103 protein-coding genes, 7 tRNA genes, 1 other RNA gene and 4 pseudogenes (2 of these 115 running past the window's edge) are annotated in these 112,049 nt (G+C 69.9%); 66 read left to right on the top strand and 49 right to left on the bottom strand.

What is annotated here, in order from left to right:
* Positions 1–506 carry the 3' portion of an ATP-binding cassette domain-containing protein gene (locus ACSHXN_RS21140; protein ID WP_355128917.1) on the top strand. The gene continues 499 nt to the left of window position 1, outside the view, so the window shows 506 of its 1,005 coding nt (coding positions 500–1,005); its start codon lies beyond the left edge, outside the window; it ends in the stop codon at positions 504–506.
* A complete protein-coding gene (locus tag ACSHXN_RS21145; protein WP_355128530.1) occupies positions 503–1,285 on the top strand; it encodes an ABC transporter permease in 783 nt (260 codons plus the stop codon). Before ACSHXN_RS21140 ends, ACSHXN_RS21145 begins: the two co-directional genes overlap by 4 nt.
* A gap of 145 nt (positions 1,286–1,430) precedes the next feature.
* On the opposite strand, the gene ACSHXN_RS21150 is transcribed toward ACSHXN_RS21145, so the two are convergent.
* Positions 1,431–1,799 carry a hypothetical protein gene (locus ACSHXN_RS21150; protein WP_438303515.1) on the bottom strand — a complete coding sequence of 123 codons (369 nt, stop codon included), beginning with the start codon at positions 1,797–1,799 and terminating at the stop codon, positions 1,431–1,433.
* 243 nt (positions 1,800–2,042) lie between these two features.
* Between ACSHXN_RS21150 and ACSHXN_RS21155 the strand changes: the two genes are divergently transcribed.
* From ACSHXN_RS21155 to ACSHXN_RS21165, 3 genes are all read left to right on the top strand, one after another.
* Positions 2,043–2,543, top strand: a complete 501-nt coding sequence (locus ACSHXN_RS21155; RefSeq protein WP_356108041.1) for a Dps family protein — start codon at positions 2,043–2,045, stop codon at positions 2,541–2,543.
* A gap of 188 nt (positions 2,544–2,731) precedes the next feature.
* The gene (locus ACSHXN_RS21160) at positions 2,732–4,189 is read left to right on the top strand and encodes a multicopper oxidase family protein (protein WP_438303516.1); all 1,458 of its coding nucleotides are present in this window, start codon (positions 2,732–2,734) and stop codon (positions 4,187–4,189) included.
* Between the two features lie 121 nt (positions 4,190–4,310).
* Entirely contained in the window at positions 4,311–4,484 is a 174-nt protein-coding gene (locus ACSHXN_RS21165; protein ID WP_355128523.1) for a hypothetical protein, read from the top strand.
* Between the two features lie 24 nt (positions 4,485–4,508).
* Here ACSHXN_RS21165 and ACSHXN_RS21170 read toward each other — a convergent pair whose 3' ends face one another.
* The gene (locus ACSHXN_RS21170; protein ID WP_355128521.1) at positions 4,509–5,498 is read right to left on the bottom strand and encodes a helix-turn-helix domain-containing protein; all 990 of its coding nucleotides are present in this window, start codon (positions 5,496–5,498) and stop codon (positions 4,509–4,511) included.
* A gap of 920 nt (positions 5,499–6,418) precedes the next feature.
* Between ACSHXN_RS21170 and ACSHXN_RS21175 the strand changes: the two genes are divergently transcribed.
* Complete coding sequence (locus tag ACSHXN_RS21175) at positions 6,419–8,464, top strand: SpoIIE family protein phosphatase (protein WP_438303517.1); 2,046 nt, start codon at positions 6,419–6,421, stop codon at positions 8,462–8,464.
* A gap of 83 nt (positions 8,465–8,547) precedes the next feature.
* On the opposite strand, the gene ACSHXN_RS21180 is transcribed toward ACSHXN_RS21175, so the two are convergent.
* A complete protein-coding gene (locus tag ACSHXN_RS21180) occupies positions 8,548–9,417 on the bottom strand; it encodes a bifunctional DNA primase/polymerase (protein ID WP_355128519.1) in 870 nt (289 codons plus the stop codon).
* Between the two features lie 271 nt (positions 9,418–9,688).
* Between ACSHXN_RS21180 and ACSHXN_RS21185 the strand changes: the two genes are divergently transcribed.
* The 6 genes from ACSHXN_RS21185 to ACSHXN_RS21210 all read left to right on the top strand — a co-directional run bounded on the left by ACSHXN_RS21185 (position 9,689) and on the right by ACSHXN_RS21210 (position 15,352).
* A complete protein-coding gene (locus tag ACSHXN_RS21185; RefSeq protein ID WP_355128517.1) occupies positions 9,689–10,000 on the top strand; it encodes a hypothetical protein in 312 nt (103 codons plus the stop codon).
* A 308-nt stretch (positions 10,001–10,308) separates the two neighbouring features.
* Complete coding sequence (locus ACSHXN_RS21190) at positions 10,309–11,283, top strand: bifunctional MaoC family dehydratase N-terminal/OB-fold nucleic acid binding domain-containing protein (protein ID WP_383352523.1); 975 nt, start codon at positions 10,309–10,311, stop codon at positions 11,281–11,283.
* Complete coding sequence (locus tag ACSHXN_RS21195) at positions 11,283–11,702, top strand: MaoC family dehydratase (protein ID WP_403840528.1); 420 nt, start codon at positions 11,283–11,285, stop codon at positions 11,700–11,702. Before ACSHXN_RS21190 ends, ACSHXN_RS21195 begins: the two co-directional genes overlap by 1 nt.
* Positions 11,699–12,865 carry a lipid-transfer protein gene (locus ACSHXN_RS21200; protein WP_355128515.1) on the top strand — a complete coding sequence of 389 codons (1,167 nt, stop codon included), beginning with the start codon at positions 11,699–11,701 and terminating at the stop codon, positions 12,863–12,865. The genes ACSHXN_RS21195 and ACSHXN_RS21200 overlap by 4 nt, the downstream gene beginning before the upstream one ends.
* Positions 12,866–13,033: 168 nt before the next feature.
* On the top strand, positions 13,034–13,579 hold the full coding sequence (locus ACSHXN_RS21205) for a SigE family RNA polymerase sigma factor (protein ID WP_355128513.1): 546 nt from the start codon (positions 13,034–13,036) through the stop codon (positions 13,577–13,579).
* A 129-nt stretch (positions 13,580–13,708) separates the two neighbouring features.
* Positions 13,709–15,352, top strand: coding sequence for a long-chain fatty acid--CoA ligase (locus ACSHXN_RS21210; RefSeq protein ID WP_355795267.1), 1,644 nt, complete (start codon positions 13,709–13,711; stop codon positions 15,350–15,352).
* An 87-nt stretch (positions 15,353–15,439) separates the two neighbouring features.
* Here the strand turns inward: ACSHXN_RS21210 and ACSHXN_RS21215 are convergent, their stop codons facing one another.
* Together ACSHXN_RS21215 and ACSHXN_RS21220 are read right to left on the bottom strand one after the other, a co-directional pair.
* Entirely contained in the window at positions 15,440–19,438 is a 3,999-nt protein-coding gene (locus tag ACSHXN_RS21215; protein WP_438303518.1) for a PAS domain-containing protein, read from the bottom strand.
* A gap of 187 nt (positions 19,439–19,625) precedes the next feature.
* A complete protein-coding gene (locus tag ACSHXN_RS21220; protein ID WP_355128509.1) occupies positions 19,626–20,105 on the bottom strand; it encodes an SSI family serine proteinase inhibitor in 480 nt (159 codons plus the stop codon).
* A 302-nt stretch (positions 20,106–20,407) separates the two neighbouring features.
* Between ACSHXN_RS21220 and ACSHXN_RS21225 the strand changes: the two genes are divergently transcribed.
* Together ACSHXN_RS21225 and ACSHXN_RS21230 are read left to right on the top strand one after the other, a co-directional pair.
* Positions 20,408–20,498: transfer RNA gene (locus tag ACSHXN_RS21225), tRNA-Ser, on the top strand.
* 219 nt (positions 20,499–20,717) lie between these two features.
* Positions 20,718–20,790, top strand: a tRNA-Arg gene (locus ACSHXN_RS21230).
* Between the two features lie 77 nt (positions 20,791–20,867).
* Here ACSHXN_RS21230 and ACSHXN_RS21235 read toward each other — a convergent pair.
* The 3 genes and pseudogenes from ACSHXN_RS21235 to ACSHXN_RS21245 all read right to left on the bottom strand — a co-directional run.
* A complete protein-coding gene (locus ACSHXN_RS21235; RefSeq protein WP_438303519.1) occupies positions 20,868–22,094 on the bottom strand; it encodes a site-specific integrase in 1,227 nt (408 codons plus the stop codon).
* Positions 22,091–22,297, bottom strand: a complete 207-nt coding sequence (locus ACSHXN_RS21240; RefSeq protein WP_438303520.1) for an excisionase family DNA-binding protein — start codon at positions 22,295–22,297, stop codon at positions 22,091–22,093. Before ACSHXN_RS21240 ends, ACSHXN_RS21235 begins: the two co-directional genes overlap by 4 nt.
* A pseudogene (locus ACSHXN_RS21245) lies at positions 22,294–22,545 on the bottom strand (replication initiation protein); the annotation flags it as partial. The pseudogene ACSHXN_RS21245 and the gene ACSHXN_RS21240, both read right to left, overlap by 4 nt.
* Here ACSHXN_RS21245 and ACSHXN_RS21250 point away from each other — a divergent pair.
* Positions 22,541–23,065, top strand: a pseudogene (locus tag ACSHXN_RS21250) (GntR family transcriptional regulator); the annotation flags it as partial. The pseudogenes ACSHXN_RS21245 and ACSHXN_RS21250 sit on opposite strands and share 5 nt — an antisense overlap.
* A 217-nt stretch (positions 23,066–23,282) precedes the next feature.
* On the opposite strand, the gene ACSHXN_RS21255 reads toward ACSHXN_RS21250, so the two are convergent.
* Positions 23,283–24,455 carry a Kelch repeat-containing protein gene (locus ACSHXN_RS21255; RefSeq protein ID WP_438303521.1) on the bottom strand — a complete coding sequence of 391 codons (1,173 nt, stop codon included), beginning with the start codon at positions 24,453–24,455 and terminating at the stop codon, positions 23,283–23,285.
* Positions 24,456–25,759: 1,304 nt separating this feature from the next.
* Here ACSHXN_RS21255 and ACSHXN_RS21260 point away from each other — a divergent pair.
* Together ACSHXN_RS21260 and ACSHXN_RS21265 are read left to right on the top strand one after the other, a co-directional pair.
* Positions 25,760–27,238: a beta-propeller fold lactonase family protein gene (locus ACSHXN_RS21260; protein WP_438303522.1), complete on the top strand. Its 1,479-nt coding sequence runs from the start codon at positions 25,760–25,762 to the stop codon at positions 27,236–27,238.
* A gap of 269 nt (positions 27,239–27,507) precedes the next feature.
* Positions 27,508–28,059 carry a YcxB family protein gene (locus tag ACSHXN_RS21265; protein WP_438303523.1) on the top strand — a complete coding sequence of 184 codons (552 nt, stop codon included), beginning with the start codon at positions 27,508–27,510 and terminating at the stop codon, positions 28,057–28,059.
* A gap of 55 nt (positions 28,060–28,114) precedes the next feature.
* On the opposite strand, the gene ACSHXN_RS21270 is transcribed toward ACSHXN_RS21265, so the two are convergent.
* Together ACSHXN_RS21270 and ACSHXN_RS21275 are read right to left on the bottom strand one after the other, a co-directional pair.
* Positions 28,115–28,330, bottom strand: a complete 216-nt coding sequence (locus tag ACSHXN_RS21270; RefSeq protein ID WP_355135124.1) for a hypothetical protein — start codon at positions 28,328–28,330, stop codon at positions 28,115–28,117.
* Positions 28,331–29,495: 1,165 nt separating this feature from the next.
* Complete coding sequence (locus ACSHXN_RS21275) at positions 29,496–29,960, bottom strand: hypothetical protein (protein WP_356295095.1); 465 nt, start codon at positions 29,958–29,960, stop codon at positions 29,496–29,498.
* Between the two features lie 164 nt (positions 29,961–30,124).
* Here ACSHXN_RS21275 and ACSHXN_RS21280 point away from each other — a divergent pair, with 164 nt between their 5' ends.
* The 8 genes from ACSHXN_RS21280 (at position 30,125) to ACSHXN_RS21315 (ending at position 39,676) form a co-directional block, all read left to right on the top strand.
* Positions 30,125–30,880, top strand: a complete 756-nt coding sequence (locus ACSHXN_RS21280) for a hypothetical protein (RefSeq protein WP_438303524.1) — start codon at positions 30,125–30,127, stop codon at positions 30,878–30,880.
* A 65-nt stretch (positions 30,881–30,945) separates the two neighbouring features.
* The gene (locus tag ACSHXN_RS21285; protein ID WP_356112367.1) at positions 30,946–31,812 is read left to right on the top strand and encodes a DUF2797 domain-containing protein; all 867 of its coding nucleotides are present in this window, start codon (positions 30,946–30,948) and stop codon (positions 31,810–31,812) included.
* Positions 31,813–31,921: 109 nt separating this feature from the next.
* Positions 31,922–32,272: an antibiotic biosynthesis monooxygenase family protein gene (locus ACSHXN_RS21290; protein WP_355135132.1), complete on the top strand. Its 351-nt coding sequence runs from the start codon at positions 31,922–31,924 to the stop codon at positions 32,270–32,272.
* Between the two features lie 241 nt (positions 32,273–32,513).
* On the top strand, positions 32,514–33,254 hold the full coding sequence (locus tag ACSHXN_RS21295) for a response regulator transcription factor (RefSeq protein ID WP_355135134.1): 741 nt from the start codon (positions 32,514–32,516) through the stop codon (positions 33,252–33,254).
* Positions 33,251–34,918, top strand: a complete 1,668-nt coding sequence (locus ACSHXN_RS21300; protein WP_438303527.1) for a HAMP domain-containing sensor histidine kinase — start codon at positions 33,251–33,253, stop codon at positions 34,916–34,918. Before ACSHXN_RS21295 ends, ACSHXN_RS21300 begins: the two co-directional genes overlap by 4 nt.
* Positions 34,919–34,932: 14 nt before the next feature.
* Positions 34,933–36,435, top strand: a complete 1,503-nt coding sequence (locus ACSHXN_RS21305; protein WP_438303528.1) for a glycosyltransferase — start codon at positions 34,933–34,935, stop codon at positions 36,433–36,435.
* On the top strand, positions 36,432–38,663 hold the full coding sequence (locus tag ACSHXN_RS21310; protein WP_438303530.1) for a glycosyltransferase family 39 protein: 2,232 nt from the start codon (positions 36,432–36,434) through the stop codon (positions 38,661–38,663). Before ACSHXN_RS21305 ends, ACSHXN_RS21310 begins: the two co-directional genes overlap by 4 nt.
* 242 nt (positions 38,664–38,905) lie before the next feature.
* Entirely contained in the window at positions 38,906–39,676 is a 771-nt protein-coding gene (locus ACSHXN_RS21315; RefSeq protein ID WP_355135142.1) for a TetR/AcrR family transcriptional regulator, read from the top strand.
* Between the two features lie 25 nt (positions 39,677–39,701).
* On the opposite strand, the gene ACSHXN_RS21320 is transcribed toward ACSHXN_RS21315, so the two are convergent.
* The 4 genes from ACSHXN_RS21320 to ACSHXN_RS21335 form a co-directional block, all read right to left on the bottom strand.
* Positions 39,702–40,175 (bottom strand): PPOX class F420-dependent oxidoreductase, encoded by a 474-nt coding sequence (locus ACSHXN_RS21320; protein ID WP_438303533.1) that lies wholly within the window; start codon positions 40,173–40,175, stop codon positions 39,702–39,704.
* 49 nt (positions 40,176–40,224) lie between these two features.
* Entirely contained in the window at positions 40,225–41,046 is an 822-nt protein-coding gene (locus ACSHXN_RS21325; protein WP_355135146.1) for a YceI family protein, read from the bottom strand.
* 109 nt (positions 41,047–41,155) lie between these two features.
* Complete coding sequence (locus tag ACSHXN_RS21330; RefSeq protein ID WP_438303534.1) at positions 41,156–43,678, bottom strand: MFS transporter; 2,523 nt, start codon at positions 43,676–43,678, stop codon at positions 41,156–41,158.
* 22 nt (positions 43,679–43,700) lie between these two features.
* Positions 43,701–44,204, bottom strand: coding sequence for a MarR family winged helix-turn-helix transcriptional regulator (locus ACSHXN_RS21335; protein ID WP_355135150.1), 504 nt, complete (start codon positions 44,202–44,204; stop codon positions 43,701–43,703).
* A gap of 255 nt (positions 44,205–44,459) precedes the next feature.
* Between ACSHXN_RS21335 and ACSHXN_RS21340 the strand changes: the two genes are divergently transcribed.
* On the top strand, positions 44,460–44,654 hold the full coding sequence (locus ACSHXN_RS21340; RefSeq protein WP_355135152.1) for a hypothetical protein: 195 nt from the start codon (positions 44,460–44,462) through the stop codon (positions 44,652–44,654).
* A gap of 35 nt (positions 44,655–44,689) precedes the next feature.
* Here the strand turns inward: ACSHXN_RS21340 and ACSHXN_RS21345 are convergent, their stop codons facing one another.
* The 6 genes from ACSHXN_RS21345 to ACSHXN_RS21370 all read right to left on the bottom strand — a co-directional run bounded on the left by ACSHXN_RS21345 (position 44,690) and on the right by ACSHXN_RS21370 (position 48,820).
* Positions 44,690–45,412, bottom strand: coding sequence for a hypothetical protein (locus ACSHXN_RS21345; protein WP_438303535.1), 723 nt, complete (start codon positions 45,410–45,412; stop codon positions 44,690–44,692).
* An 86-nt stretch (positions 45,413–45,498) separates the two neighbouring features.
* Complete coding sequence (locus tag ACSHXN_RS21350; protein ID WP_355135156.1) at positions 45,499–46,413, bottom strand: RNA polymerase sigma factor SigF; 915 nt, start codon at positions 46,411–46,413, stop codon at positions 45,499–45,501.
* 247 nt (positions 46,414–46,660) lie between these two features.
* Complete coding sequence (locus ACSHXN_RS21355) at positions 46,661–47,575, bottom strand: RNA polymerase sigma factor SigF (RefSeq protein WP_355135158.1); 915 nt, start codon at positions 47,573–47,575, stop codon at positions 46,661–46,663.
* A 182-nt stretch (positions 47,576–47,757) separates the two neighbouring features.
* Positions 47,758–48,051, bottom strand: coding sequence for a Dabb family protein (locus ACSHXN_RS21360; protein ID WP_355135160.1), 294 nt, complete (start codon positions 48,049–48,051; stop codon positions 47,758–47,760).
* Between the two features lie 46 nt (positions 48,052–48,097).
* On the bottom strand, positions 48,098–48,274 hold the full coding sequence (locus ACSHXN_RS21365) for a hypothetical protein (RefSeq protein WP_355135162.1): 177 nt from the start codon (positions 48,272–48,274) through the stop codon (positions 48,098–48,100).
* A 153-nt stretch (positions 48,275–48,427) separates the two neighbouring features.
* Positions 48,428–48,820 (bottom strand): ANTAR domain-containing protein, encoded by a 393-nt coding sequence (locus ACSHXN_RS21370; protein ID WP_438303537.1) that lies wholly within the window; start codon positions 48,818–48,820, stop codon positions 48,428–48,430.
* 708 nt (positions 48,821–49,528) lie between these two features.
* On the opposite strand from ACSHXN_RS21370, the gene ACSHXN_RS21375 reads away from it, so the two are divergent.
* Entirely contained in the window at positions 49,529–50,140 is a 612-nt protein-coding gene (locus ACSHXN_RS21375) for a hypothetical protein (RefSeq protein WP_355135166.1), read from the top strand.
* Between the two features lie 138 nt (positions 50,141–50,278).
* Here the strand turns inward: ACSHXN_RS21375 and ACSHXN_RS21380 are convergent, their stop codons facing one another.
* The 5 genes from ACSHXN_RS21380 to ACSHXN_RS21400 all read right to left on the bottom strand — a co-directional run bounded on the left by ACSHXN_RS21380 (position 50,279) and on the right by ACSHXN_RS21400 (position 53,307).
* On the bottom strand, positions 50,279–51,247 hold the full coding sequence (locus ACSHXN_RS21380; protein WP_438303538.1) for a ferritin family protein: 969 nt from the start codon (positions 51,245–51,247) through the stop codon (positions 50,279–50,281).
* A gap of 420 nt (positions 51,248–51,667) precedes the next feature.
* Positions 51,668–51,752: transfer RNA gene (locus ACSHXN_RS21385), tRNA-Ser, on the bottom strand.
* Between the two features lie 67 nt (positions 51,753–51,819).
* Positions 51,820–52,248 carry a tRNA adenosine(34) deaminase TadA gene (tadA, locus tag ACSHXN_RS21390; RefSeq protein ID WP_438306488.1) on the bottom strand — a complete coding sequence of 143 codons (429 nt, stop codon included), beginning with the start codon at positions 52,246–52,248 and terminating at the stop codon, positions 51,820–51,822.
* 66 nt (positions 52,249–52,314) lie between these two features.
* Entirely contained in the window at positions 52,315–52,848 is a 534-nt protein-coding gene (locus ACSHXN_RS21395; RefSeq protein ID WP_355135169.1) for a tRNA adenosine deaminase-associated protein, read from the bottom strand.
* Positions 52,849–53,121: 273 nt separating this feature from the next.
* Positions 53,122–53,307: a hypothetical protein gene (locus tag ACSHXN_RS21400; protein ID WP_355135171.1), complete on the bottom strand. Its 186-nt coding sequence runs from the start codon at positions 53,305–53,307 to the stop codon at positions 53,122–53,124.
* Between the two features lie 156 nt (positions 53,308–53,463).
* Between ACSHXN_RS21400 and upp the strand changes: the two genes are divergently transcribed.
* The gene (upp, locus tag ACSHXN_RS21405; protein WP_355135173.1) at positions 53,464–54,099 is read left to right on the top strand and encodes a uracil phosphoribosyltransferase; all 636 of its coding nucleotides are present in this window, start codon (positions 53,464–53,466) and stop codon (positions 54,097–54,099) included.
* A 108-nt stretch (positions 54,100–54,207) separates the two neighbouring features.
* On the opposite strand, the gene ACSHXN_RS21410 is transcribed toward upp, so the two are convergent.
* The 7 genes from ACSHXN_RS21410 to ACSHXN_RS21440 all read right to left on the bottom strand — a co-directional run bounded on the left by ACSHXN_RS21410 (position 54,208) and on the right by ACSHXN_RS21440 (position 58,489).
* Positions 54,208–54,849, bottom strand: a complete 642-nt coding sequence (locus ACSHXN_RS21410) for a LytR C-terminal domain-containing protein (protein WP_355135175.1) — start codon at positions 54,847–54,849, stop codon at positions 54,208–54,210.
* Between the two features lie 169 nt (positions 54,850–55,018).
* Positions 55,019–55,315 carry a type II toxin-antitoxin system VapB family antitoxin gene (locus tag ACSHXN_RS21415; protein ID WP_003986294.1) on the bottom strand — a complete coding sequence of 99 codons (297 nt, stop codon included), beginning with the start codon at positions 55,313–55,315 and terminating at the stop codon, positions 55,019–55,021.
* 358 nt (positions 55,316–55,673) lie between these two features.
* Complete coding sequence (locus ACSHXN_RS21420; RefSeq protein ID WP_355135178.1) at positions 55,674–55,820, bottom strand: hypothetical protein; 147 nt, start codon at positions 55,818–55,820, stop codon at positions 55,674–55,676.
* Between the two features lie 53 nt (positions 55,821–55,873).
* Positions 55,874–56,215, bottom strand: coding sequence for a hypothetical protein (locus tag ACSHXN_RS21425; protein ID WP_438303539.1), 342 nt, complete (start codon positions 56,213–56,215; stop codon positions 55,874–55,876).
* Positions 56,216–56,309: 94 nt separating this feature from the next.
* On the bottom strand, positions 56,310–56,987 hold the full coding sequence (locus ACSHXN_RS21430) for an HdeD family acid-resistance protein (protein WP_355135182.1): 678 nt from the start codon (positions 56,985–56,987) through the stop codon (positions 56,310–56,312).
* A gap of 155 nt (positions 56,988–57,142) precedes the next feature.
* The gene (locus tag ACSHXN_RS21435) at positions 57,143–57,736 is read right to left on the bottom strand and encodes an HhH-GPD-type base excision DNA repair protein (protein ID WP_355135183.1); all 594 of its coding nucleotides are present in this window, start codon (positions 57,734–57,736) and stop codon (positions 57,143–57,145) included.
* A gap of 24 nt (positions 57,737–57,760) precedes the next feature.
* Positions 57,761–58,489 carry a siderophore-interacting protein gene (locus ACSHXN_RS21440; RefSeq protein ID WP_355794615.1) on the bottom strand — a complete coding sequence of 243 codons (729 nt, stop codon included), beginning with the start codon at positions 58,487–58,489 and terminating at the stop codon, positions 57,761–57,763.
* Between the two features lie 68 nt (positions 58,490–58,557).
* Between ACSHXN_RS21440 and ACSHXN_RS21445 the strand changes: the two genes are divergently transcribed.
* The 8 genes from ACSHXN_RS21445 (at position 58,558) to ACSHXN_RS21480 (ending at position 69,474) form a co-directional block, all read left to right on the top strand.
* The gene (locus ACSHXN_RS21445) at positions 58,558–61,251 is read left to right on the top strand and encodes a GNAT family N-acetyltransferase (protein ID WP_356295059.1); all 2,694 of its coding nucleotides are present in this window, start codon (positions 58,558–58,560) and stop codon (positions 61,249–61,251) included.
* A 10-nt stretch (positions 61,252–61,261) separates the two neighbouring features.
* Positions 61,262–61,741, top strand: a complete 480-nt coding sequence (locus tag ACSHXN_RS21450) for a cupin domain-containing protein (protein WP_355135189.1) — start codon at positions 61,262–61,264, stop codon at positions 61,739–61,741.
* Positions 61,738–62,502 (top strand): SDR family NAD(P)-dependent oxidoreductase, encoded by a 765-nt coding sequence (locus tag ACSHXN_RS21455; protein ID WP_355135191.1) that lies wholly within the window; start codon positions 61,738–61,740, stop codon positions 62,500–62,502. Before ACSHXN_RS21450 ends, ACSHXN_RS21455 begins: the two co-directional genes overlap by 4 nt.
* A gap of 124 nt (positions 62,503–62,626) precedes the next feature.
* Positions 62,627–64,576, top strand: a complete 1,950-nt coding sequence (locus tag ACSHXN_RS21460; RefSeq protein ID WP_438303540.1) for a copper resistance CopC/CopD family protein — start codon at positions 62,627–62,629, stop codon at positions 64,574–64,576.
* 414 nt (positions 64,577–64,990) lie between these two features.
* The gene (locus ACSHXN_RS21465; RefSeq protein WP_355135193.1) at positions 64,991–66,304 is read left to right on the top strand and encodes an ABC transporter substrate-binding protein; all 1,314 of its coding nucleotides are present in this window, start codon (positions 64,991–64,993) and stop codon (positions 66,302–66,304) included.
* The gene (locus ACSHXN_RS21470) at positions 66,301–67,281 is read left to right on the top strand and encodes a carbohydrate ABC transporter permease (RefSeq protein WP_438303542.1); all 981 of its coding nucleotides are present in this window, start codon (positions 66,301–66,303) and stop codon (positions 67,279–67,281) included. Before ACSHXN_RS21465 ends, ACSHXN_RS21470 begins: the two co-directional genes overlap by 4 nt.
* Complete coding sequence (locus ACSHXN_RS21475; RefSeq protein ID WP_355135197.1) at positions 67,278–68,174, top strand: carbohydrate ABC transporter permease; 897 nt, start codon at positions 67,278–67,280, stop codon at positions 68,172–68,174. Before ACSHXN_RS21470 ends, ACSHXN_RS21475 begins: the two co-directional genes overlap by 4 nt.
* Positions 68,175–68,382: 208 nt before the next feature.
* Entirely contained in the window at positions 68,383–69,474 is a 1,092-nt protein-coding gene (locus ACSHXN_RS21480) for a hypothetical protein (RefSeq protein ID WP_438303543.1), read from the top strand.
* Positions 69,475–69,850: 376 nt separating this feature from the next.
* On the opposite strand, the gene ACSHXN_RS21485 is transcribed toward ACSHXN_RS21480, so the two are convergent.
* Positions 69,851–73,294 carry a phosphodiester glycosidase family protein gene (locus ACSHXN_RS21485; protein WP_438303544.1) on the bottom strand — a complete coding sequence of 1,148 codons (3,444 nt, stop codon included), beginning with the start codon at positions 73,292–73,294 and terminating at the stop codon, positions 69,851–69,853.
* Positions 73,295–73,936: 642 nt separating this feature from the next.
* On the opposite strand from ACSHXN_RS21485, the gene ACSHXN_RS21490 reads away from it, so the two are divergent.
* Positions 73,937–74,596 carry a class I SAM-dependent methyltransferase gene (locus tag ACSHXN_RS21490; RefSeq protein WP_438303545.1) on the top strand — a complete coding sequence of 220 codons (660 nt, stop codon included), beginning with the start codon at positions 73,937–73,939 and terminating at the stop codon, positions 74,594–74,596.
* Positions 74,597–74,710: 114 nt separating this feature from the next.
* Here the strand turns inward: ACSHXN_RS21490 and ACSHXN_RS21495 are convergent, their stop codons facing one another.
* Both ACSHXN_RS21495 and ACSHXN_RS21500 read right to left on the bottom strand, forming a co-directional pair.
* A complete protein-coding gene (locus tag ACSHXN_RS21495) occupies positions 74,711–75,001 on the bottom strand; it encodes a hypothetical protein (protein WP_438303546.1) in 291 nt (96 codons plus the stop codon).
* Positions 75,002–75,210: 209 nt separating this feature from the next.
* A complete protein-coding gene (locus ACSHXN_RS21500; protein ID WP_355135207.1) occupies positions 75,211–75,828 on the bottom strand; it encodes a GNAT family N-acetyltransferase in 618 nt (205 codons plus the stop codon).
* Positions 75,829–76,438: 610 nt separating this feature from the next.
* Between ACSHXN_RS21500 and ACSHXN_RS21505 the strand changes: the two genes are divergently transcribed.
* Both ACSHXN_RS21505 and ACSHXN_RS21510 read left to right on the top strand, forming a co-directional pair.
* Positions 76,439–76,642, top strand: coding sequence for a hypothetical protein (locus tag ACSHXN_RS21505; protein ID WP_356295048.1), 204 nt, complete (start codon positions 76,439–76,441; stop codon positions 76,640–76,642).
* 183 nt (positions 76,643–76,825) lie between these two features.
* Entirely contained in the window at positions 76,826–78,409 is a 1,584-nt protein-coding gene (locus tag ACSHXN_RS21510; RefSeq protein WP_438303548.1) for a hypothetical protein, read from the top strand.
* Positions 78,410–78,743: 334 nt separating this feature from the next.
* Here the strand turns inward: ACSHXN_RS21510 and ACSHXN_RS21515 are convergent.
* Positions 78,744–78,922, bottom strand: a pseudogene (locus ACSHXN_RS21515) (GntR family transcriptional regulator); the annotation flags it as partial.
* A gap of 695 nt (positions 78,923–79,617) precedes the next feature.
* On the opposite strand from ACSHXN_RS21515, the gene ACSHXN_RS21520 reads away from it, so the two are divergent.
* Positions 79,618–80,079, top strand: coding sequence for a DUF7144 family membrane protein (locus ACSHXN_RS21520; protein ID WP_383352444.1), 462 nt, complete (start codon positions 79,618–79,620; stop codon positions 80,077–80,079).
* A 703-nt stretch (positions 80,080–80,782) separates the two neighbouring features.
* Here the strand turns inward: ACSHXN_RS21520 and ACSHXN_RS21525 are convergent.
* On the bottom strand, positions 80,783–81,871 hold the full coding sequence (locus tag ACSHXN_RS21525; RefSeq protein WP_438303550.1) for a cytochrome D1 domain-containing protein: 1,089 nt from the start codon (positions 81,869–81,871) through the stop codon (positions 80,783–80,785).
* A 410-nt stretch (positions 81,872–82,281) separates the two neighbouring features.
* On the opposite strand from ACSHXN_RS21525, the gene ACSHXN_RS21530 reads away from it, so the two are divergent.
* Positions 82,282–82,521 carry a hypothetical protein gene (locus ACSHXN_RS21530; protein ID WP_355135217.1) on the top strand — a complete coding sequence of 80 codons (240 nt, stop codon included), beginning with the start codon at positions 82,282–82,284 and terminating at the stop codon, positions 82,519–82,521.
* A 1,024-nt stretch (positions 82,522–83,545) separates the two neighbouring features.
* On the opposite strand, the gene ACSHXN_RS21535 is transcribed toward ACSHXN_RS21530, so the two are convergent.
* The gene (locus ACSHXN_RS21535) at positions 83,546–83,713 is read right to left on the bottom strand and encodes a hypothetical protein (protein ID WP_355135221.1); all 168 of its coding nucleotides are present in this window, start codon (positions 83,711–83,713) and stop codon (positions 83,546–83,548) included.
* Here ACSHXN_RS21535 and ACSHXN_RS21540 point away from each other — a divergent pair.
* Both ACSHXN_RS21540 and ACSHXN_RS21545 read left to right on the top strand, forming a co-directional pair.
* Positions 83,638–84,186 (top strand): annotated as a pseudogene (locus ACSHXN_RS21540) (tyrosine-type recombinase/integrase); the annotation flags it as partial. The gene ACSHXN_RS21535 and the pseudogene ACSHXN_RS21540 overlap by 76 nt on opposite strands.
* 372 nt (positions 84,187–84,558) lie before the next feature.
* Entirely contained in the window at positions 84,559–84,750 is a 192-nt protein-coding gene (locus ACSHXN_RS21545; protein ID WP_355812795.1) for an AbrB/MazE/SpoVT family DNA-binding domain-containing protein, read from the top strand.
* Here the strand turns inward: ACSHXN_RS21545 and ACSHXN_RS21550 are convergent.
* Complete coding sequence (locus tag ACSHXN_RS21550) at positions 84,725–85,189, bottom strand: very short patch repair endonuclease (protein WP_355812723.1); 465 nt, start codon at positions 85,187–85,189, stop codon at positions 84,725–84,727. The genes ACSHXN_RS21545 and ACSHXN_RS21550 overlap by 26 nt on opposite strands.
* Before the next feature lie 89 nt (positions 85,190–85,278).
* Between ACSHXN_RS21550 and ACSHXN_RS21555 the strand changes: the two genes are divergently transcribed.
* Complete coding sequence (locus tag ACSHXN_RS21555; RefSeq protein WP_355812721.1) at positions 85,279–86,535, top strand: DNA cytosine methyltransferase; 1,257 nt, start codon at positions 85,279–85,281, stop codon at positions 86,533–86,535.
* 74 nt (positions 86,536–86,609) lie between these two features.
* Positions 86,610–87,821 (top strand): restriction endonuclease, encoded by a 1,212-nt coding sequence (locus ACSHXN_RS21560; RefSeq protein WP_355812719.1) that lies wholly within the window; start codon positions 86,610–86,612, stop codon positions 87,819–87,821.
* A gap of 71 nt (positions 87,822–87,892) precedes the next feature.
* Here ACSHXN_RS21560 and ACSHXN_RS21565 read toward each other — a convergent pair whose 3' ends face one another.
* The 4 genes from ACSHXN_RS21565 to ACSHXN_RS21580 all read right to left on the bottom strand — a co-directional run bounded on the left by ACSHXN_RS21565 (position 87,893) and on the right by ACSHXN_RS21580 (position 91,100).
* Positions 87,893–88,906 (bottom strand): NaeI family type II restriction endonuclease, encoded by a 1,014-nt coding sequence (locus ACSHXN_RS21565; protein WP_355812716.1) that lies wholly within the window; start codon positions 88,904–88,906, stop codon positions 87,893–87,895.
* Positions 88,907–89,012: 106 nt separating this feature from the next.
* Positions 89,013–89,216: a hypothetical protein gene (locus ACSHXN_RS21570; RefSeq protein ID WP_355812713.1), complete on the bottom strand. Its 204-nt coding sequence runs from the start codon at positions 89,214–89,216 to the stop codon at positions 89,013–89,015.
* A 553-nt stretch (positions 89,217–89,769) separates the two neighbouring features.
* Positions 89,770–90,333 (bottom strand): GNAT family N-acetyltransferase, encoded by a 564-nt coding sequence (locus ACSHXN_RS21575; protein ID WP_355812710.1) that lies wholly within the window; start codon positions 90,331–90,333, stop codon positions 89,770–89,772.
* Positions 90,330–91,100 (bottom strand): GntR family transcriptional regulator, encoded by a 771-nt coding sequence (locus ACSHXN_RS21580; RefSeq protein WP_438303553.1) that lies wholly within the window; start codon positions 91,098–91,100, stop codon positions 90,330–90,332. The genes ACSHXN_RS21575 and ACSHXN_RS21580 overlap by 4 nt, the downstream gene beginning before the upstream one ends.
* A gap of 161 nt (positions 91,101–91,261) precedes the next feature.
* Here ACSHXN_RS21580 and ACSHXN_RS21585 point away from each other — a divergent pair, with 161 nt between their 5' ends.
* From ACSHXN_RS21585 to ACSHXN_RS21640, 12 genes are all read left to right on the top strand, one after another.
* Positions 91,262–91,591: an SCO3933 family regulatory protein gene (locus ACSHXN_RS21585; RefSeq protein ID WP_355812704.1), complete on the top strand. Its 330-nt coding sequence runs from the start codon at positions 91,262–91,264 to the stop codon at positions 91,589–91,591.
* Between the two features lie 2 nt (positions 91,592–91,593).
* Positions 91,594–92,931, top strand: coding sequence for an FtsK/SpoIIIE domain-containing protein (locus ACSHXN_RS21590; RefSeq protein ID WP_389122722.1), 1,338 nt, complete (start codon positions 91,594–91,596; stop codon positions 92,929–92,931).
* A gap of 17 nt (positions 92,932–92,948) precedes the next feature.
* Positions 92,949–93,116 carry a hypothetical protein gene (locus tag ACSHXN_RS21595; RefSeq protein ID WP_389122719.1) on the top strand — a complete coding sequence of 56 codons (168 nt, stop codon included), beginning with the start codon at positions 92,949–92,951 and terminating at the stop codon, positions 93,114–93,116.
* Between the two features lie 23 nt (positions 93,117–93,139).
* On the top strand, positions 93,140–93,853 hold the full coding sequence (locus ACSHXN_RS21600; RefSeq protein ID WP_385750771.1) for a DUF2637 domain-containing protein: 714 nt from the start codon (positions 93,140–93,142) through the stop codon (positions 93,851–93,853).
* Between the two features lie 22 nt (positions 93,854–93,875).
* A complete protein-coding gene (locus ACSHXN_RS21605) occupies positions 93,876–94,061 on the top strand; it encodes a mobile element transfer protein (protein ID WP_383356359.1) in 186 nt (61 codons plus the stop codon).
* A 17-nt stretch (positions 94,062–94,078) separates the two neighbouring features.
* On the top strand, positions 94,079–94,393 hold the full coding sequence (locus ACSHXN_RS21610; protein ID WP_385750774.1) for a SpdD protein: 315 nt from the start codon (positions 94,079–94,081) through the stop codon (positions 94,391–94,393).
* A gap of 93 nt (positions 94,394–94,486) precedes the next feature.
* The gene (locus tag ACSHXN_RS21615) at positions 94,487–94,669 is read left to right on the top strand and encodes a hypothetical protein (protein ID WP_385750844.1); all 183 of its coding nucleotides are present in this window, start codon (positions 94,487–94,489) and stop codon (positions 94,667–94,669) included.
* A gap of 5 nt (positions 94,670–94,674) precedes the next feature.
* Positions 94,675–94,887, top strand: a complete 213-nt coding sequence (locus tag ACSHXN_RS21620) for a hypothetical protein (protein WP_385750777.1) — start codon at positions 94,675–94,677, stop codon at positions 94,885–94,887.
* A gap of 1 nt (position 94,888) precedes the next feature.
* Positions 94,889–95,125, top strand: a complete 237-nt coding sequence (locus ACSHXN_RS21625; protein ID WP_389122715.1) for a hypothetical protein — start codon at positions 94,889–94,891, stop codon at positions 95,123–95,125.
* Positions 95,122–96,510, top strand: coding sequence for a replication initiator protein RepSA (repSA, locus tag ACSHXN_RS21630; protein WP_389122714.1), 1,389 nt, complete (start codon positions 95,122–95,124; stop codon positions 96,508–96,510). The genes ACSHXN_RS21625 and repSA overlap by 4 nt, the downstream gene beginning before the upstream one ends.
* 279 nt (positions 96,511–96,789) lie before the next feature.
* On the top strand, positions 96,790–96,984 hold the full coding sequence (locus ACSHXN_RS21635; protein ID WP_385750847.1) for an excisionase family DNA-binding protein: 195 nt from the start codon (positions 96,790–96,792) through the stop codon (positions 96,982–96,984).
* Positions 96,984–98,216, top strand: coding sequence for a tyrosine-type recombinase/integrase (locus ACSHXN_RS21640; RefSeq protein ID WP_385750785.1), 1,233 nt, complete (start codon positions 96,984–96,986; stop codon positions 98,214–98,216). The genes ACSHXN_RS21635 and ACSHXN_RS21640 overlap by 1 nt, the downstream gene beginning before the upstream one ends.
* A 79-nt stretch (positions 98,217–98,295) precedes the next feature.
* Here the strand turns inward: ACSHXN_RS21640 and ACSHXN_RS21645 are convergent.
* Positions 98,296–98,383: transfer RNA gene (locus ACSHXN_RS21645), tRNA-Ser, on the bottom strand.
* A gap of 73 nt (positions 98,384–98,456) precedes the next feature.
* Between ACSHXN_RS21645 and ffs the strand changes: the two genes are divergently transcribed.
* From ffs to ACSHXN_RS21675, 6 genes are all read left to right on the top strand, one after another.
* An RNA gene (ffs, locus tag ACSHXN_RS21650) (signal recognition particle sRNA small type) lies at positions 98,457–98,553 on the top strand.
* 88 nt (positions 98,554–98,641) lie between these two features.
* Positions 98,642–100,849 (top strand): DNA polymerase III subunit gamma and tau, encoded by a 2,208-nt coding sequence (locus ACSHXN_RS21655; RefSeq protein WP_438303554.1) that lies wholly within the window; start codon positions 98,642–98,644, stop codon positions 100,847–100,849.
* Between the two features lie 123 nt (positions 100,850–100,972).
* Positions 100,973–102,232: a phosphoribosylamine--glycine ligase gene (purD, locus tag ACSHXN_RS21660; RefSeq protein ID WP_355135225.1), complete on the top strand. Its 1,260-nt coding sequence runs from the start codon at positions 100,973–100,975 to the stop codon at positions 102,230–102,232.
* Between the two features lie 395 nt (positions 102,233–102,627).
* Positions 102,628–104,607 (top strand): hypothetical protein, encoded by a 1,980-nt coding sequence (locus tag ACSHXN_RS21665; RefSeq protein WP_438303555.1) that lies wholly within the window; start codon positions 102,628–102,630, stop codon positions 104,605–104,607.
* A gap of 312 nt (positions 104,608–104,919) precedes the next feature.
* Positions 104,920–106,419, top strand: a complete 1,500-nt coding sequence (locus ACSHXN_RS21670) for a N,N-dimethylformamidase beta subunit family domain-containing protein (RefSeq protein WP_355135229.1) — start codon at positions 104,920–104,922, stop codon at positions 106,417–106,419.
* Between the two features lie 85 nt (positions 106,420–106,504).
* On the top strand, positions 106,505–107,404 hold the full coding sequence (locus ACSHXN_RS21675; protein ID WP_355135231.1) for a phosphoribosylaminoimidazolesuccinocarboxamide synthase: 900 nt from the start codon (positions 106,505–106,507) through the stop codon (positions 107,402–107,404).
* 90 nt (positions 107,405–107,494) lie between these two features.
* Here ACSHXN_RS21675 and ACSHXN_RS21680 read toward each other — a convergent pair.
* The 4 genes from ACSHXN_RS21680 to ACSHXN_RS21695 all read right to left on the bottom strand — a co-directional run bounded on the left by ACSHXN_RS21680 (position 107,495) and on the right by ACSHXN_RS21695 (position 109,134).
* Positions 107,495–107,570 (bottom strand) — tRNA-Gly (locus tag ACSHXN_RS21680).
* 743 nt (positions 107,571–108,313) lie between these two features.
* A tRNA-Gly gene (locus ACSHXN_RS21685) sits at positions 108,314–108,389 on the bottom strand.
* A gap of 114 nt (positions 108,390–108,503) precedes the next feature.
* Positions 108,504–108,578, bottom strand: a tRNA-Gly gene (locus tag ACSHXN_RS21690).
* 238 nt (positions 108,579–108,816) lie between these two features.
* On the bottom strand, positions 108,817–109,134 hold the full coding sequence (locus ACSHXN_RS21695) for a histone-like nucleoid-structuring protein Lsr2 (RefSeq protein WP_355135233.1): 318 nt from the start codon (positions 109,132–109,134) through the stop codon (positions 108,817–108,819).
* A gap of 361 nt (positions 109,135–109,495) precedes the next feature.
* Here ACSHXN_RS21695 and purS point away from each other — a divergent pair, with 361 nt between their 5' ends.
* The 3 genes in view from purS to purL are tightly spaced (each overlapping or abutting the next) and all read left to right on the top strand, a layout consistent with a single transcriptional unit that may run on beyond the window.
* Positions 109,496–109,759, top strand: coding sequence for a phosphoribosylformylglycinamidine synthase subunit PurS (gene purS / locus ACSHXN_RS21700; protein WP_059130114.1), 264 nt, complete (start codon positions 109,496–109,498; stop codon positions 109,757–109,759).
* Positions 109,756–110,436, top strand: coding sequence for a phosphoribosylformylglycinamidine synthase subunit PurQ (gene purQ / locus ACSHXN_RS21705; RefSeq protein ID WP_355135235.1), 681 nt, complete (start codon positions 109,756–109,758; stop codon positions 110,434–110,436). The genes purS and purQ overlap by 4 nt, the downstream gene beginning before the upstream one ends.
* On the top strand, positions 110,433–112,049 hold the 5' portion of the coding sequence (gene purL / locus ACSHXN_RS21710) for a phosphoribosylformylglycinamidine synthase subunit PurL (protein WP_355135237.1). 642 nt of this gene lie beyond the right edge of the window; the window shows 1,617 of its 2,259 coding nt (coding positions 1–1,617); the start codon lies at positions 110,433–110,435; its stop codon lies off the right edge, out of view. The genes purQ and purL overlap by 4 nt, the downstream gene beginning before the upstream one ends.

A 112,049-nucleotide genomic window follows, 5' to 3' on the forward strand; every position in this document is an offset into this window, starting at 1 on the left:
TGATCTTCCTGGACGAGCCGACGACCGGTCTCGATCCGCGCAGCCGCCGCACCATGGGGGACACGGTGCGCTCGCTGGTCGCGGGCGGTACCACCGTCTTCCTCACCACCCAATACCTCGAAGAGGCGGACCAGTTGGCCGACCGGATCGCCGTGCTCGACGGCGGCCGGATCGTCGCCGAGGGCAGCGCCGACGAGCTCAAGGCGCAGATCCCCGGCAGTCACGTACGGCTGCGGTTCACCGATTCCGACGAGTACGAGCGCGCGGCGGCCGCGTTCCCCGGCGCGGCCCGGGACGACGAGAACCTCGCCCTGCGCGTGGCGGGCGACGGCGGCCTCGACGCGCTGCGCGCACTGATCGACCGGCTCGACGAGGCCGGGATCCCGGCGGCCGACTTCTCGGTGCACACCCCCGACCTCGACGACGTGTTCCTCGCCCTGACCGGCCGTGGCACCACCGAAACCGGCACCGGCACCCCGCTCCACGTCAAGGAGACCCTGCGATGAGCACCCTCACCCACGCCGTGCACGACTCGACGACGATGCTGCGGCGCAATCTCAAGCACGCGATCCGCTATCCGTCCGTGGGGCTCGGCAGCGCCCTGATGCCGGTCCTGATGCTGCTGCTGTTCGTGTACGCCTTCGGTGACTCGATCGGCGCCGGTATGGGCGGCGGCCGGGGCACGTACGTGAACTACCTGACCCCGGGCATCATCATCATGGGGGTGGCCGCCGGTTCGATGTCGACCTCCATCGCGGTCTGCTCCGACATGACCGAGGGCATCATCAACCGCTTTCGCACGATGGACATCACACGCTCGTCGTTCATGACGGGGCATGTCATCGGCAGCGTCGTCCAGACGATGGTGTGCATGGTCCCGGTCGTGGGCGTCGCGCTCGCCGTCGGCTTCCGTTCCGGGGCGACCCCACTCGAGTGGCTGGCAGCGGCCGGTCTCCTCACGGCGATCGCCTTCGCGGTGACCTGGCTGTCGGTCGCGCTCGGGCTGATCTCCAAGACCGTGGAGTCCGCGAGCAACAAGCCGCTGCTGATCCAGTTCCTGCCGTTCCTCGGCTCGGCGTTCGTACCGGCCGACTCGATGTCGCCGGGCCTGCGCTGGTTCGCCGAGTACCAGCCCTTCACGCCGATGACCGAGACGCTGCGCGGCCTGCTCTCCGGCTCGGAGATCGGCGACAACGGCTGGATCTCGCTCGCCTGGTGCGCCGGCATCGCCCTGACCGGTTACGTCTGGTCGCGCTCGCTGTTCAACGGCACCACCAAGCGCTGAGGGGCCGGGGCGACACCGCACACGCACCCGGGACACCGGGTCCTTGACCGGGCGCACCGGTCAAGGACCCGGTGTCGTCCGCACGGTCCGCCGGCCGGCACGGCCGCCCGGGGCACGTCCTGACGCCGGACCGGGCGAGGGCACGCTATCCGCGCGGGTGGGGGACCTGCTTCCAGCCCTCCATCGACCTGGTGAAGAACAGGATTCGATAGACATCACGGGTCCACACCGTGGCGCCCTGGCCGAAGTCGGAAAGCTCCCGGAACGCCTCTTCCTCCGAGTCGTAGCTGTACTTCCGGCCCTTGGCGTCCCTGATCATCCACTCTCTGCCGGGCAGTGATGCTCCCATGGCCATGACGATCTTCCCCTCCCCATCGGTGACGGCGAGAGCGTAGCCGCTGCCGCCCTGACCGCGGCCCAGCAGGCCCCGCAGGCCCGGAAGTTCGGCCTCGAAGTCCGCGTACCAACCGCCCGCGGGCCCGCAGCGGTGGTACGGACGAGATGCCGCGGTCACCGACGACCACGCTCGCCGGCACCGTGGACGCGCGCCGTCGCGCCGCCCACGTACTCCTCGGGTGGCGGTGCCCGTCCGTCGCCGACCTGCGGCCTTCCGGACCCTCTCGTCCGGGTTCCCGGTGTCCCCCGAGCGGATCAGGCGCAGTGGCGGCGGAGAGGAGCCTCCATAGGCTTGATCGCGTAGGTCAACGGGCCTCCTCTTCCGGGGGCTGCTGTTCGGTCGTTTCCGAGGAGGCACGCCATGACCGCATCGCCCGGGGGTTCCCGACGTCCGGAGGCCGACGTCGCCGGATTCACCGCCTCGCCGCAGTTCGCCCGAGCGTTGCAGCAGATCCTCGTGGATCTTGTCGAACTCCATCTCCAGGGCAAGCAGGCCCATTGGAACGTCGTCGGCCACAACTTCCGGGACCTGCATCTGCAGCTCGACGAAATCGTCGACGAGGCTCGGGAGTTCGCCGACACCATCGCCGAACGCATGCGTGCTCTCGAGGCCTGGCCGGACGGCCGTTCCGACACGGTGGCGGCGAGCACCACACTGCCCGCCTTCCCGGAGGGGGCGCGAAGCGTGAGCGCGGTGGTCGATCTCGTCACCGCGCGTCTGCGGGCCACGGTCGACACGGTGCGCACCCATCACGACCAGGTCGACAGCGAGGATCCCTCCACGGCCGACCTGCTGCACGGCATCATCGACTCGCTGGAGAAGTACGCCTGGATGGTCAGCGCGGAGAACCGGTCGGCCTGACGCCGTTTCTGTCGTGGCGCGTCACATCACAAAAATGGACCATTACCACTATTCTCCCCGGATGGCGGTCCGAAGCACCCGCGGCGGCCCCGCCCCGACCGCGTATGAGCCCGCATGACCCGCGTCATGTCCGGCTCATCCGGCTTCGGACTACCCGAGCACGGCACGCCACCCCCGGAGAGACTGTCATGCGCTCATGGTCCAAGACGACCGGGATCCTCGCCTGCCTGGCGCTCGCCCTGTCCTGGCTGTCCGGCTGTGACGCGGCGCCGCCGTCCAAGCCGGCGACGCTGGGTGCGACGCCGTCCGGAGCACGGCTCAGAGGTGCCGATCTTCTCGACCCACCGGAGGTGGCGAGCCGTCACGGGGTGCTGCGGACGACCCTCGTGGTGGAGCGGCGCAGGGTGTGGGTGGGCGACCGGCGGCTGTGGGCGCTGACCTACAACGGCCGCTACATGCCGCCCACGCTCCGCGTCCAGCCGGGCGACCGCATCGAGCTGACGCTGGTGAACCGCGTCGGAGCGCAGTGGCAGGGCGTCACGGCGGACACGAACCTCCACACGCACGGACTGAACGTCTCGCCGCGTCGGCCCGCCGACGACATCTTCATCTCCATCAGGCCCGGCGCGACCTACGACTACACCTACCGGATGCCGCGGAGCATCACACCGGGCACGTACTGGTACCACTCGCACATCGACATGCACTCGGCCGCCCAGGTGGCCGGTGGCGAGTCGGGCATCGTCGTCGTCGACGGCCTGCGCGCCTACCTGCCGAGGCACCTGCGCAACATCACCGAGCGTGTGATCGCCCTGAAGGACAACCAGATCAAGGGCAGCGAGATCAAGATCCATCCGCTGTCGATCGGCGCGAGGACCAACCGTACGGTCAACGGCCAGCAGAATCCGGTGATCCGCATCCGCCCGGGAGAGACCCAGCTCTGGCGGGTGGCCAACATCGGCGCCAACATCTACTACAAACTGCGCCTGAAGGGTGCCGCCTTCCATGTGGTCGCCCAGGACGGCCGGCCCGTCCACCGGATCTACTCCGTGGACACGCTGATCGTCCCGGCCGCCGCCCGGTACGACGTGCTGGTGCAGGGAGGTCCGGCGGGCACCGCCCAGCTGGAGACGCAGCCCCTCTCCACCGGACCGGCGGGCAACAGCTTCCCGCAGGCGAATCTGGCGACGGTCGTCACCGGCGGTTCCCCCATGGTCCGGGCCCGTATCCCGTCCCTCTTCGGGCCCCTCGTCGATCTCACCCGCGCCAGGATCGCCGGCCGCAAGACGATGGTCTACACCGAGAACACGGCGGGCACGCGGTTCTACATCAACGGCAAGTACTACGACCCGAAGCGCATCGACTTCGTCTCCCGGCTCAACACCGTCGAGGAGTGGACGGTGCGCAACGACACGCAGGAGGACCACACCTTCCACGTCCACACCAACCAGTTCCAGGTGATGTCCGTGAACGGGAAGGCGGTGGACCCCGCCCGCGCCTGGCACGAGACGGTCAACGTGCCGCGCGGCCGGAAACTCGTCCTGCGGATCCGCTTCTCCCACTTCACCGGGCGGACCGTGCTGCACTGCCATCTCCTCAACCACGAGGACATGGGCATGATGTCCGTCCTGGACATCCGCAGATAGGGCGGGAACGGCGGCCACCGGCCGTACGGTGTCCGGCGCTCCGGGCGGTGGGCAGGGGGGCGGCTCCGCTCCGGAGCGGAGCCGTTGCATCCTTGGGGGACCTGTGGAGGGGGAGAGTTCGATGGTGGTTGTGCTCGGCGTGGTCCTGGTGCTCGCGGTGGCCGGCTGCGGCGCGGTGGTGTGGGCGGCGCGCGGTGGCCCTCGGTGGGTGCGCGCCGTGGCGACCGCGACCCTCGTGGCGGGTGAGCTGGTCAGGCGCTCCGGCAAGGACAGGCGGCGCGGCGGCGAGGACTAGGGCACCCTCGGTGCGCCGGCGTCGCTAGCGGCGCGGACCGTCCGGGTCCTGGGCAAAGGCGCGGAACTCACTGGGGGTCATACCGACCGCCGCGCGGAAGGCGCGGGTGAAGTCGGACGGTCGTGGATATCCCCAGCGCAGGGCGATCGTGCTGACGGGGACGGTGCGCTGGGCGGGGTCGGCCAGATCACGTCGGCAGCGGGCGATGCGCTGCTGCCGGACGACGTCGCCGACCGTGGTGCCGTGCTGCTGGAAGACGCGGTGCAGATAGCGCGTGGAGATGTAGTGCGCCGCGGCCAGCGAGCCGGGTGTGAGCGCGGGGTCGTGCAGGTGCGTGCTGATGTAGGCGCTGATCTGCTCGAACAGCGCACGCTGCCGTGACTCCGCGGGAAGCGGTGTGTCGTGGTCGCAGTGGTGGGCGAGCAGGGCCGCAGTGAGATCGAGGGCGGTGATGCCCACCCGGGCGCGGTCGGCCGGGGTCAGTTCCGCGTGCGTGTCGGCGAGGCAGGTCAGCATCTCGCACAGGAGCCGTCCGACCCCCTCCCGCCCGGGAAGCGCCGTTCCGCACAGCGGTGCCGCGGCCTGCTCGGGCAGGGGCAGAAGGCGCCGGGGGAACTGCAACAGCATCGCCCGGGCTCCTGACGGGTCGGGGCCCGCGGTGGCGGTGAACGGCCGGGAACTGTCGTACAGCAGCAGGTCGCCGGGGCCGACCGAGGCGTGGGCCCTGGCCTGTTCGATGCTCTGCCGGCCCGAGAGGGTCAGCGCGATCTGGAACATCTCGGGATCGGACTGGCGGATGAGCCGGGGTGTTCGCTGGGACAGCAGAGGGGTGTAGGACATCAGCGACAGCTGCGCCGGTCCGAGGTCCATGGTCCTGATCAGGGCTTCGATCCGTTCCGGCTCGGCGGCGAACCTGATGCGGGTGGCCATCAGGGCCTTCCCCGTGGTCTCCGTCCAGGCGGCCGCCCGGTCCGCGGGCGGCAGACGGGCGGTGTCCAGCACTGTGGTCAGCATGACGTTCCCTCGTACGTGCCGCTCGCTGCGCAGTGTGTACGAGCCTCCTCGGCGGCCCGGGGCGAGGGAAGTGCGTTGTGAGCCAAGTCGAGTGCGCCGACCGCGCATGACGGGGCCGGGAGCGGACGGCAGGCTGATGCCGCACTCCGGCGGACGGGTGGTGATCGACGGCCCGACCACGCCGGGTTGCCCGTCGCGGGGCGCGGGCACGGTTCATGCCCCGGTGCGCGCCTCGGGGTATCGACACACCGGACGGAGAAGGGGGAACGGCATGCGACGGACCGGATCGCCCGGTCGTCGTGACCGCCGTGCTGCTCGCGGGCGCAACGTCCGCCGTGACGGCCGGCTCGGCCGGTGCCACGGAACCGGGGGCCGACGCCGAGCTCCGGGACTGCCGCGCCGACGCGCTCACCTGCCTCCGCACGGCGGGCAGCGCTACCACCGACGGCCACCGGCCGGCGCCCAGGGGCGCGTGGGCCGGCAGGCCGGCGTCGAGGTGCAAGGGGGTGAGCGGGGGCCGGCTCGCGTACCGAGGTGCCCCGGGCCGCGCGGGGCGCGGGGCGAGCACCGGGTCGGCGCGCGGCCCCTGCCCGGCGCCGGGGCATTCCGGACGGCGCGAGAACCCGACCGTGATCACCGGGACGCCGTGCGCATCGAACCCAGGGGCGCGAAAGCCCCCGTCGGGGCCTCTCGGGGGCCCTGACGGGCGGGTCGCAGGGCCCCCGCCGCCAGTGCCGTGATCAGTGGCGGGCCTGGCCGCCCGCCCAGTACGGGGGGAGGACGGCTCCGGCGTGCGGGGCCCTGCGGCTTCGGCGGATCCACGGGGACGCGACCCGCTGGGCCGCCGTCCCGCGGTCGCCGGAACACCGACCCACAACCTCCCGATCCGGTGAACGATTATCAGTGGGTATGGTGAATTTGTGCGGTTTATCAGGGGTGGCCCGACGGCCATGGTGTGCGCCCTGGTGGCGCCACTCCTCGTCTGCCTGGTGCTGGTGCCGTTCCGGACCATGTTCCCCAGCGTGGACGCCGCCCTCGTCCTGGTGGCGGTGGTGGTGGCCGTGGCCGCTCAGGGCCATCGCCTCGCGGGTGCCCTCGCGGCGGTGTCGGCCACCGTCTGGTTCGACTATTTCCTGGTCCCGCCGTGGAACGGCCTGTCACCGGCAAGTGCCGAGAACGCCTGGACGGTTCTGCTGCTGCTGGTCATCGGTGTCGCCGTCTCGGAGCTGGCTGTTCGCGGCCGGGCCCAGCGCAGACGGGCGCAGGCCGCTCACGGGCACCTCGACCTGCTCTGCCGGGCGAGCACCTCCATCGGCACCGGCCTCGACGTGGAGCGGACCGCACAGGAGCTGGTGCAGGTGGCCGTGCCGGGGTTCGCCGACTTCGTCACCGTCGACCTGGCGGCGTCGGTCCTGGCGGGCGAGGAGCCGGAGGACGGCTCCGCCGAACTGCGGCGGGTGGCCGTCGCAGGCGTCGGGAAGGACCATCCGTTCCATCCCTCGGGCATGTTGACCGGGCTCGTCGCCCCGGCCCCCGCGGCCTGCGGGCTCCCTGGCGCGCTCACCCGGAGCGAGCCCGATCTGCTCGCGTCGACCGCATGGCGGCCGCTCGTCCCGGAGCGGGGCGAGACCGTGCTGGACTGCGGGCTCGGCTCGCTGGTCACGGCGCCGCTGCGGGCACGGGGCATGCTGCTGGGGACGGTCGACTTCTGGCGTACGCGGGACAGCCGGCCCTTCGAGGCAGGCGATCGGGCGGTCGCCGAGGAGCTGGCCGCGAAGGCCGCCGTGGCCATCGACAACGCGCGCCGGTACACCCGTGAACGGTCGACCGCGCTGGCTCTGCAACACAGTCTGCTGCCGCAGCAACTGCCCGGACAGACGGCGGCGGACGTGGCCTTCCGCTATCTGCCCGCGGGTGCGCAGGCCGGCGTGGGCGGCGACTGGTTCGACGTGATCCCGCTCTCCGGCCACCGGGTCGCGTTCGTCGTGGGGGACGTCGTCGGCCACGGCATCAACGCGTCCGCCACCATGGGACGGCTGCGCACCGCCGTGCGCACCCTCGCGGACCTCGACCTGCCGCCCGACGAGCTCATCACCCACCTCGACGACCTCGTCCTCCACTTCGCCGAGGACGACCGCCCCGGCGCCGCCCGGAACGACGAGGCGGGGGCGTGCGATGTGGGGGCGGCCGGCGATGTCGGGGCGACGTGCCTGTACGCCGTCTACGACCCGGTTTCATGCCGTTGCGCGCTGGCCTCGGCCGGTCATCCGCTGCCCGTCCTCCTGACCCCCGACGGTGCCGTGGAACTTGTCGCCGGATTCGTGGGACCGCCGCTCGGTCTGGGCGGTCTGCCCTTCGAGACCACCGAGCTGGACCTGTCCGCGGGCAGTGTGCTCGCCCTCTACTCCGACGGCCTGGTCGAGACCCGGGAGCGCGCCCTGGACGACGGCGTGACCGAACTGCGTCATCTGCTGGCGGCGCCGGCGGTCTCGCTCGAGGCCGCGTGCGACTCCATCATCCGCACACTGGTCTGCGACCGCCCCGGGGACGATGTGACGCTGCTGCTCGCCCGCACCTGTGTGCTCACCTCGGACCGGGTCGCCAGCTGGGACATACCCGCCGTCCCGGCCCTGGTCGCGCGGGTACGGAGGCAGGCCGTCGAGCAACTGGACGCGTGGGGGCTGTGCGAGGCGACCTGCATCACCGAGCTGCTCGTCAGTGAGCTGGTCACCAACGCCATCCGCTACGGCGAGCCCCCGATCGAGCTCAGACTGATCCGCGACGGCGCGCTGATCTGCGAGGTCTCCGACGCCAGCAGCACCGCTCCGCATCTGCGCCGCGCCCGCACCTACGACGAGGGCGGCCGGGGCCTCCTCCTGGTCGCCCAGCTCAGCCAGAAGTGGGGAACCCGGCACAACGCCAAGGGGAAGACCATCTGGTGCCAGCAGGTGCTGCCGGCCGCCTGAGACCTCGCGCACCGCACGGCGCGGGCCGCCGGGCGGCGGTGCGCACCCCGGCGCCGTACCGCCGAGCCCCGGTTCCGGCCCCCTCACGCCGTCATCCGTGCCGCCGATGCGACGGTCGAGCGTGCCTCGCGTTCGGTGAGGCCGGTGCGCACCGCCGCGTCGACCAGTGCGGGGGCGAGTTCCGGGCCGATCCCGTTCTCGTACGCCCGGCAGGCGGCCCAGAAGAGGCGGGTGTTGCGCTGGCCCTCGTGCGCGGCGAGGACGAACTGGACCAGGCCCTGCCCGTGCCTGTCGGTCGACGAGGGCAGCGCATGGCGGCCGGCGGTGCGCGGCGGAGGCAGGAGCAGCCGCAGCAGGGCGGGAGGGCAGGGCGCGGGTGCCAGCCGAGCGGTGCCCGGGGCCGTGCCGTACACCCCGCGCTCGGTGCGTGAGCCGGGGCCGACCAGGTAGCCGCCGGCGCCGCGGATGTCGATGCCGGGGGCGAGCCGGCTCGCCGAGTTCGGTACGACGACGTCCGGCGGGCCGCTCAGCCACAGATGGCGGCCGCCGCTGGGTGTCAGTACGACCACCGTCTCGGGGATGGTGAACAGATGGCGCAGTGCGAGTTCGCGCAGTGCGGCCGAGGAGTCGGTTCCGGACTTGGTGTCGAGGTCGATGCCGATCAGGTGGTGGGGCCGAAGGCCGCAGGCGATGCCGTAGCCGGTGGCCCAGGGCGCGGCGGCGAACAGCTGCCGGATGCGGCGGGGGTCGGTGGAGGCGTCGTGGACCCCGTGCCCGAAACGGCCGCATTCGCCGTGGCAGGTGGGGGTGGTCGGATCGGGGTCGTCGCGGTGCGGGGAGCGCAGGGCGGGCAGCTTCGTCCGGGACAGCGGGATCACCGCCAGTCCGCGTTCCGCGGCGGACAGGGCGTGGGCCAGGGCCAGCGTGGTGGCCTTCCGATCGATGGTGGCCATGCCTCTATGTTCGTACGCATGTTCGAGAAAGGGAAGAGGGTCCGGCGGTGTTCACGATGCGGGAATGTGGCGAAAGGGGTTTATCGACACGTTCTCACGCTTGAGAGCGAATCGCCGGTCAGTGGGCGATTTGCCGGGGAATCGGTGGGCAACTCTGAAGTCGCGACGTCGTACATCGTCCGAGGCGGCCGGCCAACTGCCCCGGAATCAGCCCTACTTCACGTACGACCCGGTGACCAGGCCGGATCGTACGGAGTTCTGGAGGAAATACATGGCAATCATCCGTACCGCTCGTGTCCTCGCCGTCGTCGCCGCCCTGCCGCTCGCCGCCACTCTCTTCGCGGGCGTCGCCTCGGCGGACAACGGCGCGTTCGCGAACGACGGATCGAACGCGGCAGCCGCGAGCATCACGGGCAGCGGGGTCGGACGCGACAACAGGGGGAACTCGTCCACCACGCAGCAGCAGGCGGTCGGCTCCGGTGCCTCGAACCGCAGCAACACCGCCCAGGTGAACGGCTCGGCGTTCACGGCCATCGATCAGAGGAACGAGACCGTGGCCATCAACTTCACCAAGCTGTGGTGAGCGACGGGCCGGTGCGCGCCCGCCGGCCCTGAACTCCCGTGGTGTGTGTGCTTTCCAGGGTCATCACACGTCCGTGCGGCGGCGCTCCGGTGGCGTCGCACGGACGTTTCCCGTGTCCGGGTGTCCCGTCCCGGAGGATCACCACCACCTTGACAGGGGGCCTTGTCTGACGGACAGTCAGAAATCGTTGAGGGAACAGCCTCGTCTCCGCAACGAGCTCCGGGAGGCCCGATGGTCATGCCGAACACCGGCGAGGTGCAGCGGGATGCCGTCGCGGCGCAGCGTCTTGGGGCGCGGGGAGGGCGGCGGTGACGGCCGGGGGTGGGGAGGACGTCTCTGCGCGGTCCGCGGCGGAGCAGGAGCCGGCTGCGCGCCTCAGGACGTACGTGGGCCGTCCCGCCGCCGTCGCGGGCGTCGGCAAGGACCCGGTCAACGCGCCGATGATCCGGCACTGGTGCGAGGCGATGGGCGACACCAACCCCGCCTACGCCGGTCCGGACGCGATCGCCCCGCCCACCATGCTCCAGGTGTGGACGATGGGCGGCCTCTCCGGCCACGCGGGGCGCACGGAGGCGTTCGACGAGCTGCTCGGACTGCTCGACGAGGCCGGCTGCACCTCGGTCGTCGCCACCGACTGCGAGCAGGAGTACCTGCGCCCGCTGCGGCCCGGGGACGAGGTCACGTTCGACGCGGTGATCGAGTCGGTCTCGGACCGGAAGCGGACGAAACTCGGCACCGGGTACTTCGTCACGACGCGGATGGACGTACGGGTGGCAGGTGAGCCGGTGGGCACCCACCGGTTCCGCATCCTCAAGTACACCCCCGCCCCCGGCGGTACCGGCGCGCGACGGCCCCGGCCGGTGATCAACCGGGACAACGCCGGGTTCTGGGAGGGGGTCGCCCGGCGCAGGCTGCTGATCCAGCGGTGCTCCGGCTGCGGCACACCGCGCTTCCCGTGGCTGCCGGGGTGCGGTGCGTGCGGCTCGCCGGACTGGGACACGGTCGAGGCCGGCGGCGAGGGGACGGTCTGCTCGTACGTCGTCGTGCACCACCCGCCCTTCCCCGCCTTCGACCCTCCGTACGCGGTCGGCCTCGTCGCGCTGGCGGAGGGCGTGCGGATCGTCGCCGGCATGGTCGGGGTGCCGTACGACAAGGTACGCATCGGCATGCCCGTACGGCTGGAGTTCCACCGGTACGACGACGAACTGGAACTCCCCGTCTTCCGGCCCCTCGACGGGGACGGGCGACCCGGGGGGCCGATCGGCCGCGGGGAGGAGCCGTGATGAGGAGCGGTGGGGCCGGTGCGGTGCGGGTGGGGACGCGGCTGCCGCCGCTGGAGATCGAGATCACGCGCACGCTGATCGTGGCCGGGGCGATCGCCTCCCGCGACTACCAGGACGTGCACCACGACCCGGAGTCGGCCCGCCGGAAGGGGTCCCCCGACATCTTCATGAACATCCTGACGACCAACGGCCTGGTCGGGCGGTACGTCACGGACCACTTCGGCCCGGACACGGTCCTGCGCAAAGTGGCCGTCCGGCTCGGCGCGCCCAACCGTCCCGGCGACACGATGGTGCTGACCGGGACGGTCGAGGGGACCGACGGGGACACGGTCACGGTGGGCGTGGTCGGCTCGAACGGCATCGGCCGGCACGTCACGGGCACGGTCACCCTCACCCTTCCGGGCGGCGGCGCGGGATGAGCGTACGGGCGAAGGACACGCTCGGCGGACGGGCGGCGGTCGTCGGGATCGGGGCCACCGAGTTCTCCAAGGACTCGGGGCGCAGCGAGCTGAGGCTGGCGGTGGAGGCGGTGCGTGCCGCGCTGGACGACGCCGGGCTGTCCCCGGCGGACGTGGACGGCATGGTCACCTTCACGATGGACACCAGTCCCGAGATCACCGTGGCCCAGGCGGCCGGCATCGGCGAGCTGTCCTTCTTCTCCCGCATCCACTACGGAGGCGGTGCCGCCTGTGCGACGGTCCAGCAGGCCGCGCTCGCCGTGGCGGCGGGGGTGGCCGAGGTCGTGGTGTGCTACCGCGCGTTCAACGAGCGCTCCGGCCGCCGCTTCGGCTCCGGGGTACAGCACCGCGAGGCGTCGGCCGAGGGTGTGGCCCTCGGCTGGTGCCTGCCGCCCGGGCTGCTCACCCCCGCCTCCTGGGTGGCGATGGCCGCCCGGCGGTATCTGCACACCCACGGGCTGACGCCCGACGCGTTCGGCCAGGTGGCCGTCGTGGACCGTGCCTACGCGGCCACGAACCCGGCGGCGTACTTCCACGGCCGGCCGATCACGCTCGCCGACCACGCGGCCTCCCGTTGGATCGTGGAGCCGCTGCGGCTGCTCGACTGCTGCCAGGAGACGGACGGCGGTCAGGCGCTGGTGGTCACCTCCGTGGAGCGGGCGCGCGACCTGCCGCACGTCCCGGCCGTGATCGCGGCCGCCGCCCAGGGCGCGGGACGCGCACAGGAGCAGATGACCAGCTTCTACCGGGACGACCTGAGCGGGCTGCCCGAGATGGGCGTGGTGGCCCGCCAGCTGTGGCGGACGTCGGGGATGGGGCCCGCGGACATCGATGTGGCCGTCCTCTACGACCACTTCACGCCGTTCGTGCTGATGCAGCTGGAGGAGTTCGGGTTCTGCGAGCCCGGCGCGGCGGCCGACTTCGTGGCCTCGCGGACCCTGCCGCTGAACACCCACGGGGGGCAGCTCGGGGAGGCGTATCTGCACGGTATGAACGGCATCGCGGAGGCCGTTCGGCAACTGCGCGGCACCGCGGTGAACCGGATACCCGGTGCCTCCCGCACGCTGGTCACCGCGGGGACCGGCGTCCCCACCTCGGGTCTGATACTGACGGCGGACGGTTGACGGCCGATGCCCCGGTGCCCGGCTCTCAGGGGTGAACCCTCAGGGGGGCGTACAGGCTCGTCCACCTTCAGGAGGTGGGGTCGTCCCCCCGCCTACAACCTGAGGGGGACACCGCTTCGGGACCTCCGGCCGATCCGCCGCAACACGGGGCGAACCTAGCGTGGAGCCATGACCACACCCGTCTGCACCAGCGCTTCGAACGCCATGACGCGGACCCTTCCGTACCCGTCGTTCTCGTCGTACGTGAAGGCCCGCCAGCCGGTGCTGCTGCGCACCGCCCGGTCGCTGACCGCCAACCCGAGCGACGCCGAGGACCTGCTGCAGACCGCGCTGGCGAAGACGTACGTCGCCTGGGAGCGGATCGAGGACCACCGTGCGCTCGACGGGTACGTCCGCAGGGCCCTGCTGAACACCCGGACCTCGCAGTGGCGCAAGCGCAAGGTCGACGAGTTCGTCTGCGACGAGCTGCCCGAGCCGGAGGGGACGCCGGGCGCGGATCCCGCCGAGGGGCAGGCGCTGCACGACGCCATGTGGCGGGCCGTCATGAAACTGCCCGCACGCCAGCGGGCGATGGTGGTCCTGCGTTACTACGAGGACCTGAGCGAGGCCCAGACGGCAGAGGTGCTCGGTGTGTCCGTCGGCACGGTCAAGTCGGCGGTGTCCCGGGCCCTCGGCAAGCTCCGCGAGGACCCCGAGCTGGAGCCGGTGCGCTAGACATCACGAGCGGACCCTGATCGATCATCCCGAGGGCTAGTGACATACCGAGCGGTATGTGCGCAGAATGCGCTACCCCCTACCACCGCGTAGGCAACGTCGCCCCGGGAGGACGCCGTGCAGAGCACGATGCAGGACGTACCGCTGCTGATCTCGAGGATCCTGACCCACGGGTCCACGGTCCACGGATCGTCTCAGGTGACCACCTGGACCGGTGAGGGCGAGCCGCAGCGCCGCTCGTACGCCCAGGTCGGCGCCCGCGCGGCCCAGTTGGCGCACGCTCTGCACGAGGACCTCGGCGTCCGGGCCGACGACCGCGTGGCCACCCTGATGTGGAACAACGCCGAGCACGTCGAGGCCTACTTCGCGATCCCCTGCATGGGCGCCGTACTGCACACGCTCAACCTGCGCCTGCCGGTGGAGCAGTTGACCTGGATCGTCAACCACGCCGCCGACCGGGTGGTCATCGTCAACGGCTCCCTCCTGCCGCTGATCGCTCCTCTCCTGCCGCACCTCAAGTCGGTCGAGCACGTGGTCGTGTCGGGCCCCGGCGACCGTTCGCTGCTCGCCGAGGCAAGCGCCCAGGTGCACGAGTACGAGGACCTGATCGCCGGGAAGCCGGCCGACTACGACTGGCCGGAGCTGGACGAACGCCAGGCCGCCGCCATGTGCTACACCTCCGGCACGACCGGCGACCCCAAAGGCGTGGTCTACTCGCACCGTTCCGTCTATCTGCACTCGATGCAGGTCAACATGACCCAGTCCATGGGTCTCACCGACGAGGACACCTCGCTCGTCGTGGTTCCGCAGTTCCACGTCAACGCCTGGGGTCTGCCGCACGCCACCTTCATGACGGGTGTCAACCTCCTCATGCCGGACCGCTTCCTGCAGCCCGCGCCGCTCGCCGAGATGATCGAGAACGAGCGCCCCACGCACGCCGCGGCGGTCCCCACCATCTGGCAGGGACTGCTCGCCGAGCTGACCGCCAGGCCGCGCGAGGTGTCGTCCCTCACCCAGGTCACGATCGGCGGCTCGGCCTGCCCGCCCTCGCTCATGGAAGCGTTCGACGCGCTCGGCATGCGGGTCTGCCACGCCTGGGGCATGACCGAGACCTCCCCGCTCGGCACGGTGGCGAGGCCGCCGGCCCATGCGGTGGGCACCGACGAGGAGTTCGCGTACCGGCTGACCCAGGGGCGTTTCCCGGCCGGAGTCGAGGCCCGGCTCACCGGCCCCGGCGGCGAGCGGCTGCCCTGGGACGGAGAGGCGGCGGGCGAACTGGAGGTGCGCGGCCCGTGGATCGCCGGGGCCTACTACAACGGCCCCGACGCCGATCCCCTGCGCCCCGCCGACAAGTTCAGCGAGGACGGCTGGCTCAAGACCGGGGACGTCGGGACGATAAGCCCCGACGGCTTCCTGACCCTCACCGACCGTGCCAAGGACGTCATCAAGTCCGGCGGCGAGTGGATCTCGTCCGTGGACCTGGAGAACGCCCTGATGTCCCACCCCGACGTCGCCGAGGCCGCCGTCGTCGCCGTCCCGGACGACAGGTGGGGGGAGCGCCCGCTCGCCACCGTGGTGCTGAAGGAGGGCGCCACCCCCGACTTCACCGCACTCCGCCTGTTCCTCGCGGAAGAAGCCAAGATCGCCAGGTGGCAGCTGCCCGAGCGCTGGACGGTCATCGCCGCGGTGCCCAAGACGAGTGTCGGCAAGTTCGACAAGAAGGTGCTGCGCAGGCAGTACGCGGCGGGTGAACTGGAGATCACGCGGATCTGAACCGCACGGCAGGGGAGCCGGGGCGGTGTTCCACGACGGACACCACGCCGGCTCCCTCGTGCTTGCACGACAGGCGTCGTGCGCCGGTCAGTTCGTGCCGACCCGCGCCAGCAGGTCCACGATCCGGTCCTGCACCTCGGGGGTCGTCGACCGCTCCGCGAGGAACAGCACCGTCTCGCCGGAGACCAGCCGGGGCAGATCGGCCTGGTCGACGGCGGCCGTGTAGACGACGAGCGGGGTGCGGTTGAGCAGGTTGTTCGCCCGCAGCCAGTCGACGACCCCGGCCTGCCTGCGGTGGACCTGCATCAGGTCCATCACCACCAGGTTCGGCCGCATCTGAGCGGCCAGCGTGACCGCGTCCGTGTCCGAGGCGGCCCGTGCGACCTGCATCCCGCGCCGTTCCAGCGTCGCCGTGAGCGCCAGCGCGATCTCCGCGTGCTCCTCGACGAGCAGGACGCGCGGAGGGTGCTGCTCGGAGTCGCGTGGCGCCAGGGCCTTCAGGAGCACGGCCGGATCGGCGCCGTACGCGGCCTCGCGCGTCGCCTGACCGAGTCCCGCCGTGACCAGCACCGGCACCTCGGCGGCGACCGCCGCCTGGCGCAGCGACTGGAGCGCCTTGCGGGTGATCGGACCGGTGAGCGGGTCGACGAAGAGCGCGGCCGGGAAGGCGGCGATCTGCGCGTCGACCTCCTCACGGGAGTTGACGACGACGGGCCGGTAGCCCCGGTCGCTGAGCGCCTGCTGGGTCGTCACGTCCGGCGCGGGCCACACGAGCAGCCGGCGCGGGTTGTCCAGCGGCTCGGGGGGCAGCTCGTCGTCCAACGGCCGCGTCTGGGGCTGATCGGCGACCTCGACGGCTCCGCCCGGGCCGTCGAGCGGCTCGGGTCCTTCGTCCGCGTTCTTGTCCGGGGCTCCTATGGCGTACGACCGCCCGGCACCCTCGCTGGCTCCGGCCGGACGGGACTGCCCGGCCGGGGACGGCTGGGCCGAGGAGCCCTGCGGATGCTGGCGGGCCGTCGTCTCCGGGCTCTCGCCCGCCGGGTCCGGCGGCGTGCCGAGCTTGCGGCGGCGTGCCGAGCCGGCCGGCTGGTGCGGCGGAGGTGTCGGCGACTGGGAGCGGGGCTGGGCCTGCGGCTGTGTTCCCTGGCGGGCGAAGGGCACACCCTGTCCGAGTGTCCGCACACTGATCGCCCGGCCCTGCGTCGAGTTGGGGTCGACGGGCGCGGCGGCCTCGGCGGGCAGGGGCTGGGCGACGCGCGGCCGGGCGGTGCGCTCGGGAGCCGGTGCGGCGCCCGTCGCGGACGTCTGCTGCGCGGGCGCGGGCGTTCCGGCGCCGATGGTGTCACCGGAGGCCGGCCAGGACTGTGCGGGGGCGGGGGTGCGCACGGCCCCCTGAGGGACACCGCCCGCGGGGGTCGCCTGCGCGGGCACCGACGGGGCCGGCGCGAGCGCGGCAGGGGCGGACGGGGCGGGCTCGCCGGGCGCCTGCCGGCCACCCACCGGGCTCTGCGGCGCGAGCCCCTGCGGGGGAACGGCCGCCGCGGCGACCGCGGGCGCGGGAGCGCCTTGCACGGGGACGCCCTGGGCGGGCGTCAGCTGCGCGGGCACGCTTTGAGCAGGCACCGTCGCGGCGGGCGCCTGCCCGGAAGCCGGACGGGCCCGGCGGCGGCCCGTGGGAGCGGACACCGGATGGGGCTGAGGGGGCGTGTGGTCCTGGGCCTGGTCGTGCGACACCTGGTCGTGGCGGCCGTCGCCGGCCCGACCGGGGTCGGGAGCGTTCCGCTCCGGGGTGCGGTCCGCCTCGGCCGGCGGCAGCGCGAACACCGTCCGGGGGGCGGAATCGACCGCGGCGGCGCGTTCGTTCGCGGCGGCCAGGGCGCGTCGGCGGCGTCCGGTCGGCGCCGGGTCGGCCTCGTCGGGCGCCGGGGCGGCCACCGCGGGCAGTGCGGGGGGCAGCGCCTGCGGCGCGAGCTCACCGCGGGCACCCTGGCCCGCGGGCACGCCCCGTGGCGACACGGCCTCCCCCAGCCCGTTGGCCGAAGCGGCGCTGCCTGCGGCGTGTTCGGCGGCTGTCGTCACCGAGCCCTCGGACACCCCCTCGGCACCCTTCTCGACCGGGCTCGGGCGTCCGCGCCGTCGTCCCGTACCGCCGGAGGCCGGGGACTCGGCACCGCTGTCGTCCGTCGCCGCGGCGGGGACCGGTGTCTCGGCGGACTTCTCCTCCGCCGCGCGCCGCCTGCGTCGCCCGGTGGGCGCGGCGGCCGGGTCGGAGGCGGCGGGAGTGTCCGACTCGCTCTCCAGGAAGGCGTCCACGGACGACCGGCGGGCCCGCCGCCGTCCGCCCTGCGGCGCCGCCTGCTCCTCGGGAGTCCCGGTCGCGGGCTCTTCCACGGGCGCCACGGCCGGAGGCGGCGTCATCGCCCCGGCACCGCCGCCGATCGGCACCTCGAGGACAAACGCGTTGCCGCTCATCCCCGGCACCTCGTGCGTCTGCAGCACACCGCCGTGCGCGCGCACGATGCCACTGACGATCGGCTGGTGGACCGGGTCCCCCCCGGCGTACGGGCCGCGCACCTCGATGCGGACGACCTCGCCGCGCTGGGCGGCCGCGACGACGACGGTGTTGTCCATGTAACCGCCCGCCGAGACGGGCGCGTTGCCCGTGGCGTCGACGCCCGCCACGTCCGCCACGAGGTGCGCGAGCGCCTGCGCGAGCCGCTGCGGGTCGACCTCGGCCTCGATGGGCGGGGCGTGGACGGCGAACTGCACGCGGCCGGGCCCGATCAGCTCGACGGCGCCGTCGACACCGGCGGCGACCACCGCGTCGAGCATGACGGCGGTGCGGACGAGCGGGACCTCGCCGGCGTCGAGGCGCTGGTAGCCGAGGACGTTGTCGACGAGTGTGGTGATGCGCGAGTAGCCGGCCGCGAGGTGGTGCAGCACCTGGTTGGCCTCGGGCCACAGCTGGCCGGCGTCGTCCGCGGCGAGCTTGGACAGGCCGCCGCGCAGTTCGTCGAGGGGGCCGCGCAACGACTGCCCCAGCAGGGAGAGCAGTTGATCGTGCCGGGCGGTCAGGGCCTCGTAGCGGTCCTTCTCCCGCTCGCCGAGCGCCGCGTAGCGCTCGTCGCCGGCCGCGGTCTCCTCCGCGTGCCGCTCGTGCAGCTCGGCGAGCTCGGCGGAGTGCTCCTCGCGCAGCCGCCGCAGCTCTTCCTCGTGCTCCTCGGCGAGCCGATCGAGCTCCTGCTCGTGCTGCTTGAGGGACTCTTCCTTCTCCGCCGCGAGCGTGTCGAACGGGCGCCGGTCGGTGAACGTCATGACGGCGCCGACGAGCTGGTCGCCGTCGCGCACGGGCGCGGTCGTCAGATCGACCGGGACCCTGTCCCCGCTCTTGGACCACAGCACCTGCCCGCGCACCCGGTGCTTGCGCCCGGAGCGCAGGGTGTCGTGCAGCGGCGACTCGGTGTACGGGAAGGGGGAGCCGTCCTCGCGTGAGTGCAGTACGAGGGTGTGCAGCTCCTTGCCGCCCAGGTCGCTGGCGCGGTAACCGAGGATCTGGGCCGCGGCCGGGTTGACGAGCACGACCCGGCCGTCGGTGTCCGTGCCCACCACGCCCTCGGCCGCGGCGCGCAGGATCATCTCGGTCTGCCGCTGCGAGCGGGCGAGTTCGGCCTCGGTGTCGACGGTGCCGGACAGATCGCGGACCACGAGCATCAGCAGCTCGTCGCCGGTGTAGCCGTGGCCGTCGTACGCCTGTCGGCCGTCCTCGAGGTTGGCGCTCGTGACCTCGACGGGGAACTCGCTGCCGTCCGTGCGGCGGGCGATCATCCGCGTCGGCTTGGTCCGGCCGTTGGCATCGAGGGAATCGGGCTGGCGCATGGACCCGGGGATCAGCCGCGAGTCGAAGTGGGGCAGCAGATCGAGCAGCCCGCGCCCGACCAGAGCGGTCCCGGGCGTCTCGAAGGCCTCGAGGGCGATGGTGTTGGCGTTGACGACCGTTCCGTTGGCGTTGACCAGCACCAATGCGTCAGGAAGGGCATCCAGTATGGCAGCGAGGCGAGCAGCGCCTCGGGATGGCCTGCTGCTCACGAGACGCTTCCTCCCTGTTACCGCACCTTGCCGACCGCGGAGGCCATCTTGCCAATCGGCCCCCAGCGTGTCACGGGAGGGATTCTACGGGCAGAGACCCAGCCTGCGGCGCCGGATGAGAGGGAGGTCGCACGCGGAACTCTCGCAGAACCTGTGACCGCGCAGGTCGACGGGCGGAACCCGCGTATCACCCGTGACGCCGCCCCGCCCCGGCGGCGATCCGCCGGGGCGGATTCTGCGAACGAACGTCCGGCAGTACGGGCACGAGGTCGTCCCAGCGGGACATCTGACAGCCGTCGCCGCGGCTGTAGCGGGCGTCGACCGGCCGTCCGGCCCAGACCCCGGTGACGTGCGCGGTCGCCGGGCCGCCGTACTGCATCGTGCACAGACTGCGCGGCGGTACCGGAGCGAAGGGGTCCCGGCCCCAGACGGTCCGTCTGTCGAGCGTGCGGCAGGCGCGGACGGGGTCCGGGTGGCTGCCGAGGCCGGGATGGCAGCGCAGTACGTACGTCCCGTCGGCCCGTCCCGCGTGGCGCACGCTGACCACGAGCCGGTCACCACCGGGGACGGGTCCGCGGCCGTGGGCATGCGCGGTGGCGGGTGCCGCGGCCGCGGAGAGAAGGAGGACGGCACCGAGAGCCATGCCGCGTGAGGTGAACTGGACCATGCCGGGACTAACGGCGGCGGCCGGGGACGGTTGCGCCCGCTGCGCCGGCCGTGGTCCTCCCGCCCGCTTGCAGGACCCGGCGTAGGGGAGGCCGGCGGGGCCGCCGCGCGGGACGCGGCCGGGCGGACGCGGCGGGAGTCGGGCCTCGGGGCGCCGCCTCCGGATCCGCGGTGCGGTTCGCGGCCCAGTGCTTTGCCCTGCGGCCTTTCCGCCTAGTACCGTAGGGGTCGATTGGTGACACCCCGCTCGGCTGTGTCATCATCTGCACGCACCACTCGCGCTCGCGCGGGAGCGGTTGTGCTGGAGGCGTCGCCTAGTCCGGTCTATGGCGCCGCACTGCTAATGCGGTTTGGGCCTTAAAGCCCATCGAGGGTTCAAATCCCTCCGCCTCCGCGTTCGATCACCGAAGCCCCGGTCCGTACGGCCGGGGCTTCGGTGTTCCCCAGGGCTGTCAAGGGGGGCCGTGCGTATCCGCCGGATATGGCGTTTCCGCAGGTCACAAGGGGTTCGCCAAACGGATTTCACATGGCGGCGGCAGTCATGTAATGTTCTTCCTGTCGCCGCGAGCGGGCCGCAAGGGCCGGGAGCGGCGGAGAAGAAACAGAAGAACAAGCACTCGTAGCTTAACGGATAGAGCATCTGACTACGGATCAGAAGGTTGCAGGTTCGAATCCTGCCGAGTGCACACAGGTGAGAGGCCCCGGAGAGATCCGGGGCCTCTTGCGTTTCAGGGGCGTACAGCAGCGAAGTACAGCAACCGCTCTAACCGGCGCCGTCCATGGCATCCGACAGCTTGCCGATCGCGGCCCGCACTTCCTCCTCGCTCGCCTCCGCATAGACCTCCATCGTCATGGCGATCTGTGAGTGCCGCAGGATGCGCTGGGCCACCTTGGGGTGCACCTTGAGCGCCACCTGGAGCGAGCTGCACGTGTGCCGGGTGTTCCGAAGCGGGATGAGGCGGAGGCCGGCGCGACGGGCGCGCAGGGCGAACATACGGGTGAGGTTGCCCGGCTCGATCGGGGTGCCGTACTTCGTCGTGAAGACGAGATCGTGCGTGCCCTGCCACAGCTCCCCGGCGGCTTTCCGGTCGCCGGCCTGCTGGGCACGACGCATCCGGAGCGCCTTGAGACAGAGCGCCGGCACCGGAAGGAAGTCGTCGGACTCCTCGGTCTTGGTCTCCCTGTGCAGGATCTGCCGCCCGGCCCGCTGGATCTGGTGATCCACGTAGATCTCGCCGGTGTCGAAGTCGATCGACTTCCAGGTGAGTCCCAGGACCTCACCACGGCGCAGGCCGAGGCAGAGCACGAGCATCCACGCCGCGAAGAGGTGGTCGTCGCGTGCGGCGCAGTCGGCGAGGAATCGACCGGCTTCGGCGACCGACCAGGGCTTGATCCGGCGACGCCGTGGCTTGGGGACCTTGACCAGAGAAGCGACGTTCTTACCGATCTCCTCTTCGGACACGGCATGGGTTAGGGCCGCACGGAGGGCATCGCGGGCCGCCTGGACGACTCGCCGGGAAGCGTGCGCCTCGCAGCACCCACCGATCGCGCAGCAACGCTGCTGAGCCGGTCGACGCTTGGCGTCTTTGCCCTGCGCACAGCACTGGCAGGTGACGATGAGCTTGTTGATCCACTCACGGACGTCCCGGACGGTCAGCTTGTCGAGCCGCTTCGAGCCGAGGTGCGGGTTGATGTAGAGCCGCACTGCCCCCTCGTAGGAGACGTACGTCAGCGGCGCGAGGTTGGGCTTAACGATGTCTTCGAGCCAGTACGCGAGGAACACGGCGAGGGTGCGGTGCCGGGTGGCAACCGGTCCCTTCTTCGCTTCGGCATGCAGGTTGATCCACTTGTCGTGGACTTCTTCTCGGGTCTTGCCGTAGACGTACTTCCGCTTGCGCTTGCCCTCCGGGGTGCCCACCCAGGCGTAGGCGGCGAAGCCGTTCTTGTAGGGGTAGATCGAGCCTTCCCCATTGGCGCGCTTGCCGCTCATGCCGACGTCGCCTCCGCTCCGGAGGTGACGCGCTTGATGTACTCGTCAACCCAGTCCGGCAGGATGCGCCGGTTGCGGCCGATCTTCACCGAGCGGATCTCTCCTGTGAGGACCAGCATCTTGGTCTTGGAGAGCCCGAAGCCCAGCATGACCGCGACCTCTGCCGTGGTGTGCCACTTCGATTGGATCACTGTGGTGGTCATACTGCGCTGTCCTCCCAGGCAAGTTGGTTGTGCAGGGCTTCTCGTGCGAGTTCGCGGCTCTGTGCGAGGTCGCGGTGGATGGTGGCGGCGAGCCAGGATTCGCCGGGGGTGTGGCCGTGTCCGGCGTAGGCCCAGTGGGCGAGGGTGAGCGTCGTTGCCTCGGGGTCGTCGTCAGGGTCGGGCAGGCCGAGGGCGGCGCGTTGCTGGGTGGCGCGGTAGTCGGCGCGGACCTGGCGCAGGGCGCCGAGGCGGCGCCGGGGCATCCAGCGTCTGTCGCAGGAGCAGTGGGGAAGTGGCCGCTCTATCTGGTCTGCCGACGTCGAGAGCCGTGCACTAGTTGTGGATCAGGTGACGGTGTCCGAGGAGGAGCCTCCCGAGCGCCTCGGTCTGGTCCTCGGTCTGGCCGAGGAAGACAGCGTCTGCGTGAGGCGTCGACGGTTCGTCCTGGACGGGAAGCCCGTCCTGCTCGCGACGAGCTACCTGCCCACGTCGGTGGTCGCAGGGTCCGCGATCACTCAGGAAGACACGGGTCCCGGCGGAACGTATGCACGGCTTGCCGAACTCGGCTACAAGCCAGTGCACTTCCGCGAGGAGATCCGCTCGCGAATGCCCTCGAAGCATGAAGCGGCACAGCTGAGCATCTCCGCGGGCACTCCCGTCATCCTCATCTGCCGCACTGCATTCGCAGACGAAGGCCGCCCCGTCGAGATCAACGAGATGACACTCGATGCCGCCTCCTACATCCTGGAGTACGACTTCGACGCGTGACCCCGCGCATGTCTAGGATCAGTTGAGCTTTGACGGACCTGTGTCAGTTGATGCTTTCCGGTTCCTAGCCTGTCGTGCGGTTCTTCGTGCCGTAGGCCTCGACGAGGCTTCCTGAACCTGTGGGGCTACAGTCCTGCGTTCCGGGCGGGGTCAGTGATGTCCGGCTCGGCGGCGCCCGGAATTAGCCGGGACGCCGCCTTCAGGGTCCGGGCTGGCGTCACTTTTCGATGTCGAAGGCCTCCACCGTGTCCTGGGGGAGGACTCCGTCGCTGCGGCCACCAATGGCGTAGACGCACGTCCGGTCCAAGTCGTCGGGGCACGGCGCGGCTGTCCCTGCTAGCGCAAAGCGCGATGTGGGCATCGAGGGCAGTGTGGCCCAGACATTGGCCGTGGGAATGTAAGCCTCCAATGTGCCGAGAGCCACGCCATTGTCAATGCCGCCGACCGCGTACACGCACGTCTGCGTCGCGGCCCTCGGACAGGGCGCGGCGGCCCCCGCCAGGTCTTGGCGGGCGGTGGGCATCAAGGGCAACGTCGCCCAGACATTAGCCGTGGGAACGTAGGTCTCCGCCGCGCGATGCAGATCATCAGGGGCACCGCCGCCGGGAAAGCCGCCGTAGGCGTACACGCAGGTCTCGTTTCTTTCCTCGGTATCAGGGTCTGCTCTGCGTCGCCCGCCGGGCTCGCGGGGCGTATCACTTCCGCCTCCAGCAACCGCCTGCGGGCAGGGCGCGGCCGCCCCCGCGAGGGCGGTGCGGGCGGTGGGCATCGAGGGCAACGTCACCCACAAGTTCGTGGCCGGGCTGTACGCCTCCACCGTGTTCAACTGCGTGGCTCCTGCGCTGCGGTTGGCGCCGCCGACCGCGTACACGCAGGTTCCGCTCAGCCCTGCCACGCCCTTTGGACAGGGCGCGGTCGCTCCGGCAAGGCCGTCACGGGTGGAGTGCATGGGGGGCAGGGTCACCCACGCGTTTGTGGCGGGGCTGTACGCCTCAACCGTGTTGAGCTGGTTAGGAGACGGTTGGGCGCCATCGGTGCCGCCGATCGCATACACGCAGGTTCCACTCAGCCCCGCGACACTCTTTGGACAGGGAGCGGCGGCCCCCGCCAGGCTTTGGCGGGCGGTGGGCATCGAGGGCAGGGCCACCCACCTGTTTGTAGCGGGACTGTACGCCTCCACGGTTCCTACAACGCCGGTTCCGTCGTTGCCGCCGATCGCATACACGCAGGTCCCACTCAGCCCCGCGACACCCTTCGGGCAGGGCGCCGTGGCCCCCGCCAGGCTTTGGCGGGCGGTGTTCAGGTGAGGCAACGTCAGCCATACGCCCTGGGCGTTCGCGAGCGTGGGCGTCAGGGCAAACAGGGGCGCCAGCAGCATCGCGAACAGCAACCGGGAGATCAGACCTGGGGATCCACTTTCCCGTCTGAGTCGGACTTTCACGTACGTTCCTACCTTCCTGGGCGATGTCTCAGAGAGCCGTGCAGTCATTCCGGGTTCTTGACACGGGCCCATACTGAAATGCCGTCAGGTTTTCGCAGTGCATTCGCGGTGTCGGCAAACGGGCGAAACTAGTTCCTCGTTGGGCCGCTGGTGGTCCAAGACAGACGGTGGCATGCCTCGCCGCCAAGGATCATGACCGCGGTCAACGAGGGTGCCGGCCAGGGCCTGGGCGTAGATCGGGGACGAGCCAAGCGTGGCCTGGTCAGTCAATGCTGTTAGAAGTCAGGCAGGTTGGCGCCTGTATGCCCTTCACCCGGTTGGCTCCGAACGCCGAACAGACCGTCTGCCCTGCATTTAGGCGATGCATTTAGGCGATCTTGTTACAGGTTTCTCTACCTCATCAAGGCACCCGGCTGCGCTCCGCTCCGCCGGGCGCGCTTCCCGGCTCCGCTGCGGGCGACGCTCCTGCCTCCGGCCCGCTCCGCCCGCGCTGCGCCGACGCACGCCCACACGTGGATAGGGCCGAAGGCCATGAGTCGATCACCGCATAGAGCGGCCTACGGTCAAGACAATGCCTCCGGCGGGGGATCGGCCGGCACCGGGATGGAGGGGGCGCCGTTCCCGCCCGCGGGTCCGTAGGAGCGTGCGTGGGGTGCTCCCATCCCGTACGCCATCGGCCCAGGCAGAGCCGAGCAGACGCGGCCCATGGGGTCCAGGTCGTTCGTCCAGTAGGGCGCTCCACCTGGACGCCATGAACCACGCCCGCTCCACGGTGTGTGGGTCGACGGCATACGGGATGGGAGCTGGGGAGAGTGGTGGGTGAAGGAGCGGGCGGCAGCGAGGATGCGTGCATGGATATCGACCTCGAACTGCACTCAGCGCGGCCGACGCGCAATTGGCGCAAGTCCCGCGCGACACTCCTGTGCAGCTCATACGGGCACGGAGACGCTCTGATCTGACGGTCGGTCGATCGGGTCGTATGCGGCGTGCGCCCAACCGCTTGGCCTGGCGCCTTGGTTGCGGAGTGCTGGCCGCCCCATCCACAACGAGATACATAGAGTGACGAGCGGTCACATTTCGTGTGTGGCTGCGGTGCGCTGTCGGCGCCGACGGTGATGTCCGGTCGCGGCCGCCCTTCCTGACGAAGCGAGGCGTTCGTGATCCCACATGCGGGCAAGCAGCCCGGGCCGCAATGCGGCCCGGTATCGGACCGGAGCAGGCCCGGGCCACGCCCGGGCATCTTGCGGCTGGTCATGAGGGTCCTGGCCATGCTCGCGGGACTGTCCCTGCCAGTCCTGGCCGCGGCGGCCCCGGCGCAGGCGGCCGCCCCCACGCCGAACGCCTACGTCACCAGTGAGGGGTCGCACACGGTGTCGGTGATCGACACGGCCACGAACACGGTCACCGCCACCATCAACGTCGGCGCCCGCCCGTTCGCTGTGGCCGTCACCCCCGACGGCACGCGCGCTTACGTCACCAATTTCAACTCGGGCACGGTGTCGGTGATCGACACGGCCACGAACACGGTCACCGCCACCATCCCCGTCGGCAACAGCCCGATCGATGTGGCCATCACCCCCGACGGCACCCACGCCTACGTCGCCAATCAGGCTTCGGGGGGCACGGTGTCGGTGATCGACACGGCCACGAACACGGTCACCACCACCATCCCCGTCGGCATCTTCCCGTCCGGTGTGGCCATTACCCCCGACGGCGCCCGCGCCTACGTCACCAACGGCGGCTCGGGCACGGTGTCGGTGATCGACACGGCCACGAACACGGTCACCACCACCATCCCCGTCGGCAACAGCCCGACCGGTGTGGAGGTCACCCCCGACGGCACCCGTGCCTACGTCGCCAATCAGGGTTCGAACACGGTGTCGGTGATCGACACGGCCACGAACACGGTGACCGCCACCATCCCCGTCGGCATCTTCCCGGTCGAGATGGCCATTACCCCCGACGGCGCCCGGGTCTACGTCACCAATTTCGGGGGGACCACGGTGTCGGTGATCGACACGGCCACGAACACGGTCACCGACACCATCACCGTCGGCGCTGGCCCGGCCTTTGTGGCCATCACCCCCGACGGCAGCCACGCCTACGTCGCCAATCGGAACTCGAACACGGTGTCGGTGATCGACACGGCCACGAACACGGTCACCGACACCATCCCCGTCAGCAACGGCCCGAACGGTGTGGCCATCACGCCGCTCCCCTCCCTGACCGTCACCAAGACCCACCACGGCGCGTTCGTTCAGGGCAAGAAGAACACCTACAGCATCACGGTCACCAACCACGGCACCGGCCCGACCAACGGCACCACCGTCACCGTGACCGACACCCTGCCCACCGGGCTGACCCCCGTTTCGCTCACCGGTACCGGATGGGCCTGCACCCTGGCCACACTCACCTGCACCCGCAGCGACACCCTCGCATCCTCCGGCAGCAGCTACCCGACCATTACGCTCACGGCCAAAGCGTCCTGCAGAGCACCGGAGCGGGTCACCAACACAGTCACGGTCACCGGAGGCGGCAGCACCCCCGACACCAACACCGCCATCGACCCCACCACCATCAAACGTGGTAAACACTGCGAAAAGCCGCACCACCACAACAGCAGACACGACAAGAAGCAGAGACTCGGCACACACGACGCCAGACACGGCGCACCCATGCGCGGAGGTTTCGGTACAGCAACGAAGTACAGCAACCCCAGCAACCGGCCATGACCGACAGCCACTCGGATAGATCGAACGACGGCCTCTATGGCCCACGTTGACCGATCTCTATAGAGCTACGGATCAGAAGGTTGCAGGTTCGAATCCTGCCGAGTGCACATCGGACCAGAGGCCCCGTGGAGAGATCCACGGGGCCTCTGGTTTTTGCTTGACGGCAGTGTTTGACGGCAACCGCGTTCCGAAGTGGACCAGGAGTGTTCAACGGATCTTGGTACGACGGCTCTGATCCGGCCGAGATCCCCTCGCTAGGATCCCCGCTCATGAACATCAGGGGTGGGGACTCCGCGGATCAGGACACGGACCGTGGTACGGCCGTGGAGTTCGTCTACCGGCTGACCGCCGCGGACTTCGAGGAGGCGCTCCGTGCGCGAGCCCGTCGGACGCCGGCGGGCCGGGCCCAGGTGCTCATGGGGCCGCTGATGGCGGTTGTCGCAGTGGCCGTCTTCTCGACGCTTCAGCAGGGCACGCTGCCCGTGTGGATCCTCACGCTGGTGGTCTGCGTGGCAGCCGTGTCCTGGGGCACGGTACGGGGGCTGCGCACCATGGCCCAGCGGATGTCCAGCGTCATGGAGGCGTACGGGCAGTGCCGCATGGTGGCCGACGACCGCGGCACGGTCACCACCGGCGAGCGGGCGTCCTCGACCATCGACTGGACGGTGTTCCGGGAGTTTCTGGAGACACCCGGCCTCTTCGTGCTGCTGGGCGGTGACCGCGCGACCAGTGTCACGGTAGTGCCCAAGAGGGGAGCCCGGGAGCACGCCGATGTGGACCGGCTTCGGGCGCTCCTGGACCGACACTTGAAAAGGCGTTAGTCGCTTACGGGGACACCGGCCGGACCGTCATCACCGTCCGGGCTGCTGCTGCCTCTCAGGGCGTCCCCCGGGCGCGGTCGAAGGCCGGGCGCTGTGAGTCGAGCCGTACGAACGTGCAGCTGTCCATGGTCGCGCGGATCGAGCTGCGGCCGAGGACTTCCATGATCGTGCTGGTGTCGGCGGGCGCCGCCGCGGGCCGCGTCGAGGAGGCGCTGCAGTACGGCGCCGTCGTCCGTTCGGCGCCTGCCGCAGGTGGACGCCACAGTTCCAAGGTCTGTTGTGTGACATCAGCAGCCGACATCAACAGGGGCGCACACCCCCGCACGGCGCCACGCCGCCATACGCGGACGAGCCGGCGGATCCCCGTAGGTCCCCGGTGCACACGGAGCAGAGGCCCCGGAGTGATCCGGGGCCTCCGGCAGTTCGGGGCCGTGCAGCGGCGAAGTACGGCAACCGCGTTGGCCGGTACCGCCCATGGAGCCGGACAGCTTGCCGATGGCGGTGCGCGCCGGGTCGTGGGACGTCGACGGGCAAGGAGGTCGGCCAGGGGCCGGGCGCCGTACCGTCACCGTCACGGATGCGGCAGCGCGAGCGGACCGAGCGACCCGTACACGGGCCGAGGGAGGGCCGGTTGCTGCCATGCCGTGGCCGAGCCCGTTGTGGGAGCTCCGCCGGGTTCATCGGCGTGGGGAGTCCAGGACCGGTGACGCCAGGGTCCCGAAGTCCCTCCGCCGGCCTCAGGAGCGGGTCGCGGCGTCGACTCCGGGCCCTCGGCCCGGATCCCGGCACGGGGCGAAGCCGACGGGCCACCGGATCGGCCGGCACTCGCGCCGGGGCCGCAGTTCGTCGGGTGTGCCGTGGGCAACTGCCGGTGTCCCCGTCCGGTCCTGCAACGGTCGGACCTCTTCCGGTGGGTCTCGATCAGCGACCCGGTGAGGCCGTTCTGCCCGCTCGCACCGTCCTTCCCTCTCCTTCCCGTATCACCCCTGTCACCCCGGTGACCACGTCTCCCGTCCCGTCCAGGCCTGCCGTCCTTGCCCGGCAGGCCGGTGGGACCGGTCGGGCCAGGGAGGCCGGAGGGGCCGGGCGGCCCAGGGGAGACGGAGTCGACAAGGTGTCCCTGGAGGTCGATGTGCCGTGCCCGCAGATCGTCGATCTGCACTTGGTGGGCGACGATCGCAGTTGTCTGCGCGACGAGCGCGACGATCACTGATGCGCCGAGCACAAGCTCACGCCGCGGCCTTCGCAGCGCTTCTTTTACGCTACTCACGCAACCCATTACACTCCGTAGCGAGTTCACGGGGCCGTGTTCCCGACGCGGGACGGCCCACTGGTCACCGGTTCGGGTGATGCTCCTGCTGGTGTTGCGGTTCGTCGGAGGTTGCCGTGTGCGACCGCGGTGATCCCCGTGCGGTCACGCACGGGTTGAACACGTTTCAGGGCGTGGCGGAAGGACTGGCCGGGAGGGCTCTGTCGTCGTCGCTGTCGTCGCTGTCGCCACTGTCGTCCTGGGTCTCGTTCGATGTCGGCGCGGCGGCGGCGTTTTCCCCGTCCTTCCCGTCCTTGCCGTCATGTCCGTCCCGCCCGTCCCGTCCGTTCTGACCGTCCTGTCCGTCCTGTCCCTCCCTGCCGTCCCTGCCGTCCCTGCCGTCCTTGCCCGGCGGGCCGATGGGGCCGGTGGGGCCGGTGGGGCCGGGCGGACCGGAGGGGCAGGACTCGACGGAGTGCGCCTGGAGGTCGATGTGCTGTGCCTGCAGGTCGTCGATCTGCACATGCTGGGCCACGAGCGCGGCTGTCTGCGCGACGAGCGCGACGAGCAGTGCTGCGCCGAGCACAAAGTGGCGCCGCGGGCTACGCAGCGCTTCGATCACACTTCTCACCATGTCACCACGCTGTGTCACGGCGTGAGTGTAAATGACGATGAATTGGAGACGGTGGACCTCCTCGTCGAGTGTGCGCGCGGTGACCCGTACGGTCGCCGTCGTCGGCACGGGCGGCGAGTTTTCCGGCCCGCTCCGGTCCTGTTTCCGGGCCGTCCACCGAAGCGGTCGGTTAATGTGCGCGGATGCCGAACGTACGCACGCATGGCAGCTACCGGACGAGCGGTCTGTGGGCGGGGGCCGGCATCTCGTTCGGCGCTCTCGTGGTCGGTTGCGCAGTGGCCCTGCTCGGCATGCTCGAATTCGACGAGCGGTGCAATCACGGGCTGATCCGGGGACCGGGCCGGCTGCTGCGGGTGCGGGAACAGGCGTTTCCTCCGGCGACCGTCTGCGAGTTCGAGCGTGGAGACGTCTCCTCCGTCGGGGGGACGGGAGTGCTCGGCACGCTGCTCTGGCTCAGCCTGCTGGCCCTTGCCGTCTGCCTGGTCGTGGCGCTGATCGCGGAGTGGTTCGAACCGCGGCTCGGCAGCGATCTGGTGGTGCCGACGACGAGGGGCCGAAAGCTGCGGCGCACGGCGACCGCCTTCTTCGTCACCGGCTCCGTCTTCCTCATGTTCTACGCGTTGGCCGGGTGGAAGCTGTTCACCGGACCGGCGTCGGTCTGCTCCGCGGGAGCGGACTGGGGGACCGATGCACCGCGGACCCTGGCGTACAGCTTCTTCCCGCCGCAGGCCACCTGCCAGTACACCAGCGGCCTGACGCGGAGGATGAACCCCGAATGGGTCGGTTCGCTGGTGGTGGAGACGGCCGTTCCCGCGCTGCTGGCCGGGATCGGATGCGCGCTCGCCTGGCTGCGCCTGCGTTCGGAGCGGCGGGAGGCGCGTTACGGCACGGCCGCGGCGGACTCCGCTCTCGGGGATCGGGGCCGGTTCGTTCGCTGAACGGCGGCGCTCGCGCATCCGCCGGGACCCGCCGCTGTCGGTGGTGACGCCTAGGCTCGGAAGCGATGACTCAGGTGTGGAGATGTACGGGGCTGCGGTGGGGTGACGGCGGGCCCGAGCTGGCGTGGGAGGGCGGGCGCCGCAGCTCTCTCGCGCGGGGCAAGCGTGTGGCCTTCGCCGTCCTGCCGACCGGTGTGCGCACATGTGTGGGGGCCCGTGGGCACGCCTGTCCGGTCCTGGCCGAGGTGGCCGGGCGGAGCACCGGTGCGCGATGCGAGGAGTGCGCCCGCCTCGACCGTGCGCACTCCGTCGCCGCCGACACCGTCGCCGACGACCCGCGGCCGTATCGGGTGTATCTCGCCTGGTTCGGGCCCGGCATGGTCAAGGTCGGGATCACCGCGGCCGAGCGCGGCTCGGCGCGGCTCCTCGAACAGGGCGCCGTCTGTTTCAGCCTGCTGGGGTGCGGACCGCTGATGGCGGCGCGGCGTACGGAGGAGCTGCTGCGGGCCGCGCTCCGGGTGCCGGACCGGATTCCCTACGCCGGCAAGCGCGCGGTGCGGGCGGGGTTGCCGCCCCTCGACGAGCGGGTCGCCGAGCTGGCCGAACTGCACAAGCGGGCCGTGGCGCTCGACGGCTGGCCGGAGTCGCTGGAGCGGGCGCCGTTCCGCGCCGTCGACCACAGCGGTGTGTTCGGGCTCGACGGGCTGCCCCGTGCGGACGGCGTGGTGAGCGAGCTCGCCGCCGGCGGCACGGTGAGCGGGCAGGTGCGGGCCGTCGCCGGGCCCGATCTCCATCTGGCGACCGCGCGGGGGCTTCTGGTCCTGGACACACGGTTGATGACCGGGTGGGAGCTGACGGCCGCCGGACGCGACGAAGTGTCCGTACCCGTACGCAAGTCGGTGGACACGGACGTGCAGGACGGGTTGTTCTGACCGCCCAGGACCGGTCCGCCGCCGTGGGACGGTCAAAAGGCGGACACCTTTCGGACCCCGTACGGCAAGAGGCTGGACGGGCGGCACGGACACGACTGATCGTGATGACATGAGCGATCACCCCATTGCGCCTGTCGCCGCCCATGAACCGCCGTACTACGCCGTGGTGTTCACCTCCGTGTACACCGAGGGGGACAACGGATACGCAGAGACCGCCGAGCGGATGGAGGAACTGGTCAGGGACGTCCCCGGGTATCTGGGCATGGACCACGCCCACACCCCGGGCGGACTCTCGATCACCGTCGGGTACTTCCGGGACCTGGCCGCCATCGAGGCCTGGCGGAGCGATCCGGAGCACCGTACGGCGCAGAAGCAAGGACGCGCGCAGTGGTACGAGGCGTACACGCTGCACGTCGCCAGAGTCGAGCGCAGCGATACGTTCCGGCGGCCGCGGGACTGAGCCCGTCCCTTGCGGGTCCTCTTCCGAGCCACCGTCATCTCCTGGGCCACGCACAGGTTCTTGAGGACGCGGTCCCGCCGGCCCCCGGCTCGAGTCCGCCCTCACGGGGAGGTCGCGGGCCCGGAGGCCAGGTCGGTCCCCGGCCTTCCCAGGAGTTGCCTGAGAGGCACCTGTGCGTTTCTCAGGGAAATCACAGATTGACGAAAGGGCCCTCTCAGAGGACCTCGACAAGGTGTCCACCATGACCACGACCTCGCCCCAGGGGCGCACCGAACTGCTGAGGCCGGACGGGAGCCCCGTCCGTGTGCTGGTGGTGGACGACGAGCTGTCCATCACCGAACTGCTGTCCATGGCCCTTCGCTACGAGGGCTGGCAGATCCGCAGCGCGGGTGACGGACAGGGCGCCCTGCAGAGCGCCCGCGAGTTCCGGCCCGACGCCGTGGTCCTGGACATGATGCTCCCGGACATGGACGGGCTGACCGTCCTGGGCCGGCTGCGGCGCGAACTGCCGGACGTGCCGGTGCTCTTCCTCACGGCCAAGGACGCCGTCGAGGACCGGATCGCGGGGCTGACCGCGGGCGGCGACGACTACGTCACCAAGCCGTTCAGCCTCGAGGAGGTCGTGGCCCGGCTGCGTGGGCTGATCCGGCGGTCCGGTGCCGCCGACCGCCGCTCCGACTCCGTGCTCGTCGTCGGTGACCTCACCCTCGACGAGGACAGCCACGAGGTGTCGCGGGCCGGCCAGGGCATTCACCTGACCGCCACCGAGTTCGAACTGCTCCGCTTCCTGATGCGCAACCCGCGACGGGTGCTCAGCAAGGCGCAGATCCTGGACCGTGTGTGGTCCTACGACTTCGGCGGGCAGGCCAACGTCGTCGAGCTCTACATCTCGTACCTGCGGCGGAAGATCGACGCCGGGCGTGAACCGATGATCCACACGCGGCGCGGCGCCGGCTATCTGATCAAGCCCGCCGTCTCATGAGCACACGGCGACGGCCGCGTACGCAGAAGCGGGGGCGACAGCCGCGCACACTGCGGACACGGCTCGTCGTCTCGGCGGTGGCGTTGATCGCCGTGGTGTGCTCGGTGATCAGCACCGTGACCACGATCGCGCTGAGCCGGCATCTGGATCAGCAGAAGGACGCCCAGGTCACCGAGGCCGGCCGGCGCGCCGCGGGGCTGCCCAGGGGTGCGCTCGGCGACGGGGAGCCACCCGCTCCCGGCGGCTCGGCGGTCCCGTCCGGCGCCCCGGCCGTGGCGGACTCCACGGGCACGGGCGAGTCCACGGACGACAAGCTGGACTTCATCGTCACCCGGGGTGGGGCGCAGCCGGGGTCGGTCGCCGCCGTCGTCGACTCGCGCGGCGGGATCGTCAAGGCGGCCGTGGCCGAGTCGCGCAACGACAGCAGCGGCGGCTTCAAGGGCATGGTCGCCAGAGCACTGAACTCGTCCCAGGCCGCCGCGCTCTCCTCCGTGCCGAAGCGGGGCATCCACTCCGTCGACATCCCGGGCCTCGGCGAGTACCGGGTCACCTATGTGGAGGGAACCCACGGCAACTTCTACATCGGGTTGTCCACCGCCGACGTCACCAGCACCGTCAACACCCTCGTCGTGGTCGAGGCGAGCGTCACCGCCGCGGGCCTCGTGGCCGCCGGCATCGCCGGCCACGTCCTCGTGGGCATCGCCACCCGTCCCCTCCGCAAAGTCGCCGCCACCGCCACCCGGGTCTCCGAACTGCCGCTGCACACCGGCGAGGTGACCCTCGACGAGCGGGTACCGGAGTCGGAGACCGATCCGCACACCGAGGTCGGCCGGGTGGGGGCCGCGCTCAACCGCATGCTCGACCACGTCCACGGCGCCCTGCACGCGCGGCAGCAGAGCGAGATGCGTGTGCGGCAGTTCGTCGCGGACGCCAGCCACGAACTGCGCACCCCGCTCGCCTCCATCCGCGGGTACGCCGAGCTGACCAGACGCGGGCGGGAGCAGACCGGCCCGGACACCCGGCACGCCCTCGCCAGGATCGAGTCCGAGGCCGATCGGATGACCCTGCTCGTCGAGGACCTGCTGCTGCTCGCCCGACTCGACGCGGGACGGCCGCTCCGGTTCGAGCAGACCGATCTGGTGCCGCTGGTCGTGGACACCGTCAGCGACGCGCGCGCGGCCGGACGCGATCACAACTGGCGGCTGGAACTGCCCGACGAGCCCGCGCCGGCGTCCGTCGACGCCGCACGGCTGCAGCAGGTGCTCGTCAATCTGCTCGCCAACGCCCGCACGCACACCCCGCCCGGTACGACGGTCACCGCACGTGTGCAGCGGCGAGGGCCGTGGCTGTGCGTGGACGTGCAGGACGACGGCCCGGGCATCCCCCCGGAACTGCTGCCGCGTGTCTTCGAGCGGTTCGCCCGCGGCGACTCGGCACGCTCCCGGTCCACCGGCTCGACGGGACTCGGCCTCGCCATCGTGCAGGCCGTCGTCACCGCGCACGGCGGTGCCGTCACGGTCGACAGCGCCCCGGGACGGACGGTCTTCACCGTGCACGTCCCGGCGCTCACCCCGTACGGGCCGGCGCCCGCTGACGAAACGGGCGCGCAACCGCACTCACAGGCGCACCACAGCACCACCACACGGGTGCGACAGGGCGCTTGAGAAGAGTCGGTGCCATGCGAACCGACTCTTCTCCCGGCACCCTGCCGACGCGGGAGCACCTCCCGGCCGGCGACGCCGGTACGCCTGTCCTGGACGTAGTGATCCCCGTCTACAACGAGGAGAAGGACCTCCGGCCGTGCGTGCTCGGACTGTACGAGCATCTGCGGCGCACGTTCCCGTACGCGTTCCGCATCACGATCGCGGACAACGCCTCCACCGACACCACCCCCCGGGTGGCCGCGCGGCTGGCGGCGGAGATCGCGGAGGTGAGCTCCTTCCGGCTGGAGCAGAAGGGCCGCGGGCTCGCCCTGCGCACCGTCTGGTCCGCCTCCGACGCCCCGATCCTCGCCTATATGGACGTGGACCTGTCCACCGACCTCAACGCGCTGCTGCCGCTGGTGGCTCCGCTGATCTCGGGCCACTCCGATCTGGCGATCGGTTCCCGGCTCGCCCGAACCTCCCGCGTCGTGCGCGGTCCCAAGCGCGAGCTCATCAGCCGCGCCTACAACCTCGTTCTGCGCGGTTCGCTGCAGGCCCGCTTCTCGGACGCGCAGTGCGGCTTCAAGGCGATCCGCCGTGATGTGGCCCAGGCGCTGCTGCCGCTGGTGGAGGACACCGGATGGTTCTTCGACACCGAGATGCTGGTGCTCGCCGAGCGCGCGGGTCTGCGCATCCACGAGGTGCCGGTCGACTGGGTCGACGATCCCCACTCCACGGTGCACATCGTGAGGACCGCGACCGAGGACCTCAAGGGCGTGTGGCGGATCGGCAGGGCGCTGGCCGGCGGTTCGCTTCCACTCGACCGGCTCGCACGGCCCTTCGGTGACGATCCGCGGGACCGGGAGATCGCGGACGTGCCGCGGGGCCTGGCCCGCCAACTCGTCGGCTTCTGCGCGGTCGGTGCTCTGTCCACCCTCGTCTACCTGGTGCTCTACAGCCTCTTCCGACAGGTCGCGGGATCGCAGACCGCCAATGCGCTGGCCCTGCTGGTCTCGGCGATCGCCAACACGGCGGCCAACCGCCGGCTCACCTTCGGGGTGCACGGCCGGGGCGGCGCCGTCCGGCACCAGGCACAGGGCCTGGTCGTCTTCGCCATCGGCCTCTGCCTCACCAGCGGTTCTCTCGCCGCCCTGAACGCGGCGACCGACAACCCCCCGCACTCCACGGAACTCGCCGTGCTGATCGCCGCCAACCTCGCGGCGACGGTGCTGCGCTTTCTGCTCTTCCGGGCCTGGGTGTTCGTGGACCCGCACGGCGACTCGCGCAGGCCCGTGCCGCCCGTCGCCGCCCACGGGCCTTCCTCGCCCGCCTGCTCGACGACGAGGACCGCCTTCGACGAGCAGCACCAGCCGTACGAGCGGTACCACCGCGACCGGCCGGATGAGCAGCCGTCGCGGCCCCGGCCCCCGGCGCGGGCGCCGTACGACACGACGCGGTTCCGCGCCGACGCGGACCGCCTCTCCTGGAGCGACGCGACCGTGCCCCCGCAGCACACCGATCCGAGGAACTCACGATGACCACTGACCACGACCGCCCCCGTCACCCGGGGAGCGCCGGGCCCGCCGCGTGGGGGCCGCCGGCCGCGCCCGGCCCGACGGGCGTCCCCGCTCCCGGCCCCGGGGCCGGGGCCGGCGAGCCGAAGGGGCCCCTGGTCCGCGGGCTCCGGCGCGGCCGGCCCGGGGACCCGCGCTGGGCGCGTCCCGCGTTCCTCGGCCTGCTGCTCGCTACCGCGCTGCTGTACCTGTACGACCTGAGTGCCTCGGGCTACGCCAACTCCTTCTACTCGGCGGCGGTCCAGGCAGGCAGCACGTCCTGGAAGGCGTTCTTCTTCGGCTCGCTGGACGCGGGCAACGCGATCACCGTCGACAAGCCTCCGGCGGCGTTGTGGCCGATGGCCCTGTCGGTGCGGATCTTCGGCCTCCACTCCTGGGCGATCCTCGCTCCCGAGGTCGTCATGGGCGTGATGACCGTGGCCGTCGTGTACGCGGCCGTCCGGCGCAGGTTCAGCCCCGCGGCCGGGCTGATCTCGGGTGCCGTGCTCGCGCTCACGCCCGTCGCGGCGCTGATGTTCCGCTTCAACAACCCGGACGCGCTGCTCGCCCTGCTGATGGCGCTGACGGTCCACTTCGTCCTCCGCGCGCTGGAGGACGGCCGCACCAAGTGGCTGGTGTGGGCGGGCGTGGCGGTCGGCTTCGCCTTCCTGACCAAGACCCTGCAGGCCTTCCTGATCCTGCCCGCGCTGGCCCTCGTGTACGGCGTCTGCGCGCCCGTGCGGCTGAGGAAGCGGCTCGTGCAGCTGGCTCTCGCGACCGTCGCGCTGGTCGTCTCGGGCGGCTGGTGGGTCGCGATCGTCGAGCTGTGGCCGGCGAGCTCGCGTCCGTACATCGGCGGCTCGCAGAACAACTCCTTCCTGGAGCTGACCTTCGGCTACAACGGATTCGGCCGCATCAACGGGGACGAGACCGGAAGTGTCGGGGGCATGGGCGGCGGCAGCGGGGGCCAGTGGGGGACCACGGGCTGGGACCGGATGTTCAACTCGGAGATCGGCGGTCAGATCTCCTGGCTGCTGCCGGCCGCGCTGATCCTTTTCGTCGCGGGCCTGGTGCTCACCAGGAGGGCCGGGTGGACGGACCTGGTCCGCGGTTCGTTCCTCGCCTGGGGCGGCTCACTGCTCATGACGGTGGCCGTCTTCAGCTACATGGCGGGCATCTTCCACCAGTACTACACGGTGGCCCTGGCTCCCTACCTGGCCGCTCTCGTCGGTATGGGCGTCACGGTCCTGTGGGAGGAGCGGTCGAGGACATGGGCGTCGCTCACGCTCGCCGCGGCCGTCACCGCGACCGCCGCCTGGGGGTACGTGCTCCTCGACCGCACGCCCGACTATCTGCCGTGGCTGAAGTGGTTCGTCCTCGTCGGAGGTCTGACCGGCGCCCTCGGTCTGATCTTCGTGACCCGGCTCGGACGGCAACTCGCCCTCGCGGCCGTGGGCCTGAGCTTCGTGACCTCGATCGCGGGGCCGACGGCGTACACCCTCAGCACGGTGAACCAGGGCCACACCGGTTCGATCGTCACGGCCGGTCCGGCGGGCGCGAGCATGATGGGCGGCCGGGGCGGTGGCGGTGTGCGCGGTGGCTTCGGCGGACTCCCCGGCCGGAACCAGCAGAACGGCGACGGCAATGCCCAGGGCCGGAACGGCGGGGCCGGATTCGGGCAGGGCGGCGGCTTCGGCGGGTTCCCCGGTGGGGGCATGCCGGGCCGGAACGGTCAGAACGGCCGGACCCCGCAGGGCGATCAGCAGGGCGGGTTCCCCGGCGGTGGCACGGGCGAGGGCGGTATGCGCGGCGGCAACGGTCCGGGCGGTCTGCTCGACGGGGCGAACGTCGGTTCCGAGGCGAAGAAGCTGCTGGAGAAGGACGCCGGGAACTACACCTGGGTGGCCGCGTCCATCGGTTCCCAGAACGCTGCGAGCTACCAACTCGCCACCGGTCACGCGGTGATGGCGATCGGCGGCTTCAACGGCAGTGACCCGGCCCCGACGTTGGCCCGGTTCCAGAAGTACGTGGCCCAGGGAAGGATCCACTACTTCATCGCCGGCGGCGGGTTCGGCGGCGGGTTCGGCGGCGGTGGCGGTACCGGCGGGTCCGATGTCGGCTCGCAGATCAGTACGTGGGTGGAGAAGAACTTCAAGAAGGTGACGGTGGGTTCGTCGACCTTCTACGACCTCACCCGGAAGTCCGCCGGCTGACGGAGGTGTCCCAAGCGGTGGCCCGGGCATGCGTGCCCGGGCCACCGCTCGTGTCCGGGGGCACATCTGTGCCGATCGGGCGCCGGTGGCACGGGAGTTGCCGCATGGGCCGCGAGGGGACTGCTCGCAGGGGCTGCCCGGGATCTTGGCCCCGGGACGGGTCGCGGCGAGGTGTCATGGTCCCGCGCGGCCGCCGGGCGCCTAGCATCGTGAGCAGGTCGAAGTGTCGAGAAAGGTACGCCATGGTGAAGGCAGCCCAGCGGGCGGAGCGTCCGGCGCGTACCAGCGTCTGGCTGGAGGGCAAGGCGCCGCGGGGCGGAGGCTCGCGCGGCGGCCAGCCCTCGGGCCTGGACCGCGATCGGATCACCGAGGTGACCGTAGGCCTGCTGGACGCGGAGGGGCTGCCGAAGTTCTCCATGCGCCGTCTGGCCGCCGAGCTGAACGTGACGGCCATGTCGGTCTACTGGTACGTGGACACCAAGGACGACCTGCTGGAGCTGGCCCTGGACGCGGCCTACGGCGAGATGCGGCTGCCCGCCGGCGACTCGGGCGAGGACTGGCGCGACCAACTGCGGGCGCTCGCCGGCGAGTACCGGGCGCTGCTGGTGCGCCACCCGTGGCTGTCGCCGCTGGCCGGCACCTTCCTCAACATCGGCCCGCACGCGGTCGCCTTCTCGCTCGCCGTGCAGCGGGTGATCCGGCTGACCGGGCTGCCCGCACACGGCCAGATGGGCGCGATCGCGGCCGTCTTCCAGTTCGTGTACGGCTTCGGCACGATCGAGGGCCGCTTCATCGAGCGCTGCGCGGTGGCCGGGCTGAGCCAGGACGACTACTTCCGCCACGCCATGAGCGCGGTGACGGAGAGCCCCGACCTGACCGAGGTGGTGCACCACGCCGCGGACCTCATGGAGGCCCGCGGCGGCGACACGGTGGAGGAGATGCGCGAACGGGACTTCACGTTCGCGCTGGAGACGCTGGTCGCGGGGATCGAGGCGATGATCGTGCGGGGCTGAGCCCCGCCGGGCGCCCGGGGAGCGGTCAGTCCTCCGAGGGCACCAGGCGCGCCGGGAAGCCGCCCGTCGCCACCGGGCCCCAGCGCAGCGGGGTGACCCGGATGATCGACTTGCCCTGCTTGACCATGGCCGCGCGGTACTCGTCCCAGTCCGGGTGCTCTCCCGCGATGTTGCGGTAGTACTCGACGAGCGGTTCGACGGAGTCCGGTGTGTCGATGACCTCGGCCGTGCCGTCGATCTGGACCCACGGCCCGTTCCAGTCGTCACTGAGCACGATCAGGCTGACGCGCTTGTCGCGCTTGGCGTTGCGGGTCTTGGCGCGCTCCGGGTACGTGGAGACCACGATCCGCCCGGAGTCGTCGACCCCGCAGGTCAGCGGCGAGCCCTGGGGGCTGCCGTCGGCGCGCCGCGTCAGCAGGATGGCGCGGTGGCGGGGCCGTACGAAGTCCAGCAGCTCGTCCAGGGTCACGCCGGTGTTCGTCGCGATGTTCGGTGCCATGGGGGCAGCCTAGGGGCAGACCCCCCGGATCAGCGTGACCCTGCTGTGCCTATGCCTGCGGCAGCGAGTCGCCCCGCACCGCCTGGATGTCCAGTTCGACCTTGAGCGTCGTACCGACCAGGGCGACGCCCGCCTGGACCACCTGGTTGAAGTTCATCGCGAAGTCCTCCCGGCGCAGTTCCGTCGTCGCGCGGAAGGCCGCTCTGGTCCCGCCCCACGGGTCCGAGCCGCTGCTGAGGTAGACGAGGTCCAGGTCGACCGGGCGTACGACACCGCGCAGGGCCAGCTCGCCGTGGACCGTCCAGCGGTCGGAGCCCGCGTCGGTCAGGCCGGTCGAGCGGTACACGATCTCCGGATACGTGTCGGTGTCGAGGAAGTCGTCCGAGCGCAGATGGGCGTCGCGCATGCCGTTGCCGGTGGTGATGGACGCGGCGCTGATGACGGCCTCGACCCGGGACTTCGCCACGTCGTCCGGGGCGATCTCGATACGCCCGGCGAACTCGGTGAAGCGGCCGTGCACGCTGGAGATCCCCAGGTGCTGGGCGACCGCGGCCACGGAGGAGTGCGCCGGGTCGATGGTCCACGGCCCCGGTGGCGGCAGCTCGGTGCCGCCCTGACGGGCCAGCGTCACGGTGCCGACCTCGGCCCGACCGCTTGCCGTGACGATCGCGCTGGACGCCGCGGGCGCGTACCCGACCGCGGTGACGATCACCGTGTAGGCGCCGGGGTTCAGCGCGGTGGCATCCCGTACGACGCCGTCCTTGTCCGCCTCGGCACGCACGACCTGGGTACCGGTCATGTCGGTCACGGTGACGACCGCGTGCGTGACGGCCCATCCGTCCCGCGTACGGATCCGTGCGGTCAGTCCCATCGTGTGGTCTCCCTCTAAATCCTTGAATATCCCCGTAGAAGGCTCAAAAAAATCCGGCTCACGGGGGCGCACCTCGTGCTCACGGTGCGCCCCCACGAGCCGGCGCCGACTACTCGCCCGGGTGGGCCAGTTCGATGTCGTGGTCGTCGACGCCGCGGCCGTGCACCGTGACCGCCGTCGCCTGCGGCGGGTAGCCCGTCGCGATGACGGTGTACTCACCGCTGTTCAGGTCGGTGAAGGCGTATGCCCCGTCCGCGCCGGTCATGGCCGTGCCGACCACGTTGCCCGCCGCGTCCACCAGCGTCACGCGGGCGTCCGCGAGGGGTCCGTGCGGGGCGCGTACGACACCCTGCACCTGGGCACCGGAGTCGAGGTCGATCTCGATCCTGGTGACCCCGGTGGCGCCGACCTCCACGGGCAGTGCCCGCGGCCGGTGCCCCGCGGCGTTCACCGCGAGGGTCACGGAGCCGGGCACGAGCTCGGCGAAGGAGAACTCGCCCTGTTCACCGGTGGCGGCGGTGGCCAGCAGGTCGCCGCGGACGTCCGTGACGATCACCATCGCGTCCTTGACCGGCAGCCCGGTCTCGGCGGCCCGCACGACACCGCTCAGACCGCTGGTGCCGCTGAGCAGGATGTCGAACGACACCGGCTCCTCGTGCACGACGACGGTCGAGGCCTGCGGCTGGAAGCCGTCGGCGGAGGCGATCAGGACGTAGCTGCCGGAGCCCGGCGCGTCCACGGCGTAGGAACCGTCGGGACCCGCGACCGACCGGCCGAGCTGCCGGCCCCCGAGGGAAATCAGGGTGACGGCTGCCCCCGCGACCGGGGCGCTCTCGGCGCCGCGGACGAAGCCGCGGACCGGTACGCCACCGCCTGCACCGGCGGAGGTGGGCGGGGCCAGTGTGGCGACCGCGGCCGGCCGCTGTGCGCCGTCGGGAGCGGCCTCGGCGCTCGACACCGCCCAGCTCGGGACCTGCTCCTCGACGGGCGCGGCAGCCTCGGCCGCGGCCGCGGGGGCCTCCTCGGCCTCGGACTCCGCGGCCGCCGCCTGCGCCAGACCGCCCCTGGTCCGCAGCGGGACCTCCTTGATGAACAGCGTGGTCACAAAGGCGAGGAACGCCAGGCAGGCGGCGATCAGGAAGACGTCGGCGATGGCGTGGCCGTACGCGCTCTCGATGACCGTGCGCAGCGGCCTGGGCAGCTTCCCCAGGTCCGGGATGGCGCCGTCGGAGCCCGCCGTGGCGGCGAGCCGTGCGTACTTGGGGCTCAGGTCGGCGAGGCCGTCCCGGACGTAGTCGGTGATCCGGTGGGCCATGATCGCGCCGAGCGCGGAGACGCCGATCGCACCGCCGAGGGAGCGGAAGAAGGTGACCGTGGAGCTGGCCGAGCCGAGGTCCTGGGGCTCCACCTGGTTCTGGGTGGACAGCACCAGGTTCTGCATCATCATGCCGATGCCGAGGCCCATCAGTGCCATGAACACGGCCATCTTCCAGTACTGCGTGTCGTAGCGGATGGTGCCCAGCAGACCGAGGCCGGCCGTCACGAGCACGCCTCCGCTGACCAGCCAGGCCTTCCACTTGCCCGTCCTGGTGATGACCTGGCCGGAGACGGTGGAGGAGACGAACAGGCCGCCGATCATCGGGATGGTGAGCACGCCGGACATGGTCGGGGACTCGTCCCGTGCCAGCTGGAAGTACTGGGCGAAGAACACCGTGCCGGTGAACATCGCGACGCCGACGAAGAGCGAGGCGAGCGACGACAGGGTGATGGTGCGGTTGCGGAACAGACGCAGCGGAATGATCGGCTCGGCGGCCCGGGACTCGACGAGGACGAAGATCAGTCCGAGGACGATCGAACCGGCCACCATGGTGTAGGTCTGCCACGACACCCAGTCGTACTTGTCACCGGCGAAGGTGACCCAGACCAGCAGCAGGCAGACGGCGGCGGAGATGAAGAACGCGCCGGCCCAGTCGACCTTGACGTCCCGCTTCACCACGGGCAGGTGAAGGGTCTTCTGGAGCACGATCAGTGCGATGACCGCGAAGGGGACACCGACGTAGAAGCACCAGCGCCAGCCGAGCCACGAGGTGTCGGTGATGACACCGCCGATCAGCGGGCCCCCGACGGTGGCGACGGCGAAGGTCGCGCCGAGGTAGCCGGAGTAGCGACCGCGTTCGCGCGGGGAGATCATCGCGGCCATGACGATCTGCGCCAGTGCGGACAGACCGCCGACGCCGACGCCCTGGACGACTCGGCAGGCGATGAGCATGCCGGGGTTCTGCGACAGACCCGCGGCCATCGAGCCGAGTACGTAGATGATCAGGGCTATCTGGACGAGTGCCTTCTTGCTGAACAGGTCCGCGAGCTTGCCCCACAGCGGGGTGGTCGCGGTCATGGCCAGCAGGGAGGCCGTGATGACCCAGGTGTAGGCCGACTGGCCTCCGCCGAGGTCGCCGATGATGTGCGGCAGCGCGTTGGAGACGATCGTGGACGACAGGATCGCCACGAACATGCCGAGCAGCAGCCCGGACAGGGCCTCCATGATCTGCCGGTGGGTCATCGGAGCGCCGTCCGGGAGGCCTCCCCCGTGCTTGGCGTGAGCCCGCACACCGGCTGGTGTGGTCGTTGCCATGGGCTTCCTTTTCTTCCGTTCTTTATGCGGGTGTACGGGTGGTCCGGTCTGCAACGGATGGCGTCGCCGGCGTGAGCTGCACCAGCCGGGGGGCTGAGCGGCAGTCGCCGAAGCTGGCCCGCAGCCGCGCCATCAGTTGGATGAGCAGGTCGACGTCGTCCTGCGACCAGTCGCTCAGCCGCTCGGCGAGCAGCTCGGTGGTCCGCCGGGACAGCTCGTCGAGCCGGATCCGGCCGGAGACCGTCAGGCGCAGGATGCGGGAGCGCTTGTCCGCGGGATCGGGGGAGCGCTCGATCCAGCCGCGTTCCGCGACCTGCGCGACATGGCGGCTCGTGACGGAGATGTCGACGGCGAGCAACTCCGCGAGCTTGCTCATGCGCATGTCCCCGTAGCGGCCGAGCAGTGTCAGTACGGCGGCGGAGCCGCCCGGGCAGTCGGGCGGCAGGATCCGCCCCATGTCCCGCGTCACGGCACCGATGGCGCCGAGCTGACGCGCCAGCTCTTCGTATTGCGCTCGCTCGGCCATCACCCCTCCCAGTATCGTTGCTTAGGGCAACCATAAATCGGTTGGTTGCCGCAGGCAAACTAAATCGGGATCCCCGGGCTAAAAACTTGGCAAAGGCAAGTATTGGCGAACGTAAATCCCCAGGTGGACCGCATGGGCCCGGCCGGTCCTGACAGTGGTCCCACAGTGAGGTCACAGTCCCGTCTCCCGGCCGCCGGGCGGCGGAAGGGCACCCGCACTTGGGCAGCCTCCGCGTTTTCGCTAGGGTCTCGGGCCATGGCTAACACCCAGGGCCCCCAGGGCAACTACGACCCCTCCGGCAACACGCAGATGTTCCGTGCGTTCGTCGACGAGGCCCCGCAGGACCGAAATCAGGCGGCCGTCTCGTCAGGGCCGCGCGTCGGTCTGATCGTGGGCGTCATCGCCGTCGTGGTGATCGTCGCCGCGGTCGCCTGGCTGGCGCTGAAGTAGCACGAGCAGGGCGAAGCCCTGCTCCGCTGCCACCTTCACTTCCACTGGACGGACACGTCCCGTGTCTCGATGTGCATGCCCAGCGGCACGCGCCATGCGTCGACGCACACCGTCCAGGTCTTGCTTGTCGACGCCCCGGCGGCGATCGGCGACGGCAGGGTGCCCGTGGACTCCACCGTCGCCCAGTCGATCCCGAGCGCGCCGATGATGTGCGTGCCGAAGGCGACCGTGCCCGAACGCACCGCGCTGCCCCCGGTGTTGCGCAGGGAGAGGGTGACCTTCTCGCACCGGCGCCGGTCCGTGGGCTCCCGTACGGGTGCACCCACGCTCAGCGCCGGCGGTCCACCCGGCTTAGCAGGCGGGGCGGTTGCCGTCGATGTCGGCGAACCCGCCTTCGGGGGTGGGGAGTCGGGGGTGCGGGATGCGGGTGCGGTGCTGTGCGGAGTGCCGTCCGGGGCGCGGGTGGCCGTGGGAGACGTTTGTGGCGGGGCCGAGGTGCCGGCCTCGGCGGGCGGATGCCGCCGTCCCCTCTCCCGGCGGCTCTCCGCCGCCTCCAGCGGCACCAGCGTCACATCCCCCGTCGGCGCCACCGCGGCACCGGAGGCGACCGGGGTGCCGCCCGCCGGCCCGACCGCGACGTATCCGCCGCCGCCCGAGCCGCCCGCGCACGCGGCCGGAATGCCGACCAGACATGCGACGGTCGCCGAGGCACCGATCAGGGCCCCTCGGCGACCCCGCCACCACGTCGCTCGAAGCATTGCGCCAGTGTGGCTGACGACCCGTCAATGAGGAACCCTCGGGCGGCCGGGTCGTCCCCGGGCCCAGGTCCCGGTCTCCCCTCGGCTCAGTCCGAGATGAGGCCCTCCCGCAGCTGCGCCAGCGTGCGGGTCAGCAGCCGCGAGACGTGCATCTGCGAGATCCCGACCTCCTCGCCGATCTGCGACTGCGTCATGTTCGCGAAGAAGCGCAGCATGATGATCCGCCGCTCACGGGGCGGAAGCTTGGCCAGCAGCGGCTTGAGGGACTCGCGGTACTCCACGCCCTCCAGGGCCGAGTCCTCGTAGCCGAGGCGGTCCGCGAGGGAGCCCTCACCGCCGTCGTCCTCGGGGGCCGGGGAGTCCAGCGAGGACGCCGTGTAGGCGTTGCCCACGGCGAGGCCGTCGACCACGTCCTCCTCCGACACGCCGAGCACGGCGGCGAGTTCGGTGACCGTCGGGGAGCGGTCCAGCTTCTGCGAGAGCTCGTCGCTGGCCTTGGTGAGGGCCAGGCGCAGCTCCTGGAGGCGGCGCGGTACACGCACCGACCAGGACGTGTCCCGGAAGAAGCGCTTGATCTCGCCCACGACCGTCGGCATCGCGAAGGTCGGGAACTCCACGCCCCGCTCGCAGTCGAAGCGGTCGATCGCCTTGATCAGCCCGATCGTGCCGACCTGGACGATGTCCTCCATCGGCTCGTTGCGGCTGCGGAAGCGGGCGGCCGCGTACCGCACGAGCGGGAGGTTCAGTTCGATGAGCGTGTCCCGGACGTAGGCGCGCTCCGGGCTGTGCTCGTCGAGGGTGGCGAGCCGCAGGAAGAGGGAGCGGGACAGGGTGCGGGTGTCGATGGCCTCGTGGCCGGAGGGGACGCTCTGGGCCTCGGGGACCGGAACGGTCTCGGCGCTCGGGAGGTCCTGAGGGGCCTGAAGGTCCTGAAGCACATCGGGCGCGGAGTCGCTCTGCATGAGCGTGAGCACCTTCGAGCTGCCCTGGTCTGCGGACATGCCACCCCCTTTGGGTCGCGGGACGGTCGCGGCGGACGCTCCCGTCGTCGGGAACGCAGCCTCCACCTGAATACCGGCCACGAGGCTGCGGCAAACGCGCTTGGGGAAGAATGTCACATGTCGGCAACGCGCTGTAGCGACATGTCGACATGCAAGATGCGAAAGCGCCCTGGTTGAAGGTCTTCTGATGGCTTTTCAGCGGGGATCTACAAGGAAGAGGGCCTGCGGGCGGATTCGCTCTCGCGGGTCAGGCATCGATCCTGTTTGCGGATCTGAGTCGTGCAAAACTCCTGGCGAGGAGTCTTGACACATGCATCTGGGAGACCCCCAGCTCGGCGCTGATCTGTGACTGGGTCAGATTGCTGTAGTAGCGCAGCAGCAGGATCCGCTGCTCCCGCTCGGGCAGCTGTACGAGCAGATGCCGGACGAGGTCGCGATGCTCGACCCCGTCGAGGGCGGGGTCCTCGTAGCCGAGCCGGTCGAGGAGTCCCGGCAGCCCGTCACCCTCCTGGGCGGCCTCCAGCGACGTCGCGTGGTAGGAGCGGCCGGCCTCGATGCAGGAGGTCACCTCCTCCTCCGTGATGCGCAGCCGCTCGGCGATCTCCGCGGTGGTGGGGGAGCGCCCGAACGTCGTCGTCAGGTCCTCGGTCGCGCTGTTGACCTGCACCCACAGCTCGTGCAGCCGGCGCGGGACGTGGACCGTGCGGACGTTGTCGCGGAAGTAGCGCTTGATCTCGCCCACGACGGTCGGCATCGCGAAGGTCGGGAACTGCACCCCCCGCTCGGGGTCGAAGCGGTCGATGGCGTTGATCAGGCCGATGGTGCCGACCTGGACCACGTCCTCCATCGGCTCGTTGCGGGAGCGGAATCGCGCGGCGGCGTAGCGGACGAGCGGGAGGTTCGCCTCGATGAGCGCCCCGCGCACACGATGGTGCTCCGGTGTGCCCGGTTCCAGATCCTTGAGCTCGGCGAAGAGCATCTGGGTGAGGGCCCGGGTGTCGGCCCCGCGGCGCTTCTGGTCGGTGGCGGGCGGTGCGGATTCCTCCGGTGCGGCGTCGTCGGTCGTGGTGGGTTCCTCGGGCGGGTCGGCAGCGGGGGCCGGAGCCTCGTCCTGGGGTGGCGCGGTACTGGCCGACACGGTCAACGCCACCTCTTCATCCATCCACGCATCCGTCAATTCGCCGTCAAAAGCGGTCATAGCATCACAAGAAATGGACACTGTGTGCAAGCACCGCATAACTCCGTGTTGAGGGAGAGTTGGGGTACATCACGCAGAAAAGCCCCCCGCCGTTTCCGGTGGGGGGCTATGCGGTGGTGTCGCCCGGAATCGGTGGGCGGTATCGCTCAGATTTCGTAGTCGGCCATCACCCAAGTGGCGAACTCGCGCCAGAGTGCGACGCCCTCCTGGTGTGCCGGATGCTCGAGGTAGCGGCGCAGCGCGTCCGTGTCGTCGACCGCCGAGTTGATCGCGAAGTCGTAGGCGATGGGCCGGTCGGTGATGTTCCAGGCGCACTCCCAGAAGCGCAGCTCGTCGATCACGTCGCCGAGCCTCTCGAAGGCGCGTACGCCCTCCACCACGCGCGGGTCGTCGCGCCGGACGCCCTCGTTGAGCTTGAAGAGGACCAGATGCCGGATCACGGGCGCTCCCAGGGTGACGACGGTGGCCGCTCCGGCCCCGGAAGCCTCACTGGGCCCCGTTGCTGATCCACGTCATGAAGTGGCCGATGGCCTTGGCGGCATTCGAAATGCCCTCGAACCCTATCTGGACGTAGTCGGCGGCCCTGGCCGGATCGGTGATGATCACGTAGAGCACGAAGACCACGACCGCGTACAGCGCGATCTTCTTTCCCGGTACCGCCACCGCGGCCTCCCCCGTCTCCTCCGCCCCGCGGGGCCCGTTCGCCGGCGGCGAGTCTAACGCGGCCAGGTGTTCGGGTCTCGCAAAAGATCACGCATTCATCAGGTCCTCACGCGGTTCCTCCCCGCGGGGCGCTCCACGGCGCGGTGGGTGGTCTCAGGTGGCGGGCGGTCCTTCGCCGTCCGCCGTGATCCGAGGAGCCCGGTGCGCGGACGAGCAGGTCTGGTAGCGGGCCAGTGCGCGCTGCAGCTCGTTCAGTTCGGCGTCCGGCAGGGTGCCGCCCTGGGCGAACTTCAACACGTCCTCCGCGACGACGCGCAGCTTCGTGTTGGTGCGCTGCGAGACGTCCCGCAGGGCGCGCCACGCCTCCTCGGGAGGGAGCTGCCCCAGGACCACCAGGGCGCCGATGGCCTGGTCGATGACGGCGCGCGAGGACAGGGCGCGCCGGAGCTGCTCGTTCTCCGCATGGAGCCGTTCGTGCTCCATGGCGAGGTCGGTGACGGACAGCAGTTCCAGAGGGCGGTGCCTGGAGACCGCGAAGAACGCCATGGGATCACCTGGTCGACGGGGGCAAGGTCTTCCTACTGCTACCCGCCCGGCATGGAAATAGTTGTCATCCGACAACGTTCACTGTACGGCCGTCGACGGGCCCACCTGGAAGGGCCGGCGGCCGGGCTCGGCGAGGAGCGCGGAAACCGGGGCGGGGATGCGCGAAGGGCCCGGCTCGTCGAGCCGGACCCTTCGTCCATCTGCGGTAGCGGAGGGATTTGAACCCTCGGTGACTTGCGCCACACTCGCTTTCGAGGTCTGTTCGTGCTGGTCGGAGCGTGATCCAAGTCCGTTCACGCTTGTTCATTCCCGTGCTTGTGCCCGGTCCCCGAACCGCTGGGGGCGGCTCCGGACGGGGGTGAATGAGACGGAAACTGAGACGGAGTAGTCCGCCGCTGACCTGCGGTGACGCCTTCCGTGTCGTGGTGACGACAGCCGATCATCAGCTCTGAGACCCGAGGTTCAGGCCTTCGTGGCCGACGGCCCGCTCCCCGACCAGGACGCGAGCGAAGAGGAGATCGACCGACAGATCGATCAGCTTGAAGCCATCGCTGCACCTGTCACACGGAAGGAAGCAAAAGCATGGGGAGGGGTTGGGTCGTTCGTCCCCCGTCGAGGGACCTTCGACCCGTACCGGCTTGCAAGCTTCTTCGACACGGTGGGTGATGACAGCTGCTTCCACCACCGCAAATCGGAGGAGGGGACGTCATGGCTGTTCATCACGCGCACTGGCTTCGGCAACGGAACCAGGCTGCCCCTCTGGCCAACCAGCCCCGTGATCTCTCCGGGCGCGGCGGGCTCACGCTTGCTGCAGCCAGGGTGGTGGCAGGGGCCCGGCTGATCATGAGCTTTTTGTTCCTCTGGGCCTTCTTGGACAAGACCTTCGGCTTCGGCTATCTCACGCCGCCGGCCAGAGCATGGATCAACGGTGGCTCACCCACGATGGGCTTCCTCAAGGGCGTCAAAGTCGGTCCCCTGGAGTCGACGTTCCGCAGCTGGGCGGGGGCAGCCTGGGCCGACTGGCTGTTCATGCTGGGGCTCCTGGGCATCGGGCTCGCCCTGCTGGCGGGCATCGCGCTCAGGATCACCGCGGTCTGCGGCACGATCATGCTTGCCTTGATGTGGGCTGCGGAATGGCCGCCCGCAAAGCACCTCTCCGATGGATCTCCGAGCATGTCCACCAACCCTTGGGTGGACTACCACGTCGTGGAGGCGGTGCTCCTGATCGTGCTCGCCGCGGTGGGCGCCGGAAACACCTGGGGCCTGGGCCGAGCCTGGGCGTCCCTGCCGGTGGTCCGCAACCATCCCTGGCTCCGCTGACACCGGGCCGCAGATCTACTCAAAGACACTGCACGGTCGCGGGGATACGCCATAAGCAGCGCTTGACTGGCCATGCGATGCGTTGACCGGCCGGACGTTCTTGCCGGCGTCCGGCCGGTCTCGCGGCTCGGCTGAGAATCAGTGCAGCTGGTTGAGGGCCTGCTCGAAGGCGGCTGCGTGTTTGGCCTCGTCGGCGGCGGTGTCGCGGAAGTAGCTGGCGGCGGCGGTGTCGCCGACAGCGGCGGCTCGCTCGGCGAACCCTGGGTACAAGACGGTCGCTTCGTTGTGCTCCCCAGCGATGGCCTTGCTCAGGTTGTCCTTCGTCGTGCCGACCAGGCCGGCCAGGACCGCCTCGCCGGCGAAGTGTTCATGCAGCTCAACCTTGGCGGTCCCTTCGAACAGTCGGGCCAGCGCAGGGTTGCCGGTCTCCTGGGCGCGGGCGGCGAAGAGCATGTACTTGGCGTGTGCAAGCGCCTCGCCGTGCATGGCGGTGTCGAGGTTGGCCTTTGTGCGGGCGGCCTTCACCTTCGGCAGTCCGGCGGGCACCGACACCATGTCGGCCTTCGGCGGCGCCGGGATGGCGCCCTGGCCGGTGGTCACGACAGCCAGTGCGGCGCGGTAGGCGTCACGGTGGCGTCCCTCGTCCATGGCGATCTCCGCGAACAGATCGGCGGCCTCGATGTCCCCGTCCTTACGGGCCTGGTCGGCGAAACCGCGGTACATCACCTGGTGCTCGTAGGTCTCGCCGTTGATGGCCGCACGCAGATTGTCCGCGTTCGAACCGACCGCACCCGCCAGCGTGGCCGCTTCGTGCAGATGCTCGCTCAGCTCGGTCCGCGCCGTATTGCGGAAGAGCTCGCCGACGGCCGGGTAGGCCTGGCTGTCGGCTTGAGTGCCGAAGAGGTTGTAGACGGCGTGGGCGAACGCCTCCCCTTTCATGGCGGTCATCAGGTCGTCGAGGGTCTGTGAGTGGAGAGTCTGGGTGGTGGCGTACGTGGCCTGGTGGTGATAACCCGGCACGGCAAGTGCCACAGCCGTAGCAGCCTGGGACGCGGCAGTCAGTGTGCACAGACCGACCACAAGCGTACGTATCGAGTGGCGGAACATGATGCCTCCTTCCGGGGCGCTCCTCTGCGCGGACGCCCCGTCCCATGCGACCCGCATACGTATACCGTTGCCCCTTCAGGTGACCCTTTTGGGTGAATACGAACGCCCATTCGTTCTCCCCCAGCACACCAGACTCCGCGATCCGGGGATCGAGGCGCTGCAAGATCCTTACGACTGTGGGCTCAGCTTTGTACAGTCGCATCGTCGTACCCGACGTGTCGCCGTCGACTTTCCGGACGTTCCAGTACTCGGTGATGAGGTCAGCGAACGCTTCGAGCCGCTGACGCATCCAGTCGCGATCCACACCGTGAGCGGGCGCAGGGTGTCCAGGCGGTGGGGATTTTTACGCGCTCGATCGGCCAACTGAGACGGAGATGCGCGAAGGGTCCGATTCAGTGAATCGGACCCTTCGTCCATCTGCGGTAGCGGAGGGATTTGAACCCTCGGTGACTTGCGCCACACTCGCTTTCGAGGCGAGCTCCTTCGGCCGCTCGGACACGCTACCGAGGGAGACCCTACCCCAAGGTGGGCTGTGGTCAGAAATCCATATCCGGGGGCATCCGGCGCGAGACTCAGCGGCTTCTGAAGAAGTCCGAGAGCATGCGGGCGCACTCGTCCGCGAGCACGCCGTCGATGACCTCGGGGCGGTGGTTGAGGCGCCGGTCGCGCACCAGGTCCCACAGCGACCCGGCGGCGCCGGCCTTCTCGTCGCGCGCGCCGTAGACCAGGCGGTCCACCCGTGACTGCTGCACCGCGCCCGCGCACATCGTGCAGGGCTCCAGCGTCACGACCAGCGTGCAGCCGGGCAGCCGCCACTCGCCGAGCGCCGCGGCGGCCCGGCGGAGCGCGAGTATCTCCGCGTGAGCCGACGGATCGCCCGTCGCCTCACGCTCGTTGTGGCCGCAGGCGATCACCGAGCCGTCCGCGGACACCACGACGGCGCCGACCGGCACGTCACCGCCCGCGACGGCCAGGCCGGCCTCGTCCAGGGCGAGCCGCATCGCGGCCCGCCAGCGGTCGCGCACCGGATCGGGGGCCGGCGTCCCGTCCTGGATCACCCGGTGCGCCTAGCGGACGGTCTCCAGGACGTCCGAGGCGCCCAGGGCGTCGGCGATCGAGCTCAGCGCGTCCTCGGCGTCGAGGATGCGCAGCTCCTTCTCGTCGACGCCGAGGTCGTCGAGGATCTCGCTGTCACCCACGGGGCCGTGCGGGACGGCGGGGTCCGCGACCGCCGTGTCCTCGTCGTCGGCGTCCTCGGGCTCACCGTCCTCCGTACCGTCGAGGTCGAGGGAGTCCAGGTCGGCGACATCGTCACCGGGCTCCCTTCCGAGCAGCTCGTCGGTGAGCAGGATCTCGCCGTACGAGCTGCGGGCCGCGGCTGCGGCGTCCGAAACGTAGATACGAGGGTCGTCCTCGCCCTCCACGCGGACGACGCCGAACCACGCGTCCTCCTGCTCGATGAGTACGAGCACCGTGTCCTCGTCGACCGAGGCTTCGCGGGCCAGGTCGGTCAGATCCGACAGGGTTTCCACATCGTCGAGCTCTGTGTCGCTCGCTTCCCACCCGTCTTCGGTGCGCGCGAGCAGTGCGGCGAAGTACACCGTGACTCTCCCACTGGTCTTAGGCGTGCCGGTTGGGGTTCCCCCCGGCGGAGGTTGCGGGCGGGGAGTGCTGCTCCGAGCCCCGCCCACTCGGAATCGTGGCAGAAACAAGGCGCTCAGGGGACGTCTTCGGCTCCCTGTGTCCGGTCGTTTTGATCGCGGAGCGCTTGTTGAAAGCAGTCCACTCACCAGCGCACTCATTGCCGCCACCTGCGGATCGTACGCGGCTCGGGGCGATGTGGTCGCACGGCCACCCCCGTGGCGGCCGCGTCACTACCAGCGGAAGGTGCGCATGCGCACGGCGTGACGCAGGCGCGCGGCCTTGGCGCGGCGGGGCTGGACACGGTCGCGCAACTCGCGTGCCTCGGCGAGTTCTCGCAGGAACCGGGCGCGGCGCCGCATACGTTCGGCATCCGGCCGCCGCGCTTCGCGCACTTCTTCGGACTTCCGGTCGGACATAGACACACCACCCCAGTTGTGTCCCTCTCACTTTCCCTCCGATGGCGGGTTCGATGCCGGCGCGGAAGGGGGCAGGGATCCGAGGTGAGCGGTCCGCGGCCACCGGCGTCGTACAGGGGCGCGATGGGGACGGGAGGCCCGGTTACTGTTAGGGACATGCGTCTCCACGTCGTCGACCACCCCCTGGTCGCCCACAAGCTCACCACGCTGCGCGACCAGCGCACCGACTCCGCGACCTTCCGTCGGCTCGCCGACGAGCTCGTCACCCTGCTCGCCTACGAGGCGACCCGTGACGTGCGTACCGAGCAGGTCGACATCGAGACCCCGGTCGCCCGGACCACGGGTGTCAAGCTCGCCCGTCCGCGTCCCCTGGTCGTGCCGATCCTGCGCGCCGGCCTCGGCATGCTCGACGGCATGGTGCGGCTGCTGCCGACCGCCGAGGTGGGCTTCCTCGGCATGATCCGGAACGAGGAGACGCTCCAGGCCTCCACGTACGCCTCGCGTATGCCGGAGGACCTGTCGGGGCGCCAGGTGTACGTCCTGGACCCGATGCTGGCCACCGGTGGCACGCTCGTGGCGGCGATCCAGGAGCTGATCAAGCGCGGCGCGGACGACGTGACGGCCGTGGTGCTGCTCGCCGCCCCGGAGGGTGTCGCCGTCATGGAACGCGAACTGGCGGGCACGCCGGTGACGGTGGTGACGGCCGCGGTCGACGAGCGGCTCAACGAGCACGGTTACATCGTGCCGGGGCTGGGCGACGCGGGAGACCGCCTCTACGGGGCGGCCGAGTAGACGGCGTTCGGGCCGGTGGCGATCTCCGCGCGCGGAAGCCGCCGACCGGCCCGGTACGGCGGCCCTACGGCCGCCCGACCATTCCCGCGCCGTGCGGGTGCGGAGGCTTCAGCAGCCCTTCTTGGTGTCGCCCGTGGGTGACGTCGTCGGACTCGTCAGCGCGGTGAGCGCCTTGTCCGCGTCCGGCTTGCTCGTCAGCGCCTTGAACCCGTCGCCCAGGATCAGATCGACGGTCGGGCCGGTGCGGGACGCGTCCGTGCGGCGCTCGGCGGCCGGGAGTTGCACGCCGAGGACGGTCAGCGAGGTGTCGACGGCCGTCTTGGGGCCGAGCAGCAGCGCGACGCCCTTGACCTTCTTGTCGAACTCCTCGGTGGCGTTGCCCACGTCGCCGATGCGGAAGCCGCGCTTCTTCAACTCGTCCGCGGTCTGCTTGGCGAGGCCGCTGCGGGGTGTGGCGTTGAGGACGTTCACCGTGATCTGGGCGGGCGCGGGCAGGGCCTTGAGGGCCGCGGGAGTTGCCTCCGCCTTCGCGCAGTGCGCCTTCGCGCCGGACGCGGACGTGTTGCCGCCGTTGCCGCTGAAGACGTTGATGAGCTGCAGGGTCCCCCAGCCGATCAGCCCGACGGCGGCCACGGAGGCGACGACGGCGAACACGATTCTGCCGCGGTGCCGGGGACGGCGCATCCGTGGGTACTTGTCCCCCGTGATCCGGTACTGGCCGCCCATGCCAGGGGGAGTCAGCATGCTCATGAGGCGCAGCGTAGTGCGCCCGGACGGCAATGCCTACTAGATGATCATTCAACGCCGTGCACTCCAACCCGAAAGGGTCAAAGGGAACACGCGGACGGCCGGACGCCGCGGAGGCGAGCGGGAGTCACAACGGCCGGGGGTGCACGGACCAGGCGAGGACGCCGGGACGTCAGCCGAGTTCGAGCACTCTCGCATGCAGGACCTGGCGCTGCTGCAGCGCCGCACGGACCGCGCGGTGCAGGCCGTCCTCCAGGTACAGGTCGCCCTGCCACTTCACGACGTGCGCGAAGAGGTCGCCGTAGAACGTCGAGTCCTCGGCGAGGAGGGTCTCCAGGTCGAGCTGCTGCTTCGTCGTCACGAGCTGATCGAGGCGGACCGGGCGCGGCGCGACGTCCGCCCACTGCCGGGTGCTTTCCCGGCCGTGGTCGGGGTACGGCCGGCCGTTTCCGATGCGCTTGAAGATCACACGGAAAGCCTACCGGTCGAGACGTTCCGGGCGCAGCCATGGCGACGGAGTACGGCGCGGGAAAAGACACGGTAAACAGGGGCAAAACGGGAGCAGGACGAGGGGGAGCCTTGGCCGGAGCCTGCCTGGGAGCCACCGCTTCCACGGTGCGGGTGAGTCCTTCCGTGTTACCGGGTGCGACGTGTGCGTTCCTGAGGTCACGGCTGGTGGGGGGCTGCGGGGCGGCTTCCGGCCGCATCCGTCGCGCCGCTCCCGCCCGTGGTGATCGCCCTTGTGCGCACCGGGGCCCCCGGTCGCCGGTCGGGACCCGGTGGGGAGGGGGAGCGGCCGCCCGGCCCCGGGGCGGCCGCCGTGCGTGCTACTCGCGGTCCTTCTCGGGCGGGGCGGTGGCCGGGGGCTGCTTCCCGGTCTCGGCTTCCGGCTCGGTCGTGGGCCGGGGTTTTGTGCTGCGCGCCGCCTCGGCACGCAGCAGGGCGTGCAGGACCGCGTACGGGTCGATGAGCATGTCGGTGTCCTTGCGTTGCTTGCAGGTATGACGGTTCCGGAGGACGGGACCTGTCAGCAGCGCAGGACGACCGTGCGCAGGGCGTGCAGCGTGGGTGAGTGCGCCGCCCCGGCGGGGACGGGGACCGGGCCCTCGGGGCCGGACGGCCTGGCGCCGCCCGGCGGACCCGGCCGCGCGGAGGCGAGGGCGCGGTGGCCCTGGGGGTTGGCCGGCGCCGGGGTCGCGGCGAGCTGTTCGTACTCCGCGTCGCAGGTCTGAGCGGTGGACGCCGGGAGGGAGTCGGCCGTCACCGCCCCGGTGTGCGCGCCGGCCGTCAGCAGCGCGACCAGCACCACGAGCGCCCGCAGCCAGGCGTACCGGCGGGCGGTACGCGGGGCATACGGGGTGCGGCTCACGAGAGGTCATCTGCCCGCTTGGCGAGCATCGTTCATCGTGTCGGCCCCGAAACCCCCCGCTCGGCGTACGTTCCGGACGAGATGTTGACGCCGATCAGACAGTACGAGGAATGTGCCGCGCGCGGCCCCGGATCCGGATCGCCGTGACGATCTCGACGACGCCGACCACGAGCAGCCACCAGCCCGCCACCAGAGTGAGCACGGCGATCGAGGTGAACGGCGAGACGATCAGCACGACCCCGGCGACGAAGGTGACGACGCCGAGGAGGATCTGCCAGCCGCGCGCCGGCACGGCGGGGTCGTGGGCGGCCGCCATGATCTGGGTGATCCCGCGGATCAGCCAGCCGATGCCGATCCACAGCGCGAGCAGCAGGATCGACTCCATGGGGCCGCGGAAGCAGAAGAGGCCCAGCAGGATCGACAGGGCACCGCTGATGAAGGCCAGGACGCGCAGCGACGTGGCCTTGTGCGTGCCGAAGGCGGAGGCCAGCTGGAGCACACCGCTGATGATCAGGTAGAGGCCGAAGAGAACTCCCGCGGCGAGCAGGGAGGGTCCCGGCCAGACCAGGACCAGGATCCCCAGGATCAGGGACGCGACGCCGGTGGCCAGGACGACCTGCCAGGCCGTGCGGGACAAGTAGTGCAGGACTCCCTCGAAGGGGGGTTCGACGTCCTCCGGCGCTGGCCTCGGCGTATGCGGGTCACGGGCGGCGTGGACGCGGCGGTCGTCGTCTTCGGATTCCCGGGGGGAGCCGCTCGGTGCCTCGGTCATGGTCCATGCTCGGACCGGACTCGAACACGCCGCCAGCCGGGTGGGCCAACCGGCTGACGCCCGGGGTCCGTCGTTCGGAACAGGTCGGCCGGGAGAGACCGCGCCATTCGATCGACGCGAGCCCCGCGACGCCGGCATGATCCGGGCGACAGGCCCTAACGGCCCGCCGTCCTGGCGGCCTTCGCCGCCGCCTTCAGTTCCTGCTTGTACGCACGGACCTTCGCCAGTGACGAGGGCCCGGTGATGTCGGCGACGGAACGGAACGACTTGTCCTCGCCGTAGGGCCCCGCGGCCTCCCGCCACCCCTCCGGCCGCACGCCCAGCTGCTTGCCGAGCAGGGCGAGGAAGATCTGCGCCTTCTGCTTTCCGTACCCGGGCAGTTCCTCGAGCCGCTTCAGCAACTCCCGCCCGCCGCCGACGCCTTTCCAGACGGCCTCGGGGTCCCCGTCGTAGTGCTCGACGAGGTACTGGCACAGCTGCTGGACGCGCTTGGCCATGGAACCCGGGTAGCGGTGCACCGCCGGCTTCTCCGACAGCAGGGCGGCGAAGGCCTCCGGGTCCCGCGCCGCGATCTCGTGCGCGTCGAGTTCGTCGGTGCCGAGCCGCTGCGCGATGGTCCACGGCCCCTTGAACGCCCACTCCATCGGTACCTGCTGGTCGAGCAGCATTCCGATCAGCGCGGCGAGCGGATTGCGTCCGAGGAGCGCGTCGGCCTCGGGATCCTGGGCGAGGTGCAGGGTGACGTCCATGCCCCGATGATCCCGCGTGCCGGCTCAGGTCGCGCGCCAGTACCCCAGAGCGTGCAGCCGCCGTGCCGGGACGCCCAGTTCCCTGCGTGCGTACGCGCTCAGCGTGCGTGTCGTCGCCGTGTCGCAGGCGATCCACACGTAGGGCTCAGGGGCGGCCCCCAGCAGGCCGGGCAGGGCCGATTTCACCTCGGTGACCAGATGGGCGCCGTCGTCCCTGCGGGGGACCGCGCGCAGCTCGTGGCGAGCGGGATCGATACGGAGCGGGAGGCCGTCCGGTGCCCCCTCGAACCACACCGTCGCCGGGGTGGGAGCCAGCGCCGAGAGGAGGGAGTTCAACGCGGGCAGCGAGGCCGGGTCGGCCATCGCGAAGACGTGCGAGGGCTCCGGTTCGGGGCGGTGGAAGGCGGTGCCCTGGACGGTGGCCTCCACGGTGTCGCCGGGCTTCGCGGCCCGTGCCCAGTCGGCGGCGCGCCCGTCGTGGAGGGCGAACTCCAGGGTCAGGGTGCCGGCCGCCGGGTCCGGGTCGACCAGTGTGTAGGCCCGTTGGTGCGGGCGGCCCGGGCCCGGGAACCACAGCCGCACCCACATCGTGGGATGCACACCGGTCGCCGCGAGCATCCCGCCGTCGGTCAGGCGCAGCCGCCGGTAGTCCGGGGCGACGTCCTCCGCATCGGTCACGGTGAACACGAAGTCCTTCGCGCGCAGCAGTCTGAGGACGGTGCCCTCCCAGCCGCGCCCCTGCCCCTGCCCCATCGTGCCCCCACTCATCATTTACGATCAATAACTTAGGTAAGGCTAACCTAAAGAATTGAGGGGTCAAGGTGCCCACCGAGATCTACCGCGATGCCTGGGGCATCCCGCATCTGCGTGCCGACGGCACAAGCGCCCTCGCCCGGCTCCAGGGCCGGGTCACGGCCCTGGACCGGGCCTGGCAGCTGGAGGTCGAACGGCACCGGGCGCAGGGCACCTCCGCCTCCTTCCTCGGCTCGTCCGCCCTGGCCTGGGACACGCTCGCCACACGTGCCCGGCTCGACGACACGGCGAGACGCTGCTTCGCCGCGCTGGAGCGGCACGACCCCGAGACCGCGCGATGGGTGCGCGCCTACACCGACGGGGTGAACGATGGGCTGGCCGAAGGGGCCCGTCGCACCCCCGAGTTCGGCGCGACGGGTCTTGTCCCCGGACGGTGGGAGCCCTGGCATCCCCTCGGCGTGTGGCTCGCCACCCACCTCCTGTTCGCCGGTTTCCCGGCCAAGCTCTGGCGCGAGGAGGCCGTGCGGTGCCTCGGCGAGGAGGCGATCGGTCTCTTCGCCACCGACGGGCCCGGCACGTCGGGCAGCAACGGCTGGCTCGTGACCGGCGAGCGCACGGTCACCGGACGGGCCGTCGTCGCCGGGGACCCCCATCGCTTCATCGAGGACCCCGGCGTCTACCAGCAGATCCACCTCGCCTGCCCCGAGTTCGACGTCGTCGGCCTCGCCGTCCCCGGCATCCCCGGCATCGCGCACTTCGGCCACACGGGCCCCGTCGCCTGGGCGATCACCAACGCGATGGCCGACTACCAGGACCTCTACCGCGAGCGTCTGCGGCGCACGGCGGACGGCGGCGTGCAGGCCCTGGACCCGGACGGCACATGGCGTGCCGCGGTCCGGCTGGTGGAGACGGTCGAGGTGGCCGGAGGCGATCCGGTCGAGGTCGAGGTGATCGAGACCGGGCGGGGCCCGGTCGTCGTCGGCGGCCCGGAGTCCGCGGGCACCGGCACGCGCCCGCAGGCGGCCGTCTCCCTGCGGCATCCGCCCCGGGTCACCGAGCGCGTCGGCTTCAGCGCCCTGCTCCCCCTGCTGCGCGCCCGGCGCGTCACCGACGTGGACCGTGCGCTCGATCTGTGGACCGAGCCCGTCAACGTCGTGCTGGCGGCGGACGCCGACGGCGGTGTCCTCCACCGGGTGGCCGGAGTGGTGCCCTGGCGCGGTGAGACCGGCCGGTCCCGGCTCGTTCCCGCCTGGGAGCCCGGACACGAGTGGCGGGGATGGCACGACATGCCCCGGGGGGACGTCGAGAACGGCATCGCCGTGATGGCCAACCAGCGTGGACCGGCCGCCCCCCTCGGCGTCGAGTTCGCCCCCGGGCACCGGGCCGCCCGCATCCGCGAACTGCTGGAGCGGAAGCAGGGGTGGTCCGCGGGGGAGATGCCGGCCGTCCACATGGACACCCGTCTCGCGTCCGCCGCTTTGCTGCTCGACCGCCTCTCCGGCCTCGACGGCCTCACCCCCGGGGCGGGCGCGCTGCGCGACGTCCTGCTGGCCTGGGACCGGCACATGGACGCGGACAGCGGTGCGGCGGCGGTGTACGCGGCGGTGCGCGGCGCGGTCGTACGACGGCTGGCCGCACATCCCGTCTTCGCCGAACTGGCCGACGCCCCGTCCGCGTATCCGGAGGTCTTCCTGCCCTGGCTCGCCCTCCTGCCCCGGATCGGCTTCGCCCTCGAACACCTGCTGGCCGCCGACGACCTCTACGGCGTCGACCGCGCCGCGATCGTGCGGGAGGCGGTGGAGGAGGTCGCCGCGAACCCGCCGCGGGGAACCTGGGGCGACACCCACCGGCTCGCTCCCTGGCGCGCGACGCCCGGTACGCCGTACGACGAACCGGGTCTGGCGGGCGACCACGACTGCGTCCTGTGCACGTCCTGCGTCCCCGGCCTGACCGATCTGAGCGCACGCGGCCCGGCCGCCCGCTATGTCTGGGACCTCGCCCGCCGCGACGACAGCCTCTGGGTGGTCCCCTTCGGTGCCCTGGGCGTCCCCGGCTCGCCCCATCACCGCGACCAGCTTCCCCTGTGGCTCGAGGGGGAGCTGGTCCCGGTCGTCACCGACTGGGACCGTCTGACGAAGGAGACACCGATGGCCGCCGAACCGTACGCCGCCCACCGCGAGGCCGTCCACGAGGAGCTGGTCGAGGGCTTCGGCGCGGTCCGCATCGTGCCCCTGGCCCCCGGGGCCGACATGGATGTCGTCCACGGCTGGGTGAGCGGGGAACGCGCCTCCTTCTGGGGCATGAACGGGCTGACGAAGGAGCAGGTGGGCGAGATCTACGCCCATATGGCCACGCTGGACACCCATCGCGCCTTCCTCGCCGTCAAGGACGGCGAACCGGTCGCGCTCCTGCAGACCTACGAGCCGGAGGCCGACCGGGTCGGCGCGTGCTACGCGGTCGAACCCGGCGACATCGGTGTCCACCTCCTCCTCGCGCCACCCGGCTCCACCGGCGCGCGAGCCGGCTGGACTTCGGCCCTGCTGACCGTCTTCACCTCGTACATCCTGGACGGCCTCGGCCGGCGGCGGGTGGTGGTCGACCCGGACGAGCGCAACGAGAAGGCGATAGCCCGCTTCCTGCGCCAGGGCTTCGTCCCCGGCCCGGCCGTCGTCCTGCCCGAGATCGACCTGCCGGACGTGTACCTCCCCGAGAAGCGGGCCCGGCTCGCGTTCCTCACCCGTCCGGTGCAGCCCGGCAACTAGCCTGCGTGCCGTGACCCCTGACGACCTCGTCGCCCACTACGGCCTGGAACCGATCCCGCGAGAGGGCGGGCGGTTCCGGCGCACCTGGGCGGGACCCCCGCTGCCCGACGGACGCCCGGCGGGCACCGCCGTCGTCGCCCTGCTGACCGCCGAGCCGGACGACTACTCGGCGCTGCACCGCCTCCCGGCGGACGAGGTCTGGCACCACTACCTCGGCGATCCGCTGGAGCTGCTGCTCCTCGGCGCCGACGCGAGCGTGCGGACGGCCGTCCTCGGACCGGACGTCCTCGGGGGCCAGAGCGTCCAGTTCACCGTCCCGGCGGGCACCTGGATGGGCGGCCGGGTCGCCGCGGGCGGGGCGTGGACGCTCTTCGGGTGCACCATGGCGCCGGGCTTCACCTACGAGGGCTACGAACACGGTGACGCGGCCGGGCTGACGGCGCGCTATCCGGCCGCAGCGGACCGGATCGCGGGGCTGTGCCGGTCATGAGCGGACTGCTGAGGGGACAGGTGGCCCTGGTGACCGGCGCGGGCGGAGGCGTCGGACGCGGTATCGCGCTGCGGTTCGCCGAGGAGGGCGCGGCCGTCGCGGTCCACTGCCGCACATCGGTTTCCGGGGCGCGCGACGTGGCCGCGCGCATCCGTGACGCGGGCGCGCGTGCCGTCGTCCTCCAGGCCGATCTCACCGCCGAGGACGCCTGCGCGCGGCTGGTCCGCGAGGCGGCCGACTGGGGCGGTGGGAGGCTGACGGCACTGGTCAACAACGCGGGCGTGCAGCCCACGCAGGCGCTGTCCGGGATGACGGCCGCCGACTGGCGGGCCGTGGTCGACGCCAACCTCTCGAGCGTGTTCGCCTGCACGCAGGCGGCGGTGGAGGTGATGCGCGGGACGGGCGGCGGGACCGTCACGCACGTCGCCTCCATCGAGGCCACGCATCCGGCGCCCCTGCACGCCCACTACTGCGCGTCCAAGGCGGCCGTGGTCATGCACGCGAGGGCGGCCGCCCTCGAGTACGGCCCTCAGGGGATCCGCGTCAACGCGGTCTCGCCCGGACTCATCGACCGCGAAGGGCTGGCGGAGGACTGGCCCGAGGGGGTGCGCCGCTGGCAAGGCGCCGTGCCCACCGGCCGGCTGGGACGTCCCGAGGACGTCGGTGACGCCTGTGTGTTCCTGGCCTCGCCGCTCGCTTCCTGGATCACCGGTCACGATCTGGTGGTGGACGGCGGTGTGTCGGCCCGGCCCACCTGGTGACGGGGCCTGCGGCGATGATGGCCGCACGCACGTACGGGTGGAGGGATCGCCGCCGCGCTGAGCGCCACGGCCGCACCGTCCGTACGTAACCGGGACCCGGGACGGCGGATACGGGAGACAAGACGTGGGCGCAGGACGCGTGGGCGGGGCGGGATCGGTGGCGGGCGGCCGGCGGCCGTGGCACTTGGCGTTCGTGCTGCTCGTCGTTCCCCTGCTGCTTTTCGCGGGCGGTGGTTCCGCTTCCGCGCACGCCGTCCTGAAGGACGTCGACCCGGTGGACGGCAGTGTGCTGAAGACGTCGCCGCGGGCCGTCACCCTCACCTTCTCCGAATCCGTCGGACTGCTGGACGACTCCATACGGGTGTTCGACCCGGGCAACCGCCGGGTCCACACGGGCGGGCAGGAGCACGCGGACGGCCGTGCGGACACCGCGCGCGTCACACTCCCCCGACTGCCGCAAGGCAGCTACATCGTGGCCTGGCGCGTGGTGTCGGCGGACAGCCACCCGGTGTCCGGCGCGCTCACGTTCTCCGTCGGCAAGCCCTCCGCGACGACCGCGGTACTGCCCTCCGACGAGGCCCAGGACGCCGCCACCACGACCCTCTACGACATCGCCCGCTACGTCGCCTATGGCGGCCTCGCCCTGCTGCTCGGCGTCCTCGTGTTCGCGATGGCGACCGGTGCGGCAGTGGCCCGCGGTCTGCTCGTGGGCGGTTGGTGGACCCTGCTGGCGGCCACGGTGGCACTGCTGCTGCTGCGGGGGCCGTACGAGCGCGGCAGCGGCCCCACGACGGTCCTCGAACTCCCGGTGCTGCGCGAGACGGCGACGAGCCGGCCGGGAATCGCGCTGCTCGTGCGGCTCGTGCTGCTCGGTGTCGCGGCCGCGCTCGCGGGGCGCGCGGGGCTGACGTCGGCGCGCGGCCGGGGGCCGGATACCGACGGCGGGCAGGCCGCCGGCGCGGTGGCGACGGACGGCGGTCCGGCCCCCGGCACACGGCTGCGGTTCGCGGTCGTGACCCTGCTGTCGCTCGCGCTGGCGCTCACCTGGGCGGTGGCCGAACACGCCTCCGCGGGCATCCAGGTCCCGCTCGCGATGACCTCGGCGATGCTGCATCTGCTGGCGATGGCCGTGTGGCTCGGAGGCCTGGCCGCGCTGCTCACGGCGCTGTACCGGACGCCCGACGAGCTCGAGGCGGGCGCGGTGGCCCGCTTCTCGCGCCTGGCCCTCGCGAGCGTCGCCGTGCTGGTGGCCACCGGCGTCTACCAGTCCTGGCGCGGCCTCGGTTCCCTCGACGCGCTCACCTCCACCCAGTACGGCAGGCTGCTGACCGCGAAGCTGGTGGCGGTCGTGCTGCTTCTGGCGGCGGCTGCGTACTCGCGCCGCTGGACCGCACGGCTCGCGGTGCCGGCGGTCGAGGTGGCGGTGCCGCAGCGGGTGCCCGAGGTGGTGGGGGCGGCGGGGCGCGCGGAGACGGCCGCGCGGGACGGTCTCGCCGGGGAGGCGGGCACGGCTGGGGGCCCCGACGGCCGCACCGTGAGCGCCGGCGCGGACCCCGGACCGGGTGGGACGGGCGGCGAGGACCCGGCGCCGTACCGGAGTGCGTTGCGCCGCTCGGTGCTCGCGGAGATCACCGTCGGGGTCGTGGTGCTCGTGATCACGACGCTGCTGACGGGCGCGCAGCCGGGCCGGGCGGTGTCGGAGGCGCAGGCGGCCCGGACCGCGTCCGAACAGCCCCTCGGCTCCACCACGTTGATCCCCTTCGACGTGGGGACTCCGGGCGGGCGGGGGAAGGTGCAGGTCGAACTGACGCCGAGTCGGGTGGGCGAGAACCAGGTCCAGGTGGTGATCTACGGACCCGACGGCGGCATCGCGACCGTGCCCGAACTGAGGCTGAGCTTCACGCTCGACGGGCGGAGGATCGGTCCGCTGGACGCCAACGTCGAGAACCGGGGCGGCTATTGGGCCGCCGATGCGCTGAACCTCCCGCTGCCGGGCACCTGGACGATGAAGGTGACGGTCCGTACGAGCGACATCGATCAGGTCACCGTGTCGAAGACCGTTCGGATCGGCTGACCCGGCGTCCGCGAACCATGCCCGCTCGCAACGGGTTTCGGACCGGGACGGTGGTGACATGGTTCCGGTTGTGCACATCTGGTGGAGGCGCGGCCGGCGGGCGATCCGACGGTCGTTCCCGTCGCGTCCGTATACCGCCTCGTGGTCGCGTGCTCGCCCGCGTCCTGCGTCGAGGCGGTCAAACACGCTGTGTGCAAACGGTCTTGGGAAGCGCTCTCCACTGTTCGCCCGTCACCGGAGTCGATCAAGGTGATGTCGATTACGTTTCAAAAACGGGCCACGACAGCTCTTGACGTATGACCGGACATGCGAGTCTTATGACGGCCACGATGTTCGGTCGAGTTGGTTTCTGGTGGATTCTGACCCAAGTCCTCAGAGATCCGCCCGTGACCGACCCTGCCCCCAGGAGCCGTCATGCATCACACCCCGTCCGGCCTCACCGTCCCCGGCCCGAGCCGTCGTTCACTGCTGCGTGGCGTCGGCGGCGCAGCCGTTCTCGCCGGTGCCGGCATACCCCTGCTGAGCGCCTGCGGCGGCAGCGGCGCGGCATCCGACCCGAAGACCGTGAGCCTTGGCTCCAACGCCTCGGACGCGGTGCCGAAGAAGGCGTTCGAGGAGGTCTACGCGGCCTTCAAGAAGCAGTCCGGCATCACGGTCGATGTGAACACTAAGGACCACAACACCTTCCAGGAGCAGATCAACTCCTACCTCCAGGGCACACCGGACGACGTCTTCAACTGGTTCGCCGGCTTCCGGATGCAGTTCTTCGCCGCCAAGAAGCTCGCGTCCCCGATCGACGACGTGTGGCAGAAGATCGGGGACAACTTTCCCGACGCGATGAAGAAGCTCAGCAAGGGCGAGGACGGCAAGTACTACTTCGTCCCGCTGACCACGTACCCGTGGGCGGTCTTCTACCGCAAGAGCGTGTTCCAGCAGCACGGATACCAGGTCCCCACCACCTGGGACCAGCTCATCGCCCTGTGCAAGCAGATGAAGAAGGACGGCCTGGTCCCGATCGCGTTCGGCGACAAGGACCAGTGGCCGGCGATGGGCACCTTCGACCAGATCAACTTCCGCCTCAACGGCTACGACTTCCACGTGGAGCTGATGGCGGGCAAGGCCTCCTGGACCGACGCCAAGGTGAAGGCGGTCTTCGACCACTGGACCGAGCTCCTGCCCTACCACCAGGACGGAGCCCTCGGCCGCACCTGGCAGGACGCCGCGCAGTCGCTGGTGGCGAAGAAGGCCGGCATGTACCTCCTGGGCAGCTTCGTGGCGCAGCAGTTCACCAACAAGGCCGACCTGGACGACCTCGACTTCTTCCCCTTCCCGGAGATCAACTCCGCGTACGGCCAGGACACCGTCGAGGCGCCGACCGACGGCTTCATGGTCAGCAAGGCCCCGAAGAACCACGACGGCGTCGTGAAGCTGCTGGAGTACCTGGGCAGCCCGGAGGCCGAGGAGACCTACCTCAAGACCGACCCCAGCGTGGTGGCCGCCTCCAGCAAGGCGGACACGTCCTCGTACAGCGCCCTGCAGAAGAAGGCGTTCACGATGATCAGCGGCGCCAAGAACCTCACGCAGTTCATGGACCGTGACAGCCGCCCCGACTTCACCTCGACGGTGATGCAGCCCTCGCTGCAGAAGTTCGTCCAGAACCCCAAGGGCGTGGACAGCCTGCTGTCCTCGATCGAGCGCCAGAAGAAGACGATCTTCGCCTCCGCATGACCATGGACACGACGACGAAGAATCCGGAGGCGGCCGCCGTGCCGCCTCCGGGCCCCGCGCCCGCGAAGAAGCGGGTCACGCAGGGCCACCGGCGCCTGCTGACCCGCCGTGACCGGATCACGCTCGCCGTCATGGCGGGCGTGCCGACGATCCTGCACGTGGCCCTCGTCTGGGTCACCGCCCTCGCCTCCATCGCACTCGCCTTCACCACCTGGGACGGCATCGGCTTCGGCTCGATCAAGTGGGTGGGCCTGGAGAACTTCAAGCAACTCTTCTCCGACAACCCGCAGTTCTGGCCCGCCGTCGAGCACAACATCATCTGGTTCGTGGTGCTCATCCTCGTCCCGACGCCGCTCGGGCTCTTCCTCGCCGTCCAGCTGGACAAGAGGATCCGCTTCAGCCGCGTCTACCAGACGGCGTTCTTCCTGCCGGTCGTGATCTCGATGGCATGCATCGGGTTCGTCTGGCAGCTCGTCTACAACCCGGACACGGGCCTGATCAACAGTCTCATCGGTGCCAACAAGCCCGGCCACTACATCGACTGGATCGGCGACCCGAAGCTCAACCTCTGGGCCGTGCTCGTCGCCGCCTCCTGGCGGCACACCGGCTACATGATGATCCTCTACCTGGCCGGTCTGAAGAGTGTGGACCCGTCCCTGCGCGAGGCCTCGGCCCTGGACGGCGCCAACGAGTGGCAGACGTTCAAGAGCGTCATCTTCCCGACGCTGCGGCCCACCAACACGGTCGTTCTGGTCGTCACCATCATCGAGGCCCTGCGTGCCTTCGACCTGGTGTTCGTCTTCAACAAGGGGGCCCAGGGCACCGAGCTGCTGTCGATCCTGGTGACCAACAACATCATCGGTGAGTCCAGCCGTATCGGTTACGGGTCGGCCATCGCGGTGGTCCTGCTGGTCATCTCGCTCGCCGTGATCATCCCCTACCTGGTGGCCACCTTCCGGAAGGAGCGGCGATCGTGAGCGCCCCCACCCTCGCGGCCGGCGCGCTCAAGAAACGCGCGCCCCTCCGCCCCGCCCGCGTCCTGCTGCACGTCTTCCTCGCCGGGACGGCACTCGCATGGCTCGCACCACTGCTGTGGGCGGTCTTCTCCGCGCTGCGCCCCTACAGCGAGACCAGCACCAAGGGGTATGTGTCCTGGCCGGACAAGCTCAGCCTGGACAACTTCACGAACGCGTTCGAGCAGTCGGACATGATGCACTACTTCGGCAACACGCTGCTGATCGCGGTGCCGGCCGTGCTGCTCACGCTGTTCCTGTCGTCGATGGTCGCCTTCTACGTCAGCCGTTTCGACTTCCGCCTCAACCTCGCGTTGCTGCTGGTCTTCACGGCGGGCAATCTGCTCCCGCAGCAGGTCATCATCACCCCGCTGTACCGGCTGTACCTGCTCACGAACCTGCCCGGGATCACGGCGAGCGGCAAGCTGTACGACTCCGCACTCGGCCTGGTCCTCATCCATGTGGCGTTCCAGTCCGGCTTCTGCGCCTTCGTGCTGAGCAACTACATGCGCTCGCTGCCGCACGAACTGACCGAGGCCGCGCTCGTCGACGGCGCCTCGGTGTGGCGCATGTACTGGCAGATCACCCTGCCGCTGTGCAAGCCGGCGATGGCGGCCCTGGCGACCCTGCTCTCGATCTGGATCTACAACGACTTCTTCTGGGCCCTCGTACTGATCTCGACCGGCGAGAACATGCCGATCACCTCGGCGCTGAACAACCTCTCCGGCCAGTACTTCACGGACCCCAACCTGGTCGCCGCGGGCGCCCTGCTCACCGCGATTCCCACCCTGGTCGTGTACTTCGTGCTCCAGCGCCAGTTCGTCAGCGGCCTGACCCTGGGCTCCAACAAGGGCTGAACCGGGCTCCGCTCGACGGAGAACCCCGGCCGCCGTCCGTTCCGCCCGGCGGACTTCGTCCTCGTGGACGTGCGCACCGCGCGCGTCCACGAGGGACGGCCGGTCGTGCCCGGGAGCCGGGTCCGCTCGCCGTGCCGGCCCTCTTGATGGCCGGCAGGACGGCTCTTACCCTGCTGCCCTTCCGGCATCTGTCGACAAGGGGGCGGCGATGGCGAGGAAACCGTCCGCAGAGGAGATGCTCCAGGCCGTCGGGGAGCACGTGACCCGGCACGGGATCAGCGTGCCGCTCACCTCTCCCGGCGCCGCGCACCTGTCCTGGCAGTCGTTGCTCGACTGCCGGATCGTCCGCAGTGTCGAGGAGCGCAGCGAGCGCGCGATGAGGGCCACGGGCCGGCGCCGTGACATCGCCGATCGCCCTGCCTACACCGACCTGGCCTCCCACCCGGTGGAGACGCCCGCCGACCCGGTGGCCCCACTGAGGCTGGAGCTGGTGCGCGAGGGCTCACTCGGGGAAGTGGTGTGCGAGGGCTGCGAGGGGGGCCGCAGGACCTGCGGCCGCTGCACGGGGAACGGCCGCCTCACCTGCGAGAAGTTCGTGTCGTGCGACGGATGCGGAGGCGGCATCGACGCGTGCTGGGAGTGCGACGGCACCGGCCGTCCCCGGCGCCGCGGCAACCGGACCGAATCCCGTCCCGTCGACGGCCCGCAGCGCGCCCGCTGCTCCCGTTGCCACCGCCCGGACGCGGCGTGCCCGAAGTGCCTCGGCAAGGGCCGCGTGGACTGCCCGGTGTGCCGGGCGAGCGGCTTCGTGGAGTGCTCGGTCTGCCGGGGCGAGGGCCGGGTGAAACACACGGAGTGCGCCGGCACGGGCCTGTTCACGACCTGGACCGGCGCCGTGATCAGTCGCACTCCCGACCAGCGGAAAGTGGAGGAGGCGGCGCCGCTGCACATCCGCTCGACGACGGACGGCGCGGGCGCCTGGCGCAGGTCGGTGCTGACCAGCGCGACGGACAAGCTCCCGGACGACCTGGAGCCGGCGCACCGGACGTTGATCGAGGGACACCTGGCGCTCGCGAAGAACGAGGTGGCCCGGCGTGTGACCGTCCGGTATCTCCCCGTCGCGCGCGTCACGGTCCACGCCGACCCGGACCGCGTCTACTTCGCCTTCCCGTCCTCCACTGGCATCAAGGTCGTGGAACGCCCCTCGAAGCAGCGTGTCGTCCGCTTCTCGGCGATCGCCTCGACCACGGTCGCCGTCGCCGTGCTCCTTCTGCTGCTGGTCGTCGTGGTGCTGAACTGAACGGTCGCCGGCCCCGGCGGGGCCGGGCCGGGTGCCGGTCGCGGTCGGCGGCGGGGCCGGGTGGGGGTGATTCCCGGCGCGACCGGGAGGACCGGGAAGGGCACACACCGCCCGAGCCCGAGGAGGAACCGGCCACGACCGCGCCCCTTTGGCCGTGGCGTGCGACCGCCGCCCGCCACCGGTGCGGGACGCGGGAGCTGCCGAGGGGCAACGCCTTGCCCGGCGCTCCCACCGTCCGGGAGGCCGGATGCCGCGGGCGACGGGCCACGGCGGATCACCGGCGTTCCCGGGCGCACGCGACGCCGCTCGCCGGGCCCGCGAACGCCGACGGGGTGCCCGAGACCGCTCGGGCACCCCGCCGTGGGCAGCCGTCAGATCACCGGACGACGACCTGGGCGCTGCCCGTGACGCCGCCGGAGGTCACCGAGACGGTGACGGTGCCGGAGCGGTGGGCGGTCAGGGCGCCGGTGGCCGGGTCCACCGAGGCGACCTTGGGGTTGCTCGAGGTCCAGACGTGGGACGCGGGGTCCGCGATCGGGATCGTGAGCGGTGCGATGTTGTCACCGGCGATCTGGTCGCCGGTCGCGGTCAGGGTGACGCGGTCGCCGCGGGCGATCGGGTCCTTGGGGCCCGTGACCTTGATCGTGGCGAGCGCGGGCTCGACGGTGTACTGCAGGTCGCCGTTGTCACCGATGCGGACCAGACCGAAGTGGTAGATGCCACCCTGGTCGGCCGGCGCGTAGGCCGGCATGCCGAGGTCCGCGAAGGTGAACTGCGGGATGCCGCCGTCCTCCGTGCTGACGCTCCGGCCCTCGGGGTCGAGGATCTGCTCCGCGAAACCGCGGGCGTGACCGTACATCATGATCACGTGCTGCTTCGGGTGCGTCTCCTGGTAGCGCTGCACCAGCCGCAGGTACATCCGCGCCTCCCAGCGGTCCGTGAACTGGCTGTTCGCGGCCGGGTGCGGGTCGTACGCGGGCATGTGGGTGATGACCAGCACGTCCTTGGCGGTGGTGTCCGTCAACTGCTGGACCAGCCACGGGTACTGCACGCCCTCGGGGTTCTGGAACGGGTCCGAGGACTGCAGGCTGCCGTGCGAGTTGTCGGTGACGATCATCCGCGCCGCGCCCTGGCTGTAGGCGTAGTGGGTGTCACCGAAGGTGTCGCTGTAGTTGCCGTCCTCGGAGTCGGCGCCCTGGGTGATCTCGTGGTTGCCCACGATGTCGCGCTCGGGGACGCCGAGGGCGTCCATCTTGGACTTGGCGTACTGCAGGTCCGCCGGCTTGCCGTCGTCGGACATGTCGCCGAGGAACTGGGCGGAGTCCGGCCGTGCCTGCGGCGTGAGGGTGGGCAGCCGCTCGGCGATGGAGTCCATCACGTTGCTGCTGACCGAGCCCGGGTCGCTCGCGAGCATGTGCGCGTCGTCACCGGTGAGGACCGTGGTGCCGCGCTTGGCGAAGTCGGCCGAGTCCTCCTCGAAGGACAGCCACTCGGGGTTCTGCGGGATCGCGTGGTACTCGGGCACCGTGACCGGACGCGGCGAGTAGAGCGCCTGCAGACCCGCGACGTTGAGCGAGCCGCTGTAGGCGGTGCTCGGGCTGATGGCCAGGAAGTCGATGAAGCTGATGGTCAGCGGGAACTGCATGCCCGCCGGCAGCTGCGCGACCGCCAGATGCCAGTCCTTCCACGTCACGTACGTCGGGTAGAGCGTCGTGGAGGTGCCGTTGACGCCGATGTACTTCTCGGCGAGCTCGATGCCGTTGCCGTCACCCTTGATCCACACGCCGATGCCCGTCGGGACCTGGCCGTTGTCGGTGTCGGTCTTCAGGGTGGTGCGCGGCGAGAGCACGAGCTGCTTGACGCCGGCGCCGGCCGGCATCGAGTAGTCGAGCCGCAGCGACCCGGACTCGGTGGAACCGGGCGGGACGACACCCGGGTCGGCGGCCAGGGTGGCGGGCTTGCCGGTGGTGTTGTTGCTGAGCCGCCAGACGTCGAGGCTCGTCATCGGGTCGATGACCTTGCTGACGCTGCCCACGGCGATGGACGTGGTGCCGGTGGCGCCCGCGACCTTCGCGCTCACCTCGGCGAGGCCGCCGTTGTCGGCGTCCGCGGTGAACAGGCCGTGCGTGTCCACGGTGCCCAGGTTGGCCGGGGTGACCTTCCAGTCCGCGGCCTCAGCGGGGATCTGCACCTCGCCGCCGCCCTTGACGGTGCCGGAGAGGGTGAGCTGCTGGGTGGCGCCGTTGTCGAGGTCGGCCTTGTCGGGCGAGACGTCGAGGGTCTCGAGCTTGCTGACGACCTCGAGCTTCTCGGAGGTGGATGCCTTGCCGTTGAAGGCGATGATGCGGCCCGTACCGGAGCGGCGCGGGGTGAGTGTGCCGTTCTCGTACGTGGCGAGGCTCGAGGGCACGATCCGGACATGGTCCTCACCGGCCGCCGGATTGGCGAACCGGTCGACGGAGTGCACCGGGAGCGGGATGGAGCCGCCGGCGACGGTGGTGACCGTCCTGCCGCCGTTCACCACGACCTTGACGGCCGGTCCTGCCTCCTTGGCGGTGGAGTAGAAGAAGATGCCGTTGGCGACCGGACGCTCGGTGTTGCCCGGCAGGTCGGACGGCGTGTTGACGACCTCGGCCTGGTCGGCGCCGGGCGCGCGGCCGACCATGCCGGTGGAGCCGCCGCCGTCGAACAGCATCGCGGTGTAGGCGCCGTGGGCCACCATGTAGCCGGCGGCCTGCTCGGCCGTCACGCCGAAGGCCGTGGAGGCGCCGCCGTGGCCGTCGATGGCGACGACGATGGCGTGCTTGCCGTCCTCGGTGATGCCGACGGCGGTCTCCGGGTTGGCGCCGCTCGGCGGGGTGCCGGTCGGGTCCTTGTAGACCTTGCCGTCCTTCACCAGCGTGTCGACACCGCTGATCAGCTGGGTGACATCGTTGTCGGGCGACAGCTGGGTCCTGATGCCCACCGTGTCGCCGCTGTGCAGGTTGGCGGACAGCCACTGCCCGCCGTCGCCGGCACCGAGCAGACCGAGCCGGCCGGCGGAGAGCCGCGGTACGGCGGTGACGCCGGACTGCACCTCGTCGACGACGAAGCCGCCGTCGGTGCTGTGGCCGAGCACCAGGGTGGACGCCTTGGACAGGCCCGGGGTCTCGCCGAGGTCGGGGGTGACCTCCGTGATGCCGCCGGATACCACGTCGTCCACGGTGTTCACCGAGGTGAGCGCGTGGTTCGCGGAACCGGCCGTGATGGTGCCGGAGAAGGTCTGCGGGCCCATCACCATGGTGCCGTCCGGCTTGACGCCCAGCTGGGAGGCGAAGCCCGGCTTGGGGCTCTTCAGCAGCCGCCCGTCGGTCATGATGCCGCCGAGCGGGCGCCCGCTGGCGTGGATCTCGAAGTAGTCGCCGTTGACACCGGCCACCGCGTGCGTGCGGTGGGCCATGGAAGAGGGCGTCTCGTCGGCCGGGTTGGTGATGGTGTCACCGGCCTCGACCATGCCCACCCGGAGGTTCGGGTCGTCGAGGTCGGCCGAGAGCACCTGGATGTGCTGGCGGCCGCCGACGGTGTCGTAGGTCTCGCTGTAGTGCTGCAGGCCCTGGGTGACGGTCTCCGCCGGCGTGCGGGTGTAGTCCACGACCAGCGGCCAGTTCTCGGGCGTGTCCGGGAGCCAGTTCCCGTTCACGGCATGGCTGTCCGCGACCGTGGCGTCGGCGGAACCGAAGGCGGTTCCCGCTCCCGTCACAGTGCCGGCGAATGCCAGCGCCACCGCGACCGCGACCGCGGTACGGCGTGTGCCGGCCCCCGCGGGTCTCTTTGCGCGCATTGTCATTGCGTATTTCCTTCAAGGACATGCGCTCCGGTGGTCACCGGAGCGCACCGACCACCGCACACCGGCCCGGCGGATCACAGGTATCGGCGCGAGGTGACGCAGATGACGTTCCGGAATACTTGCTCACTACATTGAGTCAAGTGGAGTTAACCTCCGACTTGATCGGGCCCGCACGTGCCCTCGCCGAGTGCGGTGTCGGGCCCGGACCAGGCCCGGCGGCCACGGTGTTCGTCGATCGGCGACTCCATTCCGGTGCGCAGGGGCCGGTGCCGGAAGGTGTCGCCCCGGGGTGGCTCTTCCCGCTCCGGCGCGCCGCGACCGATCGCCATGGACCACCGCACGGCCGGGGTGCTTCGTCGGACATGCCGCCCCGCGATCGGCTCGGCCCCGGTCACGGCCACCCGGTCGTACGTGGTGCGGACCGCGTCGGCGGGTGCTCGAGCGGGAAGGAGAGGTGGGCCGGTCGCACGGCGGCATCGATCCCGACCTCCCCGTCGCCGTGAAGCTCCACGCACCGTGTCGGGGTCTGCGGGACTCGACGTCGGCTCGAGCAAAGGACGTTCGGGGTGCTGTTGCGACCGGCCCGGTCCGGGGACCCGCGGTGCGCTGTCAGTGCTCTCCCCTAGAGTCGCCGACGTGATCGAGCCCACCTACCTCGCCGCGGTCCGGGAGTCGTACGACACCGTTGCCGCCGCCTACGTGGAGCGCGTCAAGTCGCCGGCGGAGCTGGACCCGCTGTCCCGCGCGATGCTGGCCGCGTTCGCCGAGGTCGTGCGGACGGCCGACCGAGGGCCGGTCGCGGACCTGGGCTGCGGCCCCGGCAAGGTCACGGCGTATCTGGCGGCGCTGGGGGTGTCCGCCTTCGGCGTCGACCTGTCCCCGAAGATGATCGAGCTGGCCCGGCAGGCCCATCCGGCGCTGCGGTTCACGGTGGGTTCGATGACCGGGCTGGCGCTCCCCGACGGCGAACTCGGCGGCATCCTGGCCTACTACTCCACCCATCACACGCCACCCGAGGTGCTGCCCGTCGTGTTCGCCGAGTTCCATCGCGCGCTCGCACCCGGCGGCCACCTGATGATGGCCGGGTACGTGGGGGACGACGTGCGTCTGCGTCCGGCACAGGCCTATGGCGGCCATCCCGTCTCCTACGAGTCGCATCTGCAACCGCCGGACCGGCTCGCCGCGATGCTGGGCGAGGCCGGATTCGCCGTCACCGCACGGCTGTTGCAGGAACCCGCCGGGGAAGTCCGGAGAACGATCGCCACCTTCCTGGCCCGGAAGCCCGAACACCCATGAGGCGACGGCCGGTTCGCCCGTCAGCAGCGGGTCCGGCCCGCGGCGTCCGACGTGAACCGGCACCCTGCCGCCCGTCCGCTCCACGAGCGGCGGAGCACCGTCCTCCGGGCGGCGTCACCGGTCGGTACCTCCGGACGCCTCCGCCGGCACCCCCACCTCCGAGAAGACCTCCAGCGCCTGCTGACGCACGAGTTCGGCGGCGTCGCCGGCCGTCTCCCGCAGGGCACGGGCGAGTACGAGGAGGGCGCGGGCCTCGCCGAGCCGATGACCGGTCCCGCGATGAACGGCCGGCGCCTCGCGACCCAGGCCGACGGCCGCGGTGTGCGCCGGCTCGGCCTCCGCAACGCGGCACAGAACGGTCAGCGCCTGCCCCTCCACCACTCGGAAGCCGTACTCGCGTGCCATGCACAGCGCCTCCTCGGCATGCCGACGGCGTCATCGTGGTGGCCGAGTTGCTGGTGGGAGCGAGAGGCCCGGGATGCTGTCCGCCTCCGGTCGTCTGAACCTCGCCTTCCGGGCCGGAGCGAGAGCTTGTGCGTCGGTCCGCAGGCTTCGCCGGACGGCGATCCGGATCGCGCCGATCGCCGGGGTGCCCGCGGCGCGGAAGACGTGTCTCAGCGGGTGGCGCGCCCCAGGTAGGTGAGCGGCCCGGGGGACCGTACCGGCAGGACGGAGAAACCGAGGCGGTCGTAGAAGGCGCGGGCGTCGGTGTTGGCGGTGACCATGCCGAGGTGGACCCGCTCGACGCCCTGCGCGGCCAGCGTTTCGAGGAAGGTGTCCATCAGCGCGCGCCCGTGGCCGAGCCGCTGGTGGCTCGGGAGCAGGTCGATGTGCAGGTGGGCCGGGTGGTCGGCGATCTCGGGCACGAGCATCCGCTCGGGGGTGTGCATCAGGTGCAGCATCACGCCCGTCGGTGTGCTCGGCTCGCCGGTGGGTGCGGGGTAGCGGTCGACCAGCCCCGGCAGCCACTCCTCCCGGAAGCGCCGCACGAAGGCCGGGGTGTCGGCGGTGCCGACGATGTACCCCACCGCCCGGTCGCCGTCGTCCACGACGAACGCCAGCTCCGGTTCCAGCTCCGCGTAGGGAGCGGCGAATATGTTGGGCAGCAACTCCAGGTCGGGGTAGGTCTGCCGGGAGTCACCGCCGTTCTCCGCCGTGCGCACGCAGATGTCGAAGAGGGCGTCGCGATCGGTGGGGCGGTAGGGCCGGATGAACGCGCGAGACGTCGTCATGCGTGCCATGATGCATGGTGTGGGAGCGCTCCCACAATGGCGGCGTCCCCTTCGAATGCTCTCCCCTCGATGGTCGGCGCGGTCCGCTGCGTCGCCTCTGAGGTGGCTGCCTCCGGACCGGTCGACGTGGCGCCGACGGATCTGCGCATGCCGGTGATGGAGGGCATCGGAGGCGACCCGGCGGCGGATGAGACTGCGGTTGAGACTGTCGTGTGGGGCCCTCTCGACTCTTGTGAGCTCCACGGATCTGGCGATCGGATCGTGTCTCATCGAGTGGTGTAGTCACTGGCCGAGCTGATTCGGTTCCGGCGGGGGAAGCGAAGTTTGACCGCTGCACATGAGAAGGGACGCCCCATCCGCGGTGCCAGGGAAGTCGCCGACTCACAAAGCTGTCCTGGCAAGCCTGGTCGAGGACTTCGGCGCGCACATGGAGCTCTTGGAGAGTGATCCGTAGGCGTGTGAGACCCCAGGATCCGGCTCTTGCGTGCAAAGGCGTTTACGAACACGTGTGCCGTCCATAAGATCCGTTCATCTTTCAAGGCCCTGCCGGGGGGACGCGCGGCGGGATCGCATCTGATGTGGGGACAACTGCATGCGTATTCGCGCCGCCATGGCTGCCGTTTCCGGGGCCCTGGCACTTTCCGCGCCTGCCCTGCCCGCCGCCCAGGCCGACGAGATCCGGGGCGCGGCCCCGGCGCCGTTCTCCGGCAAGGCCCCGGCGGACGAGATCCAGCGCTACCGGCGCTTCAGCTTCGCCGGCACCTCGACCACCGGTACGGCCGTGGCCGCCGGTGACTTCGTCGACGTGAGCTGACCGAAGACGCCTGCGGGCGCCGGTCCCTCAGCGGGGTCCGGCACCTCGGCCGTCCTCTCGGCCCGGCGGTCGGCCGCCGTGGTTCGAGCCCGTCGTCATCCCCTCGATTTCGAAAGCAGCAGTCCCTTGATCTTGAAGAGCGCCGCGCGAGCCGCGGCCATCAGCACCGCGATACTCGCCGGCATGGTCACAACCCCCGGTCAGGCAAGCGCCGACACCACCGGGCCCGTGGTCTCGAAGATCGGCAAGATCCGAACCGACACCGGGCTCGAGCTCACCGCCGGCATCGACGCCCCGGCCGGCGTCACCTCCGTGACGGCCACCATCACCGCAAGCACGGCCAACGTGCCCGGCACCTTCGTCAGCACGGTCACCGACTTCCACCTCGTCTCCGGCACCGCCACCTCCGGTACCTGGCAGAGCAGTGGCGCACTGGGACTCGACATCTACGCCTCGTACCGGGTCGCCATCACTGCGCAGGACAGCGAGGGCACGGTCTCCCTTCCCGGCCGCGGCGTCCTCGACTACCGCCCCTCGCCGGTCTTCCACGACACCGCCTACAAGCCCACGACCCTCAGCTTCGAGCACCAGGACATCAACGTCACCGGCCGGCTGACCGAGTACGACCCGGCCGGCGGCGACACCGGAACCCCGTGGCCGACCACCGCCGGCATGGGCGTCTACGTCACCTGGGACGGGCACACATCGCCCAACAACGCAACGGCAGCGGACGGCACCTTCGCCCTCACCGTCCACCCCGGCGACGTGCAGAACACCACCCTCCACGTCTTCGTCACCACACCGACGTACGCTCAGGGCCCGGACTCCGAGCCGATCACCTCCGTCGACTCCCCCGTACGCATCACCCTGGACCGCACCGGCAGCACCGGCGCCCTGGTCGGCAGCACGCAGGTCATCAGTGGAACCGCGGAACGCCGGCGGGAGGACGGCACCTGGGTGCCGCTCGCGAACATCCCGCTCCCGATCCACGACGCCACGGGCACACGAGCCACTTGGGCGACCACCGACGCGACCGGGCGGTTCAGCCAGACCGTGAGCGTCACCAACGACACCACGATCTGGACCGTCAGCGACACGCGGCCGTTCCTCGCCCTTACCAGCGTCAGGTACACCGTCGCCAAGCCCGTCGCGAAGGTGTCCCTGTACGCCAACAAGCCGACCGTCGACGCCTCCTCCCGCCTGCACATCTCCGGATACCTGACGGTCCCCGGCGCTCTGTGGCCGGGTGGCGGGCGGGTCTACATCCAGCAGTCCAACGACGGCCACACCGGCTGGACCAGCATCGGCTCCACCACGATCGACACCTCCGCCGACGGGTTCGCCGCCTCCGTGCTCACCGTCACCAACCCCCACGGCTACTGGCGCTACTACTACCCCGGCGCCACCGCCTTCACCGCCGCCTACAGCCCGGTCGTCCACGCCTTCCGCTATCAGACCGCCATCAGCGGCGGAAAGCCCAGCAGCACCCGGGTCACCAAGCACCACACCGTGACCATCAGCGGCACCCTCAAGCAGAACGGCTACGGCCACTGGACCCCCCTGCCCAAGGCCACCGTCCGGATCCTCTTCCGCCCCTCCGGCAGCAGCACCTGGCACCTGATCACCAGCGCCCACACCAGCAGCACCGGCCACTTTGCCGCTCACCCCACCATCACCCGCTCCGGCACCTGGCGCGTCGTGTACAAGACCCCCGACCAAGTCCACGTCAACGCCAACGGCCCCATGGTCAAGGTCACCGCACGCTGACGAACTGAGCGGTGCCGAACAGCAGGCCACCGCAGCAGTTCCCGACCATGAAGCGGTGTAGCCGATCAAGTTGGCAGAATGCAGTTCACAACCGGATTCGGGGCTACTGGGGCCGCCCTCGGACTGACACCCGACAGCCCGTGACGTCGGCCCGAGCCTCCATTTCGATCCGCAGGCAGCCGATCGCCGGCCAAGACCTCAAGCGGGATCGGCTGCACCACTCGGCGGGACGCCATCAGCGATCGTCAGCGACGCCGCACGATGGGCACTGCGACGCTGACGACTGCTGCCGCAGTACTCACCGGAGCTGCGGGACTCGAGAGAGCAGAGAAAGTTGCGTGCCCTCCTTCACCAGGCGGGCCCGCGCGTAGACCTCGGAGCCGACGGGGATGCCAAGCCCCTCCGCTACGAGGCTGTCCGCCTGGATCCGGCTCACGGTCTGCGTCTGCTCATTGCGCTTGTACGCGCGACCCGATGCAAAACGCGGTCAGCGATGAATGCGACTTCGGCACCAACTTTGCCTTGTCACGTGCCCGACGCGCTTCTCAAGGACGGACGTCGAAGGGCCCCACCACGAATGGTGGGGCCCTTCGACATCGTGCCCGGTGAGGCACTGGCGGAGGATACGAGATTCGAACTCGTGAGGGGTTGCCCCCAACACGCTTTCCAACTGTCCGCGTCCCCGTTCCGTGGCGTTCGTGGGCGTTCGCGCGGCAGGTCAGACGAGGTACGCGTACAACCGCGAACGCCAACGGCCATCGGCGCACTGGACAAAGACCAGGACAAGGAAGGTCAACGCCTGAGGGCGGGCACGGAAGCGCTGGCCGGCGACGATGCGGGTACCGGCTCGCACCACGACGGCTTTCAAGACCGCCCAGCCTCTACTTGTCAGATAATTCCTGACCTGCCTCATTCCCCAAGACGCTTGTCTGGGAGCGGGACTCTGGCCAGAGGATGGCCGCAGGGCGGCCTGAGGGCTGCTCCGATGCCGCCGACCGCCCGCCTGTCACGCTGTGTCCCAGCAGACTGGAGCCTGAACGTTGACCGCCGCTGTTCGGCACTGTTGGTGTCAGCTACTGGTGTCAGACATCCCCGCCGCACTTGACGACTGTCCTCTACGGCAGTAGACGGCTGGAGTCGCGGTGCCGAAGGATCGCGGTGATCCTGTCAGTGGAGCGTTGCTGGAGTCGCACGGACTGTGTGCGTCGGTGACCGTGCTGTACAGGAAGGTGGCGGCCATGGCAGCGATGCCGAGCGAGACACGGCGAGGACACGGGGGGCCAGGCAACAGCGAAAGGCTCAGCGGCGCGTCCCTGTTCGCTGGCGCCGTGATGATGCTCAGCGGGCCGCTCAGCATTCTCATGGGGGCATCCGGCATCGCAGGGGACAACCTGTTCGCCGCGTCCCGGTACGCCTATCGGTTCGACCTAACCGCTTGGGGCTGGATTCACATAGTGGTCGGACTGGCACTCGTCATTGCTGGCATGGGCGTCGTGACAAACCAGAGCTGGGGGCGTGGGGCTGGTGCAGCGGCGGCAGGGATCAGCCTGATCACCCAATTCATGTTCGTTCCGTACTACCCGCTGTGGGCCATCCCTGTGATGACACTCGACCTCTTGATCATCTTTGCCCTGACGAGGTTCCATGTCGGAACCAACGGCGGTCGGTGAATACCCTCAGCCCACCACTCACCCCAGCTCCCATCCCGTACGCCGTCGACCCACACACCGTGGAGCGGACGCCATGGGCCGCGTCTGCTCGGCCCTGCCTGGGCCGACGGTGGACGGGATGGGAGCTCCGCGCACGCCACTACGGGCCCGCAGTCGGGTACGGCGCCCCCCTCCATCCCGGTGCCGGCCGATCCCCCGCCGGAGGCATCGCCTTGACCGCAGGCCGCCTCTATGCGGTGATCGACTCATGGCCACCGGCCCTATCCACATGTGGGCGTGCGTCGGCGCAGCCCGCGCGGAGCGGGCCGAAGGCAGGAGCGTCGCGCGGAGCGGAGCCGGGAGCGCGCCCGGCGAAGCGGAGCGCAGCCGGGGCTTGATGCAAGTGGGGAAGGTTCTACCGCTCGCGCCACGACGGTTTTCAAGAGCGTCGCGGTATCACAGCCAGACCCCACTCTGACCTGCGTCAATGCGTTAACCGTCCCGGCGTGCCGGCACGTTGGCCCACACATGGCCCACGAGGCACCGAGTTGAGTCGCCGCCCCGCCGGGCGACCTTCCGCGTTTCAGGCGAGCCACGGCTCGACCAGGGTGCGGTAGTGAGCAATGGTGACGGCTGCTTGCGTATGCCTTCGGATGCTGCCGTCTGGGGACGTTGATGTCAGCGTTGATGTCAGAGGTCGGGCAAACGAAGAGACCCGCTGTCATCAGTGGTGGCCGGGCTTCTTCGGTTTCTCGGGCTTGTGGTGTTTGCCATTTCCCGGGGTGATCGCGACAGCGTCCGGGAAGGCGCCGACGGGGACGGTGGCGACGACGGTGTTGGTCGTGGTGTTGATCACCTGCACATTGTTCGTGCCGGCGGTGGTGACGTAGGCGCGTCGGCCGTTCGGGTTGATCGCCAGCTTCCATGGGTCGCTGCCGACGGGGATGGTGGCGACGACGGTGTTGGTGGTGGTGTCGATCACCGACACATTGTTCGAGGTGGTGTTGGTGATGTAGGCGCGTCGGCCGTCCGGGGTGATCGCGACATCCTGCGGCTCGCTGCCGACGGGGATGGTGGCGACGACGGTGTTGGTGGTGGTGTCGATCACCGACACATTGCCCGAGCCGAAGTTGGTGATGTAGGCGCGTCGGCCGTCCGGGGTGATCGCCACACCCCACGGGGAGGTGCCGACGGGGATGGTGGCGACGACGGTGTTGGTGGTGGTGTCGATCACCGACACATTGCCCGAGCCGAAGTTGGTGATGTAGGCGCGTCGGCCGTCCGGAGTGATCGCCACACCGGCCAGGGTGCCGCCGACGGGGACGGTGGCGACGACGGTGTTGGTTCTGGTGTCGATCACCGACACGCCCGAGAGGACGTTGGCGACGTAGACGCGTCGGCCATTCGGGGTGATCGCGATGCCGAGCGGCATGGTGCCGACGGGGATGGTGGCGACGACGGTGTTGGTTCTGGTGTCGATCACCGACACAGTGTTCGAACCGCGGTTGGCGACGTAGACGCGTCGGCCGTTCGGGGTGCTCGCCACGCCTTGCGGGCCGCTGCCGACGGGGACGGTGGCGACGACGGTGTTGGTTCTGGTGTCGATCACCGACACATTGCCCGAGCCGCCGTTGGCGACGTACGCGTCAGGGGACGGGTCGGCCCAGGCGGGGGATGAGGAGATGGCCGGTAGGGCCAGTCCCGCCAGCACGGCCAGTCCCGCCACGCACGCCCGCAGCCACGCCCAGGGCCCGCTCCTGTTCGGCCCCGGACCGCGACGTGCAGGTTTACCTGCCGGGTCGGTCAGATGCATCGCTCTCTCCTTGCAACCGGCGCCACGGCCCTGCGACCCCGGCAGCGAACGGGGGTGCTCTGGGGATCAGAAGAACCGTGAACTGGGGAAATCGAAACAAATGACATATAGGTCGAGTTCTGACAGGAAGTCAGCGAGGCGCGCCCGGCCGGCGGCCGTATGGGGTCCAGGTGCGGTACGCCACTGCACGAACGACCTGAACGCCAGGTCCCGCATCTGCCGGGCTCTGCCTGGAGGGGCAGTTGACAGGATGGGAGCTCTGATTCGATCCGTTGGGGGACGGACGCCCAAGGCGCTTTCCACCTTGTAAGCGGCCCTTTGGACAGATGATGGCCACAGAGCGCCCAGGGCGATTTGTCGTTTCCCCCTCGCACTAGACTCCCGGCTGCACTGAAGAGGGGAGCAATTAGATGACGCCATATCAACTGAGCGTAGAAATGGGCCAATTGGACCTTTACGTCGTTTTGGCGCTCGTAGCCATCTGGCTTGTGACGGGCCGATGGCGGTACCACCCGAGCCCTGAAGGGAGGAGCGCCGAGGAAGTCGAAGCCGAGTCGCGGCGACGTTCGCGGTTGGTCAACCGTTCGATTCTTGCTGCCGCCACGTTGTGGTTCCTGGCGGACGTGATCATCACCGTGTGGGCCTCGTGAAAGCGGACCGCTCCGCACCCGTCAGGTCAAGGAACGGCCGAAGTGCCCCACACTGGAATGAGGCCTTCCAGCGTGCCCTTCAGGCGGACGGGGCCGCAGCATCTGATCCGTAAGCAGGTGCAGCACCGTCGCGGACCGCCCGCCTGCTGGGATCTTTTGGCTCGTCCCCCGATTGCGAGCCCGCCGCCGTGCATAGTTGTACGCCTCTGTTGATGTCAGCGACTGATGTCGTGCAACAGGCCCTGGAACAGCACCTTCACTCGCGAAGCCGTGCCCTACTGGATGGGCTGTCCGCCACAGGTGCCGCCTCCTACGTTGCTGTCGGGGCCATCCGGCAGAGGGGTATTGACCCACGCCCCTGGGGCTGTCCTATCGACGGAGCCTGTTGTGTTCTGTGCTGCCGACGCTGTGACGACCACGGGAGGTACGGGGCGCGTGAACCAGTGCACGACTACAGCGACCAAAGGGACCCGTTGCCGGAATCCGATCATGGTCTGGTACGGCATCGGTCCTCATCCGCAAGTCTGCGAGAGCCACGCCACCCCAGAACAGAAAGCCGCGTCAACAGCAGCGCTGGGCATCCCCGTCGATCTCGCCACAGCGGACCCCGCCGCGGTGTTCCCTGGGGTGTCCATTACGCCGCAGCACCTCATCTGTGACGCCATGAGTGGCTGGGTGGCCAAGATCCGTGGCACGAACGATAAGTACATGTACGCTCGGACGTTTCTGAACCGTAGCCGCACGGAGCCCTACGGATGGGCACTCCCTGGCGACGGCCTGTACGAGTGCCGGGACATAGGCCCCCATGCCAAGTTCTCGTGCTTCTTCGTAGTGAAGGGCGCCTTGCGACGTCGAGTGGTACTGGTGTCCTCGGAGGAGGCCGCGCGGGTGGCTCGCCGGATGGGCCCGCAGCCCGCTGAGTGATTCAGGGCCAATCCCTGCTGCTGTCCGGGACAGCGACTTGGCCAAAGAGGCTGCGAGCCCCGGTCAGACCGGAGCCGGCCGGAGCCCGCAGTCATCCGGATCAGAGCCGCAGGAACAGGTACAACGCTCCCCACGCGGCCAGGCCGACGCCGAGTGCGGGGACGAGGGCGGGTGCCTGCACGGCGACCGTCACGGCGAAGGCGGAGCCGAACGCGGCGACGGCAAGGGCCGTCCGGTCGGTGGGCGGCGGGGTTGGTGAGGACGGCATCGAAAGGCCTCCAGAACACCAAGTCCCGAGCGGGCCGGCGTGCCGTGCCCCTGCCGGGGCCCCTGGTCGCCATGCTCCGTGCACACGCCGAGACGCAAGAGCGAGAGCGCAAGACGGCCGGTGACCTGTGGGCCGAGTCGGACTACGTGTTCACCAAGCGTCTGGGTGGTCCGCTGAGCCCGAACACGGACTACCACGACTGGAAGCGACTGCTGGAAGACGCAGGGGTTCGAAACGCCCGGCTGCACGACGCCCGGCACACGGCCGCCACCGTGCTCATGCTTCTCGGCGTCCCGGACCGCGTCATCGATCAGATCATGGGGTGGGAGCCGGGCACCTCCGCAAGCATGCGTGCGCGGTACCTCCACGTGCCCGACACCATGCTCAAGGACGTCGCCCGGAAGATCGCCGACGTCATCTGGGGACCCCCGGAGTCACCCGCTGTGGACAAAAACCAGGACAACGAGGTCTGAGGACAACGTCGAAGGGCCCCGCCGCGAGGTGGGGCCCTTCGACATCGTGCCCGGTGAGGCACTGGCGGAGGATACGAGATTCGAACTCGTGAGGGGTTGCCCCCAACACGCTTTCCAAGGGTGCTCGTTCCCACTGGAGGGCCGTACGGAGTCGTTCACCTGCGTTTATGGGTGGTCGCTGCCCTGGGCCTTGGCTGGCGCTGGTACTCGTCCGGACGGGGCAGAACCCGTGCGAATGAGACCAGAAGTGAGACCACGACCGGGACCGGCGTTGCTGGGCTGCCGGGAAGGCGACGCGCCTGCCCGAGCGTCCCGACCTGCAACTTCACCCGTCGCTTGCGATGGCGACTGCAGCATAGAAGGCTCTGTCCTGTGCTCAGAGAACCTATCCAGCTGACGATCGCAGAGGACGGCTCCGTCGTCCTCCCCCTTGGGGTGCTTGCCGAGGCAGGGCTATCGCCCGGGAGCTCCGTGCTGGCCTACAGCAACGGTGACGGCCGCATCGTGCTGCGCAGGGAAGAGGACGCGGTGCAGGACCTCATCCAGTTTGGGTGCCTCGACTAGCCGGGGCAGCGGCGTCGAGAACCGCGAGGATGCGCTCCACGGCCTCCTCCGGAGCCTCGTGCTCCCATACACGAACGACTGTCCATCCGGCGGCTGCAAGGGCCTCGTCGGCCGCCCTGTCCCGGGCGACGTTACGTTCTAGCTTTGGTCCCCAGTAGCCGCCATTGACACCGGGTTGCCGACCGTGCTCGGGGCAGCAGTGCCAGAAGCACCCGTCTACGAATACAGCCACTCGCGTGCGGGTGAAGACGATGTCGGGGCGTGGGCGCGCGCCCTCCAGCTGGAGGCGGACATCGACTCTGTAGCGCTTGCCTGCGGCGTGGAGCAGGGATCGAATGGTTCGCTCGGGCTTGGTATCCCGCCGCTTGATCGCAGCCATGTTCCGCGAGCGGCCGGGAGTCGGCGGCGTCGACGCTGCGGGGTCACTGTTGAGGGCCATCGGTTACACCGTAGCCAACACTGTCAGACCCTCGGTGTTGGATGCGTCAGGATGGTAGACCTGTGCAATCACGACATGGAGGTACGAGCGTGGCTGATCTGACGGCCGTGGAAATCTGCGCGGGCGCTGGGGGCCAGTCGCTCGGCCTTGAGCTGGCAGGGTTCGGCCATGAGGTGGCTGTCGAGCTGGACGAGAACGCGGTTAACACGCTGCGTGCAAACCGCGATTGGAACGTCGTGCAAGGGGACGTGGCCGACGAGGACCGCTGGGAGTCGCATAAGTACCACGGTGTCGACCTTTTGGCAGGAGGAGTTCCTTGCCCTCCGTTCTCGATCGCCGGTAAACAGCTCGGTGCTACGGACGAGCGCGACCTCTTTGCGTGGGCTGTTGAGCTAGCCGGGAGGATGAAGCCGCGGGCTTTGTTGCTCGAGAACGTACGTGGTCTCTCCATGCCACGCTTCTCTGCATATCGCCAGCATGTGAAAGATCGCCTTAAGGACCTCGGATACTGGTCTGACTGGCAACTGCTACACGCCAACGACTATGGCGTCCCGCAGCTGCGGCCGCGTTTTGTTCTAGTGGCCATGCGAAATGAGGACGCTCAATGGTTCGATTGGCCTAAAGCAACACCCACCGCCGAGACGGTCGGCTCTGTGCTGCATGACATGATGGCTGTCAATGGCTGGCGCGGCGCTGATGCCTGGGCTGAAAAGGCAAGTGATATCGCCCCGACGATTGTCGGTGGCTCGAAGAAGCATGGCGGGGCCGACCTTGGTCCAACCCGCGCTAAAGCGGCCTGGCTCAAACTCGGCGTGGATGCCATGGGCGTTGCCAACGAGCCGCCAGGTGCTTCGGATCCCGTGGACTTCCTGCCTAAGCTGACTACCGACATGGTGGCGCGTATTCAAGGTTGGGGAAGAGGGAAGGAGTACGAGTGGCGCTTCACCGGGCGTAAGACGGCCAAGTACCGGCAGATTGGCAACGCGTTTCCACCTCCTGTTGCGCGAGCCCTAGGCACAGCAATCGCTAATGCTTTGAAGCATGAGGGCAAGCGGAAGAAGCTGTCAGAGGTAGAGAACGAAGTAATGCATGATCGTCTCTACCTGGCGTTGAAGAGTGCTTCGACTGCGCTTACGGAAAAAGAGATCGTGAAGCTCTCCGGCGAGAAGATGGACTCGTTGGCCTTCGAGCGTCGAATGGCCATGCTCGCACGGGACTTTGTGATCGATGAGGACGACCAACTCGGCGGACGGGCGTATCGCCTCGCGGGATTCAAGGGCTTCATAGGGCAGGAAGATCACGAGCGGCATACACGCTTCGCTGAGATGCGCTCGCGCATTAGCTAACTCGCGTGGTGGCTCGGCTTCTAGGCCCCTACACCATAGACCTAGTGTCAGTGCGAACTGCTATATGTAGGTGCATGACTGTTAGCTCTTTGCCCGAGCCTCACTTCCCGTTCGATGATCTGTCACAGGCTGACTTGGTCGTTGACTCGGTGTACGAGGGTGGCTCCAAGGGCAATATGGGGGACGATCCGCTTGCCCGGCTATTTAAAGGTGTCGGGAATCAGGGAGGAATCCGCTATGTCGGATCTCCAGCAAAAGGGTCCGTTCGGCTGGCTGTTCTCTATACGTCGGGAATGGACGTGGACTGGCCTGACTCTCTTGATGTAGAGACAGGGATCGTCACGTATTACGGGGACAATAAAAAACCCGGTCGGGAATTGCATGACACGCAACCTAAAGGCAATATTCTGTTGCGTGACATGTTCGCGGCTTCGCACGGCAGTGAAGAAGAACGTTTGGTTGGTGTGCCGCCAGTCTTCCTCTTTCAGAGGGAGTTGGGGGTTGGCCGATCCGTTCGGTTCCGCGGCCTGCTTGTTCCCGGTAGCCCTGCTATCTCTCCGGATGAGGAACTGGCCGCTATTTGGAGGTCTTCGAAAGGGCGGCGATTTCAGAACTACCGAGCGCGGTTCACTGTGCTTGATCACGCTCGCATTTCACGTGACTGGATAGAGCATCTGGTATCGGGCGGCCACCCACTCGAGAGTGACTGCCCCATGTCATGGGCTACATGGATTCGGAAGCGTACCTACGTGCCCTTGCTCGCACCAGCCACTACGGCCATTAGAACTAAAGCTGAGCAGTTGCCAGATGACAGGGAAGGCTGGGCCATCCTTGAAGTGATCCGTGAGTACTTCCGAGGTCGAGACCATCATTTTGAACGTTGTGCGGCGGCTCTCTGGCGCATGGTCGCACCACGCACGGGCTCTCTCGAAGTCACTCGGCCCAGCCGCGATGGCGGGCGTGATGCAGTGGGTCAGTACATCCTTGGGCATGCATCGCGCACGATTAGTATTGACTTCGCGCTTGAGGCCAAGTGTTACTCGCCGGACAACTCGGTTGGAGTACGCGAGATGTCTCGATTGATTTCTCGGTTGAGACATCGGAATTTCGGTGTCCTTGTGACCACGTCCTACTTCCATAAGCAGGTGCAAGAGGAGGTGGAGGAGGATGCTCATCCCATTGTGATGATTTCGGGACGAGACATTGTTGAAATCCTTCGGTCGGAAGGGCGCACTACAGTGGATGCAGTGCGACGTTGGCTTAATGAAACTGTCCCTCTTGCCTGAAGGTGTAGCTGTCGGCGGGACTCCGCCCCGCGGTCTTCCGGGAATGGGAGGGCGGAGTCCCTTGAGCCCGTTTATTCCTCTGGGTCGGTCGAGATCTTTTTCCGGGGGATGACTGGAGCCGTTACCTTGGGGTCGTCATCGTTAGCGATAACCCAGTGCTGGCCTTCGATTTCGGCAATGGGCCGTCCGTCCCGTGGTTCCGGTGCAGGGACCACACGTACAGAGATAAATTCCCCCTTGTTGGGAACTGGAAGATCGAGCGACCGCGCCACAAACGGATCGTTATCTTGGTGGCCTAGGACGAGGATCCCATCCGGTCTGAGTGCGTCGCGTGCACCGCCGTTGCTGCGCGCTCGTTTGAGCGGATCATCTAGTCCGTGACCAACGGTCTCTAGGGTGACCCTTCGGACTATTACGTTTTGAATTTCAAGGAAGAGTTGGTTAATTCGCGCCTGCCCGCTCTTGCCCTTTACTTTTCCCGTGGCGGACATGATCCGTGCACGCTTGGCAGGGTCCATGTGCAGCAGTTGGTTGGAAGGAAGTTTCCTTTCGCCACCCCACAACCAAGAGATGGAGTCGACCCCTGACGGGCTGAGCCGCCGCTTCTTGTCGCGATTCTCCGTCGTTCTCAGGTTTTCTTCGGAAGCCCGGACAAGTCCGGCTTTCCATGTACTCTTTTGGTCGCTAGCCGTAATTACCAGGCAGATGTACCCAACTAGTTCAGGTCCGATTTCCCAGCCTCCGACCCTTTGGGCATATTTGCAGTCGACCTCGATTCCTTCAATCAAGTAGTCTGCTACTTCGCCCTCGGTGAGGCCAAAATCCTTGTAGATGTTGATTTCGACGAGAGTTCCCATATGGGTTTTCTCGGTCTTATGCAGCTGCGTGTAATCCCAGCGTCCCATGCGCCGACCGTCTAGAAGCTGGTCATAGGTGGACCGGATGACTTCGGCCATATGGTGACCATCCGGGTCCATTGCATACAAGGCGGCCTTAACCGCCTCAACGTCTTCGTCTTCGTTGGGGCCGGTAGAGAGCCCGGGGATAGGCAGAGTCACGAGCGGCATTGAAGCCGGCTCGATCATGGGATGACGAGACTTTGCGCCCTAGAAAGGTCGTCCGCCCGGAGCCGGGACGGACCGCTGCTGTCCGCGCTTGTTCACGTCAGGTGTCAGGACACCTCTTGACCGATCAGCTTTCGCCGCGGCCGGGCGCTGTGAGATCCACCCATATCCAAGGCTTCCGGTGCCACGTACGCACTTCGCCTATGACAAGATCAATGGTCATCCCCACGGACGGCAGCTCCTGGGCGAGTCGATTAACTCCAGGTTCGCTCTTGCGGCGAATCAGGTCCAGTGAGGCGCCCACGGGTTCGTAGTCGTTGAGTTCTGCCATGAGGCCCCATGGTTCGTGACTGGTGATCGTTGCTTGGACGGTCGCACCCTGACGAAGCTCGCTGAGGGGACGCCTCGACTCCTCTGCCATGACGGCATCATCTCTCCTCAGCCCACCACTTTCCCCAGCTCCCATCCCGTCTGCCGTCGACCCACACACCGTGGAGCGGGCGTGGTTCATGGCGTCCAGGTGGAGCGCGCCACTGTACGTACGACCTGGACGCCATGGGCCGCGTCTGCTCGGCTCTGCCTGGGTCGACGGTGGACGGGATGGGAGCACCCCGCGCTCGCCACGACAGGGTCGCAGCCGGGAATGGCGCCCCCTCCATCCCGGTGCCGACCGATCCCCCGCCGGAGGCATTGCTTTGACCGTGGATCGGGCTATGCGGTGATCGACTCATGACCGTGCGGCCTTATCCACCTGTGGGCGCGCGTCGGCGCAGCGTGCGCGGAGCGGGCCGAAGGCAGGAGCGCAGCGTGCAGCGGAGCCGGGAGCGCGCCCGGCGGAGCGGAGCGCAGCCGGGGCTTGATGAGGTAGAGAAACCTGTAACAGCTCAGGCATGCAACGGTTCAGGGCTGGGCGTCTCGTCACCGAATCCGTGATCGGCGAGCCGTGAGGGACGTTGGGCAAGCCAGCCTGAGACTCGTGGGCCACCGTTGACGGCGTTGCCTTCTAGGACGGTCCTCACGTGCTGGAAGCCTTGGTCAAGGTAGTACCGCTGGAGTCGCTCGTTGGTGGTCCATGCGTCAAGACGTAGCCACTGTGCGCCTGCTCGGCACGCGCGGTTCCCGGCCCAGTCCAAGAACCTGCCACCGAGGTTTTGTCCTGCGTAATCGCGAGAAATCGTCAACTTGTTGACGAACATCGAGGGCTGGGCGAGTTCCTCGTCCGACCACAACCCCTCCTCTGCTTCAGGAGTGAGGGTGATCGTGCCGGCGGTCCGCTCCCCGTCTCTCAGCATGAAGACGGTGCCGCCTTCGATGGTGGCCAAGAGGCGATCGGCGGGGTACGGGCGCTTCCACTGATCACTGCCCAACTTGCTGATCCAGGTTGCGGCCTCGACACGAAAGGCCAGCAACTGTTCGAGGTCGGCCGGGGTGGCGGTAGTGACTCTCACTTGGCTTCGTTCTCCCGGGCGGACAAGTCGCCGATCTCGTAGTTCATGCGATTGAGGTCGCCGCGAAAGGTCGTGATCGTGCAGCGCGCGGGACGTTCCGCGGTGTAGCCCGTGCGTGTCCAGAGCAGAACCGGGATGCCGGGGCCGATCTCCAGCAGGCGGGCTTCGTCTGGCGTGGGCATGCGAGTGGCGATCTCGTCGGCGTACCCGACCTGCTCGATGCCGAGGCCAGCCAGGTAGCGAGTCGTTCCCTCGTCGATGTCGCCGGGCTCAGTGAGACGCGGTGCTTGCTGAACGAGCCAGTCCGGGTAATACGTCGCTTGAGTCGACCAGGGCACATCGTCAACGAAGCGGTGGCAGAACCGCAGGACAGAGCGTGCGCCTGAGTCCACCTTGAGCCGTTCGGCGATGTAGTCGGATGTAGTGGTCACCTCGACCCGGAAGGTCTGATGCGGACGACGGCCCGCATTGGTCACGTCCGTTGAGTACCCATCGCCGTTCTGCGGAAAGGTCAGGTTCTCGAAGCGGGAGGCGTTCAGCTCGAACACCTCGTGCTTCCGCACCTCATAGCCCAGGCCCTGGCTCGAGGCGATGAGTCCCTGGCCGACCAGCACGCCCAGTCCAGAGCGGACGGTGTTCCTCGAAGCATCGAAGCGGATGGCCAACTCGGCTTCCGAGGGGAGCCGGGTACCTGGCGCGTAGACGCCGTTGTCGATCTCTCGGCGCAGTGCGTCGGCCACCTGTTGATACTTCGGCTGCTTGCTCATACACCCCATCATGACGCACTCGCTCAACTTGTTGGTACAGGTACGCGCAAAGTGCTTGACGCCTCACTTCGAGTGCTGCAATCTCTAGATATCAGCTTGTACCTACAAGCTGAACAAGAGGTCCAAGGGGCCTAACTCTGACCTGTCTGAGGAGACGCAGGATGCCGTCCTTCAAGATTGATCTTTCGACCGCTGTGGTGTTCGTGGCGACTGCGCCCGTGCCGAAGCTGGTCAACCAGAAGACTGGTGAGCGGGCTGTGGACCGGGAGACCGGTGCGGGTCTGTCGACCGTGGGTCTGCTGGTCTCGGATGAGGGGGAGGGGAACCTCTACCAGGTCACCATCCCCGAGACGGGTTTCCCGGAGGGTCTGGCGCCGGGGACGCCGGTCAAGGTCGTCGGGCTGAAGGCTCGTGACTGGGAGAACGAGTTCAACGGGCAGAAGCGGCACGGGATCTCGTTCCGCGCGGTCGCGGTCACGTCGGCGGTCTGACCATGACCGACCTGACGATGTGGCTGGAGGCCACGGGAGCTTTAGCGGGGGCCGGCGGTCTGGGCTATGCGAAGGTACGCGCTCCTCGCGTGTACTGGTCGCTGGTCGGACTGCCGGTCACCTGGGGCCGGTTCACGATCACCTACCGCTCGACGATGGACGTGTGCGGGCTGACGGTGCAGCCGTCCCGCCTGCGGGCGTTCCTCACGAAGAACGTGGCCCACCGTGAGGTGCTGCCGGTCCCGCCGAAGGTCCGCCGGGTCAGGGGCACGTCGACGGGGCTGCGGGTGACCTTGCGGCTTCCCGCCGGTCTGGAACCGGCTGACCTGGTGGCGGCCTCTGAGCGGCTGCGGCACGCCTGGGGCGTTCACTCGGTGACCATCGCCGAGACCAAGCCGGGGTATGTCGAGTTGCGCATGACGGGCTATGACGTGCTGCGCCGGGTGCAGATGCCGCGCGGGTCACGCCCGGAGGGCCTGGCCGTTCGGGTGGCTTTGCGGGAGGACGGGACCGCGTTCGTCCGCGACTACCGCAAGGTGCCCATGGCGCTGACCCTGGGCGCCAACAACTCCGGAAAGTCCGTCTACCAACGGAACCTCATCAAGGGCTTGGCGCGGTTGCCGGTGGCGCTGGTCGGCATCGACTGCAAGCGCGGTGTCGAGCAGTCCGCGTACGCGCCTCGGCTGTCGGCCCTGGCCACCACCCCGGATGACTCCGCCTCCCTGCTGGATGTGCTGGTGGCGGAGATGGAGTCCCGTTTCGACCTGCTGAGCCTGCACGGCGTCTCCGACGTGTGGGACCTGCCCGAAGCCGTGCGGCCGGTGCCGGTCGTCGTCCTGGTCGACGAGGTGGCGGAGCTGTTCCTGATCGCCTCCCGCAAGGACGAGGAGCGGCGGGAGCGGATCGTGACCGCGTTGATCCGGCTGGCGCAGATGGCCCGCGCGGTCGGCATCCACCTGGAGATCTGCGGGCAGCGCTTCGGCTCCGAGCTGGGCAAGGGCGCCACCATGCTGCGGGCCCAGCTCACCGGGCGGGTCGTGCATCGGGTCAATGACAAGCAGACCGCCGAGATGGGGCTCGCCGACGTAGCCCCCGATGCCGTCCTGGCCGCCGGTCTCATACCGGCCGAACGCCCCGGAACTGCGGTCGCCGCGGACTCCTCGGGCGGCTGGGCGAAGATCCGCACCCCGCACACCTCACGCGCTGAAGCGACGGCGGTGTGCCGGGAGTTCGCCCACCTCGTCCCTGACTTCCCCGCCCTCGATCCCTTCCGTCCGCACGTTCCCGCGGACGCCCCGGCGTCCGGGTCCCTGGTCAAGCCGCTGCCGGTCACGGACTGAAAGGGGGAGAGCCCGTCATGGCCACACGTAAGAACGCCAAGCCCAAGACGGTCGCCTGTCCGGTCTGCCTAGGCAGCGGCGACGTTCCCCGCACGGTCCATGTCGGACGCAAGCGCCGGGCCGTCGGCCAGCAATCCGGCTTCTGCCTGAACTGCCTCGGCACCGGCCTCGACCCTGACGCCTGACCGCGAGAAAGGAACCCGCCATCATGACGAAACCGCAGGCAGAACGCACTGCGCTTCTCGCGGCCGGGGTGGTCATCTTCGCCCTGACCGGGGCCGCGTTCTGGCTGTCTTACGCCCATCTGGCGGGGGTGGCCAAGACCAACGGTCTCGCTTCCTCTACTGCCCGCATGTGGGCCTGGCCCGCCACCCTCGATCTGTTCATCGTCGCTGGTGAAGTCCTCATGTTCCGGGCCGCTCTGCGTCACGTCACCGACTGGTGGGCGGTCGGCCTCACCGTCGCCGGTTCGCTCGGCTCTATCGGGCTGAACGTCGCTGGCGTCGGTGGTGGGCAACCCGTCCTGCACTACGTCGTTGCCGCCGTACCGCCGTCCGCAGCGTTGCTCGCCTTCGGTGCCCTCATGCGCCAGGTACACCACCTCGTCGACCCGGCGGCCCCTCCCGAGCACAACCCGGTTCCGCTGGCGGTGCCTGACGCGGAGACGGAATCCGTGGAGCGAGTCAGTCTCGATCGCATCCCGGACCCGACACCGGCACCGGCGGCAGAACTGCCCGCAGCACCCCCGGTGCCTGCAACCGCACCGGTTGTTCCGCGGGCCTTGCTCGATCACGCCCGGTCGATTGCCGCCGCGCACCGGAACACGACGGGCGAGCCGATCACCGCCGACGCGCTTACTACCCGGCTGGGTCTGCCCGCGTCGACCTGCCAGGCAATCGCCGCCCAACTCCAACTCACCTGACCCGAAGGGAGGCTCCGCCTCTATGCGCCCGAATCGCTTCTACCGGGTGGTGCAGATCGGGCCGGTCAAGGTCGGCTCCTACAACAACGGCCGTGGCCAGACCCGGCACACCGCCGCCTGCACCGCCCCCGGCTGCGGTTTCTCCACCGAGCACCGCGACCGCTCAGCGGCCGAACTCGCCGCCCGCACCCACCGCTGCACCGCCTGACCGAGAGGAGAGATCCCGTGTTCACCCCGAAGTACCCGACCCCGGACACCGCCCCCACACCCACCACCACGGCGCAACCGTCCACCACGACGCCCCCGATCCCCGCCCCGCAGACGAGCCCGGCCCCGGTCGCCCCGGCATCGAGCCGGCCGACTGTTCAGCTCACCCCGGGCAGCGCGCTCGCCCTCGCCGCCGGTGGTGGTGCGGTGGTCCTGGTCGTCGGCGCGGTCCTGGTCTCCATGCTCCTCGCGGTCGCCATCACCGCCATGTCCGTGGCCGTGGTCGCGGTCGTCCTCAAGTCCCTGCTGAAGGACCTCGCCAAGCAGCGCTAACAGCCCCCGGAGCGGCCTCGGTCGCCAAACTTCCGCCGCTCCGGGCGCCTTCCCACCTTCCTGATCCAACGGACCCGAAAGGGAAACCCCATGATGCCTCAGCACGCCCTGAGCACGCCCGTCTGCCGCGACTGCGACGGCTTCGCCACCGCCGCCATCACCACCGGCACCCGCCACGCCGACGGCACCCGCGCCACCCTCACCGTGGCCTGCCTGGCCTGCCGCGGCACCGGCCACACCACCCGCACCGCCGCGACCGTCACGGCCGGGAGGTGAGCCGCATGTTCCGCAAGCTCCCCAGCGACCTGCACCCCACCGAGGACCGGCCTGGCCTGCGCGTCCGCGGCGGCACAACGTACTCCCGCTCCCAAGGCGACTACGTCTGTGGCGGCTGCGGCGCCGAAGACCGCGCCAACGGCGACGACGACGTCAAGGCCCTGGTCGCGGACTACACCGACAACCACGGCCCCGCCCACCGGAACGGGGGCAAGTGAGATGAGGAGTCTCACCACCTCGGCCCACATCGAGCCGGACACCCGCTTCCGCGTCACCCCCTTCACCGACCCCGCTGACCCCTTCGTCAGCCTCCGCATCGGCGGCGACTCCATCGACATCGCGCTGATCGCCTCCCGGGAAACCTCCGAGACCCTGCGCAACCTGGCCGCCGCCGCGATCGAAGCGGCTGACGCCCTGGACGCCCTGGCCCCCGATATGCCGGAGGCGCGCGCGTGAACGACACTGCCACCACGGCGGGCCTGGACCCGGCCACCCTCGCCGATGTGCTGAGGCTGGCCGGGGCTCCCGGCTTCGACCGCTGGCGAGAACAGATCAAACGAACCGGCGGCTGCGCCGATCCGATCCGCCTCAGCGGGGCAACCAAGACCATCGACCGGGCAACCGGCCACGTACTGCACTCCTACAGCACCGACCAAGAGCCGGGAGGCACGCTCCGGGTCGCCTGCGGCAACCGCCGTGCCTCCCGCTGCCCGGCCTGCGCCTGGACCTACGCCGGAGACACCTACCACCTGATCCGGGCCGGACTGGTCGGGGACCCCGACAAGGGCACCCCGCACACGATCCGCGACCACCCCCGCGTCTTCGCCACCCTCACCGCGCCCTCATTCGGCCCGGTCCACAACCGACCCGGAAACCGTCCCTGCCGCTGCGGCACCCGCCACACCGAGGACGCCCCGGCGCTGGGCACTCCCCTCGACCCGGCCACCTACGACTACGCGGGCGCCGTGCTGTGGAACAACCACGCCTCCGACCTGTGGCGGTACTTCATGATCTACCTCCGCCGCGAGATCGCGAAGCGGGCTGGACTCACCCAGAAGGACGCCCACGAACAGTCCCGGGTCTCCTTCGGCAAGGTCGCCGAGTACCAGAAACGCGGTGCAGTCCACTTCCATGCCGTGATCCGCTTCGACGGCCCCGGCGGACCCGACGATCCGCCCCCGGTCTGGGCCACGCTCGAGCTGCTCACCGATGCCATCCACGCGGCTGCTGCCCGCGTCGCGGTCGATGTCGACCCTGCTGGGGACCAGCCCGCCCGCACTTTGCGCTGGGGCACACAGCTCGACGTCCAGCCGATCGGCGCCTTCGGCCACGGCGAAGAGATCACCGAACAGGCGGTCGCTTCCTACGTCGCCAAGTACGCCACCAAAGCAGCCGAGACCACCGGCACCGTCGACCGCCGCATCGGCAACAAAGAAGCCCTAGTCCTGCTCGAGGTACCCGACCATCCCCGACGGCTGATCGAGGCATGCCTCGACCTGCACCCGATTTACCCGGGCCGGAAGTTACGGGACTGGGCTCACATGCTCGGCTTCCGCGGCCACTTCTCCACCAAGTCCCGCCGCTACTCCACCACCCTCGGCGCCCTGCGCCAGGTCCGCGCCGACTACCGCGCCGCCCAGCAACGCGCCGCCCTCGGCCTGCCCGACCCCGACGACAACCCGGAGGCAACCACCCTCACTCTCGCCCACTGGACCTACGCCGGACACGGCCACACCCCCGGCGAATCCTGGCTCGCCGCCACCGTCCACCGCGACATCCAACACAACCGGCAAACGGCTCATGAAGAACTGGCCGCTCTAGGAGGCGCCGATTATGCGTGAACGCCTGCGGAAGGTGCTGGGCTCAGATTGCCCGGTGTGCCGCGAACTGCCTTGTGCCGACTGTGCCGCCTGCTGCACCGCCTTCGCAGCCGCAGAGTGGACGGCCTGCCTTGAGTGCGGCGGCACCGGTCGCCACTCGACCGAGCCTCGCTTCCCATGCCCGGTCTGCGCGGGCTCCACGCTCGTGCCGGCTCGTGACGTTCTGATCTTGCTCGGCCTCGAATCCAAGGAGGAGAAGTGACCACAACCGCGGCACTCGTACCGACGACTGCTGATCCGATGCTCCTGCTCCTCACTGTCGAGGAAGCTGCCCGCCGACTGGGTATTGGCCGGACTACCTGCTTCGCTCTCATCGCCTCGGGCGAACTGGAGTCGGTCAAGGTCGGCAGTCTGCGGCGTATCCCCGCTGATGCGCTTGCCATGTACGTTGCTCGCCTGCGTGGCGGCTCGGCTGCCTCGAGGCAGGGCGCGTGATGGCAAAACGGAGTCGTGAGCCGAACGGGGCAGCTTCGATCTATAAGGGCGCGGATGGCCGGTGGCATGGCCGTGTGACTGTCGGGATCCGCGCGGATGGCAAGCCAGACCGGCGGCACGTCGGCCGTAAGACCAAGGCTGAGGTAGTCAAAGCAGTCCGTGAGATCGAGCGCGAGCGCGACTCTGGCAACCTCAGCAAGCCGGGCGAGAAATGGACGCTGGGGCGCTGGCTGGAGCACTGGGTCTACGAGATCGCGAAGAAGTACGTCTCCGAGAACACGTACGCCGGTTACGAGGTGGACGTACGCGTGCATCTGGTCCCCGGCATCGGGGCGCACCGGCTCGACCGCCTGGAACCGGAACACCTGGAGGCGTTCTACGCCAGGATGCAGCGCGAAGGCAGTAAAGCCGGGACGGCGCATCATGTGCACCGCACCGTGCGGGTGGCGCTTGCTGAGGCCAGGCGGCGCGGGCACGTCGCCCGAAACGTCGCCGAGATCGCCCGGGCTCCTCGGCTCGAAGAGGAGGAGGTCGAGCCGTACAGCATTGAGGAGGTGCAAAGCCTGCTGCTGGAGGCATCCAAGCTCCGCAATAGCGCGCGGTGGGTAGTGGCCCTCGCACTCGGCCTCCGCCAGGGAGAGGCACTGGCCCTCCAGTGGGAGGACGTGGACCTAGATGCCGGGTACCTCCGCATCCGGCGAAATCGGCTGCGGCCGAGGTACCAGCACGGTTGTGGCAGCGAGCCGTGCGGAAGGAAGCCGGGCTACTGCCCCAAGCGCGAGCAGATCCGGCGCGAGCACAAGAACACGAAATCCCGCTCCGGCCGCCGCACGATTGGGCTGCCAGATCCGCTGATCAAGCTGCTCCGCAAGCATCAGGAGGAGCAGGACCGGCAGCGAGTGGAGGCGGGAGCCGACTGGGAGGACAAGGGCTATGTCTTCGCCCTGCCCACTGGCGGGCCGCTGAGCCCGAACACTGACTACCACGTGTGGAAGCGTCTGCTTAGGGACGCAGGCGTGCGGGACGGGCGTCTTCACGACGCTCGCCACACGGCGGCCACCGTTCTTCTCCTGCTGGGCGTCCCGGATGTGATCGTGGACGCGATCATGGGCTGGGAGCCGGGTGGTGCCGCGCGGATGCGGGCCCGCTACATGCATGTGACCGGGCCCATGCTGCGCATGGTCGCGGACCAGGTCGGCGAAAAGCTCTGGGGTTCCTCCGAAGCTAAATGAGACCAAAAGTGAGACCACGAACGCCGAAGGGCCCCACCACGAATGGTGGGGCCCTTCGACATCGTGCCCGGTGAGGCACTGGCGGAGGATACGAGATTCGAACTCGTGAGGGGTTGCCCCCAACACGCTTTCCAAGCGTGCGCCCTAGGCCTCTAGGCGAATCCTCCGCCGGAAACATTACATGACGCCGGGGAGTGCTAGCGAACTCGTTCGGGCCCCCTGCGATCGGGTACGCTGGGGTCCAGCCCCTCACGCGGCGCTATCTGACTGAACTCCCCCAGGGCCGGAAGGCAGCAAGGGTAGGTCGGCTCTGGCGGGTGCGTGAGGGGTCTTGTGTATCGCGCAGGTGAGGGGCGCGGGTGCAGGGTCCGGGAGTGGGCCTCGGGCCGGTCGCTTTGTCAGTGGACGCCTATAACCTCGTATGCGTGTCGTCTCTCGCGCTGTACCGCCGCTATCGCCCGGAGTCGTTCGCCGAGGTCATCGGGCAGGAGCATGTCACCGACCCGCTGCAGCAGGCGCTGCGGAACAACCGGGTCAATCACGCGTACCTGTTCAGCGGGCCCCGAGGCTGCGGCAAGACGACCAGTGCGCGCATTCTGGCCCGTTGCCTGAACTGCGAGAAGGGCCCGACGCCGACGCCGTGCGGCGAGTGCCAGTCCTGCCGGGACCTGGCCAGGAACGGGCCGGGGTCCATCGACGTCATCGAGATCGACGCCGCGTCGCACGGTGGTGTCGACGACGCCCGTGACCTGCGGGAGAAGGCCTTCTTCGGGCCCGCGAGCAGCCGGTACAAGATCTACATCATCGACGAGGCCCACATGGTCACGTCGGCGGGTTTCAACGCGCTGCTGAAGGTGGTCGAGGAGCCGCCCGAGCATCTCAAGTTCATCTTCGCGACCACCGAACCGGAGAAGGTCATCGGGACCATCCGGTCGCGCACCCATCACTACCCCTTCCGGCTCGTGCCGCCGGGCACCCTCCGGGACTACCTCGCCGAGGTGTGCCGGAAGGAGAACAACCCCGTCGAGGACGGGGTCCTGCCGCTCGTCGTGCGCGCCGGTGCCGGATCCGTGCGTGACTCCATGTCCGTCATGGACCAGTTGCTGGCGGGTGCGGGTGCGGACGGTGTGACATACGCCATGGCCACCTCACTGCTCGGCTACACGGACGGGTCGCTCCTCGACTCCGTCGTCGAGGCCTTCGCCTCCGGTGACGGGGCCGCCGCCTTCGAGGTCGTGGACCGGGTCATCGAAGGGGGCAACGACCCGCGGCGGTTCGTCGCCGATCTGCTGGAGCGGCTGCGCGACCTGGTGATCGTCGCCGCCGTGCCCGACGCCGTCGAGAAGGGGCTCATCGACGCCCCCGCCGACGTACTGGAGCGCATGCAGGCGCAGGCGGGTGTCTTCGGGCCGGCCGAGCTCAGCCGCGCCGCCGACCTGGTCAACGAGGGGCTCACCGAGATGCGCGGGGCCACCTCGCCCCGGCTGCAGCTGGAGTTGATCTGCGCCCGGGTGATGTTGCCCGCGGCGTACGGGGACGAGCGGTCGGTCATGGCCCGCCTGGACCGTCTGGAGCGGGGCATCAGCCTTTCCGGGGGCGCCGCTCCCGCCATGGGCTATGTGCCGGGTCCCGAGGTGCACGGCGGTATGACCGGGGGACCCGCCCCGCAGGATGCGGCATCCGTGCCGCCCGGTGGAGGCGTGGCGGCCGCTCGTGCCGCCGTGCGCTCCGGTGGCGCCGGACCCGCTGCGGCCCCGGTCGCCCCTGCTGCCCACGAGGCCGCCGCGCCCCCGGTGCCGGTACCGCCGCCTGTGGCACAGGAGGCCGCCCCGGCACCGACCGCCCCCGCACCGGCCCAGCCGCAGGCTCCCGCCCCCGGCGCGCCCGGTGCGTGGCCCGCCGCCGCCGCCACGGGGGGCGGTCGCCGACCCGGCGGCTGGCCCACCGCAGCGCCCGCCGGCGGGGGCCGGGCCCCCGCCGCCCAGGGCCGGCCGGCCACTCCGGCCGCACCTGACACCCCGGCTCCTCCGGCCGCTCCGGCGCCCGCGCCCGGTTCCGGCGGTCTCGACCCCCGCACGCTCTGGCCGAACGTTCTTGAGGCGGTCAAGAACCGCCGCCGCTTCACCTGGATCCTGCTGAGCCAGAACGCGCAGGTGGTGGGCTTCGACGGCACCACGCTGCAGATCGGTTTCGTGAACGCGGGAGCCCGCGACAACTTCCTCAGCAGCGGCAGCGAGGACGTGCTGCGGCAGGCGCTGGCCGAACAGTTCAACGTGCAGTGGAAGGTGGAGGCCATCGTCGACCCGTCGGGTGGCTCGGCACCGCCGGCCACCGGGGGCTCGGGATTCGGTGGCGGCTTCCAGCCGGGAGGCGGCGGCGCCTCGCCCGCGCCCCGCCCCGCCCCCGCCGAGCAGCCGGCCTCCTCGGCGCGGCCGGCCACTTCGGCGTCCCCCGCTCCCGCGCCCCCGGCCCCCGCCCCGGCCGCGCCTCCCACCGAACGGCACGTGGTCGCGCCCGAGGACGACATGCCGGAGGACGACGACCCCGACCTGGACGAGTCGGCCCTGTCCGGCCACGATCTGATCGTCCGGGAGCTCGGCGCCACGGTGGTGGAGGAGTTCTCGAACGAGTAGGCGGGAGCGAGGAGGATCACCGGGCGGCACCCCATCTCTTCGGGAGGAACCCACAAACGCCCGCCGCCGGTCCCTTCGGCGGCCCCCACAAAGCCACTCCGCCCCGGCGGTTAGGCTGACCCCGTGAAGGTCCTCGTCATCGGTAGCGGCGCCCGCGAACACGCCCTGTGCCGTTCCCTCTCCCTCGACCCCGATGTCACCGAGCTGCACTGCGCCCCCGGAAACGCAGGCGTGGCCGAGGTGGCCCAGTTGCACCAGATCGATGCCCTCGACGGAAAAGCCGTGGCCGCGCTGGCCACCGGGCTCGGCGTCGGGCTGGTCGTCGTGGGCCCGGAGGCGCCGCTCGTCGCGGGCGTCGCCGATGTGGTGCGCGAGGCGGGGATCCCCGTCTTCGGACCCTCCCAGGAGGCCGCCCGGCTGGAGGGTTCCAAGGCCTTCGCCAAGGATGTGATGGCAGCCGCGGGCGTCCCCACCGCACGGTCGTACGTCTGCACGACCGCCGAGGAGGTCGAGGAGGCACTCGACGCCTTCGGCGCCCCCTACGTCGTGAAGGACGACGGTCTCGCCGCAGGCAAGGGCGTCGTCGTCACCGATGACCTGGAGGCGGCAAAGGCGCACGCCGCCCAGTGCGAGCGTGTGGTCGTCGAGGAGTACCTCGACGGACCCGAGGTCTCCCTGTTCGCCGTCACCGACGGCGAGACGGTCCTGCCGCTCCAGCCGGCACAGGACTTCAAGCGCGCCCTGGACGGCGACGAGGGGCCGAACACCGGTGGTATGGGGGCGTACTCGCCGCTGCCATGGGCCCAGCCGAAGTTGGTCGAGGACGTCCTGGAGACCGTTCTCCGGCCGACCGTCGACGAGATGCGCCGCCGCGGCACCCCCTTCTCCGGCCTGCTGTACGCGGGCCTGGCGATCACCTCGCGCGGTGTCCGGGTCATCGAGTTCAACGCCCGGTTCGGCGATCCCGAGACGCAGGTCGTCCTCGCCCGGTTGAGGACCCCGCTCGCGGGCGTGCTGCTGGCCGCGGCGAACGGCACCCTCGCGGACCTCGAGCCCCTGCGCTGGAGCGAGGACGCTGCGGTCACCGTGGTCGTGGCCTCGCACAACTACCCGAGCACCCCGCGCACCGGCGACCCGATCACCGGTCTCGCCGAGGTCGCGGCCGAGGACGCCCCGCACGCCTACGTCCTGCACGCGGGCACCCGGCAGGAGGGCGACGCCGTGGTGAGCGCGGGCGGCCGTGTGCTGTCCGTCACGGCCACCGGAGCCGACCTCGCCCAGGCGCGCCGACGGGCGTACACGGCGGTGGGCCGCATCGGGCTCGACGGCTCCCAGCACCGTACGGACATCGCGGCGCAGGCCGCCGAGGCCGGCGGCGCCTGAGCAGCCGTGCCGCCCGGCGATGAACCCCTCGGGCCCCGGATCCGTCTCAGGATCCGGGGCCCGCGCCGTGAGGAGGGGCCCGAAATCCCGGCTTCTGCCGAATGCGCAGCGGTGGGCGATCCAGGGCCTGGCCGTCGCCCTACGTCATCCACCTTTCCCCAAAGCCATTCCATCGAGTGAGCGGTGACCCATCCGGCTGACGAGGGAGGAGGCCCCAACTAGGGTGCGGCGCAAGCGTTCCGGCACTTGGCCCACCGGCATTGCGATGTCGGTGGCGGGTGCCACAGTGGGGGAGTGAGCAACGCACGGACGTCCGACGACGACCTCTGTGACGGCGACCGTCACGCCGCAGGTCGCGTGGGACAGAGGCGGATCAGAGGGGGTGACGTCCGGTCGTGACCGGAATCGGTGTGGAGATCGGCGCGCAGGCTGCGCGTTCCCGGGCCCTTGCCGTGCTGCGGATCCGCAGCAGGGCGCTGGCCGTGGCTCTGCTGCCTGCCGCCGTCGCCGTCGTGCTGTTCGTCGGCCGCTCCACCGGTCACATCAGCGGTGGGCACTGGGGAGTCGTCGCGCGCTGGGTCGTGAGCTGCGTCGCCGTGGCCGTCCTGCTCGCCGCCGCCGGTATCGCCCTCGTGGTCGCGCGCGCCCGTCCGGCCGTCAGCCCGACCGTCCCGATCGCGGAGGACGCGGCCCCCGATCTGTACCGGATGGTCCGCGACCTGGCCGATCGCCTCGACGTCCCCGCCCCGTCCGCCATAGCGCTCACCCCGGACTGCGACAGCTGGCTGGAGGACCGCGCCCATCCCGCCCATGGCCCGCCCCCGCGGTCACCGGACGAGATATCCGGCCCGCGGGGCATACGCGGCCTGCAGCCCTCCCGGCACCACCGTGCTCCGACGGCGCCCGTGCTCGTGATCGGCTCCCCGTTCCTGTGGTGGATGCGGGTGGGCGAACTGCGTGCGGTGCTCGCCCCGGTCGTCGCCGGTACGGGGCCGTCCGCGCACCCCGACATAGCAGCGGCACGACGCTTCGTCCGAGGACTGGACGCCGCCGTGGCCGTGAGTGCGGCACCCGGGCACGGGGCGTTGATCCGCGCGGTGCTGGGCGGAGTCGGCCGGGTGGCCCGGCTGCTGCTGCGGAGCTGCCGGGTCCATGCGGAAGAGATGGAACGAGGGGTGGCGGCCGCCGCGGCCGAGCGTGCACAGGCTGTGGACTACGGTCTGCGGATCGTCGCGCAGGAGCAGGTGGGTCTGGCGTACGCCGGCTGGGACCGGCTGCTGACCCGGGTCGCCCTGCCCGCCTGGCGGATGGGGCGCTGGCCGTCGCGCCTGGACGCCGGCGTGGTCGCGGCCCTCACCGAACTCTCCCGCCGGGACCGGCTGGCCGAGGGGTTCGCCTCCCGTCTGGGCGAGCGGCCGGCCTGCGACCTGCTGGAGGAGCCCGGAGCGGTGGACGAGGCCGCGTCGCTGCTGGCAGCGCGTCTCTTCCACGGCGGTCCGGCGGCACCCGGCCCGAACTGGGCGCCGGTCAACTGGCAGGACTATCCGGACGAGGTCGTGGACCGTAAGTGGCGCTCGGACGCGGCCCGGCTCCACCGGGTCCTCGACGCTCTCGGCGTCCACCACACCACCCGGACGGGCACGTCCGACGCGGGCGGGCCGACGCTGGAGCGGGTCCTGAAGTACCTGACGGTCCGGACGGGCACCGACGAGGGGGACGCGGCGGCCGGGAGCGGGTACGCCGGCGCACCCACCCCTCGGCCCGCCGGCCCGCACCGGGGCGGGCCCGGTGCGGAAGGTGCGTGCGACGGCGGGAGCGCGCCGGACGGGGCCGTCGCCCCCGAAGCCCCCGACGCGGAAGGGGATCCCGGCGCGGAGAGGGCGCATGCCGAGCCGGTCGGCGTATCCGAAGCCGACATGGTCGCCGCCCGCGCCGTGCCGGACCTCGACGAGGACGGTGCGGTCGCCGGTGTGCGGACCGCCGCCCTGGTCGCCGGACTCAGTGCCGAAGTCGCCTGGGAGGAGTCGGCCGTCGCGGCGGTACCGGGCGGGGACGCCGGCCGCCCGTCGGGGCCGGACCGCACGGTGTGGGACGACGTGTTGCTCCCGCTGTTCCCGCTCCAGCCGCCCCGCAGCGGTCGCGAACTGCTCGTCGACCATGTCGCCGCGATGGTGTGCTGCGCGGCGATGGACACGGCCGGAGCGGTACCCGGCCTCGACTGGCTGGACGGTCCGTCCCTGCTGGTCCGGGACGAACGTGCGACCGACCTCACCCCCCGGGTGCTCACGCTCGTGGAGGACGGCGACGCGGAACCGCTCCGCGCCTGGCTCCGCCATCTCGGCATACGCGCCGAGAAGCCGGTCCGGTTGGTCTGACGACTTTCGGCCGGCCGGGCCGGTCCGTCACCCGCTCCCCGCTCCGCACGGGGGACTCTCACGCCTCCTGCGGCAGTCGTCACCCCGAGGATCGAGACTGCCGTGCCCCGTTGTGGTCCCACCCCGGTCCACCTGCGGATACGTCGCTCCCGTCGGTGTCCGGGCCGCGACCTGTGGCCGGAGAATCCCATTCCGTCCACGTCAATTCACGACGAACGGTGACGGAGTGCGTGCGTAATGTGATGTGCTGGGACCGTTCGGGTACGAGCAAGGGCCCACGACGGCTCACGGGGTCGAGGGAGGGGACATCGTATGGGGTCGGAGCACATCCGCCGCTGGGAGTCGGGCGCTCTCGCACACGCTGTGACGGATCCTTTCGGCCAGGGCCCCGTTCCCTGGCTCCGGGGCAGTGAGACCTACTTCGACGACACAGGCCAGGTGGTCCCCTGGTACGTGGATCCGGCCCCGGCCCACGTCCCGTCCCAGGGCCACAAGGGAGCGCGGATCCCGGCGCCCCGCACCGGCGGCCCGCGCTCCGCCGACGACGTCCACCGCCAGATCAAGGGCTTCACCTCCACCGGCGGGGTCGCGCCCGGTGAGGCCATCGACTTCCGCATCACGGTGGACCCGCCGCAGGAGTTCGCCGTCGACGTCTACCGGATCGGCCACTACGGCGGCGACGGGGCCTCCAAGATCACCACGAGCCCCCGTCTCTCCGGCATCGTGCAGCCGCCCCCGCTGACGGCGGACCGCACGGTCTCCTGCCACCACTGGTGGCTCTCCTGGCGGCTGCAGATCCCGTCCTACTGGAGCATCGGCGCGTATGTGGCCGTCCTCACCACCGCCGACGGATACCGCTCCCACGTCCCCTTCACCGTCCGCGACAGCCGCCCGGCCGACCTCCTCCTGCTGCTCCCGGACATCACGTGGCAGGCGTACAACCTCTATCCGGAGGACGGCCACACCGGCGCCAGCCTCTACCACGCCTGGGACGAGAACGGCCGGCTGCTCGGCGAGGCGGACGCCGCCACCACGGTGTCCTTCGACCGTCCGTACGCGGGCGCGGGCCTCCCGCTGCACGTGGGCCACGCCTACGACTTCATCCGCTGGGCCGAGCGCTACCACTACGACCTCGCCTACGCCGATGCCCGCGATCTGCACGCGGGCCGCATCGACCCCACCCGCTACCGCGGCCTGGTCTTCCCGGGCCATGACGAGTACTGGTCGCCCCAGATGCGCCGCACCGTGGAACTCGCCCGCGAGAACGGCACCTCGCTCGTCTTCCTCTCCGCCAACACCATGTACTGGCAGGTGGAGTTGGGGCCGTCCCCGTCCGGTGTCCCCGACCGCCTGCTCACCTGCCGCAAGCGTCGCGGCCCGGGGAAGGCCACGCTGTGGCGGGAGATCGACCGTCCCGAGCAGGAGACGATCGGCATCCAGTACGCGGGCCGGGTGCCCGAACCTCATCCGCTCGTCGTCCGCAACGCCGATCACTGGCTGTGGGAGGCGACCGGTGCCGAAGAGCGCGACGAACTGGCGGGGATGGTCGCCGGCGAGGCGGACCGTTACTTCCCGCGCGCGCCACTGCCCGAGCACCAGGGCCGCATCCTCCTGGCCCACTCTCCCTACCGGGACGGCGAGGGCGTGCTGCGGCACCAGGAGACGTCCCTGTACCGGGCCCCGTCCGGCGCCCTGGTCTTCGCGTCCGGGACGTTCGCCTGGTCGCCCGCGCTGGACCGCCCCGGCCATGTGGACGCCCGTGTCCAGCAGGCGACCGCGAACCTCCTGGACCGCATCTGCAAACGGGACTGACTCCGTTGCGACCCGCCCCGCGGACCGGCTCGCTCCTCGCATACGGGAGAATCGAGCCAATTGGAGAGAACCACGGGGAGGAATCGTGTCCGGATTCGTCGAAAAGCCCGAGCCCGTCGAGGTGCCGGGTCTGGTGCATCTGCACACCGGAAAGGTGCGGGAGCTGTACCAGAACGGGGCGGGCGACCTCGTCATGGTCGCCAGCGACCGTACGTCAGCGTTCGACTGGGTGCTGCCGACCGAGATCCCGGACAAGGGCCGGATCCTCACCCAGTTGTCGCTCTGGTGGTTCGACCAGCTCGCCGATCTGGTCCCGGGCCACGTCCTGAGCACGGAGCTGCCGGCCGGGGCCCCGGCCGACTGGGCCGGCCGCACCCTCGTCTGCAAGTCCCTGCGGATGGTTCCGGTGGAGTGCGTGGCGCGCGGATATCTCACGGGCTCGGGCCTCCTCGAGTACAACGAGTCCCGTACCGTCTGCGGCCTCGCCCTGCCCGAGGGCCTGGTGGACGGCTCGGAACTGCCCGCGCCGATCTTCACCCCCGCCACCAAGGCCGCGGTCGGCGAGCACGACGAGAACGTCTCGTACGAGGAGGTCGCCCGCCAGGTCGGTGCGGAGACCGCGGCCCAGCTGCGGCAGGCGACCCTCGCCGTCTACGGCCGCGCCCGGGACATCGCCCGTGATCGCGGGATCATCCTGGCGGACACCAAGTTCGAGTTCGGCCACGACGGCGACACCCTCGTCCTCGCCGACGAGGTCCTCACCCCGGACTCGTCCCGTTTCTGGCCGGCCGACCGGTGGGAGCCGGGCCGCTCCCAGCAGTCGTTCGACAAGCAGTTCGTGCGGGACTGGCTCGTCTCCCCGGCCTCCGGCTGGGACCGGGCGAGCGAGCAGCCTCCGCCTCCGCTGCCCCAGGAGATCGTGGAGGCGACCCGGGCGAAGTACGTGGAGGCGTACGAGCGGCTGACCGGTGTCCGCTGGTCGTAACGGCCATGGGCCCGGCGCCCCCGCCGGGCCACGGGTTCCACCCCGCGCACAACGAAGAAGCCCCCCGGCCTGGGCCGGGGGGCTTTTCTGTGGAGCGGACGACGAGGCTCGAACTCGCGACCTCAACCTTGGCAAGGTTGCGCTCTACCAACTGAGCTACGTCCGCACTGCGCTGTTGCGCGAGAGCAACTATACCCAACGTCGCTCGGACGCGAGACGCACCGCCCCATCACGGTGCGCGGCCATGAGTTCGAGAGCGGCCCCGGGAAAGCGCTCGGTACGTTCTGGCTCTCCGGCGCGGCCCGCCCGGGGATGTACGGCGTCGGCGCGGGCGCCGTCCGACCCGGGCATCCCCGGGCGTCGGCGGCGCGTGCACGGCGCCGACGACGACAACGGCCAACTTGTGCTCCACGTGCCGGTTTTCCGCACGCACGGTCCGGAGAGCCGTGATGGGCCGTCGGCCCGGGGCGGCACGTCCGCACACTCCCGCCGTGGGCACCCGCTCCCGACGTCCGGCATCGCGCCCGTTCCCGACCGCCACCCGGGGCCGCGGCAGTTCGGGTGCTCGGCGATGTGGCGACCTTCACACCGGCGTGTCCCGGGGCCGGGTGTCTGCCGGGACCACCGGCCCGGGCATGTGCGGCTCGTCCACCACGGCGGGCACGTCGGCACCACCGGTCACTTCCACCACACCGGCCATGTCCCGTCCGAATCCACGGCTGCGGCGGTGGTCGACAGGAGGCCGGCCTCTGCCCCGCTCCGTTTGATGCCGGGCAGACGGAAATCCCCGCCCTCGGGCAGGCGTCCGCTTGGCCGATGTCAGGCCTGGCGCCGTCGCACGATGATCCGTCCGCGCGGGTTCCGGGTGTACGACGAAGGCCCCGGTCGATCGACCGGGGCCTTCGTCTGTGGAGCGGACGACGAGGCTCGAACTCGCGACCTCAACCTTGGCAAGGTTGCGCTCTACCAACTGAGCTACGTCCGCATTGCCCCCGACCGGCTCTCACCGATCGGTGCGGGCACCAGCCTACCTGATCCGCACCCCTGCTCTCGACAAGCTCGAGCAGAGATGCTTCCTGGATCGGTGGAACCGATGCCGTGGAGCGGGTGACAGGGATTGCACACTGCGCCTCCCCCTTGGAAAGGGGGTGTTCTGCTACTGAACTACACCCGCACGGCTCTCGGGGTTTCGGCATTTCGGCCTCGCCCCTCGGCGTGCTCCAGACTTTAGCTGATCACCAGGGGGGCAGTGCAAGTCGGTTGTGCCCAGGGTTCGATGGGGCCGCCACAAGGCGGGCGGACCACCCGACTCCCGGCAATGAGGAGCGCACGGCGTCCGTCGGACGAGGGGGGTGCGCGTGGGGAACCGGGAACGCCGGGGCCGGATGCCCGGCCCCGGCGATCGGGTCGCGTCAGTTCGCCTCGGCGAACGCCTCGTACACCTTCTTCGGGATGCGGCCCCGCGGCGGTACGTCCATCTTGTTGGAGCGCGCCCAGGCCCGTACGGCCGCCGGGTCCGGCGTCAACGCCGTGTGGGTGTACGCCTTGCCCGACTTCGCCTTCTTGCGGCCGGCCTCGACGTAGGGTGCCAGCACCTTACGCAGTTTCTTGGCATTGGCTTGATTGAGGTCGATCTCGTACGACTTGCCGTCCAGTCCGAAGACGATCGTTTCCGCCGCTTCTGAGCCGTCGATGTCGTCAAAGAGAGTGACCACGACACGCTGCGCCACGAATATCGGTCCCTTCGTGCGGCACCTCTGCGATCAGACACCATGACGTGCGCAGACGTCCGGCGGATGTCGGGGAGATGTCGACTGTCCGGCTGTAATTGGGCAAAGTATCGGCTATTGCCATTTCCTTTGTACAGTGCCCGGCATTGCATTGTGAAGACCGACTGAATACCTCCGCGTGTCCGCCTGCAATGACCTGCCATCGCTCTTCTGTGATTTTTCCCAGGATTTTCCGTGTGCGGGCCGCCGTCGCCGGTGCACCGTGACGGCCGTCACGTAGGATGCTACGAATCTACGCGGGTAGAAATTCTGTGCGGGTAGTCTGAAGGAACCTGCTCAGCACCACACACCGGGAGTGCCAGTGGCACGCGTCGTAGTCGACGTCATGCTCAAGCCGGAGATCCTCGACCCCCAGGGCCAGGCGGTCCACCGCGCACTGCCGCGGCTCGGTTTCGAGGGCATCTCCGATGTACGTCAGGGAAAGCGATTCGAACTCGAAGTGGACGGACCGGTCGACGAGGCCGCGCTCGCCCGCATCCACGATCTTGCGGAATCCTTCCTTGCGAACACCGTGATCGAGGACTTCACCGTCAAGGTGGAGGAAGTCGCGGAGGCCGCGAAGTGACCGCTCGTATCGGCGTCGTCACTTTCCCGGGGAGCCTCGACGACCGGGACACGCAGCGTGCGATCCGCCTCGCGGGCGCCGAGCCGGTCGCTCTCTGGCACAAGGACAAGGACCTGAAGCAGGTCGACGCCGTGGTGCTGCCCGGCGGTTTCTCGTACGGCGACTATCTGCGCGCCGGCGCCATCTCCCGTTTCTCGCCGGTGATGGGGACGGTCATCGAGCAGGCGAAGGCCGGTCTTCCGGTCCTCGGCATCTGCAACGGCTTCCAGGTCCTGACCGAGGCCCATCTCCTCCCGGGCGCGATGCTGGGCAACGACCACCTCCACTTCATCTGCCGCGACCAGAAGCTGCGGGTGGAGAACGCGGAGACCTCCTGGACCGGTGACTACACCGTGGGCCAGGAGATCCACATCCCGCTGAAGAACATGGACGGCCGGTACGTCGCCGACGAGTACACGCTCGACAAGCTCGAGGCCGAAGGCCGCGTGGTGTTCCGCTACCTGGACTTCAACCCCAACGGCTCCCTCCGTGACATCGCCGGCATCACCAATGAGGCGGGCAACGTGGTGGGCCTGATGCCGCATCCCGAGCACGCCGTCGAGCCGCTGATCGGTTCCGGTCGTACCGACGGTCTCTCGTTCTTCACGTCGATCCTCAAGAAGCTGGTGGGCGCATGAGCCGGACGCCTCTGGACACGGTCGAGCATGCGACCGCGACCCCCGACGTCGAGCTGCCCTGGGCCGAACTCGGTCTGAAGAAGGACGAGTACGAGCGGATCGTCGAGATCCTGGGCCGTCGCCCCACCGGCGCCGAGCTCGCCATGTACTCGGTCATGTGGTCCGAGCACTGCTCGTACAAGAGCAGCAAGGTGCACCTGCGCCAGTTCGGCGAGAAGGCCCCCCAGTCGGACGCGCTGCTCGTGGGCATCGGCGAGAACGCCGGTGTCGTCGACGTCGGCCAGGGCTACGCGGTCACCTTCAAGGTCGAGTCGCACAACCACCCCTCGTACGTCGAGCCCTACCAGGGTGCCGCGACCGGCGTCGGCGGCATCGTGCGCGACATCATCGCGATGGGCGCGCGGCCGGTCGCGGTCGTGGACCCGCTGCGTTTCGGCGCGGCCGACCACCCGGACACCAAGCGGGTGCTGCCCGGTGTCGTGGCCGGCATCGGCGGCTACGGCAACTGCCTCGGGCTGCCCAACATCGGCGGAGAGGTCGTCTTCGACGCCTGCTACCAGGGCAACCCCCTGGTCAACGCCGGTGCCATCGGCGTCATGCGGCACGAGGACATCCACCTGGCGAAGGCGTCCGGCCCGGGCAACAAGGTCGTCCTGTACGGCGCCCGCACGGGCGGTGACGGCATCGGCGGCGCCTCGATCCTCGCCTCCGAGACCTTCGACGACGCCAAGCCCTCCAAGCGCCCGGCCGTCCAGGTCGGCGACCCCTTCCAGGAGAAGCTCCTCATCGAGTGCACCCTGGAGGCCTTCAAGGAGAAGCTGGTCGTCGGTATCCAGGACCTCGGTGCGGCCGGTCTGTCCTGCGCTACCTCCGAACTGGCCTCCAACGGCTCCGGCGGCATGCGCGTGACGCTGGACGACGTACCGCTGCGCGACTCGACGCTCTCGCCCGAGGAGATCCTCATGAGCGAGTCGCAGGAGCGCATGTGCGCGGTGGTCGAGCCGGAGAAGGTCGACCGCTTCCTCGAGATCTGCGAGAAGTGGGACGTCATCGCCACCGTCATCGGTGAGGTGACCGACGGCGACCGCCTGGAGATCTACTGGCACGGCGGGAAGATCGTCGACGTCGACCCGCGGACCGTCGCGCACGAAGGGCCGGTGTACGAACGCCCGTACGCCCGTCCGGAGTGGCAGGACGCCCTGCAGGCGGACGACGCGAACAAGCTGCCGCGGCCGGAGACCGCCGAGGAGCTGAAGGACCAGGTCCTGAAGCTGGTGTCCTCGCCCAACCAGGCCTCCAAGAAGTGGATCACCTCCCAGTACGACCACTTCGTGCAGGGCAACACGGTCCTCGCCCAGCCCGAGGACTCCGGCATGATCCGTGTCGACGAGGAGTCCGGGCTCGGCGTCGCCATCGCGACCGACGGCAACGGCCGGTACGCGAAGCTCGACCCGTACGCGGGCGCGCAGCTCGCCCTCGCCGAGGCGTACCGCAACGTGGCGACCACCGGTGCCAAGCCGCTGGCCGTCTCCGACTGCCTGAACTTCGGGTCGCCCGAGGACCCGGCCGTCATGTGGCAGTTCGCTGAGGCCGTCCGCGGACTCGCCGACGCC

This window comes from Streptomyces sp. HUAS TT11 (genome assembly GCF_051553595.1).
Taxonomy (GTDB): domain Bacteria; phylum Actinomycetota; class Actinomycetes; order Streptomycetales; family Streptomycetaceae; genus Streptomyces.

Excerpts from the sequence above, each read along its gene's own strand:
- ACSHXN_RS21420 (WP_355135178.1), bottom strand. The coding sequence starts at position 55,820 with ATGCTCATCGACCCGTACGCGGTCCTGCACGCCCTGCTGCGTGCCGAG.
- ACSHXN_RS21530 (WP_355135217.1), top strand. The coding sequence starts at position 82,282 with ATGACGCCATATCAACTGAGCGTAGAAATGGGCCAATTGGACCTTTAC.
- ACSHXN_RS21430 (WP_355135182.1), bottom strand. The coding sequence starts at position 56,987 with ATGACCGAGGCACCGAGCGGCTCCCCCCGGGAATCCGAAGACGACGAC.
- ACSHXN_RS21400 (WP_355135171.1), bottom strand. The coding sequence starts at position 53,307 with ATGTCCGACCGGAAGTCCGAAGAAGTGCGCGAAGCGCGGCGGCCGGAT.
- ACSHXN_RS21550 (WP_355812723.1), bottom strand. The coding sequence starts at position 85,189 with ATGGCCCTCAACAGTGACCCCGCAGCGTCGACGCCGCCGACTCCCGGC.
- ACSHXN_RS21335 (WP_355135150.1), bottom strand. The coding sequence starts at position 44,204 with ATGGCCGAGCGAGCGCAATACGAAGAGCTGGCGCGTCAGCTCGGCGCC.
- ACSHXN_RS21340 (WP_355135152.1), top strand. The coding sequence starts at position 44,460 with ATGGCTAACACCCAGGGCCCCCAGGGCAACTACGACCCCTCCGGCAAC.
- ACSHXN_RS21590 (WP_389122722.1), top strand. The coding sequence starts at position 91,594 with ATGACCGACCTGACGATGTGGCTGGAGGCCACGGGAGCTTTAGCGGGG.
- upp (WP_355135173.1), top strand. The coding sequence starts at position 53,464 with ATGCGTCTCCACGTCGTCGACCACCCCCTGGTCGCCCACAAGCTCACC.
- ACSHXN_RS21625 (WP_389122715.1), top strand. The coding sequence starts at position 94,889 with ATGAGGAGTCTCACCACCTCGGCCCACATCGAGCCGGACACCCGCTTC.
- ACSHXN_RS21195 (WP_403840528.1), top strand. The coding sequence starts at position 11,283 with ATGAGGAGCGGTGGGGCCGGTGCGGTGCGGGTGGGGACGCGGCTGCCG.
- ACSHXN_RS21300 (WP_438303527.1), top strand. The coding sequence starts at position 33,251 with ATGAGCACACGGCGACGGCCGCGTACGCAGAAGCGGGGGCGACAGCCG.
- ACSHXN_RS21370 (WP_438303537.1), bottom strand. The coding sequence starts at position 48,820 with ATGGCGTTCTTCGCGGTCTCCAGGCACCGCCCTCTGGAACTGCTGTCC.
- ACSHXN_RS21295 (WP_355135134.1), top strand. The coding sequence starts at position 32,514 with ATGACCACGACCTCGCCCCAGGGGCGCACCGAACTGCTGAGGCCGGAC.
- ACSHXN_RS21410 (WP_355135175.1), bottom strand. The coding sequence starts at position 54,849 with ATGAGCATGCTGACTCCCCCTGGCATGGGCGGCCAGTACCGGATCACG.
- ACSHXN_RS21200 (WP_355128515.1), top strand. The coding sequence starts at position 11,699 with ATGAGCGTACGGGCGAAGGACACGCTCGGCGGACGGGCGGCGGTCGTC.
- ACSHXN_RS21505 (WP_356295048.1), top strand. The coding sequence starts at position 76,439 with ATGGCTGCCGTTTCCGGGGCCCTGGCACTTTCCGCGCCTGCCCTGCCC.
- ACSHXN_RS21570 (WP_355812713.1), bottom strand. The coding sequence starts at position 89,216 with ATGGCAGAACTCAACGACTACGAACCCGTGGGCGCCTCACTGGACCTG.
- ACSHXN_RS21510 (WP_438303548.1), top strand. The coding sequence starts at position 76,826 with ATGGTCACAACCCCCGGTCAGGCAAGCGCCGACACCACCGGGCCCGTG.
- ACSHXN_RS21620 (WP_385750777.1), top strand. The coding sequence starts at position 94,675 with ATGTTCCGCAAGCTCCCCAGCGACCTGCACCCCACCGAGGACCGGCCT.
- ACSHXN_RS21260 (WP_438303522.1), top strand. The coding sequence starts at position 25,760 with ATGAGGGTCCTGGCCATGCTCGCGGGACTGTCCCTGCCAGTCCTGGCC.
- ACSHXN_RS21220 (WP_355128509.1), bottom strand. The coding sequence starts at position 20,105 with ATGGTCCAGTTCACCTCACGCGGCATGGCTCTCGGTGCCGTCCTCCTT.
- ACSHXN_RS21180 (WP_355128519.1), bottom strand. The coding sequence starts at position 9,417 with ATGGCCACCATCGATCGGAAGGCCACCACGCTGGCCCTGGCCCACGCC.
- ACSHXN_RS21375 (WP_355135166.1), top strand. The coding sequence starts at position 49,529 with ATGGCTGTTCATCACGCGCACTGGCTTCGGCAACGGAACCAGGCTGCC.
- ACSHXN_RS21165 (WP_355128523.1), top strand. The coding sequence starts at position 4,311 with ATGGTGGTTGTGCTCGGCGTGGTCCTGGTGCTCGCGGTGGCCGGCTGC.
- ACSHXN_RS21145 (WP_355128530.1), top strand. The coding sequence starts at position 503 with ATGAGCACCCTCACCCACGCCGTGCACGACTCGACGACGATGCTGCGG.
- ACSHXN_RS21240 (WP_438303520.1), bottom strand. The coding sequence starts at position 22,297 with ATGACCACCACAGTGATCCAATCGAAGTGGCACACCACGGCAGAGGTC.
- ACSHXN_RS21535 (WP_355135221.1), bottom strand. The coding sequence starts at position 83,713 with ATGCCGTCCTCACCAACCCCGCCGCCCACCGACCGGACGGCCCTTGCC.
- ACSHXN_RS21350 (WP_355135156.1), bottom strand. The coding sequence starts at position 46,413 with ATGTCCGCAGACCAGGGCAGCTCGAAGGTGCTCACGCTCATGCAGAGC.
- ACSHXN_RS21290 (WP_355135132.1), top strand. The coding sequence starts at position 31,922 with ATGAGCGATCACCCCATTGCGCCTGTCGCCGCCCATGAACCGCCGTAC.
- ACSHXN_RS21435 (WP_355135183.1), bottom strand. The coding sequence starts at position 57,736 with ATGGACGTCACCCTGCACCTCGCCCAGGATCCCGAGGCCGACGCGCTC.
- ACSHXN_RS21235 (WP_438303519.1), bottom strand. The coding sequence starts at position 22,094 with ATGAGCGGCAAGCGCGCCAATGGGGAAGGCTCGATCTACCCCTACAAG.
- ACSHXN_RS21315 (WP_355135142.1), top strand. The coding sequence starts at position 38,906 with ATGGTGAAGGCAGCCCAGCGGGCGGAGCGTCCGGCGCGTACCAGCGTC.
- ACSHXN_RS21615 (WP_385750844.1), top strand. The coding sequence starts at position 94,487 with ATGCCTCAGCACGCCCTGAGCACGCCCGTCTGCCGCGACTGCGACGGC.
- ACSHXN_RS21305 (WP_438303528.1), top strand. The coding sequence starts at position 34,933 with ATGCGAACCGACTCTTCTCCCGGCACCCTGCCGACGCGGGAGCACCTC.
- ACSHXN_RS21480 (WP_438303543.1), top strand. The coding sequence starts at position 68,383 with ATGGCGAGGAAACCGTCCGCAGAGGAGATGCTCCAGGCCGTCGGGGAG.
- ACSHXN_RS21560 (WP_355812719.1), top strand. The coding sequence starts at position 86,610 with ATGACTGTTAGCTCTTTGCCCGAGCCTCACTTCCCGTTCGATGATCTG.
- ACSHXN_RS21160 (WP_438303516.1), top strand. The coding sequence starts at position 2,732 with ATGCGCTCATGGTCCAAGACGACCGGGATCCTCGCCTGCCTGGCGCTC.
- ACSHXN_RS21485 (WP_438303544.1), bottom strand. The coding sequence starts at position 73,294 with ATGCGCGCAAAGAGACCCGCGGGGGCCGGCACACGCCGTACCGCGGTC.
- ACSHXN_RS21600 (WP_385750771.1), top strand. The coding sequence starts at position 93,140 with ATGACGAAACCGCAGGCAGAACGCACTGCGCTTCTCGCGGCCGGGGTG.
- ACSHXN_RS21185 (WP_355128517.1), top strand. The coding sequence starts at position 9,689 with ATGGCAATCATCCGTACCGCTCGTGTCCTCGCCGTCGTCGCCGCCCTG.
- ACSHXN_RS21500 (WP_355135207.1), bottom strand. The coding sequence starts at position 75,828 with ATGACGACGTCTCGCGCGTTCATCCGGCCCTACCGCCCCACCGATCGC.
- tadA (WP_438306488.1), bottom strand. The coding sequence starts at position 52,248 with ATGCGGCTCGCCCTGGACGAGGCCGGCCTGGCCGTCGCGGGCGGTGAC.
- ACSHXN_RS21380 (WP_438303538.1), bottom strand. The coding sequence starts at position 51,247 with ATGTTCCGCCACTCGATACGTACGCTTGTGGTCGGTCTGTGCACACTG.
- ACSHXN_RS21155 (WP_356108041.1), top strand. The coding sequence starts at position 2,043 with ATGACCGCATCGCCCGGGGGTTCCCGACGTCCGGAGGCCGACGTCGCC.
- ACSHXN_RS21605 (WP_383356359.1), top strand. The coding sequence starts at position 93,876 with ATGCGCCCGAATCGCTTCTACCGGGTGGTGCAGATCGGGCCGGTCAAG.
- ACSHXN_RS21595 (WP_389122719.1), top strand. The coding sequence starts at position 92,949 with ATGGCCACACGTAAGAACGCCAAGCCCAAGACGGTCGCCTGTCCGGTC.
- ACSHXN_RS21440 (WP_355794615.1), bottom strand. The coding sequence starts at position 58,489 with ATGGGGCAGGGGCAGGGGCGCGGCTGGGAGGGCACCGTCCTCAGACTG.
- ACSHXN_RS21495 (WP_438303546.1), bottom strand. The coding sequence starts at position 75,001 with ATGGCACGCGAGTACGGCTTCCGAGTGGTGGAGGGGCAGGCGCTGACC.
- ACSHXN_RS21205 (WP_355128513.1), top strand. The coding sequence starts at position 13,034 with ATGACCACACCCGTCTGCACCAGCGCTTCGAACGCCATGACGCGGACC.
- ACSHXN_RS21585 (WP_355812704.1), top strand. The coding sequence starts at position 91,262 with ATGCCGTCCTTCAAGATTGATCTTTCGACCGCTGTGGTGTTCGTGGCG.
- ACSHXN_RS21210 (WP_355795267.1), top strand. The coding sequence starts at position 13,709 with ATGCAGGACGTACCGCTGCTGATCTCGAGGATCCTGACCCACGGGTCC.
- ACSHXN_RS21635 (WP_385750847.1), top strand. The coding sequence starts at position 96,790 with ATGCTCCTGCTCCTCACTGTCGAGGAAGCTGCCCGCCGACTGGGTATT.
- ACSHXN_RS21310 (WP_438303530.1), top strand. The coding sequence starts at position 36,432 with ATGACCACTGACCACGACCGCCCCCGTCACCCGGGGAGCGCCGGGCCC.
- ACSHXN_RS21285 (WP_356112367.1), top strand. The coding sequence starts at position 30,946 with ATGACTCAGGTGTGGAGATGTACGGGGCTGCGGTGGGGTGACGGCGGG.
- ACSHXN_RS21320 (WP_438303533.1), bottom strand. The coding sequence starts at position 40,175 with ATGGCACCGAACATCGCGACGAACACCGGCGTGACCCTGGACGAGCTG.
- ACSHXN_RS21640 (WP_385750785.1), top strand. The coding sequence starts at position 96,984 with ATGGCAAAACGGAGTCGTGAGCCGAACGGGGCAGCTTCGATCTATAAG.
- ACSHXN_RS21465 (WP_355135193.1), top strand. The coding sequence starts at position 64,991 with ATGCATCACACCCCGTCCGGCCTCACCGTCCCCGGCCCGAGCCGTCGT.
- ACSHXN_RS21265 (WP_438303523.1), top strand. The coding sequence starts at position 27,508 with ATGAACATCAGGGGTGGGGACTCCGCGGATCAGGACACGGACCGTGGT.
- ACSHXN_RS21470 (WP_438303542.1), top strand. The coding sequence starts at position 66,301 with ATGACCATGGACACGACGACGAAGAATCCGGAGGCGGCCGCCGTGCCG.
- ACSHXN_RS21455 (WP_355135191.1), top strand. The coding sequence starts at position 61,738 with ATGAGCGGACTGCTGAGGGGACAGGTGGCCCTGGTGACCGGCGCGGGC.
- ACSHXN_RS21280 (WP_438303524.1), top strand. The coding sequence starts at position 30,125 with ATGCCGAACGTACGCACGCATGGCAGCTACCGGACGAGCGGTCTGTGG.
- ACSHXN_RS21330 (WP_438303534.1), bottom strand. The coding sequence starts at position 43,678 with ATGGCAACGACCACACCAGCCGGTGTGCGGGCTCACGCCAAGCACGGG.
- ACSHXN_RS21670 (WP_355135229.1), top strand. The coding sequence starts at position 104,920 with ATGGGGTCGGAGCACATCCGCCGCTGGGAGTCGGGCGCTCTCGCACAC.
- ACSHXN_RS21345 (WP_438303535.1), bottom strand. The coding sequence starts at position 45,412 with ATGCTTCGAGCGACGTGGTGGCGGGGTCGCCGAGGGGCCCTGATCGGT.
- ACSHXN_RS21565 (WP_355812716.1), bottom strand. The coding sequence starts at position 88,906 with ATGATCGAGCCGGCTTCAATGCCGCTCGTGACTCTGCCTATCCCCGGG.
- ACSHXN_RS21325 (WP_355135146.1), bottom strand. The coding sequence starts at position 41,046 with ATGGGACTGACCGCACGGATCCGTACGCGGGACGGATGGGCCGTCACG.
- ACSHXN_RS21525 (WP_438303550.1), bottom strand. The coding sequence starts at position 81,871 with ATGCATCTGACCGACCCGGCAGGTAAACCTGCACGTCGCGGTCCGGGG.
- ACSHXN_RS21170 (WP_355128521.1), bottom strand. The coding sequence starts at position 5,498 with ATGCTGACCACAGTGCTGGACACCGCCCGTCTGCCGCCCGCGGACCGG.
- ACSHXN_RS21355 (WP_355135158.1), bottom strand. The coding sequence starts at position 47,575 with ATGGATGAAGAGGTGGCGTTGACCGTGTCGGCCAGTACCGCGCCACCC.
- ACSHXN_RS21580 (WP_438303553.1), bottom strand. The coding sequence starts at position 91,100 with ATGAGCAAGCAGCCGAAGTATCAACAGGTGGCCGACGCACTGCGCCGA.